Below are 115,343 nucleotides of genomic sequence, written 5' to 3'. Positions count from 1 at the left end.
GAACGATTCTTCGTTTTCCTTCGCTAGTAATTTTTTCTGATTTAACGATTAATTGAACGCCCGACACGATTGATCGTATGGCGCATGCCTCTAATTGCAACCGATGTTTCGAAAATATTTTCGGTCGGTGCCATACCGCCATAGCCGGCATCACCGATATGCTGCAGATCGACCCCACAGGTTTTGTTGATAATGGCTAATTGCCGCAACGTTTCTGGACGTGCGCTTTCTTGACTCGTTCCGATCGCTGACATCGTCAATAAGTCATATTGTTTGGCAATTTGAACAGCTTCAATCAGATCCTTTTCTAGAAAGCCTTGAATCGAGCCAACGGAAGGCAGTAACAAAATATCTGCCCCAGCTTCAGCGTAAGAAATGATGGCTTCTCGATCAACCACAGGCTCATCTGAGCCGGCACTGTGCATTTTTCCAGCGATGATCAACCCAGAGAAATGTTCTTTTGCCAATTTTACTGCTTTAGCGATTTCTCGGTTGGTCACACCTGTTCCAGGATTGCCTGTAAAGCAGAGAAAGTCCACCCCGAGTTCTTGGGCTTTTTTGATGGTGTCAACCGAACTTGTTCGGCCTTGACTGATGCTGATCTTTTCACTCATCATCTCCGTCGTAGCTGGGATCGGCTCAAGATTGATGCCGACAGGTCGTCCAATCAGTTGTTTTAGTTGAGGAATCGGGTTTTCAATCGGTTGTGTAGGATCAAGCAGCTGCTCCAATGTGATACCAGGCATCCCAAAAATAGCTGGACGATAACAATCAAACCCATTCAACAAAATTAAGTCAGCCCCAAAAGCTGCCGCGACTTCTGCGTTGGTGATATCGCCAGCTTGCGGCATGGTTTGAACCACCGTTTCACAGACGATTACTCGTCCTTCGCTCGCTTTAATGGATTGTTTCAATTCTTGCGCCGACATTTCTTTGATTTCACTATAGTTTGCACTTATCAATCGTTTGACCATGTTTTTCTTCCTTTCTTTTCCTTCTCATCTTGCGAGAAACACGAATAACAGGTAAAATATAGCTATTGTGTTCCCTTAGTTAAATGGATATAACAAGTCCCTCCTAAGGATTAGTTGCTGGTTCGATTCCGGCAGGGAACGTTTTTTGAAGAAAAAGATTCCTTATTTTTAAGGAATCTTTTTTTGTTAGAAAGTGAATGCGTCTGTGTCGATTTGCTTAGAAATAGTCTTCCAATAGTGGTTTTCCTGTTGGCAAGTTTTCCTGAATCAACACTGCAGCTTCCTGGTCCGTTTCCATTTGCTGGAAAAAGACCAGAGAATCGAGGGATTGTGCCTGCAAGAACAGCTGCACAAAACGCTGAATCGACAAGGTTGCTTTTGGCAGCTTGGTGGCCGCCGTTTTCGTGACTTGATGCTGAGCGTTTTCGATTGTCACTTCATAACACCCATTATTCCATGGGGCATATTCATCCCCTTGAATTTCTATGGCAAAACCGCCGGCTTTTTTCAATGTGAATGGATAACTTTTTAGAAACCCTTCCACATCGATGACGCGCGCCATCATGTCCGGGCGCACTTGGTAGTGAGCCAATGGTTTGGCCGCGTTTGCTTGTAGGACTTCCCCATCAAACCCTGGTCGATAGTTAATCTGTGCTACTGAATCTGCATGGGAGACGATAAACCGATTAAATCCTTGGTAAGCATTCGCAGTCAAATAGCCCCACTCTTGAATATCGAAACGTCCTCCCTCGATAAAGTAAATCAAGTAGCCTTCAGGGACCCCTGCTTCATTGCGATAAATCGCAAACGTATACGGTCGGCGCAAAACAAACTTGATTTCTTCCCACCAGGGTTGGCGAATCAGTCCGCCCTTTTGATGGCGCGGCAATTGATGATAAATCTCATGAATGATCGGCTGTGCTTCCTCCCAATTCATGCGTTGAATCGTTCCATTCACTTTCTTGCCATCGGGCCATTGATGCGCATCGACTTCATAAACCGTCCGTTCAAAAGTATACTCATACCCATATCTGCGATAAAAAGCAAAGGAGAAAGGTGCCAGATAGGAAAGAACGATTTTTTGTTCATAGCAGTCCTTAATGATTTGTTTCATGATCCGATCGATCCGACCTTGGCTGCGATACTCTGGATACGAAGCCACAAAACCGATCCCTGCCATCGGATAACTCGTTCCATGAAAGTTCACATCAAAAATCGTTGCCATGATTTGGCTCGCCAATTTTCCATTCCCATCGTAGGAACCATAATTCCAAGAATTTTCCGCAAGCTTGCGATAGCGCTTGATATTTGTTTCATTCAATTCCCACTGAAAGGCATAAGAAACCAAGTCCAGTACTTCTTGCGAACCAAATTCGGTCATTTTTTTGACATCTGTCATTCCTTCATCTCCTCTACTTGAAAACACGCAAGAAACGCAAAAAAGGCGTCAGTCGACCCCTTAATATGCTTCTTCCATCATACTCAACATTTTTTTAAATTGCTTGCGTTTGAAATATCCTAGAATCGTACCTAAGAGCATGTCATTTAATTGCTGAATCATGCCTTCAGAAGTCATTTTCTCTTCATAGTGCAAGGTGCAATGCGCGTCATCTATCGCTTCAATTTGATAGTGTACACGGAAGGTATTTTTTTTCGTCGCCGTTTGGAACGCATAGGCTTGATTCTTCTTGACTGTTTCAATCGTTATGGTGGCATTGCTATCTTTATAAAATTGTTTTAGATAACTATAGCCTTCTAATTGCTCTTCAGTAAGTGTTTGATCTGTCGCTTGTTTAATATCATGTAAAACGGAATCGATGATCGTTTTATATAAAAAGTCAGCGGGTACATTCATTTTTTTAGTGATTTCCATCTTGCGCCTCCTTGTCTTTCTTGTTGCGTTTGTGTCCAATTGAAGCCATGATTCCTCCAATAGCCATTAGAATGACTGACGTGATGAGATTCACCCAGTGGTATTCACCTGACTGCGCGTTAGCGCTATATATAAATAACATACTACCGATGCTTATAAAAAACAATCCATTTTTAAACATGATATCACCTCACTATTGACTAACGACGTTAAAGTATAGTACTCGACCCCAATCAGTATTTTTGATTGCGTCTTTGGCAAGTTTCGCTGCTTTTTCTTTGTCTTCTGCCGTTGTTTCAAAAATCAACTGAATCCCTTTTTTTTCTTTAAAGGTATACTTGATCTCACCTTCTGTCAGAGACTCAAGTAATGCTTTGATGTTGTCTTGTTGCATCGCGGAATTTACAATAATCATTTTTTCTCCTCCTAAAAAAGATAGCTAGATGGGTGAAGCCACCCATCTAGTTTATTTGATTAGTTCTCTTGGTCTGCTGGATTGATTTTGTTGGCAGCAATAATAAATGGTGCCCAGATCAATAAAGCTACAGCCAAATTAATAATTGTCAAGATGATCGCACGCCAGTCTCCACCGGTAGCTAAGAAGCCGCTTAGGATCGTTGGCATTACCCAAATCACATTTACCACAACTGGTGCAACTAACCCTAAAGTTGTTGCAAAGTAAGCAATCGTTGCTGTAACTAACGGTGCAACAATAAATGGAATGATAAACAATGGGTTTAACACGATTGGTAGACCAAACATTACTGGTTCATTGATATTGAACAACCCAGGTCCAATCCCTAGTTTACCAACTGTCTTATAGTCGGCACGTTTAGAGAATAGCAAGATTGCGATCAAGAGCATTAAAGTCACACCTGCTCCACCAGGCCAAACAAATGCTTCGAATGAACCTGCTACCCATTTATAAGGAACAGCTTCCCCTAATTGATAAGCATTAGTATTTTCAACCATTGCCACACCGTAGATCGATTGTAGAACAGGTCCCATGATATTTGTTCCATGTAATCCAAAGAACCACAAGACATGGACAAGTAAAACAATGATAAATACGGCAAAGTACCCTTGAGAGAGACCCAATAATGGTTTTTGGATCGATTCGGAGATCCAGTCAATTATCGGCATACCGACAAAGCGTTCAAATAGATAGTAAATCAAACCTGAAGCATATAGTCCGGCAATCCCAGGGATAATCGCTGCAAAGGCACGGGAAACTGCTGGTGGCACTGAATCTGGCATTTTGATAATAATATTTTTTTGCATCAATTTTGCAAAGATAATAACTGAAACGAAACCAAAGATGATTGCCGTGAACAATCCAGAGCCACCCATATAGGCGCTAAATGGGAAGTAGCCCCAGCCTGCAGCGCTGATCGTTGAACCATCTGCTGCAAATCCTGATGTAGCACTTGTACTGTTGATCATGTCTACCACGTTTGCTGGTAGTGCTTCTTCTAACGCTAAAGAAAGAGAAGCAGATTGTGGAATACCCATAATAAATGCTGCTAAAGAGACCAACGCACCTGATAGTGCATCAACATTGTAAGCCTTCGCTAAATTATAACCGAATGAAGCTGAGAAGATAACCGCCATAATTGCTAAGGTACCTGTCCAAACTAAACCATTGACTGCGATCACTGGCGTGAAAAATTTCGTAATTGCATTGTCCGCACCAAGATAAGTGTTTGGAAAATCACGCATGAAGGCGTTCAATAATACTGCAATTGCCCCAGCCATCGTTGCTGGCATCATTCCGATAAAAGCATCCCGCAAGGCAACCAAATGCTTTTGCGCACCAATCTTAGCTGCAACCGGGAGAATGTGTCTCTCCATCCAACTTGTTAATCCATCCATTCTTAATTCCTCCTATAAGTTCTATTCGTCAAAGAAGATTTTTTGATTCATCGACAATAACTACTTCTATCCGTTCAAAGATTATTCGTTATTTAGACGTCGATAGACATCAATGATTTCTTTCGCTAAATCGGTAAATGCGATTGATGTCATTAGGTGATCTTGTGAATGCACGGTCAACAATGTCACGGTCATATGATTGCCTTGCGCTTCTTGTGTCAACAATCCTGTTTGCGAATGATGCGCTTCCACAAGAGATGCTTCAGCATCTTTGATTTTTTGGTCAGCTAATTCGAAGTTCCCTTCTTTTGCTGCCGCGATTGCTTCCATTGCGTCACTTTTTGCATTACCACCATACATGATCAATCCCATAATGGCTTCCAAATTTTGCTCATCCATCTTTAAAAATCCTCCTTACACTTCGATCCTAAAAAATCTTAGTTCATTAATGTTTCTGCTTGTTGCAATACTTTTTCGCCGTTCATCATGCCATAGTCTGCCATGTTGATCACGTCCAAAGGAATGCCTTTTGGTGCTAATTTTTGTTCAAATTGTGATTTCATGAAACGTACTTGTGGTCCTAACAATAGAACATCGACTGGTTTTGACTCCAAATGTTGGTCGGCTTCTGAAGCTGAAACAGCAAAGATATCTGCTTCCATTCCTTTAGCTTCGGCTGCTTTTTGCATTTTTGTCACCAATAGACTGGTACTCATTCCTGCTGAACAAACCAGCATAATCGTTTTTTTCGCCATCGCGCATCTGCTCCTTTCTGTTGTAAGTTACACTTTACTATAAAGCAAAAAGCGTGCCAAAAAAAAATAAGTTCAGACCTTTATTTATCAATGGTCTGAACCAATTTCTCGTTTACACACTCGCAGTTTTTTCATTACACACTAAAATTGTGTGCGGATTCATCATAATTTTTGATTTTGTTTTCTAAAAACATTTGGGTTAAATAGGCGATCTCATCTTCAGAAAATTTGATTTGATAATTTTTTTCAATTTGTAATAAATGGGTTCGTAAAACATCCATTTCAATTCGGTACCGTTTTTGGAAAGTAGCTAAGTTGACGAAAGTACGGGAAGGCTCCTTCTTCAATAAACTTTCTACCAAAAAGGCTAAATGAATGACTAATCCTGCATCGACGGTTGGTTCTACAATCACATGCAATTGATTTTGAATCTGATGAACGATTCGTTGCAGGCTTTCGATCAGATGATAGACGGACCCAACATGAGTTATCGTATTTTCCAATGAACGCACGATCTTTTCGATCGGCACTTCATCTGAAGCGATTCGTTTTAGCACATTCAAGCGATTGTCATCAAAAACATCATAGGCGGAGAAAAACGGAATGTTTTGATAATCGATCTCGACGGTGCCGGCAATAGCTTTGATCTCATATTCTTCTAGCAAGCCGTCAATATGTTTTTTGAAGGTTTCTTTTTCAATAAATTGCATTTGGATGATCTCGACTTTTGATTGATCGACGACGGGATAAATTCGTTGATAAAGTTTGGCAGCGACACCTTCCCCAGTAAAGCAAGTAACGATGACTGCCTTTTTATTTCCTTTTGCTTCACGAACCGTACGGAACTGTTCTTGTACGATGGTTTCAAAAGAACGCTGAATGTTTTGGTAGATATCTTCTAAACTGCGCCCACTCTCTGCCATCCGCAAAGCTTCTAAAACAATCATCGTGCTGACCATCGAAATAGCTTTCGTACGAATCCCCGTCTCTTCGGAAATCAAATTCGCAAATGAATTGAGGGAGCCCATATCGGTTAAAAGCAATAAGCCATTGCTCATCTTCTCTTTGTTTTCATTGATATAATTCAACAGCTGGTCATACATTTGCCCGACTTCCATATCCAAAGACATATTCATTGCCTTGCCATAGTCGGTCTCCAGCAGCTCTTGGGCTGTCTCCAGCATACTGCTGGCAGTTGCCTTGCCATGCATCAAGACAATGATCTCGATTTTTTCAAGGGGCAATGGCGAAGGCTGTTTGACTTGAATCGCTAAAAACATACTGATAAAGCCTATTTCATCAAATGGGATCTCGACATGACGTTCCTCTTCAATGATCGTCGATAAATCCATTGCCACTTGAAATTCGGATTTTAAGTTTTTTCTAATCGTGTTCAAATCGGGATGAACGATCATATGTCCCTCTTTAACACGTTCCAGCGTACTTTGCAAATGCAACGCAAAGGCAAAACGGGCTTTTTCACTATAAGTTCGATCTAACCTCTGACCTGCCAAGTCATAAAGAACATTGGTCAGTTTCCAAATGTCTTCTGGAATCAACTCTTTATGAACAGGGTTTTGGATCAATTCTTCGACATATTTTTCAAAGTAGGCATCCACATCCTTAGAGATCAAGTTTTCTAAATCAACATTGGCTACACCGGTTTCAATCAGTGTGCTGACTTTTTCTTCGATCTCATTGTACACCTGCATATTCCGTTGCGGATCACGAGACCAGACAACATCTGGGTCGCCGGGTTCGAAACTCAGAAAGTCGCCTTTGCCATCTAAAAACCGATCCAAGCGTTCTGACATTTCTTTGATCTTCAACAGCCCTTTTTGAACTTGCAGTGAGCAATCGCCTTTTCGAATCAGGAGGTGTTTTTTCCCATAGGTCCGATAATGTAAGAATGCCTTCGCACAGACGAGTTTCAGGTCTCGCTTGATTTGACCGATGTTGCCTTCTGCATCATAGAGCATAAAGGCCAATATCGCATCTCGCTCGACATCGATCCGCTGATTTAGACGGGTCGCCTCTTGCTTGATAAACAAGGAAATGATTTCATACCGTTCATCTAGCGAACGACTTTCCACATTTGGCAAAGTAATAGCCATGGGAATTCGCCGATTGAAGGTCGTCAAAAAGGTTTCTGATGATTCAGTGGTGGCACCAATGATCTGCACGGCGGCTTCATGAACTTGGTTGCTTTCCCCTAATGGGCGGTAGATCCCTTTGTCAATGAAGGTAAAGAGCATTTCTTGGCCTTCTGGCGGCAGTCGATGGATCTCATCCAAGAACAATATACCGCCATCGGCTTTTGCCATAAGTCCTGGACTATCTTCTGCAGCACCTGTGTAGGCCCCTTTTTTGATGCCAAAGATGTGACCAAACAACAACTGCGGATTTTGTGCATAATCCGCACAATTAAACGATACGAAAGGAGCATCTTTTTCTAACATATTTGATTCAACCGCAAAGTGATACATACATTCGGCAAATAAGGATTTACCGGTACCTGTCTCTCCAAAAATAATGGTATGGAGTCCTCTAGGCGGATATAAAATTGCTGCTTTGGCTTGCTGGATACTTACTTTTAAAGAAGCTTGAACCCCAACAAGACTTTCAAAACTCACTTCAGAGGAAACATCCACATGCACCGTTTCTTCTAATGGCTCATAAACGACCGGACGGCCGGAACGTTTGCCGATTTTCTTTTCTTTATAAAGCTCACTGAGATAACGGCTTGCATTGCTGCGATCGATTTGTAAGATTTTAGCGACGTCAACTGCGGTCAACCCTTGCTTATGCAGTTCGATCGTTTGAAAAATCTCTTCTTTTCGCGAATTCATTCGATAGCCTCCTCATTTTTTTACACACTAATAATAAACAACGTTAATGGTAACACAAAAAGACGCTCAATGGCGTCTTTTTCCTTTGTCTTTTTGCTTTTTCGTCTTTTTCTTGGTCTTTTTAACAGGAGTGTGTAATTTTTCAGATGTTTTCTTGGAAATTTTCTGCACACTTACTATTTTCGTTTCTTTCTTGCTTTCCTTTTCGATAACAGGTGCTTCTGTGTGTAATTGTCCCCCATGCAGATAGACTTCCTTGAGTTCTATGAACAATTGATTCGCGATTTTTTTCAAATCCTTCAACGAATGGTCTTGAACGATCGTGACGACGGTTCCTTCTTTGCCCATTCGTCCAACACGTCCTGCCCGGTGCAGATAGGATTCTTTTTCTAACGGGACTTCCGTATTGATGACATAAGGCAAATCCACCACATCTAAGCCGCGAGAGGCGACATCGGTCGTCAATAATTCTACTAGTTTTCCTTGACGGAAGCTCTCCAGTGCGCCTTTTCGGGCAAGTTTGTTTTGGTCAGATGCTAATGATGCCACCGGCAAGCCGTGAAACAGCAGTTTTTCTTCTGCATTTCCCATTGCGCTTAATTCATTGAAGAAAACCAAGGCTTGAAAGTTTGGTAAATGAGCAAAGCGCCTTAAAGCATCCACGATTCGTCGTTGCGGATAATTCAAATAGTAGTGATGGATCACGCCTTTGCTCTGATCTTCTTGGGTAACATCAATGATCAGCGGCTCTTTTGTCACCAATGGTCGAATCTCATCAATCACTTCGTTAGCGGTTGCTGAAAAGAAACTACGCTGGATTTGTTTTGGCAATGTTTGATTGATCTTGGCAGCCAGTGTGAAGGCCCCTTCTTTCAATAATTGGTCAACCTCATCTAATACCAACGATTGCAACTGCTGGGTCTTGATTTTTTTTGCTTTGATCAATTCTAACACTCGGCCTGGGGTGCCAATCAAGACCTCGGGCTTGTCTTTCAGTTTTTCCACTTGGCGTTTTGTACTTGCGCCACCAATTAGCGGCAGAACGGTCAAACCAATGGCTTGGGCCCATTCCCGGGCCACTTCTGTGACTTGCATCGCTAATTCTTGTGAAGAAGTCAAAATCAGCAACTGATTACCTTGCTTTGCCTCGACTTTTGTTAACAGTGGCAAGAGGTACGCCAAAGTTTTACCAGAACCGGTCGGTGAGACTCCAATGACAGACTCACCATCTTTTAAAGGGCCAAAGGTTTTCTCTTGGATCAAGGACGGTGCGTGATACCCTGCCGCCTGCCATTTTTCTTGCCAGATGTCTGGCAATTGTGTCAATTCAAATACTGTCATAAATGTTCCATTCCTTATTTTTTATCTGCATCAAAAATGATGCCTGCTTGTTTACGCATAAGAGCGATGGTTTCATTGACACTGCGAGCAAGTTCCACCCATTCCTCATACCGTTGTCCTTGTTGGGGATCATTTTTGTTTTCGATGATGTCTGCAAAGTCTTGTGCTTCTTCGATCATCGGGTTTTCTAAAGCACTTACTGCTAATGCCTGGGTTTGTTTTGTTTTTCGCTCATAAAATGCGGCTTCTTCGATGGCATTGACGGCATTTAGGTCTAATGTACCGTCTTCAAAATAGATTTCTGAACGCAACTCTGAATCAGCGATTTTTCCTGTTTGGATTGTGACATCAAAGTCAGCATAGCGCAACACTGCAGTCCCGATACCATCTACACCAGTCGGTAATTTACGGGCAAAATAATGAACATCTTGCGGTTTGCCAAACCAAGCGACCGCCGCATAAATCGGATAGACGCCCAAATCCGCTAAGGCACCGCCAGAAAAATGTGGAGAAAAAATATTTGGTTCCTCCCCAGCTAGTACAGCGTCATAACGAGACGAATATTTCATATAAGAAAAGTTCGCCCCAAGAATGGCACCGCGTGTCGGTAAGAATTCGGCTACAGTAGAAAAACTTGCTTCATGGATGTTGCGAGCTGCTTCAAAGAATAATACCTGTTGCTGATTTGCCAATTCGATGATCTCCGCCATTTCCTCAGGCGTTGAAAAGGCTGGCTTCTCCACAATGACATTTTTTCCTGCTAAAATACCTTGCTTGGCTTGTTCAAAGTGCAAACTATTCGGAGACGCGATGTAGACCGTGTCCATATGAGCTAAGCCAAAAAAAGTGTCCAGATCGGTCGCATACTCGATGTCCCCATATTTTTCTCCAAAACGTTGTGCCGTTGCTAACTTTCTTGAGTATACGGCAACCAATTGATAGCGTTTGGTTTCGTGGGCTGCTTGTACAAATTGATCGGTGATCCAATTTGTGCCGATAATCCCTAAATGAATCATGTTTTTTCCTTCTTTCTTCTATAGATTAGGGTCGTCAAAGACGACATTCAAATCAAAAGGGATTGGTTCTTTGACCGTGATCATCCCTTGGTTTACTTGGCAATTATAGGCAAACACTTCGACACCCTTGCTTTGCGCTTCAGCGATTTTAGTGGCCAGATCCGGTTGCATCTGTCGATGGATCGTGGCGATTTGCACCGCTTCAAATTGGATCATAAACAAAACCGCCGCATAATAGCCAGCTTCTTTGGCATGGATCAATTCATTGACGTGTTTCAAGCCACGAATGGTTGGTGCATCTGGAAAAGCACCGACTTGCTTGTTTTCAAGGGTCATTCCCTTGATTTCTAAAAAGCCTTTTTCTTGTTCATCTGTTTCAAAATAAAGGTCGAATTTTGATGTCCTATAGACAACTTCCCTTCGCAAAAGCGCGATTCTCCCTTTGATATTTGGCAACTGGATCGTGCCATCCAAGAGGCCTTCATAGCCTAAACGATTCGGTACTTGACTATCGATGTTGATCCATTGGTCTTGTTTCTTGACTGAGATCAAGTCGTAATTGGTTTTGCGTTTCGGATTGTCCCAATATTGCAGGGTAACAAGCGCACCTTTGTGCAAGAGCTCTTTTCCTCGTCCGGTATTTTTTACATGGACGATTACTTCTTGACCGTCAACGAGACATCGGGCAATGAACCGGTTGTCTCGCACGAGAAACGTGGCTAAAAGGGTATTCGGATAATTCATTTTCTCACCTGCTCTTTTGAATCATAGCATATTTTGATAAAAACTTCTAAACTTCAAACTAAAGTACCATGCTTTTTTACCTTCTCATGGTATACTTATGGCAATTATTTTCTAGTGCGAAAAAGTGGACACCTGTCCACAAGGCACAACTTGATGAATCGTAAATGATAGGACGTGTATAAATGAAGAAAAGGTCTATTTTGATTGGTTTATCTCTTGCAACGGGCGTGGTCAGCTCCTTGCTGTTGCGAAAAGAAAAACAAAAAAATGAGAATCGCCAGAATTTCATTGGTAATTGGCGTTTTACTTCCAAGACAAAAGAAGATGTCACGATAGAAATAGCCAATGATTATTCGTTGACCATCGAAGGCAAGCCTTTGACTGCTTCCATCGTTGAATTGACTCCGATGCGGTTAGTTTTACTGGACACATTTGGCTATCATTTAGTTCTTGAACAAAAAGGCTCCGTCATTACTTTATATGATGAAGCTGAAGATTGCCACTATTCTTTGACAAAAATCATCTAAAATCGCTGAGAAAGACAAGTTCATGTTTTCTTCACATTTTCTTCGGTCAATTCTCAGACTTTTTATCAGCATTTCTTGGCAATCCATGCTATCATTAACTTAACAAGTGGTTGAACAAGGTGTTCCGTTGAGTGATGTTTGATCGTTCATAGATTAAGGTGTAGGTTCGATTCCTACCTTCCACATTTATTTTAAATAGAAAGAAGGGATTTTTATGTTAACGACCTTTATTTCACTCTTTTCCATCTTTGCTTTAGCTGCATTGTTAGCTGGGACATTCTTTTTAGCAAAATTGGCTATGCAACAAGAAACGAAGGCGGTGAAAGTTCCCGTCAGAGTCCAAAACCAAAACCCGAGAATCCATTCCAATCGTCGCTAAGTGAATCAGTTTGACCCTATGTCAATTCACAAAAACTTGCCTTCTATTTTATAGGAAGGTAAGTTTTTTTGTTAGCTATTATTTACAGTAAACAACCTTAGTCACGTAACGTCTCAGTTTGTCTACTGAGGGATCGGTCTTACGCAATTAAATGCTAAGTTTTCTCTTAGAGTATTGCAACAGTGGATACTCTTTGTTAAAATTTTTGCTTAGATACAACTTTAAAGGAGCTACTACATATATGCAGAAAATAACCAAGTTCGGGTATTCCATCGTTGCTGCTTTGGCAATCCTCTTTGCTGCTGCCGGCTTACCCGTCGTTTCGTATGCTGATGATACAGCTATGAGCGCCGAAGAGATCCAAGATTTTTCAGTCGATGCAAAAGCCGCTTACTCCATTGATTTTGACACAGGCAAAGTGTTGTATGATCAAGATGGTGAGACCGCCATGGGCATCGCCTCCATCACCAAGATCATCAGTCTCTACCTTGTAGCTGAGCAAGTAGAGCAAGGAACCATCGCTTGGGATGATCCTGTCCCTATTTCAGATTATGCCGCGAATCTCAGCGTGTCGCCAAACTTATCGAATGTCCCTTTGCATCAAGACGTTACCTATACAGTAAAAGATTTGTATGATGCCAGTTATATCCAATCTGCAAATGCTGCAATCGTAGCGCTCGCGGAGCTGATTGCTGGGTCTGAAAGTGCCTTTGTTGATCAAATGCAAGAAAAAGTGCAATCATGGGGCATTACCGATGCAAAGATCGTCAATGCTTCTGGCTTGAACAATACTTATTTAGGGGACAATATCTATCCCGGGTCAACTTCCACTGACGAAAACGAACTATCCGCAAAAGATGTCGCCCTGATTGCTCGCCATTTGCTGCAAGACTTTCCAGACGTTTTAGAAGTAACAAGTCTTTCCACCAAACAATTTGGCGAAGGTTCCTATTCGCCTGTCGAGATGGTCAATTGGAACTGGATGCTTCCAGGTTTTACGAATACTAAAGATGGTGTTGACGGTCTTAAGACTGGTACGACAGATATGGCAGGCGCCTGCTTTGTCGGAACCGCCGTCAAGGATGGTCAACGAATTATCACCGTCGTGCTAAACGTCAATGGTCATGCGGAAAATCCAAGCGTACGTTTTATCGAAACAGGTCGGTTGATGGACTACTCCTTCGATGCTTGGGAACAAGTAGAAATTCTACCAGAAAATGCACAGTTAGAAGATACACAGACGGTGTCAGTCAAAGATGGGAAAGAATTGAGTGTTCCCGTTGCCTTAAATCAAGGTTTGACCTTATGGGTACGTGGAGATATGGATGCAACAGCCTTTGAAACAACCATTGACTTTAATGAGCATTATCGTGATTCTGCCCTGCAAGCGCCATTGACTGAGGGCACAGAAGTCGGTACTGTAAGTGCTTCGATTCCAGCTGATACGCTTGGTTATATTGATGCTTCTGATCATGACGAAACTGCAGGATTGGTCACAACACAAACGGTAGAAAAAGCCAACATCTTTGTTCGTGCTTGGCGCGGTGTGTCTACCTTTTTCGAGAATCTTTTTTAATCCAAACCAAAGAAAAAATCTGTCCTGAGCAAAGATTGCTTCTCGGACAGATTTTTTTTATTCTACCGTTTCCACCGTTGCTGCTGCCAAAGGCTCAACAGGGAAAAACAATTCAACTTCCCCTTCTTTAAAATGAGGAAGATATCTTTCTTGGATCGCTGCTGACAAGTGGACGTTATTTTCTGGTAAAACTTCCATCAACATTTTTTCAGTCATCATGGTCAAGTTTTTTTCATCCGTTTTTACAACGAGATAGGTCATTGCGGGCATTTCCCAACGGACCCAACCGACGGGAGGAAAATTTTCTGTATGGACTTGAACGCCTGCCAAATAACGGCCGGTTTCTTGCCAAGGCTCTAACCAATTAGTGCCATCACTCATTAAGCCCCAAAATTCCAGTTCTTCTGCCTTTTGATCGCTCACTAGAAATTCGATCTCTTCAAAATCCTTTGTTGCAAGTTCCCATAGCGCTGGTACCCAAGAAGCTCCTTCTTCCGCTAATCCCTTGCCTTCTTTTCCGATCACATAAAAAGCGGGCCGTTCAACGCGAATCACTTCACCTAATTGCATGTTCCTTCCTCCTTCTTTTCTTCATTTTAGCGAATTGCAAGAAATTCAGCAACTTTGACCTTAGCAACAAGCAATTTTTGTCATTTTTCGGTATACTAGGTGTATCGTTAAAGGAGTGAAAAACATGGATTTTACGCAATTGCTGATTTTTGCCATCAGCTATTTGACGGGTGTGATCGTCGTTCAAAAGTGGCGCAAGAGTAAAGATGAGCCAGATATTTTCTTTTTTGAGTGCTGTTGGACGATTTTAGCCCTGCTGATTTATTTAGCCGTCTCAGAATTACGGACAGGCAGTTTCTTTATTCTAATACCAGTCGCCTTCGCCGGCCTTTTTTTATTTTCTTATCGGCGCAACAAGCACCGACTCGTAAATGGCTTGCTCTTTAATTTGTTTGTCTTAGCATTTGGTGGCTACCTAGTCATTAATCTATACCGAACACAAGATATTCTTGTAGGTGGTCTATTGGCTGTTTTGCTAGCGATCTTCTTTGCTGTATTATTATTCGGCTTAGCCATTCTCGTGGTCTTTCTTTACTGGAATTCCATTATTGTTTTACGAAGAGAGTCGCGATCAATCGCCAATCTATTGACCCTGATCTTAGCAGTGGTTTTGACCGTTTTATTATTTTCAGATACCCTTTTGCACTTTTTCCCGGATTGGATCCGAACCTTATTCGGCGTTGTTCCCCTAAGTCTGATGTATCTATTTGTGGTCTTTTTGAACTTTTTATCGATTTCAGTCATTTATCAGTTCAATCATCCTCGTTACAATCAAGATTTTATCATCGTCTTAGGAGCAGGTCTTTTGAATGGCACCACGGTCTCCCCTTTATTGGCCAAGCGTATCAATAAAGCAATCTCGTTCTACGAAGCGCAATTTAAAGCGAAAAAAACCGCTCCTCGGTTACTGATGTCAGGCGGCCAAGGAAGCGATGAAAAGCTGCCAGAAGCTGTCGCGATGAAAGAATATGCAGTTGCGCAAGGAGTGCCCGAAGGAGAGATTTTAGTAGAAACAAATTCCACGACTACTTATGAAAACATGAAGTTTTCGAAAGAAATCATGGATTCCTTAAAGCCAAATGGCTACAAAGTTATTTTTTCCTCCAACAATTACCATATTTTTCGTGCCGGTCTCTATGCAGATCAAGCACAACTTAAAGCGGATGGTATCGGAGCACCCACCGCCTTTTACTATTTACCAAATGCCTTCTTACGAGAATTCGTAGCGATCCTTTTTATGCACAAAAGACGACACTTAACGGTATTGATCACCTTACTGATCCTTTATGTAGGCGCAGCGATCCTCCAACTTATTTTTGGCTAAGCAAACAAAAAAAGTTCTTTGAACCGGCTGGTTCGAAGAACTTTTTTCTTATTGAATCGTACGATGTTTCTTCCAGAAACGTTGTTGCCATTTTTCTTTCATACTTTCTGTAAGTGGTTCTGATGCTTCTTTGATCGCACAATATTTGTCAACCATTGTGACAATATAGCTTTCTTTATAACGTGGCGGCGCAATCGTTGCTCCCCACATATGTTTCAAGATGATATCTTTTTCTAGATCACTTAGTTCAGTGATTTTTTCAGCATTTTTTACTGCAATTCGTGGATGCATATACGCATGGGTACCTTCATCAAACTTTGTGGTACGCCAGTCATAGTAGAATAAATCATGAAGGAGTCCTGCACGAGCTGTTGCACGAGCATCGCCGCCCCATTTCTTGGCCAATTTGTAACTATAATAAGAGACGCTGATCGAATGTTCCAAACGTGTGGAGTTCATATGCTGCACAAAGTTGGCTAATTTTTTTACAGCTTCTGTTTCTAACAGGTCAGCCACGTAAGACATATATTCGCTATCTTCTTGCCATTTTTCTGTCATAAATTTTTGTCTGCCACCTTTTTTTGATCTGCTTGATTGTTACAAGACAAAGTATAGCACCTATTCATCGAAGATTCTAGGTGAGGTGCAATAGATTCAAATAGTTTAACAGTTCCTTAAAAATCTAACTGACAGAAAAATACATCAAAATTCCGGCTGCAATGGCGACGTTCAATGATTCCGCCTGACCATAGATGGGAATATACACATTTTTGTCAGTCAAAGCCAACAGTTCTGGGTGAACCCCTTGTCCCTCGTTACCTAAAATGAAGGCAGCTGTTTGTTCTTTAGGAAGCTCGGTATAAGGAACGGCTTCTTTATTTAATTCGGTGCCATAAATCGTCACGCCAGCTGAGCGTAGCTGCTTTAGAAATGGCGGGATCGCTCCTTCTAAAATCGGTAAATGATAGTTGCTTCCTTGCATGCTGCGCAAGACTTTTGTGCTGTAAAGATCTGCTGTTCCTTCGCCGAGAAACACCCCGCTAAATCCAGCAGCATCCGCTGTTCGAATCATGGTACCAACGTTCCCGGGATCTTGCACATTATCTAAAATCAACCAATTACCCGTCAGTGTCTGTAAGTTTTGCTCTTGCTTTTCCACCACGGCAAAAATTCCTTGTGGTGTTGGTAAATCAGAAAGCATCGCTGCGATCTCCTCTGTGATCAAATAGCTTTCTTCCTGATAATCATCGAGCTGCCCGTTGGCTTCACTTAACCCTCGCGGTGTCACCAACAACGCTTTGATAGGTACTTTGGCCTGCAGCGCTTCTTGCACTAAATGCCAGCCATCGATCAAATACGTATTGGTCTGTGTACGGTGTTTTTTTTGTGTTAGTTTTTTGATTTCCTTGATAAAGGTATTTTTTTTCGATTGAATTTCTTTCATGTGGTCACCTCGATTTATTATAGCATGAGTCAATCGATCTAACTTGTTCTTTTACTGAAAAAACGCTATCATTATAAGCAGAGGAGGGATTGTCCATGAAGAAACTACGAATCCATGTTCAAGGGCGTGTCCAAGGTGTCGGCTTTCGTTATACCACGAAAATGCTTGCCGATCAATTAGGGGTCACAGGATCTGTAAAAAATGAGGCAGATGGTTCTGTTTCGATTGAAGCGATGGGAGATGAAAAAATCATCGATGCCTTTGTTGCCGGAGTGAAAGATTCTCCTTCTCCCGCTGGAAAAGTGAACCAAATCGACATCCAACCAGACGATACCATTAAAGAACGTACTAGCTTTGATGTAGTCTATTATTGATAATTGAATGTTTTCTAAGTCGAAAGATTGATTTTTCAATGAATTTCTCTTTGTACATTGAAATAGTCGGTCTTTTTTAGTATAGTTATTTTTGTCTAAATTTATTGTGAAGAGGAAGAATAGAATGTCTAAAATGAATAAATGGTTGCTTTCATCAGGATTATTTGGCCTGTTATTAGCATTATCAGGCTGTGTCAGTACCAATGCTGATGGTACGCCGAAAGAAACAGGAATGATTTATCGCTTTTTGGTGAAACCTTTAGGTGATATGATCACGATGCTCGTTGAAAACTTCAACTGGTCTTACGGCTGGGCGATCATCGCCGTAACGATCGTTGTCCGCGTCATTATCTTACCATTAGGGATCCATCAGTCTCGAAAAACGATGATTCAAAGTGAAAAAATGCAGTTTCTGAAACCTCAAGTGGATATTGCGCAAGCCAATTTGAAGAAAGCAACCACTCGGGAAGAACAAATGCAAGCGCAAGCGGAGATGCAAAAAATCTATTCTGAAAACAACGTCAGTATGTTTGGCGGTATCGGTTGTTTGCCTTTACTGATTCAGATGCCGATCTTCTCTGCCCTCTACTTCACCGCCCGTTACACACAAGGAATCCAAAACTCTGAGTTCTTTGGCGTATCATTAGGTGACCCCAGCATCCTCTTTGTAGCGATTGCTGGTATTTCCTACCTGGCACAAGGATACATCTCAACCATTGGGATTCCGGAAGAACAGAAAAAAACGATGAAAACCATGTTGATCGTTTCTCCATTGATGATCGTTTTCATGTCAATGAGTGCACCAGCTGGTGTGACGCTTTATTGGGTAGTCGGTGGGGTCTTCAGTTGTATCCAAACATTTATCACGAATGTCATCATGAAACCAAAAATTCGTGCCCAAGTCGAAGCAGAAATGAAAGCCAATCCGCCAAAAACGGTGGTTACGCCTCGCAAAGATGTAACTCCTGAAAAAACAGAAGCTGTCAAAAAAGCGTTGAACACGACAAAGCCTAATGGAAAAGGTCGTAACGCAGGCAAGCAGCAACGTTAGTAATTCTTGACCAAATCGCTCAATGAGTGGTTTGGTTTTTTGTTGTTTTCAAATGGGAATCAGTTGCTTCTTCTTCTGCCTTTCGCTATAGTAAATGAGAGGTGAGCACATGTTTCAAGCATATATCAATATTTTTGTCATTTTCAGTCTCATGTTTATCGGTTATTGGTTGTCTTACAAACAATGGTTTTCTAATCGAACCGCCGATACGTTTTCAAAATTGGTATTAAATGTCTCATTACCAGCCAATATGTTTTTAACGATTATTAAAAACTTTACGAAAGATGAATTTCTTTCATTGGTTTCGGGGATGATCATCCCATTACTTTCCATGATGATCACTTACTTCGCTGGTTATTTATGGCGACGTTTCGCGCAAGTTGAAGCCAAACACCAAGGCGCATTTTCCGCCATGTTTACCTTTTCCAATACGATCTTCATCGGCTTACCGATCAATTTAGCTATTTTTGGTGAAAAAGCCGTTCCTTATGTGTTGTTGTACTATATTGTAAATACGACATTATTTTGGACCATCGGTATTTTTGAGTTAGCAAAAGACAATCCTGATTTTGGTGAAGCCCGGATTTCCTTTCATCCATTGGTCATGCTAAAAAAGATTTTTTCACCAGCCTTGATTGGTTTCATCATCGGTTTGATCTGGATGCTATTCACCTTACCGCTGCCCTCATTTGTTGATGGCCTTGGAAGCTATCTAGCAGATTTGACGACACCCTTATCAATGTTTATTATCGGAATCATCGTCTACTTTGGGGGACTCAAAAATTTGCGAATGACGAAAGACATTGTCGGTGTCTTGTTTGGTCGTTTCGTTCTTTCGCCCCTCGTTGTGTGGCTGTTAAGCAGAATCATCCCTGTTCCTGAATTGATGCTTTCTGTGTTTATTATTCAAGCCTCTATGCCCGTCCAAAACTCTGTCCCGATCCTTGTACGAAACTACCAAGGGGATGAAGAATTTGCAACTTCATGTTTAGGCTATTCCGTCTTACTGTACATGGTGTATTTGCCTGTTTTGCTTTTTTTCTTTTTTTAGCTATTTAACGAACTTTGTCGAAAAATACTCGTTACCAAAGGCATTCGCTTCTTTCGGTAACGAGTATTTTTCTCCTCTTTGTATGGTAAAGGTTCGATTGATTCGCTACCAAGGCTGGCCCCTATGATTTCCCACAATAGACCACGATCTTTCTGATTTTCGTCAGATTGTGGCTGCTTAGATCGATTTCACAAACAAGACAAAAAAGCACATCATGCAGAAACTAGCTATACTAGCCATTATGATGATGTGCTTATTTTTTATCTTAAGTGAACAGCCGGTGGTTTACAACATATCAAACAACGATAACTGATTTTCATCAGGTAAATCTTTAAGAACACCGTTATCCGTCATGTATTCAATCAAAGTCTTAGAAACTTTCCCGCGATTGGCGAGATCTTCTTTCGATAAGAAAGGACCATTTTTCCGTGCTTCCACGATTTGTTTCGCTACGTTTAGTCCCAAACTCGGCACTGCTCGAAATGGTGCGATCAATTTTTTTCCGTCGATCACGAAGTTTTCCGCATCCGATTTATACAGATCGATCATCCCAAATTCATAACCGCGCTCTAACATTTCATTGGCTAACTCCAGAACGGTTAACAGATTCTTTTCTTTCGTTGACGCATCCAATCCTTTGTCAGTGATTTCTTGCATCCGTTCTTTTACGGCGTCTTTTCCTTTTGACATGGCAATCAAATCAAAATCATCCGCCCGGACAGAGAAATAAGCACAGTAATAGAGAATTGGGAAGTACACTTTAAAGTAAGCCACCCGCAACGCCATCAAAACATACGCCGCCGCATGGGCTTTCGGGAACATATACTTGATCTTCGAACAAGAATCGATATACCATTCAGGGACATTGTTCTCCCGCATCGCTTGCAAGTAAGTGTCCCGCAAGTCGTCAGGGATCTTGTTCCATTGCCCTTTACGAACCGTCTCCATGATTTTAAAGGCCATCCCGTCATCTAAGCCAGCATGGATCAAGTACACCATGATATCATCCCGACAGCCGATTACTTCTGCTAGACTGGCATCTCCGCGACGAATCAGTTCTTCGGCATTGCCCAACCATACATCGGTACCATGGGAAAGACCAGAGATCTGCAAAAGCTCTGCAAACGTCGATGGATGGGTTTGATCCAACATCCCCCGCACAAATCGGGTCCCAAATTCTGGGATGCCTAATGTACCTGTTTTTGAGTAGATCTGCTCTTCAGTCACACCTAGCACGTCCGTACCACCAAAAATACGCATCACTTCCGGATCATCCGTGGGGATCGTTTTAGGATCGATTCCTGATAAATCCTGCAGCATCCGAATCACCGTTGGGTCATCGTGTCCCAGGATATCCAGTTTTAAAATATTGTCATGAATGGAATGGAAATCAAAGTGGGTCGTTTTCCATTCTGAATTTTGATCATCTGCTGGGTATTGAATCGGCGTGAAATCATAGACATCCATATAGTCTGGAATAACGATGATTCCCCCCGGATGCTGACCAGTTGTCCGTTTGACGCCAGTTGCACCCTTAGCCAATCGATCGACTTCAGCTGCTCGATAATGGAGATTATGATCGCGCTCAAAGCCTTTTACGAAACCGAAGGCTGTTTTATCGGCTACTGTACCGATCGTTCCGGCACGATAGACATATTCTTCGCCGAAGAGCACTTTCGTATAGTTATGGGCCTCTGGCTGATATTCCCCAGAGAAGTTCAAATCGATATCGGGGACTTTATCGCCATGGAAACCAAGGAAGGTTTCAAAAGGAATATCATGGCCATCTTTGTTCAGACGTGTGCCGCATTTTGGACATTTTTTCTCTGGCATATCATAACCAGAACCATACGAGCCGTCTTCGTAAAACTCAGAATACTGGCAATCGGGACAATAATAATGAGGGGCTAATGGATTGACCTCAGTGATCCCAGTCATCGTTGCTACGAAACTAGAACCGACTGATCCCCGTGACCCTACTAAGTAGCCGTCTTGATTGCTTTTATGAACCAGTTTTTGTGAGATCAAATAGATCACGGAAAACCCATTCCCAATGATCGAATCAAGCTCTTTTTTCAAACGTTTTTCCACAATTTCTGGTAATGGATCACCGTATAGCTCTTTGGCACGGTTGTAACTCAAGTCGGTGATCTCTTGTTCAGATCCGGGAATCTTTGGTGTATACAGATCATCTTTTACCGGAATGACTTTTTCACAGAGATCAGCGATTTTATTTGGGTTCGTCACCACAATTTCTTTCGCTACTTCTGGACCTAAAAACTGAAAAGCGGTCAGCATCTCATCGGTTGTTCGGAAGTGTACATCCGGTAAACTATGCCGATTCAAGGGATTGGCGCCCCCCATCGAATTGATCAAGACCTTACGATAAATGGCATCTTCTTCGTTCAGGTAGTGGGCATTCCCAGTAGCAACAACGATTTTTCCTAACTCTTCACCCATTTGGATCAAATTCCGAATAATGTCTTCTAGGTCTTTTTCACTTTTCACGAGCTCCGTTTCTAAGAGATGGGCATAAACTGCTTTGGGCATGACTTCGATATAGTCATAAAACTTAGCAAGTTCCCGCGCTGCATCGACCCCTTTTTGCATCATTGCGACAAAGACTTCCCCTTTATCACAAGCGGTTCCGACTAACAATCCTTCCCGCAATTTCACCAATTCTGAGCGCGGGATCCGCGGGACTTTATCATGGAAGTACTTCACATTCGACATCGAGATCAGCTTGAATAAATTCTTCAATCCCGCCTGTGTTCGGGCTAAGATCGTGGCATGGAAAGGCCGAGCTGCTTTATAGGAGTTCTCGCCCCCAACGTGTCGGTTCAAATCTTCGTGCAGCAGCATGTCATGTTTTTCCATCGCTTCTTTGACAAAGATCCACGCTAAATGACCGGTTGCCTCGGCATCGTAGATCGCTCGGTGATGTTGCTCCAAACTAACGCCGAATTTTTTGGAAAGGACACCTAAACCGAATCGCTTAAACTCTGGATACAAATAACGAGCGAGTTCCAATGTATCAATGACGGGATTTTCTGCTTCTGGAATACCGTATTTTCGATAACTTGTATTTAAGAAGCCCATATCAAATGACGCATTGTGGGCAACTAGAATGGCTCCTTCAGAAAACTCACGGAACAAACGTAAGACTTCTTCTTCCGATTTTGACCCCCGAACCATTTCATCGGTGATCCCCGTCAATTCTACGGTCGTTCGTGATAAAGGATGGCCAGGATCGATGAATTCATCAAAGGAGCCTTCCACGTTGCCTTTATGCATCCGCACAGCGGCCAATTCAATGATGGTGTCGTACACTGCAGACAATCCGGTGGTCTCCACGTCAAACACGATATAAGTGGCATCAGTCAGTGGGACAGGCTTCGGATTATAGGCAACCGCTACCCCGTCATCCACGATATTGGCTTCCACACCGTAAAGAATTTTTACCCCGGCTTTTTCTCCGGCGTGATGGGCATCAGGAAACCCTTGTGCGCCACCATGATCGGTGATCGCAATCGCCTTATGGCCCCACTTGCCAGCTTGAGCGACAAAGTCTGCCACATTGTTGGTTGCATCCATCGTACTCATATTAGAATGCAGGTGAAGTTCGACCCGTTTTTCGCCTTCAGGTGCATAATCTTTGCGGGCCTCGTGTTTGACTTCCAGCAAATCTTGCGCATTCATAACGAGATCTCGCATAAAAGTATCTTCTTGAACACTACCACGCACTTTGACCCAACTACCTTTAGCAATGGCATCAAAGACTTGTTCATCTTTTTCATTATTGGAGAATTTTTTCACACTAAACGACGACGTATAGTCGGTGATTTTCAAAATCAAAATCTTCCGTTTTGAACGCAATTCTCGAACTTCTTTATCAAAGACATACCCTTGGATCGTAACTCTGCGTTCTTCCTCAATGATATTGATCATCGGTGTCACAGGTTCATCGGCAGGAATATTACGTCCCAAGGCAATTGGTCCGTCAAATTCGACTGTTTTGACTTCTTTTTTGCGTTGCTCGTGGGCCATTAAGTTCTCAGCGGCTTGCAATTGGAAGGCTGCCGTTTGTTCTTCTTTTCGTGCTTCAAGTTCTTTCAAGGCTGCCTCAGCCTGTTCTTTGTCTAGCTGCGGCAAGATCCGAAATTTTTGAAACCCGAAAGTCCCATAATTTTCCTCAATGATCGGTAAGTACTGTTGCTGCAAAATCGTGATGACCGCATCATTGTTGACGGGTAAAATCACTTTGTTCTCTTGAATCATAGGCATTTGATTTTTAATCACTTGATGAACTAACGGCCGATCACAATTTTGATTGGCTAACGCTAATGGCCAGTATTCTTGAATGAACTGCTCATCGAAGGAACCATCTTGAGCTTCAATGACAATGCGAACTTCCGCGATCTCTTTAAACGCTAGTTCAATGTGTTGTTTAAAGGATTGATACACCATCACCGGTAATAAACGTTCAAATTGGAAATAAAACGTCCACGCTTTTGATTGTCGATGCACGGTTACTTGTCTGATTTGGGCAGTCTGCATCAACGGATGCTGCCGAAGATTTGGGGCAGCTGCAATTTGGTCTAATAATATCTCAAAGGTCTCTCTTTCTTTTGACAATTGAAGATCCTCCTTTTCTCAGTACTCACTAGTATACCTCTTTTTGTCTTCACTTTCATTAAAAAATCGAGAAAGGATTTCCTCTCTCGATCTACCATTTGTTCCGATTTATTCTTGGTTGGCTAATAAAATCGTCAAGGTCGAAGCGACTTCTTCTTTCCTCACTTCAACGGTTGCGCCAGTATGCTTGATTTTGATCTCCACGATGCCTTCTACGGCTTTTTTACCGATGGTCAAGCGAATCGGACAACCAATCAAATCGGCATCTGCAAATTTGACCCCTGCACGTTCATTGCGGTCATCCACCAATACTTGATAGCCGACTTGGTTCATCATTTCTTCTACTTCTTCACTTAAGGCATTTTGATAGCTATCTTCAATCGACGTTTGGATGATATGCACATCAAATGGGGCAATTTCTTGGGGCCAATCGATCCCAAACTCATTGCCGTATTGTTCGACGATTGTTGAAAGCAGCCGAGAAACGCCCAGACCATAACAGCCCATGATGATTGGTTGTTCATCGCCATTTTCATCGACAACCGTCGCTTCTTGGGCCTCGCTGTACTTGGTTCCTAACTTGAAGATATGCCCAACTTCGATTCCTCGCGTAAAGGTTAAGGTTCCTTTTCCATCTGGGGAAAGATCGCCTTCTTGAACCAAGCGAAAATCGGCAAAGGCTAGTGGTTGAAAATCACGGCCTACATTTGCATTGAGAAAATAGCTCTGTTTTTCTGCCGCTGGGACGATCAGATTCGCCATATCTTGGACATGCTGATCCGCATACAATTGGATCGAATCAGCAAGCTCAATGGGGCTGCGAAGTTGTGTGTCACTGGTCAGATAGGACTCGGCTTCTTCAGCAGTCAGGACCTTCACTTGATCAGCCGCTAAAAAATGCTTGATTTTTGTTTCATTGAGACTGTGATCACCTCGAAGTAATACCATAATGACTTGCTCGTCAACGAGCAGCAAAAATACTTGAACGATTTTTTGCAAATCCGTATCGTGTGTTTTCGCCAGTTCCTCTAACGATAATGATTCTTTATGAACGACTTTTTGTAACTCTAAGTAGGTCTCATGAGATTTTTTAGCGATATACTGACTAGTTGCTAGTTTCCAATTGGCGACATAGTCGCTTTCAGTCGAATAACAGATCAGCTCTTCGCCGATTCCAGACAATGCCAAAAACTCTTTTGAATCTCGGCCACCCATCAAGCCATTATCCCCGACCACTGCCCGATACTCGATCCCACAGCGTTTCAATATGGCATGGTAAGCCATTTCGTAGCGATTATAGGTTTGATCTAAGCTGGCTTCATCGGCGTGAAAAGAATAGCCATCTTGCATGATAAATTCACGGCTGCGAATCAATCCAAAACGCGGCCGCTGTTCGTCCCGATATTTCGTTTGGATCTGATATAAGCTCAAAGGCAGCCGCTTATAAGACGTGATCTCGTTTTTGATCAATGTCGTGAACGGCTCTTCGTGAGTGGGCCCTAAAACGATCTCTCGTTCGTTTCGATCTGTCAACCGATACAAAGACTCACCATACAATGAGGCCCGTCCAGACTCCTTCCATGGTTCATACGGAAGCAAAGAAGGCATCGCCATCTCCACAGCATCGATTTCTGCCAGCTCCTCACGAATGACCCGTTTGATCTTTTCTAACACCCTTTGAGCTAATGGCAAGTAGACATAGATGCCTGCCGCCACTTGTCGAATATACCCTGCCCTAACTAACAGTTGATGACTTAACGTCTCCGCATCGCTGGGGGTTTCCCTCAATGTCGGAATCAAACATTTTGACTGTTTCATTTTTTTCTCCTTTGCTAAAAAAAACATGTTCACCCGATCAACAATTGATTTGCTTGTGCGTCTTATTTTTAAAAGAAGAAACGTTGGATATCATTCCAGGTAACGAGAACCATCAGCAGCATCAAAAACCCAAACCCAATCAGGGTAATGATGCCTTCTTTTTCTTGACTGATTGGCTTGCCTCGCACACCTTCTAAAATATTTAAAACCAGTTTCCCACCATCTAATCCAGGAATCGGCAATAAATTAAAGATCCCCAAATTGATGGAAATCATCGCCATCATGGCGATCACCGTTGTGACACCTTGCGATGCGGCTTGAGAAGACAGTTGGAAAATCGCTACCGGTCCGCCCAATTTATTGATATCTGGTTGGGCGATCAAGTTGCCGACTGCTCTAAAAATAACCAGCGAATTGTCAATGGTCGTTTGTAAGCCACCCAGTAAGATGTCTCCGATCCCAGTTTTTAACGAAGCCGTGATCCCTAAGAAACCGATCGTGGTCTCCCCTGATTCTTGACTCGCAGGAGTTGCTGTCAAATCAAGTGTTTCCGCTCCTCGTTTGACTTCTAGAGTAATCTTAGTAGCTGGGTACTTTTGGATCTCTGTCGTCAATTCTGACCAGTTGGAAACATCGACGCCTTCAACTGCTAGGATTTCGTCGCCATTTTTCAGCCCGGCTTCAGCTGCCGGGGTTCCTGCTTCGATTCCTGTCACGACGGTTGCATCTTGATTCGCGACACCACCTTGCGCAAACACCAATCCAGTGAATAAAACCAAGGATAAAATAAAGTTATTCATCGGTCCTGCAAAATTCGTCAGCATTCGTTGCCACAGCTTTGCAGACTGGAATTGAACGTCTTTTGGTGCGATCCGAACTTCAACGCCATCTTCATGAATGATCGTTGCGTCATGATCCACAGCGTACGTAACCGCTTCTTGTTCATTGCCGTTGATGAAGCCAGTGATCGTCAACTTCTCCTCCAAGTCAAAGTCGGTCACTTCCATGGGGATCGCTTGCGGCAATTGGATCTTTTTGCTTGTATTGATTTTGATGACTCTGCCAGTTGCATCTTGAACCAAGGAGACTGGCATGCCAGGCGTTAATTCAGTCTCATCTTCGCCCCAGCCTGCCATTTGGACATACCCGCCTAATGGCAGCATCCGAATCGTGTAGGTCGTCCCATCTTTCGCTTGATGCGCGAACAATTTAGGCCCCATACCGATGGCAAACTCTCTTACTAAAATACCTGCCCGTTTTGCAAAGAAGTAGTGTCCAAATTCGTGAATCACTACCACCACGGAAAAGATAATGATAAATACAAGTATCGTTTTCATGCTCGTTCCTCTCTTTCACAGCATCCCTCTCATTCAGGGCAGCCTTTCCTTATTTTATCACACCGGTTCCCGTTGAGGAACTCACATTCCCGTTGTAACAAGAATTTAAAAAAAGAAGCGCAAGCCAAGCCTGCACTTCTTAAAACTTTTCTAAAAGACACCGAATAAATACATGATTGGAAACACAAACAACATGCTATCGAAGCGATCTAAGATTCCTCCGTGACCTGGCAGGATATTCCCTGAATCCTTCACGCCATAGTGACGTTTGATCGCGGATTCCACTAAATCACCAAATTGCCCAGCGATCGAAAAGAGGACCGTCAATAAAATCATGATGGCACTACCGTGTCCAAAATAATCTTTCCCAGGAAATGCTAATAGATACAAACCAGCTACGACCACCGCAGCAGCAATCCCGCCTAGGGCCCCTTCGATGGTTTTATTAGGAGAAATCTCCGGCCATAATTTTCGTTGGCCGTAACGCCGTCCCACCATGTAAGCCCCAATATCCGTTGCCCACACGATAAACAGCCCGAAAACTAAAACAACTAATCCATCCGTTGCTGACCGTGCCGTCAAGAAACGTTCAAACCCGACACCAGTATATAAGCTAACGATCACCGGAAACCCAGCTTCATCGATGGTATACGTATTTTTCGAAATAACCGCGATCCCTAGTAACAAAAGAACGATCAGATAGTACAAGGCACTTTTATCTGTCCCCTCTGGCAAAAAGAAAAACCAGCGTTCTTGAGGCAAAACTAAGATCACCGCTCCGAGGATTGAAAGAATTCCTTCAAAACTGAAAATAGCTAGTCCTTTCATCCGAAATAATTCATAAACACCAATTCCTGCCATTGCTGCTGCCAGCAATTCGACGGCAATGCCGCCAACATAAATAATTGGCAGGAAAAAGGCTAATGCGACGACCGCAGTGATTACACGTTGTCTCACTCTTCTTCCTCCTCTGTTTTCAAACCGCCAAAACGCCGGTTTCGTTGTTGAAAGCTCCCGATCGCATCTTCTAGTAAAGCAGCATCGAAATCAGGCCAGAGCGCCTTCGTAAAGAATAACTCGCTGTATGCAATCTGCCATAACAAGAAATTACTGACACGTTCCTCACCACTCGTTCGAATCACCAATTCAGGATCCCGCAAAGGGCTTGGTAAAAAACCAGTCATCAAATGCGTCCCCAGCATGTCTTCCGTGAGCTCTGGTAGGGCTTCGCCGGAAGCCGAGAGTTCTTCATAAAGCGCTTGGACAGCTGTCAAAATTTCTGCGCGGCTGCCGTAATTTAAAGCAAAATTCAAGATCATCCCGGTGTTATCTTTGGTTTGGTCGATCGCTCGCTTGACCGCTTCTTGCGTGTGCGCGGGTAAAGAATCCGTGAACCCCATCACTTTGACTTGAACATTTTCTTTGATCAGCTCAGGAACAAAGGTGTCGAAAAAGTCGACTGGTAGTTGCATCAAAAAGTCTACTTCCTCGTTCGGCCTTTTCCAATTCTCTGTCGAAAATGCATAAAGCGTCAATACCTTCACACCTAAGTGTGAAGCGTGTTTCGTGATTTTCTTTACCGTCTCCATGCCTTCTTTGTGGCCAGCTACTCTTGGCAAGCGCCGATTTTGCGCCCATCTGCCGTTACCATCCATAATGATCGCGATGTGTTGGGGAATCGGCAGTGATGGATCAAATTCATGTTCAGCCGCTTCTTTGATATATTTGTCTTTTTGTGGAAAAAAACGCAGCATCGTATTCGCTCCTCTTCCAATTCTTGAAATTCATCTTTTACATTATAACAATAATCAGATTTCTTGCCTATGAAAACCAAGAAAAGATTTCTATATTAAGAAAAAACAAAAAAACAGCTGTCATATTCAAGTACATGAGATAGTTTCGCCCATAAAAAAAGAGCCGCTGAAGCGACTCTTCGTCATTCCTTTTAAACTTCAAGTAATTCTTGTTCTTTTTCAGCTGCGATGGCATCGATTTCTTTGATGCTGTTATCTGTAGCAGTCTGCACTTCTTTTTCAGATTCCCGCAAATCATCTTCTGTGATATCGCCAGCTTTTTCTTGTTTCTTGTAAGCTTCCATGGCATCCCGACGAATGTTACGGACGGCGATTTTCGCATTTTCAGCTTCTTTTTTCACGTCTTTCGCTAATTCTTTACGGCGTTCTTCCGTTAATTGAGGAATCACCAAACGAATGACCGTTCCATCATTGGCAGGTGTGATACCAATATCACTTTGCATGATAGCTTTTTCTACTTCTTGGATCATTGTTTTGTCAAAAGGTGTGATCATCAAAATTCTTGCTTCTGGAATCGTAATTGAAGCCATTTGGTTCAAGGGTGTTGGTACACCATAGTAAGTAACCATTACGCGGTCTAAGATGCTCGCGTTCGCGCGGCCAGCACGGATTTGTCCTAATTCCCGCTGCAAGTTTTCTGCTGCTTTTTTCATTTTGTCTTTTGCTTCTGTTAAAATTTTGTCAGCCATGTTATTTCCCCCTTACTGTCGTTCCAATATGTTCACCTAAAATGGCGCGGCGAATGTTTCCATGCTCATTCAAGTTGAATACGACTAATGGAATATCGTTGTCCATACTTAATGAACTTGCGGTTGAATCCATTACTTGCAATCCTTTGGAAATGACTTCTAAATGAGTCAATTCTTCAAATTTCACAGCACTTTGATCCGTTTTAGGATCTGCTGAGTAGACGCCATCAACATTGTTTTTTGCCATCAAAATGACATCGGCGTTGATTTCAGCTGCCCGTAAGGCTGCGGTCGTATCAGTTGAGAAATAAGGATTCCCGGTTCCGCCAGCAAAAATGACGACCCGTCCTTTTTCTAAGTGGCGTTCTGCTCTACGACGAATATAAGGCTCAGCGATTTGACGCATCTCGATTGAAGTTTGGACACGCGTTGGTACACCAGCGTTTTCTAGTGTATCTTGTAATGCTAAAGCATTCATCACAGTCGCTAGCATGCCCATGTAATCAGCTTGGGCTCTTTCCATCCCCATTTGCGCACCGATTTGTCCACGCCAAATGTTTCCGCCGCCGACCACGATCGCCATCTGTACACCTAATTCGTGGACTTCCTTGATCTCTTTAACGATCTCCTGGATGGTCGGTGGTTTGATCCCAAAGCCTTCGTCACCCGCTAATGCTTCACCACTTAATTTTAATACAACACGTTGATATTTTGGTTTGCCCATCATGATTCCTCCGTACATTCTCCAATACTATTGTAGCATATTGGTGCTCTTTCGTTGAAAATTATCTACACTATTTCTTCAAAAACCGTTTTTGCTTAAAAAAAGGGAGCGCACTTCCATGCGTTCCCATCTGTTCGAGGAACAGAATTATTTTTTCACTTGGCTCATTACTTCTTCAACGAAGTTGTCTTCGCGTTTTTCGATACCTTCGCCGACTTCAAAGCGGACAAAAGATTTCACAGTTGCGCCTTTTGATGCAACATATTTTTCAACTGTCATATCTGGGTCTTTAACGAATGGTTGGTCAACCAAAGCGATTTCTGCTTTAAATTTCTTCAAGCGTCCTTCAACCATTTTTTCAACGATGTTCGCTGGTTTGCCTTCGTTCAATGCTTGTTCTGTCAAGACTTGTTTTTCATGATCCAATTCTTCTTGAGAGATTTGTGCTTCGTTCACGTAGCGAGGGTTGATCGCTGCAACGTGCATTGCAACATCTTTCGCAACTGATTCGTCAGTTGTTCCTTCAAGAACAGTCAATACCGCAATACGTCCGCCCATGTGTAGGTAACCGCCGAAAGCAGCATTGTCATCTTTTTCAACAACTTCAAAACGACGGAAGCTGATTTTTTCTCCGATTACTTGTGTTGCTTCGATCAACGCAGCATCCATTGTGCCTTTAGAGGTTTCTAATTTTAAAGCAGCATCCATATCAGCTGGTTTGTTCGCTGCGATTACTTCAGCGATTTCTTTTACTAAGTCTTGGAACATTTCGTTTTTAGAAACGAAGTCAGTTTCTGAGTTCACTTCAACGATTGCTGCTGTGTTGCCGTTGATTGCTACAGATGCTAAACCTTCAGCAGCAATACGGTCGTTTTTCTTCGCAGCTTTTGCCATACCTTTTTCACGTAATAAGTCAACGGCTTTTTCGATGTCGCCTTCTACTTCAACTAATGCACGTTTTGCGTCCATCATTCCTACACCAGTCATATCGCGTAATTCTTTTACTAATTTAGCTGTTACTTCTGCCATTTTTTGTTTCCTCCTAAATGTTTTTAAACAAGATTGCTTGTCTTTAAAAAAAGCTGTTTCAAAGGAGAGTGAGGCTTGGCGCCTAGCCTTTGAAACAGCTCCATCATTTATTATTCAGCTGATGCGTTGTCGCCTTCGACAACATCAACGATTTCTTCGATTGAAGTTGCGTTTTCTGTTGATTCAGCAGCAAAATCTTCTTCTGCTACTTGGTCTTCGCCTTGGTTACCTTCGATGAAAGCATCTGCCATTTTCGCAGTGATCAATTTAACGGCACGAATAGCGTCATCATTTGATGGGATAACAACATCGATTTCGTCTGGATCACAGTTTGTATCGACCATCGCTACGATCGGGATATTTAATTTGCGTGCTTCTTGGATCGCGATTCGTTCTTTACGTGGGTCAACAACGTACATTACATCTGGAATTCTTGGCATATCAGCGATACCGCCTAAGAATTTTTCAAGACGTTCGCGCTCTTTGTTCAAGCCAACGACTTCTTTTTTAGGAAGAACAGCAAATGTACCATCTTCTTCCATTTTGTTGATTTGTTTCAAACGAGCAACACGTTTTTGGATTGTTTCCCAGTTTGTCAATGTTCCACCTAACCAACGATGGTTAACATAGTATTGACCTGAACGGATTGCTTCTTCTTTGATTGCTTCTTGTGCTTGTTTTTTAGTACCTACGAACAATGCAACGCCGCCTTCTTCAGCAACATTTTTCATGTAGTCGTAAGCTGCGTCTACTAATTTCACTGTTTTTTGCAAATCAATGATGTAGATGCCGTTTCTTTCTGTGAAGATATATTTCTTCATTTTTGGGTTCCAGCGACGAGTTTGGTGACCAAAGTGTACGCCGGCTTCAAGTAATTGTTTCATTGAGATTACTGCCATGTTGTGTTTCCTCCAATTTGGTTTTTTGTTTTCCTCTCTTGCTCTTTTACTCCTTGAAGAACTGAATCGATCAGCACCGCTTCGCAGATGGAACAAGATGTGGGATTGACGTGAAAAACTCACGCCTTAAACAGTATACAGTAGCTAAAAAAGAAATGCAACTGATTCAAATGAAAAACTACGATTCACGATCCAGCTTTTTTTAACACTCTAAATCTTTTCTTATAATATCTAGGTTTTTTCGGCGTTATCTGCTATGATAAGGCTGACTTAATCAATCATGCTTAAAGGAGTTTACCTATGCGAAAAGCTGATCGCCATTTACTTATTAGACAAATCATTACTGAACATACTGTACGCACGCAAGAAGAATTATTGCAGCAATTGGAAGTCCAAGGCGTCTCCGCCACGCAAGCGACTATTTCTCGCGATATTCGTGATTTGAAAATCGTGAAAGTGCCCGATGAGTCAGGTCAGACAAAGTTTGTCATTTTTCAAGGAATGCAAGCTTCTGAGGATGAAAAAGAAGAAGAGCAGCGGTTGATACAGATGATCGAAGACGTTGTCACTAAAGTAGATCGTGTGCAATTCATGACCTTGATCCATACCGTTGCGGACAATGCGCCTTTGCTTTCGGCAGCGATCGATGAAGTGACCATGCCAGAAAAAGTTTGCTCGTTGGCGGGCTTTGATACAGTAGCGGTGATTTCCCGCAGCGACGAAGACGCTGAAACTTTTTATCAATTTATCAGAAACCACGCGGTCTTATAGCGCAAAAACAGCTATAGGATCTAGCTGCATTCTTCACTACAAAAAAGCTGTGCCCTTGTCGAAACAAGAAGCACAGCTTTTTTTGTTACATTTTGTCGGGTGCGTGTAAACCAAGCAACCGTAAATCTTCTTTCAATAGAGTAGTTACTGCATAAACAAGAGCTAGACGTGCGTCTTTTTCCGTATCTTCGGCTAAGATTTTGACATTGGCATAATACTTGTTAAAGGCTTGTGCCAACTTGATGGCATGTTTGGCAATGACGGATGGTTCATATTTTTCCGCCGCTTGCATGACCGTTTCTGGGTAGCGCTGAATCAATTTGATAACTTCCCAGCTCTCAGCGTCTGCCAACGCCAGACTGCTGACAGCAGCGGGATCAAAGTTGGCTTTTTCAAGAATGCTCATGGCACGGGCATGAGAGTATTGCACGTATGGTCCGGTCTCTCCTTCAAAACGGACGACTTCTTCTAGCGTAAAGTCGAAATTATTCAAACGGTCATTTTTCAAATCGTGGAAAACGACTGCCCCGACACCGACTTGTTTTGCTACTTCTTCTTTGTTTTCAAGTGTTGGGTTCTTTTCAGTGATTTGTTCTTTCGCTGAATCGATCGCTTCATTCAATACTTCTTCCAAAAGAACAATCTTGCCTTTTCTTGTAGACAGTTTTTTCCCATCTTTGGTGATCAACCCAAATGGTACGTGGGTCATATCATCTGCCCACTCAAAGCCCATTTCCTTCAAAACAGCTTTTAATTGTTTGAAGTGATAACTTTGTTCATTCCCTACCACGTACAATGATTTTGCAAAATTGTAGGTCCGTTTGCGGTAAAGCGCTGCAGCCATATCCCGTGTGATGTAAAGGGTCGCACCATCGGACTTACGGATCAATGCCGGATTTAAGTCATAGGCAGCCAAATCAACGATTTCTGCCCCTTGGTCTTCTTTTAGCAAGTGTTTTTCTTCTAATAATTCCACGACTTCTGTCATTTTATCATTATAGAAAGCTTCGCCATTCAATGAATCAAAGGAAACTTCCAACATATCATAGATTTTATTGAATTCTTTTAATGATTCATCACGGAACCATTGCCACAAATCCATTGCTTCTTGGTCACCATCTTCTAGTTTCTTGAACCAAGCTCTCGCATCATCTTCTAATTGCTTATCTGTCTCGGCTGCTTCATGAAAATCAACATACAAACGTAATAGTTCGTTGATTGGTTCCGCTTTGACCGCTTCTTCTGACCCCCACTTCTTATAGGCAACGATCAATTTCCCAAATTGTGTGCCCCAGTCGCCTAAATGGTTGATGCGAATTGGCTGATAACCGATTTTTTCTAAAATAAAGCCGATCGAGTTACCAATCACAGTGGAACGCAAATGCCCCATTGAGATGGGTTTGGCAATATTTGGTGAAGACATATCGATCGGTACTGCTTGCTGATTGCCGATGGTTTGATCGCCAAAATGATTTTTTTCTTTGAGAACCAGCTCTAAGACATGGGCAGAGATTGCTTTTTTATCCATAAAGAAGTTTAAATACGGACCGACCACTTCAATTTTTTCAAAAGACGCTTGATCGATTTTTTCTGCTAAGTCTGCGGCAATTTGCTGCGGCGCTTTCCGATAGACTTTTGCTAGCGAGAAGGCTGGGAATGCCACATCCCCATGGTCGGCTGACTTTGGATTTTCCAGTAATTGCTGAACTTGTTCGATCGATAGATCTTCTTTTACTACTTGATGGATCGCTTGTGCGACGATTTCTTTGTTATTCATAGTATCCCTCCTATAATGACTGAACCCATTTTTTGATGAAACGTTGTTTGAAGCAAGCAAACAGTTGTATGTTTTTCATGCAAGAAATGATTGATAAAAACAAAAAAGCCTCTAGCGCATAACTTGCACTAGAGACGAGATTTCCCGCGGTACCACTCTGATTGTCCTTTTCGGACCCACTTTTTTCTGATAACGGCAGAATTCCGTTTGCTTAGCAAATTCTCACAAGTGCGTTTCACAATCTGATCAATTCGGCTTCCACCACCCCGAACTCGCTAACTGATACTCGAATCGCTACTTCTCTTGTTTCATCAAATCAAGGCTATTTACTTCCCAGAAAGTATAGCAAAGAAATGTTTGTTTGGCTAGCGAGATTCTGGCATTTTTCAAAAATTTTATTTTTATACTTTAGGAATAAATAGATCCCCGGCAGTCACTGCCATGATCGCTTTGATTGAGTGCAAACGATTTTCGGCTTGATCAAATTGACGAGCATACTTGCTACGAAAGACCTCGTCAGTGACTTCCATCTCAGAAATCCCATACGCCTGCGCTGCTTTTTTGCCATAAATAGTTTGTTCATCATGAAAAGCCGGTAAACAGTGCATAAAAATCACTTGGTCATTTTGCGTTTTTTCCATCAACGATTGGTTTACTTGATAAGGCAGCAGCTGTTCGATCCGCTCTTCAAATTTTTCTTCTTCGCCCATTGAAACCCAAACATCGGTATACACGACATCAGCGCCTAAAACACCTTGATCCACGTCATCCGTCACCAGGATCTTTGTGCCAGAGTGCTGAGCATAGGCTTGTGCTTGTTCGATAATGTTTGCTTCTGGCTGCAAGGCCTTCGGGGTGACGACATGAATATTGACCCCTAAAATCGCACTCGTCACTAACAAAGAATTGGCGACATTGTTGCGCCCATCCCCGCAGTATGCGATGGTCAAGCCAGTCAGTTCACCGAAGTTTTCTTGAATGGTTAAAAAGTCAGCGATCATTTGTGTTGGATGCCAGTCATCCGTTAAGCCATTCCAAACAGGCACGCCTGAATAGTTGGCCAGATCTTCGACAACCTGTTGGCTAAAGCCGCGAAACTCGATCCCGTCAAACATGCGGCCGAATACTTTGGCGGTATCTTCAATGGATTCTTTAGACCCCAACTGAATATCATTGGCCCCTAAAAATTCCGGATGTGCCCCCAGATCCACCGCTGCAACCGTAAAGGCTGCTCGTGTCCGTGTCGAATTCTTTTCAAACAAAAGTGCAATATTTTTTCCTTCTAAGTAGCGATGTGGTTGATTGTTGGCTTTCATCCCTTTTAAGTGCTGGGAAAAATCAATTAAATATTGCAGTTCTTCTTTTGTGAAATCTTTCTCTGCTAAAAAACTGCGTCCTTTAAAAACTGATGTCATTGCATACCCGCCTCTCAAATAATTAATAAATATACATCAGAATATCAAATAATGAAATATAATACAACTATATCTTCTGTTTGCTCATAAATGAAACAAAAAAAACACCTAAGAACGGATCTTAGGTGCAATCATCTTAAGAAATCCTATGGGCAAAGCTGACACTTGGATCAGCATTCAATGAAAGGTCTGCTAGGTGCTGCTTTTTCAACGCAACATGGGCATAGGCACCAATCATGGCCGCATTATCTCCGCAAAGGCGCAACGGTGGAATCAACAGTTCTACCTCCGGCAATTCCTGCATTGCTTTTTGTAAAGCGTCACGCAAGCCTTGATTCGCGGCGACCCCGCCAGCGACGATCAGTTGTTTTACCGGATAGGCTTGGCATGCCCGCACTGTTTTGTGAACCAATACTTCGACTACGCTGGCTTGAAAACTGGCTGCTAGATTTTCTACTGACAATGCTTCCTCTCTTTGCTGTGCATTATGCACAAAGTTGATAAAGGAACTCTTCAAGCCACTGAAACTAAAATCAAAATTATCTTCTTGCATCATTGCTCGAGGAAAGTGATACGTATCACTACCTAGATGTGCAAGGCGATCAATTTCTTTCCCACTAGGATAAGGCAAACCGAGAACTCGACCGACTTTGTCATAGGCTTCACCAGCGGCATCATCTCTCGTTTCTCCGATGATCTCAAAAGAGCCATCTTCTGCCATATACACCAATTCGGTGTGGCCGCCGCTGACCAATAATGCCATTAAAGGAAAAACCAATGGCTTCACTAGGCGAGCTGCATAAATATGTCCTGCCATGTGATTGACCGGAATCAGCGGTAAGCTGTGGGCCCACGCAAAGGCTTTCGCTGCAGAAAGCCCAATCAACAGTGCCCCAACCAACCCTGGACCATAGGTGACAGCCACGGCTGATAATTCTTCTGGTTGTGTGTTGGCTTGGGTCAATGCTTCGTCGATGCACAAAGTAATCTGTTCGACATGGTGACGACTAGCGACTTCTGGTACGACACCGCCGAAGCGCTGGTGGCTCTTGATCTGCGAAGCAACAATGTTACTTAAAATGGTGTCGCCGTTTTTAATCACTGCCACACTGGTTTCATCACAACTGCTTTCAATGGCTAAAATCAATTCATTCATTTGATTTTTTTCCGCCTACTTTCTTTTCCATAATCAACGCATCCTCTTCAGGATGACTGTAATATTTTTTTCTACGACCGATGACCGTATAGCCCATGCGCAAATAAAGGGCCTGTGCTTGTAAATTCGACACACGTACTTCAAGATAGATCCGCCGACCATCGGTTTGTTCCACGAGCGATTCCATTTGTTTCAACAATTCTTTCGCCAAACCATGCCCTTGATATGCTGGTAAAACCGCTACATTAAACAGCTCTGCTTCATCCAGCACTTGCTGAAAACAGAGAAACCCAATCAGCTCTTGCTTGGTTTTTCCATAACGAAACAAATAGCGACTGTTGCTGTTTTGCAAATCTTGCTGAAATTGCTGCAGATTCCAAGGCGAGCCAAAGGGATAGCTCTGATCCGCCAATGACCAGAGCATTTGCGGTGTCGGGATCGTTTGTTCTGCTTGTTCGTTAGTCATTTAAAAATTTCACCATATCCAATGCGTCTTCATTGCCTTCAGTGTAATACGCCGTTTTGATCGCCTGTGAAACAAACCCGAGGGTCCGATACAAACGTTGCGCATCACGATTGCCCAGGCGAACTTCTAATGTCAAACGGTCGCATTTGTTTTTCCTTGCATAACGTTCCATCTCTCCTATCAAGAAAGAACCGATCCCTTTTCCTTGATAATCAGGAATGATCGCGATATTAGTGATATGGGCATCAGCGCCTAAAATCCGCACCCCGATAAACCCAATCATCCGTTCATTATGCAAGATGCCCAAATAAAGATGTTTGACCCGTGAATAAAGTTCTGACAAAAAGGCGCTCTTGGTCCAAGGCAGTTCCCCAGCATACACGAGACGCTCCACCTGCAGCAGCTCTTTAATGTCATCACCGACTAATTCACGAACAACATACGTTTCCCCTCGTATCTCTTTTTTACGCTCTGGATATTGAATCTGACGGAAAAGAGCCAACTTTCCCGTCATCGTTTTAAATTTTTTCAACATAGGCATCCACTCCCGGTTCATGCGAGGCTAACCATTTTTCTTCGGCTTCAACTAATTTTAAATAGTCCGGTACAAAATCATGGATCGAAGCCACCGGCGCTTCTTCTTTCGCAATAGCAGCTAAAACAACGCCATTCGGGTAATTCCAAAACGACACTTGATTGATATGGGCTGTCGGCAGTTCCGCCTCGATCATGTCTTTAAATTTGACGGTATCGGCGCCGACAAATAGCACTTCTTGACCATCAACTGCTTTTAGCTGGGTCAATAACTCAGACAGTGAGATATGCTGGTCTTTGATCCTTGTTTCTAAGGTACCATTATGCCATTGGTAGGCACCTGCGTAGACATTTTGACGGCGAGCGTCAAACAACGGGACGATCACTTGCGATACGCCCACGCAATTGGCAGCGACTGCTTTCAAACTAGAAACACCAATCAGCGGGATGTTCAATGTTTGTGCCAGCGTTTTTGCTGTTGTGACACCGATGCGCAAACCCGTATACGAGCCAGGACCTTTCGCAACAACGATTTGCTCCAGCTCTTTAGGGGCCATCCCCACCGCCTGCATCAATCCATCAATGGCAGGCATCAATGCTGTGCTGTGGTTTTTGATCGCCATCGTCTGGCTTTGTCCCAACACTTCTTGACCATCGACCACCGCAACCGCCAGTGTCTGGTTTGAGGTATCAATCGCTAATGTTTTCATCTATCTTCTCCCCATTCAAAAAACTCTCTCATATTCTACCATATTCTAATCAAATGCCCAACCAAGTCTCCAAAAAGATGCCTGCGTTTAGAAAAAAAGCAATAGGACAACAATACCCGAACCTTTGAAAAAAGCAAGCACGGCTGCAGTTGCAAACCAGCGGGGCTGTTTAAAGGTTCGGGTAAGGCGATATTCATTTTTTTGTTATTTCATTAAAACTCAGTTGACGTGTGTAACGGTATCCTCCGATGATTCAACTGGTTGCTAAGAAGATTGGCGCGTAATCAGCTCCGTTGCGATCGTAACTTTTCGAGGAACGGGTGCTGCATTCGTAATGATATCCAGCAAGGTCGTCACTGCCAGCTCCCCCAGCCATTCCGTATGAACTTTGATGGTTGACAGAGTCGGAAAGACGTACTTTGCGACACTGACATCATTGAAGCCGATAATTGCGATCTTATCTGGAATCTTGATGTTTTTTTCTTGCAAAGCACGCATAGCGCCAATCGCTAAGGCATCACTGGAAGCAAATAAGGCACTTGGCAACTCTTTGTTTTGCTGCAAATACTCTTTCATCGCCTCATAACCGCCCTCTACTGTAAACGGTGCGCTGAGATGATATTGCGGGTGGTGCAACTTCAACCGACGAAGCCGTTCCTCAAAAATCCGGCGCCGAGGGTCATCGATTTCTTGGTGATGGTCCTTGGTAAACTCAACGCCTGATAACAAGCCGATCCTTTGGTGGCCTTTTGCAATAAAGTCATCGATCACTAAATCGACCGCTTGTTGAAAGTCCACCACCAGAGAATTGACGCCCTGGGCCAATGCGTCAAAATCGACCATCAACAAATTGGATTGGCTTTTTTTCAATTGACGAATCTGGTGATCATCGAATTTCCCTAGCGCGATCGTTCCATCGACGGCGGTATCAGACAATCCTTCATAGGGTTCTTTCAGCAAACGGATCCCTAATTCTTCGGTTTTGTTTTCAATCCCGATACGGATCGCTAAATAGTAAAGATCCGCTAATTCTTCCTCGGTATCAAACCATTGGATCAAGCGCATACTACTGGTTTCTGGCTGACTCTTTTTTTTATGTTTTGTGTAATTGAGTGCTTCTGCGGCTTTAAAAATTTTCTCTTTGGTTTCAGAACTGACCGATAATTCTGAATCGTAATTCAGCACCCGTGATACAGTGGCTGGCGAGACGCCAGCCTGTTGTGCAATATCTTTAATCGTTGCCATCTTCCAGCCTCCTTTTTTTGCGGGGAACTTTTTTATAAAGTAGCTATAAAGCGAGCAAAGGCCGCTTGCCCTGTCTGGTCTCGTTTAAAGACGCCTGCATGCGTCAATACTTGTGTAAAGACTTCTCCTAATGCATTGCGCAAAATCTGCGACACGTTTTCGGCATTGCATTCTGGGTGCTGGGCTTTGATCGCATCTGCCCACGGTATATGGTAAGCCGCGATCTGATTGGGCTGATCCAATAGATAAGCAGTCACTTCTTCTAGTTCCGGAGCTAAACGCGGTGGGAGAACTGCCAAACCCATGACTTCAATCAATCCGATATTTTCTTTTTTGATATGCTGCACTTCTTGATGTGGATGAAAAATGCCGTCAGGATGTTCTTTGGAAACATTATTATCCCGCAAGACTAAGTCCATTTCAAACAGCTCTCCTTGCTTGCGGGCGATCGGTGTCACTGTATGATGAGCCGTCCCATCTTCTGAAAAAGCAAGTATCGAAACACTTGGATCTGAGTACTGTTGCCATTGGGCTAACACATATTGGCAAGCGGCGGCTAATTTTTGTTTGTTTTTCGCTTGTAATCGTATCACCGACATTGGCCACTTCACGATCCCCGCAGCTACATCAGGAAACCCAGTCAAAGAAAAGTGTTGTTCGATTGGCGCTTTTGCCATGGCAAACGTATGCCGCCCTCCTTGGTAATGGTCATGGGACAAGATCGAACCCCCAACGATCGGCAGATCGGCATTGGACCCGACAAAATAATGCGGCATCACTTCAATGATCTGCAACAAGCGAGCGAAGGTTTGCAAATTGATTTTCATAGGCCGATGGTCTAAAGAAAGAAAAATCGAATGCTCATTGTAATAGGCGTAAGGAGAATATTGGAAGCCCCACGCTTCATTATCCAAATTCATACGAATGATCCGATGATTGGTCCGCGCTGGGTAATTGACCCTTCCTTGGTAGCCTTCATTTTCCAAACACAACATACATTTCGGATAATCTACAGAAGCAGCGGTACCTTCTTGGGCAATTTGCTTCGGATCTTTTTCAGGTTTTGATAAATTGATCGTGATCTCGATCTCCCCATACTCCGTATCAACAGGAAAGACGATATTTTTAGCGATGGCCCGAGTCTTGATGTAATCATTTTGACGGCACAGCTCAAAGAAATAATCCGTCGCTTCTTTAGGATCATTGGCATAATGTTGCGCAAAAAAAGCATTGACTACTGAAGGTGGTGGCGTCAAAAAGTCCATCAACTGGGCTTCAAAGATTTCTCTTTCTGCGTGAGAATCGCCAATTTGCTGATTGCTCAATGCACATGCCACCAGTTCGTCCATCATTTCAATCGAGGAACGAGCAACAGAACGAATTTCGCTGGGCTCAAAAACAGCTTCCCCGATCATAGCTAGTACTCGGTTTTGCAAATAAATACGATCCATTTCCATCCAGCCGCCAGCCTTGATTGCTAAAGTGACGAAATCGCTGATTGTTTGGCTGATCGTCATTGGTTATTCCTCCTGCCCTTGATACCCATTTGGATGGCTGACATGCCAATTCCAAGCAGTCTCGATGATTGCTTCGACGTCGGTATAGACTGGTTTCCAGCCTAAAACCTTTCGTGCTTTTTCACTCGATGCCACTAAGGTACTTGGATCACCGGCACGGCGAGGCGCCACTCTGGCTGGGATCTCTTTTTTCGTTACATTGCGGGCCGCTTCCACCATTTCTTTCACAGAGTACCCATGATTGCTGCCTAAATTGAAGACATTGCTCTCATTGCCTTTTTGTAAATATTCTAATGCCAACAGGTGAGCAGCGATCAGATCTTCGACATGGACATAATCACGAACACAAGTCCCATCTGGAGTATCGTAATCCTCCCCAAAAATCGCGACTTCTTTTCGTTGTCCTAAAGCAGCTTGTAAGATGATCGGTACTAAGTGTGTTTCTGGATCATGGTCTTCACCGATCGAAGCATCCGACTTCGCGCCAGCCACATTGAAATAACGCAATGCGACATACTTCATACCATAGGCTTCATCGCACCAACGCATCATTTTTTCCATGATCAACTTGCTTTCGCCATAAGGATTTTTAGGATTTGTTGGGGTTTCTTCCGTGATTGGACTATGATCAGGTTCCCCATAGGTTGCTGCTGTAGAAGAAAAGACAATATGTTTCACTTGATGTTCCTTCATCACTTCTAAGAGGACCTGCATCCCATACACATTATTGTTGAAATATTTCAATGGTTTTTCTACGGATTCACCCACCAAAGAGCTAGCAGCAAAGTGAATCACGCCATCGATCGTTTCTTTTTCAAAAACCGATTGTAAAAATGCTTTGTCGCGAATATCCCCTTCATAAAAGGTTGCTGCTGGATGGATCGCTTGGCGATGTCCTGTCAGCAAATTGTCAACGACAACGACTTGTTTTCCTTGTCCGATCAATTGATCGACTGCATGAGAACCGATATAGCCGGCTCCTCCTAATACTAAAATCGCCATATTTTCAGCCTTCTTTCTAAATTCCTTCATCATTTCTTATTCTACAGTTTTCGTGCACCATCATCAATACTTGCTTGATAAATGTCGGTTGCGTAGCCGATTTCTGCTAAATAGGTTGCTTTGACGGACGCTTCAAAATCAGCCCATTCACTTGCTTTGACCAATGCGATCCCGCAGCCGCCAAAGCCCGCACCAGTCATCCGCGCACCTAAAACAGCAGGATGCGCTTGAGCAGCTGCGACTAATGTATCTAGTTCACGCCCTGTCACTTCATAATCATCCCGCAATGAAGCATGCGAAGCATTTAACAACTGGCCGAATTCTTCAAGATCACCAGCAGTCAAAGCGGCTTTTGCTTTTAATGTCCGTTGGTTTTCCGTCACTGCATGTTTCGCCCGTTTGATCAAGCGTGGATCATCGATCAATGCTGTATTTGCAAAAAAGGTTGCTTCGTCTAATGCACCCAATGAATCAACGGCTAATGATTTTTGCAAACGAGCTAATGCTTCTTCACATTCTGCACGTCGTTCATTGTATTTAGAATCAGCCAATTCGCGGCGCTTATTGGTATTCATGATCGCTACGACATAATCACCAAATGCCGCTGGTACGACTTCATAATTTAAAGTGTTCGTATCTAAAAGCAATGCATGGTCTTTTTGACCCATTCCGATCGCAAATTGATCCATGATCCCTGAGTTAACGCCAATAAACTCATTTTCGACTTTTTTGCCGATTTTAACTAAGTCCAAGGTCTTCAAAGTTAAATCAAAGAGATCTTTTAGACAAACCCCCGTCAGCAATTCAATCGATGCAGAAGAAGAAAGACCTGCGCCATTCGGAATGTTGCCATAAAAAGCGATGTCAAAGCCACGATCGATCCCTTGCCCCGCTTCTTTTAGGAAACGAACGACCCCTTTCGGATAGTTTGTCCAATCATCTTCTTTTCGGTAATCTAGTTCATCTAACTGAAAGGAGATCACGCCTTTTTCTGGAAAATTCTCTGAATAGAGTTGGATCAACTGGTCTTCACGTTTTCGTGCTACTGCATACGTGCCTAATGTGATTGCCGCCGGGAAAACATAACCGCCATTGTAATCTGTGTGTTCACCGATCAAGTTGATTCTCCCTGGCGCAAAATACATGCCTGTGCCTGCTGTTCCAAATTTATCAATAAATATCTGTTGCAATTGCTCCATTTTTCTCACTCCCACTTTCTTTTTAGTAAACTTATTGTAAATTATTTACTAAATTATTTCAAGCGTTTTCAATCCCAAAAGTGATTTTTTTTGATATTTTTTCCGTTTTCATTCATAATGAACCTATAACTAAAGGCGAGGTGTTTAATGATGAAACGATTTCTTTCAGGATTTTTAGTAGGAACAGTCGCAACGGTTGCTGCAGCTGCAAGTGTTGTTATGACGGTCAAGAAACAAGTGATTGATCCAATTGACGAACAACAAGCAGATCATGATGAAAAACGGAAACGCGCGATGCGTAAAAGCGTTGCCCGCTAATCATTTGCTACAAAAGAGCCGTCAGCCTTCAATAGGCTGGCGGCTCTTTTAGGTAATCATTCTGCCTTCTCCAGTAAGTCCTGCAAAATCACGGCTTGATTTTGTTCTTCATTTTTCGCTCCGTAAAGTAAGGTCACGGTCTGTTGTTCAGCAACCAACGCTTTTAACCGTGCCAAGGCATCTTTAGCTGGCGCTTTCTCTAATTCTTGTAGATAGCGGCCTTTAAACGCATCAAAACGTTCAGGATCATGCCCAAACCATTTGCGCAATTCAGTACTTGGTGCGACTGCTTTGAGCCATAGATCGATCTGGGCTGCCTCCTTTTTCATTCCTCTAGGCCAGATGCGATCCACCAATACCCGATAGCCATCTGTCGTTTCCGCCACTTCATAAATTCTTTTTCGCTTGATCAACGCACACTCTCCTTATCGATAGACCTAAGTTCTATAAATAAAGGCAAAAGTCCACAATGTAAATTGAACAATGACTTACTTGAAACACTCCGTTTGGTGTTTCGTCGCTCATTCAAATTTGCTTGTGTTCTTTTGCCTTAAGTTCTCTCTTTTATAAACTATTTTTCTTTTTCGTCTTGCCACTCCAGCCTTCATAACCTTCTTTTAGGATATAGACATTGGTAAAGCCTTCTTTTCGTAATTTATTTGCTGCGCGAATACTCAACGATTTACGCGTGTCATATAAGTAGATCGGTTGATCTTTACGAAATGCGCTGAAGGAATTGGTTAAAACAGTAAAGGGAATATTACGCGCCCCTAAAATATGCCCACTGTCAAATTCATTTTTTTCCCGAACGTCGATCACTTGGGCTTTCTTCATTCCTGCTTTAAATTCATCTTCTGAGATGATCGTTGCTGAACGGCGTCCCATAATTTGAAAATACGCCCAGTTCAAAGCGATTGCTAAGATTATTAATGCCAAAACCAAGTTTAGCCACATAATTGGTGTCATTTCTTCTATTCCTCTCTATTGTAACAAACATTCTTTTTTGATTTATGCTGCTTTAATCTATCCTTGCCTAGCAGCTTGTCATCTATGCTTTTGCTGCAAACTGCAAAGCTAATGATGCTGCCCCAATCACACCGGCATCATTCCCAAGTTCGGCCAATTTGATTTCAGTACTTTCCGTTACCTGTGGGAAGGTAAATTGAGCAAAGTAGGCAGCAACCCGTTCACGTAAAAATTCACCGGCTGCCGATACGCCTCCACCTAAAACGATACTTGATGGATTTAATGTGTTTCCTAGGTTTCCGCATGCCAACCCAAGGTAGAAGCACACTTTATCAACGACCATCAAGCCAAATGAATCGTTTGCTTGAGCCGCTTCAAAAATATCTTTACTTGAAACATCTTCCCCATTGTCCAGCTGTTGTTTCAATGCCGAGTCGCCAGCATATTCTTCTGCCAACTGTCGAGCAACTCGCACAACACCCGTCGCACTAGAAACCGTTTCTAAACAACCACGTTTGCCGCAAGTACATTCGAACCCTTCAGGATCAACAGTGATATGACCGATTTCTCCGGCACAACCAGCAACCCCATGAAGCAATTGCCCTTCCATGATGATACCGCCGCCAACACCTGTACCTAGTGTGATAAAGATGACATCAGGATTGTTATCCCCTGCCCCTTTCCAACGCTCACCTAAAGCTGCTACATTGGCATCGTTATCGATGGCAAATGGGATTTTTGTGCCTTTTTCAATCAGTTCTTTGACTGGCTGAAGTGTTTTCCAGTTCAGATTGTAGGCACCTATGACGGTTCCTTTGTCACGGTCGACACTTCCTGGTGTCCCCATACCAATACCGATAAATGCTTCCGGCTGTAAGCCATATAATTCTAGGCGATGATTGATCGATGCCACGATTTCTGGCACGATATGTGAGCCTTCATCAAGAATATTGGTGTCAATACTCCATTTTTGCTGAATCTCGCCTTCGCTCGTTAAAATAGCGAATTTCACCGTTGTTCCGCCTAAATCAATTCCGATGATTTTTTTGTCCATCACTTGTTTTCCTCCCGGCTTTCTTCAATTCGATGCTCCCGCGTAAGAATTCGCCGGGCAGTCAGATATACATCCCGATCTATCAAGCGACTGTCATAAAAGTTTTTCAACTCGATTTGCATCAGTTCTATATCGTAGATCCGCTTGCCGACATATACGTAAACACCAAATTGTTTCAGTAATTGTTGTACGTCATATAACGTTTCCATTTAACCACTTCCTGCTTATTATACAAGTAATTAATATTTTTTAAAACCATATATCACAAAAATAGCCAATAAGAAAACAAAGAGTCCGCCAGAGAGGATTCTGGTGTGGATCGAATATTTTCCATAGTTCTTTGGCAATGCCAAAAGATTCCCTAACAATAACCCACCGAGGATCCCGCCAATGTGTCCCCACATATCAATCGTTTGATCAAACACCCCAAAAACCAGGTTCAATCCAACGAATAGGGCAAATTGCCGTACCATTGCTTGGATGCGGTAATCATTTCTAAAATGCCAACCTAAAATCAAAAATGCCCCGAAAAGCCCGAATAATGAAGTACTAGCGCCTGCTGATTGAACCCCTATTTGGTTGAAAGCAAAACTCATGGTATTGCCCATGATGCCGCTTAGTAAATACAAGGCAAAAAAACGGCTATGACCATAGATGGCTTCTACTTGTTGCCCCATATAATAGAGAATCACAGAGTTGATTGCAAAATGTGCCAACCCGAAATGCAGAAAGATTGGGGTAACGAAACGCCAATATTCATTTAAATAGACGACAAACGGACCAAACATCACCCCGCCTGATTGAATAGAGGGACTAAAATAACCCAAGATAAACACAATAGTTTGGATAGCTAAAAATAGATACGTGAAGATCGACTGATTCAGCCATCTTTTCATTTGAGAATTCATTGACGTGCTCCTTTACGTGCGAATAAGCGAATCCGTATAGATTTTATCGATTGGAATGTCGAATACATCTGGTGTCCATTGATCGTTGAATTGTTCTCCGAAGACCAAAGAAACGGTCTTGCCATCAAAAGCTGACAAGAAACGATCATAATAGCCGCCGCCAAAGCCGATGCGATAGCCTTTTTTCGAAAAAGCCAAGCCGGGAACAATGAGTAAATCCAAGTGATGGGCTTCTTGCTCACTGATCGGCTCTTCAACCCCAAATGCCGACGTTTCATAACGCGTTGCCGGCTCCACATGATAAAACTGCAATTTTTTTTGTTGTGCTTTCGGCACTGCGATTCGTTTGTTTTGTTCAAATCCTTTAGCAAAAATAGCCGCTGTATCAAATTCAAATGGCAACGAACGGATCACTCCTACTGACTTAGCCGTTTGCCAAATCTGAGAAGAAAACAGCAACTGCAAAATCACCGTTTCTTTCTGCTGCTTTTGTTTGCTCGGCATTTTTTTTAATGTTTGGATCATGTGCTCTCTAATGACTGGTTTTTCCATTGGATCACTCCTCTCAGAAATAGTACCAAAAACTGTGTCCAAATAGCAAACTAGAATCGCAGATTTCTTGGCAAGATCATGACTATCTGCTCATCCTTCTTTACGCCGGATCAGTAAAAAGACAAAGTACGGTGCCCCCACGATAGAAATGATGATACCAGCTGGGATCTCACCGCTTGTCAATAGTAAACGACCGATCGTATCACTTACTAAGACCAGCAGACTGCCGATCATTCCCGCTAAGAAAAAGGCACTGCGAGATTCTCTGCCGATGAGTCCCTTGGCGATATGAGGCGCCAATAAGCCCACAAAGGCTAAATTACCGGTATAGCCAACCGTACTGGCAGCCAAACCAACCGCAATCACTAAAAACCACGTCCGCAACCGTGTCAAAGAAACCCCTAAGCTAATTGCCTGTTCCTCACCAAAACCAAGCAGATTAAGTTTAGGTACGGTCCAGAAAGCTGCGACAGACAATACGATGACCCAAGGAAGCAGACTGGTAATTTGCTGCCACGAGGTTCCCCAGATAGATCCAGAAAGCCATGCTGTTACAAAGCGATAGCGGTCTTTTGATAATTCCACCGTAAAAAGTAAAGTAGCCGCGGCCAACCCTGCATTGACGGCGATTCCCGCAAGCAGCACTCGCTCCATCGACAACAATTGGCGGTGTTTATAGGCAATCAAATAGACCAGTACAGCAGCCAACAAGCCACCGAAGATCCCAACGACAGGTAAAAGCTGCGATCCTTGGGTATAAACCCCTAAGTAGATCATTACAAAGAGACCCGCGCCATTGTTGATTCCTACGATACTTGCATCAGCCAGCTCGTTTCTCGTCACCCCCTGCAAGACAAAACCAGAAAAACCAAAGGCACCGCCGGCGATCAGCGCCAGACAAGCCCGTGGTAGTCGAAACTCAGTAAACGTCAGTACCTGACTCGAAGAAGCCGTACCTTGAAAGATTGCCCCTAATGTCTGAAAGGTTAAGATTGTTTTTCCCACCATGACACTTCCTAAAAAAGCGGCCATCACCAGTAGAAAAAAAACAAAGAGTGTTTTTTTCATCAGTCTTCCCTCCGTATCTTGACCAATAGAAAAGGCACACCGATCAATGCCATCAGTATCCCAAAGGGTGTCTCAAAAGGGGGATTGATCAAGCGACCTGCCAGATCAGCGGCCATCACCAGTGTTCCCCCTCCAAGGATCGTCAAAGGCAAAATCAGTTGATAGTTTTTGCCCACCATCCCCCGCACGACATGAGGAACCATTAAGCCGACAAAGCTGACCGGTCCTACAAGCGAAACCGCCATTCCCGCCAAAACTACGACTAACAGTAAGGCAGATGCCCGAATCAGATGCGGGTGCTTGCCTAATGAAATGACGGTGTCATCTCCTAGTGCTAACAGATTGAGGGCTTTTCCTAGCCGTAGCACAAAAACGATGGCGATCAGATAGATGGGGCCCACAAAACGCAGTTGCTGCCAAGTCACATTCGCCGCACCACCGATAAACCAAAAGGCTATCTCTTGGTTTAAATCAAATTGCAATGACAGAGTTTGACTAATGGCTGAGAAAAAAGAACTTAATGCCACACCAGCCAAAATCAGTCCCGTGGGCGACATGCCTAGTTTGGCGTATCTGGTCAGTAAAAAAAGCAGCCCAGTTGCCGCAAACGCACCAAAAAAGGAAAACAGCGCCGCTTGACTCGGTTGCACACTAGGAAAGAGGATAAATGCGATCGCTAGTCCCAAGGCAGCCCCACTATTGACACCTAAAAGACCACCATCTGCCAAGGGATTTCTCGTAATCCCCTGCATGATGGCTCCTGTAACAGCAAAACAACTTCCTACTAGAAAAGCAGCCAAAACACGTGGCAACCGAATATTGCGCAAGACTTGATGCAGCTGATTCTCATAATCAAAAGCAAAGACGGCATCCCAGATCGTTTCAAAAGAAAGGTCCGCTGCTCCTTGAGTGATCGCTAAAAAGAAACAGATAATAAAGCAGCCACTAAAAAGCAGCAGCAGCCAAGGAAACTTTTTCATATCTGCGCTCCTAACTCATAGGTCAAGACCAGCGGCTTTGTACTATTAGGAAAGGTACCTAACACGGCATCGATCTCAAACAAACGCTGCAGCCATTCTTTGGTCAGCACCGTTTCCGGTGTACCGGAAACCAAAAGCTCTCCACCTTTTAATGCGTAAATATAATCAGAAAAACGTGACGCATGATTCAGGTCATGAATCGACATAATGATCGTTTTCCCATAGGTTTTATTGATTTGCTGTAATAAGAGCAAAATTTCTAATTGATGCGCAGGATCTAAAAAGGTTGTTGGTTCATCTAAAATCACGATATCCGTATCTTGCGCCAGTGCCATGGCGATCCAAACGCGCTGCTTTTGTCCCCCTGACAGCGTACTGATCACTTCTTCTGCCAGTGCCGTCAAACCAGTTGCCTGCAAAGACCAGTCGATCGCTGCAAGATCTTGTTCCGATAGACTATTCAGTCCTTTTTGATAGGGAAAACGACCGTAAGAAACAATTTCGCGAATCGTCAAGCCAATCGATGAGTCGCTAACTTGTGAAAGCAGCGCAATCTTTTTAGCCACTTCTTTGGTTTTGATGTTCTGGAGGTTTTGTGTATCTAATAGGACCTCACCAGACAAAGGCTGTAAAATTCGGGCGAGTGCCTTTAAAAATGTCGATTTTCCACTGCCGTTCGGACCAATCAAGCCGATGATTTTCCCTTCTGGAATCTCAATTGTTAGATTTTGCACAATTTTTTGTTTTTGATAGCCGACACTCAAGTCAACTGTTCGTAATTTCGCCATATTCGTCCCCAAAATAATTGATTGATAATGCTTATCAATTATGAATGTAATCCTACTATTCGTCAATAGTTCTAAAAAAAGGAAATAAAAAAATAAGATTGACAAATCAGCGTTTCTCCGTAATAATAGCAATCAGCAAATGAGAATTATTCTCAATTAAAATGATAAGTGCTCATCTTTTAACAAAGGAGGAAGTTTTTCTATGAAACAATGGTCAAAAAGAAGTACTTGGCTTACCCTGCTAGCAGCCTGCTCCCTTACTCTACTGGGTGCTTGCGGTACGAATAATGACTCAACGGATAGCAGTGGATCAGCCACTACTTCTTCAGAAATAGCAACAACCTTTACCGATGCGATGGGAAATGAAGTCACTGTTCCCGAAAACCCACAACGGGTGATCGGTAGTTACTTGGAAGATTATTTGGTCGCTTTAGGGGTAACCCCGGTTGCTCAATGGACAGTCGGCAATGACAGTGATCAAGCATACTTGCAAGACAAACTAGCAGATGTGCCAAGAATCAACTATGATCTGCCCTATGAAGATGTCTTGAGCTTTGAGCCAGACCTGCTGCTGATGGATAGCAATTCCATGGTGGAAGGCGACAAATATGATCAGTACAGTAAGATCGCGCCGACCTATGTGGTCACAAATGGCGAGGAAGTAACCTGGCGTGAACGTCTGACAGATATCGCAAAGGTCTTACACAAAGAAGAGGAAGCTGCCCAAGTAGAAGCTGATTATGATGACTTAGTCGCTACTACCAAGGAAACGTACGCTGATCAAATCCAAGGCAAGTCAATTGCTGTTTTATGGGTGGTCAATAATTCTGTCTTCATGGTTTCAGAAACAAAATCAAGTGGTCAACTGCTGTATCACGAACTCGGTTTTGAAGTTCCCTCGCTTGTTTCAGAAATCAGTGAAAGTGCCACTGCTGACTGGTCTGCCGTTTCTCTGGAAAAATTGGCAGAATTGGATGCCGATTACTTGATTTTAGTGAATAGTGATAAAGGCGCTGATTTTTTCAGCGAACAAGTCTGGCAAAATCTTGATGCAGTCAAAAACAATCATTTATGGGAATTCGGTCCTGAATCAAGCTGGCTCTACAACGGTCCTATCGCCTATACCAAAATGATCGAAGATATCCAGAGCAAATTGGACTAATGCGTTTCAAGTAATTCGTCAAGTAAAACTACTTAACAAATTTCAGGAAAAAGCTAGCATTCCCGCACAAAACATGCTATTATATTTTAGTCTGAGAGATTTCTTAGAGGATTCTTGTATCGTTAGGGGGGAAAATCATGCGCGTAAACATCACATTAGAGTGCACTTCTTGTAAAGAACGCAACTACTTATCAAACAAAAACAAACGTAACAATCCTGATCGTTTGGAAAAGAAAAAATATTGCCCACGTGAAAGAAAAGTTACTTTACACCGCGAAACAAAATAATACTATTTAAGAAGTTCGCAAACGCTGATAACCAAGGCGTTTGCGAACTTCTTTTTTTTCAGACATTTTGCAATGATAGCTGCTGCATTTTTATTTCCCTCTTTACACAACCACTCCCCTATTTTCACTTATTTGCTTTGAACTTTTGAGCCAACTTTTTCTTTGAAGCGACGTATAAATAAATTTTAATGTATAATGTAAAAAAGAAACTAATGTTCAACAAAGGCGGCACATAGAACATGAACTAGCTTTTTCTTCTAGCTGTCCTTTCAATATACTTTGAGTGCCAGTCGATCCTTTCATGCTATACTGCCTATAGGAGGTGAACCCATGCTTGGCAATTTTACGTATCTACCTAGTAACTATCGTCTGTTTTATGGCGCTTTTCTTTTTGCTCTTATTGGAAATATGCTTTTCATTTTCATTAAACACCCTGCTTGGACCTTTAGCTTACCGACAGTGATTATCCTCTTCTTAATAAATGTCTTCTTTTGGACAAAATACAAGAAGAAAGTTATTCCTTGCACAACTGATGCACTGTTTTATGTTCTGCTCTTCCTATTGGTATTTTACAATCACTAACATAATGCTTATTTTGATACTAATTGTTTCTCTTTCCCCTATTTCGTCATAACGAAGGAGTGTTGATGCGATGGAGATTTCCCATATCACGTTGATCGTACAGAATTTAGCAAAGACGACAACGATGCTGGAAACATTGTTTGAAGCAGAGGAAATTTATGATAGCCGAGACCAGCCCCATTCTTACTTCCCAGAAAAATTCTTTTTGATCGATGGCTTATGGCTTGCTGTTATGGAGGATGCCTCCCAGAAGCTGCCGAAAACGTATAACCATATTGCCTTTAAAATCGATCAAACTCAAATCGATTCCTTGATTACGCGCATCCAAGGACTAGGATTGAAGATCGAAAAAGATCGTTCTCGTATCAAAGGCGAAGGTGCTTCCATTTACTTTTACGACGATGACAACCATTTGTTTGAACTACATACTGGTACGTTGGCTGAACGGTTGCACCATTACCGTCTGACAGAAACGAGGTAATCTTCATTGCTAGCAACTGCATTGACTGTTATGGAAAGAATTCCCACAAGAAAGGAAGAAAACAATGAAACTAGATATGGTTGGTATTATCACAAAAAACATGGAACAGGCACTGGCTTTTTATCAAGTACTTGGCTTCACGCCATTAGGTCAGCACTCAGAAGATTATATGGAATTAGCAAACGACGGGGTTCGCATCTCTTTGAATAGCCGCCAGATGGTTGCCGGGATCTACGGACATGCACCAATGACTGTTGGTGACACAATTGAATTAGCCTTTTTATGTGATTCCCCTGAAGAGGTTGATGCCCTTCATGCAAAAGTCGTAGCTGCCGGGTATCAGTCTTTCAAAGAACCTTGGTGTGCCTTTTGGGGGCAACGCTATGCCATCGTCAAAGATATAGACGGCAATCTCTTAAGTTTGTTTGCAATGCTACCTGCCGAAAATTGATTTAAGCTACGACAGTCGGTCCAATGGATCGGCTGTTTTTTTAATCACACCTTCGGGTAAAAAGACAAAATCACGTTTTTATGTCCAATCGGATTCTGATAACCTGAAATGAATGTATCCCTTATAAAACAACGTTTCCCATCATTATAAGCCAAAAATAATCTCTCTATAAAAAAACAAATCCACCCATCCGCTCCTGTTCGCTTGACAAAAAAGAACAAAAGTTCGTATAATCTCGGTAAGGAGTGATAAAAATGGGTGGTTTTAATTATGCGCTCGAGCCAAAACGCGATATCTTATTTATCGATGTCAAAAGTTTTTATGCTTCTGTCGAATGCATCTCGCGCGGCTTAGACCCTATCCAAGCGATGCTGGTCGTCATGTCTCATTCTGACAATACTGGAAACGGCTTAATCTTAGCGGCTTCCCCAAAGGCAAAATCGGCTTTAGGAATTTCAAATGTGACCCGCAATGACAATCTGCCGACGCATCCCGATTTGTACAAAGCATCGCCACGTATGAGTTTTTATATCAAAGAAAACACCAAAGTCAATGATGTCTTTCGCAAATATGTTGGACAAGATGATTTGCTGCTCTATTCAATCGACGAAACGATGATGGATCTGACCCGTACACTGGATCTTTTCATTCCTGATAACACGATTTCTCGCGAAGAAAAACGTTGGCTGATTGCCCAGCAAATTCAAAAAGACATTTACGAAACAACGAAATTGTATGTCACCATCGGTATTGGTGACAATCCTTTGTTAGCAAAACTAGCTTTAGATAACGAATCCAAACACAACCGTTCCTTGATTGCCGAATGGACCTACGAAGATGTCCCGACAAAAGTTTGGCAAATCAGCCCCATGACTGAGTTTTGGGGAATCGGTCGACGCACAGAAAAACGACTTCACTTGATGGGGATTGAATCTATTGAACAATTGGCTCATGCCAGTCCTGATCTTTTGCGCAGTCGCATGGGAATCATTGGTGAGCAGCTCTACCATCACGCTCACGGCATTGACCGCACCATTTTAGCCGAACCGACACCGCAGGTCATGGAAAAAAGCTACGGCAATAGTCAGGTCCTACATCGCAATTATTATTTACAAGAAGAAATCGAGATCGTCATCAAGGAAATGGCAGAGCAAGTTGCCGCTCGAATTCGCCGCCATCATTGTCAGACCGCTTGTATCAATGTTTACATCGGCGTAGCCTTTGGTGAAACTGCCTCTGGCTTTTCCCGACAAATGAAAATCCCGCCAACTGACAATACACGTAAGCTTGTTGCTCATTGCCTATTTCTCTTTCGAAAATTTTATACCGGGCAAGTCGTTCGCCACATCGGTATCACCTATTCAAAATTGGTTTATACAGAAAATGTCCAGCTGGATCTTTTTGAGCAAGCAGAAACGCAATTACGCCAGCGTAAATTAGATTTGATCATCGATAAGATTCGTGAGAAATACGGCTTCACTTCGATCGTTCATGCCACAAGCCGAATGGAAGGCGCTCGTGCCATTGCACGCAGCAAATTAGTCGGTGGTCACGCTGGTGGTCTAGATGGGATCGCCAACATAGGACCTGTCCATCAGCAAAAAGAAAAAGAACCGTTTGCTGATGGTTCAAAAAATACTGGCACTTGACTCGTTTTTCTTTCCTTTTCGATGACAAATCTTAAGATAACATTAACAAACGATCCATTTTTTAAAGATTTATGTAATTTCGAGGCCCCCATCTCCCCCTTTACTTCTTTCTAAGGTACTTTAATAGCAAGGAGTGTGAGCAGATGAAAATTGACAAAATCGAATACAAACGAGTCATCAATGGTGCGGGACACCTTGAGTACGATTTGCTGCAATATTTAGAAAAGAATCGGGCGACTGCTGCACAAAACCTGAAACAGTCTGAGATCGATTACCTTCTGGAAAAAGATATTCAGCATCGGATCATTCAACATGCTCGTAAGAGTTTCTTTGGCGATACAATCGTTTTAAAGGATGAATATGCCGAAGATTATCTTTTATTAAAAAAGTATACGGATATGTTCCAAGAAACATTCTAAAAAAAAACGCAGAACCAACTGGTTCTGCGTTTTTCTTATTCTTCGAAATGTTCTTGATAAACATCATCAACCGTTTGATTTGGGTCGATCACGATATACAGACTCTTCGTTTTTTCACTGATTTTTGTTGATTGGTATACATTATCCAATCCTTCCGTATCTTTGTCCTTGTATGGGAAATAAACAAGATCCGGTGTACCGTTACGGTAAAGAATTTCCATCCGTTCAATATCTTCATATTTCAACGCACGAGCAAACATCCCTAATTCAAGTCCGCCTAAGTTGATGTCATGTGTTGCCACATGATCGCCTTCTTGAAAGATTTCAATTTTGAACCCAGCACATGGATGAATCTCAACGAATTCGCTTCCGTGGATACGGCCAAAACTGGTCGTGATTTGTTTGATCCATAAGTCACCGATGTAACGGCGCTCGATCGTCCATGTTTCTCCATTACGGAAATAAAATTTTAAAGCTTTCATTTCTCTAGCCATGACAAAACGCTCCTTTTTATTAATAATACATTTTAATTCTAACACATAGTCGCTACTGGGACACAAATTAACTTTGGTTTTCGTTGACTTTTTTCATAAACCGAGAGATTTCCACCGCCGCTCGTTGATGAGTCCCTTTAGCAATGAGTTGTTGCGCCCCATCGGTCACCTGATAATCAAACTGGAATCCTTGTTCTTTTTCCCATTGTATAAGAACTGTGATTGTCGCTCCGACTGGTGAAGGTTTCAAATGATCGATCGAAAACTTTGTACCGACGGTGGTAAACCCTTTATCTAAAGTAGGCTCAAGTGCTTCCCAACAGGTGTTTTCCACCATTGCGACTAGTCGAGGGGTTGCTAAAACCGCTAAACCGCCAGAACCCAAAACAGCCGCAGTGTCTTGAAGGTCAACGAGAAAGTCTTTTTTGCTTTCCATTCTTCAGTTATCCCTCCTTCGCTAAATATGCTTGGGCAAACGCCAATAGTGCTTCTTTTTCATTAGGGATTTTTCGTGTGATGACTGCAGCTTCGGCAGCGGCCAAGACTTCTTTGAGCCACGGACCAGAAGAACGATCAACTGTCTGCAGTAAATCACGTCCATTGATCGCCAGCTCCTTCAGTGAATGGATCGGTAGCTGCTGATAGCGCTGACTGATTTTTGCAGGATCATTGGGCAGCTTGTCATAACGCAATAATCCTTCAGCTAAACAGGTTGCTTCTAAACCGAACTGATACAACAGCAGATCGTTCCATTCGCCGTTTCGACGCATTAGCAGTGCTTGATAGACCGTTTGTACTTGGCGGATGCAGTCATTCGAACATTTCCAAGCTTTTAAAAAGCTGCGGACTGCCTCAGGAGCTAAACCGATTTGGTCAATGAGCAATACCCAAGCCGTCGTTTCGTTTTCTAATGGGATCGCTGGCAGGTCTGCCATCCGCAGTAACGCCTCACCGTATTCCCGTAAGCCTGGGCAATAGATATAGCATTCGGTTTCTACTAGTGCTCGTAGTGCTTGGTTCCGATGATTGCCTAACAGCAATTTCACGAATTCAATCATGATCCGTTCAACAGAGATTTTCCCCAACAAGGCATGATTCGCATGGATAGCAGCCAATGTTTCTGTTTCTAAAACAAAGCCCAATTGACTGACAAAACGCAGCCCCCGCATCATTCGTAGGGCATCCTCATGGAAACGTTCCTGCGGGTGACCCACTGCTCGTAAAATCTGATTGTCGATATCTGCCAGACCATCGAAAAGATCAATGATGACCCCATCTTCTTGAAGTGCCAATGCATTGATGGTAAAATCCCGCCGCTTTAGATCTTCTTTCAAGGAACGGACAAAATCAACTTTGTCAGGTCTGCGATAATCCTGATAGGCGGCTTCGGTTCGAAAGGTGGTAATCTCATATTGCGCCTGTTCCCACAAGACCAGCACCGTCCCATGCTCGATACCAATGTCAATGGTTCGAGGAAAAAGCGCCTTGATTTCGGCTGGAAACGCACTGGTAGCAATATCGACATCATGGATCGGCTGGCCTAAAATCGTATCCCGCACGCTGCCGCCAACAAAGTATGCTTCATAGCCCGCGGCTTCGATTTTTTTTAGGAGTGGCGCAGCTTCTGCAAATTCTTTTGGTAGTTTAGTCAGCTTCATGTACTTTCCCATCTTTTCTTTCAAAACGATACGCATCCCGCTGATTGAATTTTGCCATATTTTCCTCAAACACTTCAGTCAGGTCGATGTCTAGTGAATTGGCCATGATCATCGTCACAAAGAGTACATCGCCCAGTTCTTCTGCCACGGTCTTTTCAACTTCATCGCTTTTTTTATTTTTTTCCCCGTAATAGTGATTTACTTCTCGCGCCAATTCGCCAACTTCTTCAGTCAAACGAGCCATTTGGGCGAGGGGGCTGAAATAGCCAGTTTTAAATTGTTGAATATAGGCGTCGACTTCTTCTTGCATCGATGCCAAGGAACGTTTATCTGTCATCTTCTTCACCCTTTCTCGTTTATCTTACCAAAAGAATGGCTGCCTGCCTAGATAGAGCCCCCTCAGGATTTGTTGTACATTCAATGATTTCGTGCTACATTGATACTTGTGGAAGTTGAATAACGGAGGAAACAGGATGCGGGCATTTTTTTCATGGCGAACGATTCGCGACATTGTTTTGATTATTTTCGGTACGAGTATTTATGGCTTCGGTCTAGTCTATTTAAATATCCCAAATGACTTAGCAGAAGGCGGTGTGACAGGGATCACCTTGATCCTGCGAGCCTTATGGGGAATCAATCCTGCCATTAGTACATTGATCTTAAATATTCCGATCATTTTGATCGGTGGCAAAATTCTTGGTCGACGCTCATTAGTGTATACGATTTTAGGAACCTTTGGTTTGTCTTTTTGGTTGGCATTTTGGCAGAGTGTTCCCCTGTTGATCGATCTACAGCATGATCTACTGATCGTCGCACTCTTGGCTGGTTTGATTGCAGGGATCGGTAGTGGGATCGTCTACAAAGTCGGTGGAACAACAGGTGGCGTCGATGTACTGGCGCGCATTTTAGAGAAAAACTTTGGGGTGACGATCGGGCGGTCGCTTTTGATCTTTGATGTGTTCGTCCTGTTGCTTTCTTTGACCTATATAGATTTGAACCGCATGATGTATACCTTGATTTTTTCTTATGTCTTCACTCGTGTGATCGATTCGATCTTAGACGGCGGCTATTCAGCCAAAGGGATTTTAGTGATCAGCAATCATAGCGAAGAGATAGCTCCTGTTTTAATGGATGAATTGGAACGCGGTGTCACGTTTTTACAGGGCGAAGGGGCTTACTCAAGAGTATCGAAACAAATCATTTATATGGTGGTCAGCGGACGGGAGATTTCTGAAGTCAAGCGCATTGTTCATGACTTTGATCCGCAAGCGTTTGTTTCTGTCATCAATGTCCATGAAGTCGAAGGCGAAGGCTTTACCTACTTAAGACCTAAGTCACGGTTCTTACAGCGCAAAGCAGCGGTCTCTAAAACAAAATAAAGACTAAAAAAGCAGTCCCGGTTAAAGGACTGCTTTTTTATTTGTCAGCGGCTTTCTTCTTTTTGTTGGAGCAAGTGCCGATTTACTTCATCGGAAAGTTCCAAGAAGGCATCACGATCCCCATTTTCCAATGCTAGATCGATCTGCCGATACAAGGTATCAATTTTGGTTTTTGCTTCTTCTTTTTCAAGGTACTGGGTAACATGTTGGGTCATTTCTTGATCCAAGTGGTCGTTCCAACGTTCATAAGGATTGTCTTCTAAAACTGCTAAATAAAAGGATTGCGACCAAGAATCTGGAAAGAGACATTCAAGATACAAGGGTTGTTTCCAATTCATGCGAATCTCGTGAAAAATCTGATCAATGTCATAAAAGGTCTGTCCTTCGATACTCAAGACAAAGGGTTCGCCTCCAACTTCCGTACTGCGGACACTTAAGCCCCGTTTGGCTGCGGCTGCCCCTTCTACAAAATGAACATTGGCCAAGATCGCTTCATGGTTCGCCAGATAGTTTAACACCCAAGAGACTTCTCGGCGGCTGAAGGAAACGGTCGAAACTAACCAATTAAGAAACTTTTTCTTTTCTTGTACATTGATGTTCATTTCTCTCACCTATCTTTCTAATAAGTCCTCCACGATCGACTGTACTTCTAAATCACCTGGTTCGTGTGCCAAATAATGTTGTAGCAAATGAAGAGCTTCAGGTAAACGCCCTTCTTCACGTAAGAAAATGCCGTATTCCTTCATAAACGCCGGTTCATGGTGCAAATCAGCATTGGCTTCTTCGTAATATTTTGCTGCTTTGTCAAAATCTTCTAACGCATTGAAGGCTTGCGCTAGATTCCATAAAGCGTGAGGCTGTTCATTGTCTTCCATTCGCTCGATCGCCAAGATCGCTTCTTGCCAACGCGCTTCATTCAAGTATAAATTACTTAAAGTCAGTAATGTATCCTCTTCTTTTTCACCAGTTTCCAGTGCTTTAAGTAAAAATGACTCGGCTGCTTCACTGTCATGAAGTCGGTAAGCATTCTCGGCAGCAAAATGATAGAAATCCACTTGATATGGATCTTCATGAATCCCTTCTTCGATCACACGTTGCGCTTCTTCCAGCTGTTCTTCTTCTTGCAATGCTTCAGCCAAATAAAGATACAAGGCCCGGTATTGGGGATTCATGACCCGCAACTGCTGCAAGTAGCGAATCGCTTGTTCATTTTCCTTCAGCTGCAAATAGACTAAAGCCGTTTGAAAGAGACGCTCGTCCGTCTGTTCGTCTTCTAAGCTTGCTTCAAAATATTCCAACGCCTCTTCAAACTTACCTGCCATACTCAATGACGTTCCGGTCCGTTCAACGATCGAAATCCCCGAAATATCCGTAATATCTTCTTCCAGCAATCCTTGATAAAGGTCAACAGCTTCTTGATAGCGATCCGTTGAAAAAGCTAACTCAGCTAAGGCAAAACGAATCAAGGGTTCCTCTGGCACAAGGCTTTGCGCTTCTTTTAATTTGGCTTCGCTGACTTCCGGAATACCGATCAGTTGATAGAGATCCGCACTCAATAACAAGGCTTGCAGATAAGCTTCACTCGTTGGTGGTATTTGATCGATATAGGTGAAGGCTGTTTCAATCTGGTCTTCTTCCATCGCAATTTCCGCTAAAGGAAGCAGCAAAGCTTCATTTTCAGGATGCCGCTGCTGCAAGGTTTCAAATAACGTTTTCGCCTCTTCTAAAAAACCGATCTGCAGTAATTCATCGCCTAAAGCGCCAAGTGTTTCATCATCATCTTTTTGCAGTGCTTCGGTAAAATTCAATTGTGCTTCAGCCAACTCTTCTGCGGCTAGTGCTTTTAACATTTTTTCACTATAAGTTTCCATTTAGACCCCTCGAATCTCATTGATTAATCGCTGATAAGTCTCCATCGTTTGGACAAGATCTTTCTCCTCGATTTCCGTTCTGCCCCCTATTGTACCAACTTTTGCCAAAAATAACAGTTTTTTTTCTTTTTGCTGCAATTCTAGTACACGGCTGAAATATTCGCTTAAGGAAAAAGACTCGGGCAATTCGATAGGAAAGCCTAATCGTGCAAGCCATTGGCAAAATACTGGCAGATCGACAGTCAACTGCTGCTGCTGGACTGTCCAAATAAAATGAAACAAAAAGCCAAAGAACAATTTCATCGCATCAGACAGCAAGTGACCATTTTCTGTTTGATAAGCAGCATCGGCAAAGAGTTGCCCAAACTCCTCTAATTCGCGTCCCGACTGCTGATACAATTGGATCAGCTGATTGGTATAAGCTGCCAACGAGTGTCTCATCAATGCCTGATGACTGGGGTACGTTCGATAAAGTTCCTTTAAAAAATCGCTATCGGCAAGCACGCCACCACGGATCAGGGTCAAAAAGTCGACAAGTTTCCCATCGATTTGCTTTTCGGCAATCGTCTGATCGAAAATAACAAATTGTGGTGCATTAGGATTTTCCAGCATCGGGATATCTGGCTTTTTCACAACGATCGCTGTTTCTTTGACACTTTTGGCTAAGGCCCGCAAGGAAACAGGAATCAACCAAAGCTGTGTCGATAGGACCGAAGTCGCATGGATAAAACTGCTCAGTGCCAATACACCTTCATTCCCAAACCCGACGATCAACAAGGACTCTTGCTTTGAAAAGCGACCGAAGAAATCCATCGCGGCCTTAAATTCACTAAAGTTGTTGCAATACATTTGGTTGGTACAAATATACCAATTGACCTCGCGCGGCAAAAACAGGCGGGTTACTTTTTCTGAAAAGCGGTCATAATAACGCTGATTCGTCAAAATGATCACCTGCTGCGGCTCGATCGACTGTCCTTTCATGACCGATGCCAATGTTTCCCCGTAAGAAATCTGGGTTTCTTGCTCATTTCTGTAAAAAACAGCTTCCATCGGCTCACTCCTTTGTTGCTACTACTTACTATTATAGCAAGAAGCCGTTGAAACACCTACTAAATCGCTAACCATTAGGAAGTATTTTCGCCGATTTGTCCCATGATTCTATGCCAAAAAGCAAAAAACATGGTTTCCTGTATTACAAAGGAAACCATGTTTTTTTCTAAACCAAAAGCGAGTAAAGTGATTGATTTTGCTGAAGGTTGATGTAGCCTTGATCAAACTGTTCAATTCGTGACAGTAATGCGGGTAGATCGTTTTTTTGTTTCAACAAGATTCCCAGCATTACTGGTCCTGTTCCACGATTGATTTTTTTCGTATATTCAAACCTCGTGATATCATCATCAGGCCCTAATACATGGCTAACAAATTCCTTCAACGCACCGGGACGTTGTGGGAAATTGACGATAAAATAATGTTTCAATCCTTGATAAATCAGTGATTTCTCTTCGATCTCTGCCATGCGGGAACTATCATTGTTACCACCACTCACAATACAGACGACCGTCTTGCCTTTGATTTGCTCTTTGATCTCATCCAGAGCTGCCACGCTCAAGGCACCAGCTGGTTCAGCGACGATCGCTTGTTTGCTGTATAATTCTAGAATCGTTTGGCAGATTCCACCTTCTTCCACCGTTACCAATTGATCCACATAGCGTTTGGCATGGGCATAGGTCTGAGCTCCGACTTGTTTGACTGCCGCACCATCGACAAAGGTTTCAATATGCTCTAAAGCCACCGGTCCTTGGTGATCAAAGGCTGCTTGCATCGAGGCGGCCCCTACAGGTTCTGCTCCAACAACTTTTATATTTGGCTGCTTTTCTTTCAAATAGGCTGCGGTCCCGCTGATCAAACCACCGCCACCAATGGCTGCCACCACCAAATCGATCGATACTTGTTTTTTTTCAGCATCCGCCAACATTTCCACGGCTACTGTTCCTTGTCCTGCGATAATATTGGGATCATCAAAAGGAGCAATGAAAGCCATTTGCTTTTCTTTTGCAAATTGTTTGGCAGCCTGCGCCGCCGCATCAAAGGTATCTCCCACCAATTCGATTTTGACGTAGTCGCCGCCGAAAAAGAGAACTTGCGCGACTTTTTGTTGCGGCGTCGTTGTTGGCATGAAAATGACCGCATGGATCTGCTGTTCTTGGCAGGTATAAGCAACGCCTTGGGCATGATTTCCGGCACTGGCACAGACGACGCCACGACTGGTCTGCACAGGATCTGCTTGGGTGATCGCATAGTAGGCACCTCGTAATTTGAAGGAGCGGACTTTTTGCAAGTCCTCTCGCTTCAACAAAACCGTCGCTTGGTATTTTTCAGATAAAAAGCGATCATACTGCAGCGGTGTATGACTAACTGCTCCCCGCAGTCGTTCATATGCTTGTTCGATTGCAGAAACTGTCACCAACAAACGCGCCACCTCTAATCTTTCGCAACAAACGGCATCATTTTCCGTAACTCGCTGCCGACTTTTTCAATTTGATGGTTGCTGTTTTCTTCACGCATTTTATAGAATTCAGGGAAGCCATTTTGATTGTCTTCAATGAATCCTTTCGCGAATTGACCATTTTGGATATCTGTCAATACGGCTTTCATGTTTTCTTTGGCTTGTGCGGTGATCACCCGAGCACCGGAAACGTAGTCGCCATACTCTGCCGTATTCGAGATCGAATGGCGCATTTTTTTGAATCCTCCTTCATAAATCAAGTCAACGATCAGTTTCAATTCATGACAAACTTCAAAATACGCCAATTCCGGTTGGTACCCGGCTTCTACCAATGTTTCAAAGCCCGCTTCGATCATGCTGGTCAAACCGCCACAAAGTACGGCTTGTTCCCCGAAAAGATCGGTCTCGGTCTCTTCTTTAAAGGTCGTTTCCAAAACGCCGACCCGTGTGGCACCAATGCCTTTTGCATAAGATAAAGCTGTCGCTTGTGCGTTGCCAGTCGCATCTTGATAGACTGCAAACAAGGCTGGCACCGCAAACCCTTCGGTAAAGGTTCGACGCACCAAGTGGCCCGGTCCTTTAGGCGCAACTAGGAACACATCCACCTCTTCTGGCGGCGCGATCACATCAAAATGAATATTAAAACCATGCGCAAATGCTAATGCATTGCCGGCAGAAAGATTCGGTTCGATCTCATTTTTATACAACGATCCTTGGATCTCATCGGGTGCCAAGATCATGACTACGTCCGCTTTTTGAGTGGCTTCGGCTACTGGAAAGACTTCAAATCCGTCGTTTCTTGCAGCTTCTGCTGACTTTCCTTCACGAATGCCGATAAAGACTTCATGACCTGTGTCCCGTAAATTTTGCGCATGAGCGTGCCCTTGAGAGCCGTAGCCGACGATCGCAATCTTCTTGTCTCCTAGATTATCTGTAACTTCCTCGTTGTAATATACTTTTACCATACTTGTTTCCTCCGAATTCTTTCTTTATTTTAAGCAATTCAAAATTGCACTTACCCTCTTGTAAAGCCAGTGACACCCGTTCGTGCCAACTGTTTGATCCCGTAGGGACGCAAAACTTCGATGCATGCTTCTACCTTTTTCGTATCGCCGGCAACTTGCACAACGATCGTTTTCAGTGCGACATCGACAATGTGCGCTCGAAACGGATCAATCACTGCTTGGATCTCCGAGCGGCTAGTGGTTGGTGCATTGACTTTGATCAGCACCAGCTCTCGTTCGATATGAGGAACTTCTGTAATATCAGAAACCTTCAAGACATCTATTTGTTTATTTAAATGCTTGGTCACTTGTTCTGTTTCTGCCAAATCGTTCACGTTGACAATGATCGTCATTCGTGAAAACTCTGGCCGTTCCGTTGTGCCGACAGAAATACTCTCGATATTGACCTGCCGGCGGTTTAAGACACTCGTGATGCGGCTCAAAACACCTGCTTCATTATGGACGATTGCTGCTAATACCCGTTTCATCCCCTTAGACCCCCATCATTTCATGATTGGCTTTCCCCGGTGGGATCATCGGCAACACATGCTCTGAGGGCGAGACCATTACTTCGATCAGTTGCGGCCCCGTATGTGCAAAAGCTTCCGCTAGCATAGCAGAAAGCTGAGTGGGTTCATCGATCCGACAGCCTTCGATGCCATAAGCTTGTGCTAGTTTAACAAAATCAGGTTGCTGTGCAAAAACAGAGGCAGAGCGTCGTTTGCCATGAAATGTTTCTTGCCATTGGCGGACCATTCCTAACGAACGATTATTCAACAAAACAAATTTGACATTCAAGCCATACTCATTCAAAATAGCAAATTCCTGGTTTGTCATTTGGAACCCGCCATCGCCAACAAACACCACGACCATTTTTTCTGGATGAGCAAATTGGACGCCAATTCCCGCAGGGATACCATAGCCCATCGTGCCTAGTCCGCCACTGGTGATCAACTGCTTAGGAAAGCGAAACGGATAATACTGCGCGACCCACATTTGATGCTGCCCAACATCGGTGATGACGTAAGCCTCTCCTTTGGTCAAACGCCCTACTTCTTCGATGACTTTTTGCGGTTTGATTTCTTGTGCTTGAGTGCGATCATAGCGATAAGGTTTTTCCGTCTTCCGTTTTTGACATAGATCCGACCAGGTAGACCACGTTCCTCTAGTTGGCGGATACCGTAGCATCTGTTTCAAAGCAGCCTTGGCATCGCCGACGATTGGGATCTTTGTCTCTACAATCTTGCCGATCTCCACCGGGTCGATGTCGATATGAGCAACGATGGCCTGCTTACCGAACTGACTGCCGGCAGTCGCTAAGCGATCATCGAAGCGAGAGCCGATATTGATAATCAAATCGGCTTCTGATAAAGCCATGTTCGCCGCATACGTTCCATGCATACCGCCCATGCCCAAGAAAAATTGATGATCATTTGGCAGTAAGCCTAAGCCGAGCAACGTTGTGACTGTCGGCAACTTGTACTTGGCAATAAATGCATTTAATTCAGCCGCAGCTTCAGCCGCGATCACGCCTGCACCAGCCAGTACCACTGGTCGCTGTGCTTTTTCTAAAACGTGCATCAATTTTTCAATTTGCAGACGGGAAGGCTCTGCATTCGGTTGATAACTTTTCCTTGTGATCGGCAATGAGCAGGTTTCAGCGGTTTCTTGCAATGTAATATCTTTCGGAAGGTCGATCACAACAGGTCCCTTACGCCCAGTTGAAGCGATGTGAAAGGCTTCAGCGATCACTTTCGGTAAGTCATCCACACAACGGACTTGGTAATTGTGTTTCGTGATCGGCAACGTGATACCTAGAATATCCGCTTCTTGAAAAGCGTCTTTGCCAATTCCTGGTACGGCCACTTGCCCCGTGATAACCACCAACGGTACGGAATCGCTCATAGCATCGGCAATGCCAGTAACGACATTCGTAGCACCTGGACCACTTGTCACTAAAACGACCCCAACATTGCCAGTAGCTTTGGCATAGCCTTCAGCGGCGTGGATCGCGCCTTGCTCGTGACGCGTCAAAATATTCGGAATCGCTGCATCATATAATTGGTCATATAACGGTAAGACGGCGCCACCCGGGTAGCCAAAGATCATTTCGACGCCTTGCTCTTGCAAGCTGTCCACTAACACTTGCGCGCCAGTCCTTAGATGCGATGCTTGATAGTCGATGTTTTCCATTGCTACTCCTCCTCATCAGGTACTCGCATAATCCCGCCCGTATTCGCAGAGGTCACTAAAGCGGTATAACGTGCAAGCCATCCTTTTTTTACTTTTGAACGAAACTTCGGTCGTTCTTGCGCACGCTTGGCAAGCTCTTCTTCTGAAACTTGCAGATTTAGCGTTCGATTTGGCAAATCAATAATGATCTCATCGCCATCGTTGACTAGTCCTAATGGACCACCGGCTGCAGCTTCCGGAGAAATATGTCCAACTGCGATCCCCCGCGTCGCTCCTGAAAAGCGGCCGTCTGTAATCAAGGCGACATCTTTGCCTAACCCACGACCAACGATACTTGAGGTAGGCGCCAGCATTTCCGGCATTCCCGGCCCCCCTTTCGGGCCTTCATAGCGGATCACTACGACATGTCCTTTTTGTACGGTATGATTGTCAATTGCTGCGACTGCTTCATCATGAGAATCAAAACAGATCGCTTTCCCTTTGAACACTTGGACACTTGGATCAACCCCGCCAACTTTGATGACACTGCCTTCTGGGGCGATGTTTCCGTACAAGATCGATAGACCGCCAACTGGACTATACGGATTTTCTTTCGGATGGATGACTTCTTCGTTGTGGATCTTCGCTTCAGCGACATTTTCTCGCAACGTCTTACCGGTAACAGTCGGTCGATCGGGATGAATCGCTCCCTCGATATCACATAGCTCCCTAATGATCGCTGAAACCCCACCGGCTTCATGGACATCATGCATTGAATAGGCTGATGATGGCGCGATTTTTGAGAGATAAGGCACTCTTTTAGCGATTTCATTGACCCGTCTTAAGTCATAATCGATCTCAGCTTCATTGGCGATCGCTAAGGTATGCAGCACTGTGTTGGTGGACCCCCCCATCGCCATGTCTAAAGCGAAGGCATCATCAATAGCTTCTTTGGTCACGATGTCTCGAGGTTTCACTTGTTTTTCAACAAGATCCATCAACTTAAAGGCGGCTTGTCTAACTAGTTCTCGTCGTTCTTCAGACACGGCAAGAATCGTACCATTGCCTGGCATTGCCAATCCTAAGATCTCTAAGAGACAGTTCATTGAATTGGCAGTAAACATCCCTGCACAGGAACCGCAAGTCGGACAGGCATTTTGTTCCATAAACTCAAAATCTTCTTTTGTCATATTACCCGTCTTGTACGTCCCAACGGCTTCAAACATGGAAGATAAGGTTATTTGATGTCCCCGAGGATCAATGCCGGCTTTCATAGGACCGCCGGAACAAAAAATTCCTGGTACGTTGGTCCGCATGGCTGCTAAGATCATGCCAGGAGTGATCTTGTCACAATTTGGGATATAAAATACGCCGTCAAACCAGTGGGCATTGATGACGGTTTCTGCAGAATCAGCGATCAATTCTCGGCTAGGTAGCGAATATCGCATACCGATATGTCCCATAGCAATGCCATCATCTACGCCGATTGTATTGAACTCGAAAGGGATGCCGCCAGCTTCACGAATCGCTTCTTTTGCGATATCTGCTAACTCCCGTAAATGCACATGCCCAGGCACGATATCGATATAGGAATTACATATCGCAATAAATGGCTTGTTCATATCATGGATATTTTTAACTTGTCCTGTGGCATAGAGCAGACTCCTAGCTGGCGCTGCATCGATCCCTTTTTTAATTTGATCACTTCTCACACTCATCATCTCCTGCATTTTGGAATAAAAAAAAGCATCCCGGTTATAAAAAACTGGGATGCTTTGCCAGAATCCCATTTTACTTACGCAAATAGGACTCAAACAAACGGATAATTTTTGCTTCCGTGTTCTAAGTCCTGGTATCAATAATAATGACTAATAAATATTGATTAAAATTACGCATAGAAAATGGCTCCTTCATTAGAAATAGTAACGTTCTTGTAATTGTTTACCAATATACCCTTTGCAAAATCACTTGTCAACGAATTTTCTGAATTTTTTTTCAATAATGACAATTCTAAGGAACCCTTTCTCACATCAGATGTCATTTAATCACTTGCTTGTTTTGATAAAAATGACTTTTAAATCACCTTTATTCTTGCTTGAGAATTAAAGTGTGCCAGCAACCCATGTTTTTTTAAGATCAAAAGAAAAACAAAAAATAATTTTGAATTTTCTGACAATAACAACCGATTCTTTTCCCATTCGTTCCGCCTGCATGGTGGCAGTCCCTAGTTAGACAAAAGAAAAAACCCTTGATTACTCAAGGGTTTCTACAAGACTCAATTATTTCACTGCGTCTTTAAGAGCTTTACCTGGTTTGAATGCAGGTACTTTGCTAGCAGGGATCTTGATTTCTTCACCAGTTTGTGGGTTGCGTCCTTTGCGTTCTGCACGAGAACGAACTTCAAAGTTACCAAAGCCGATCAATTGAACTTTTTCACCGTTAGCTAAAGCGTCTTGAATTGTTGAGAATACAGCGTCTACTGCTGCAGTTGCGTCTTTCTTAGTTAAGTCAGTAGCTGCTGCAACTTTTTCGATTAATTCTGCTTTATTTGCCATGGATGGTTTCACCTCCTGATATTTTTTTTGATGTCATGCATCAACAAAAATCTTGAGTGGTCCAAGGTTTTTGTCAAATATTGATTACCATCAATATTCTGATATAACGTTATCATAAGAACCTTGTAATATCAAGGATTTTAACGTTTTTAGGGGGTTTTTTTTTGGTTTTTTCCCATTTTTCTAGAAAAGGACAGATTTCTTTGTAAAAAGAAACAAAGTATGATAAAATCTCTATTTTCTTCTGCGTGGAATGATCCGAATCGGCGTTCCTTCAAAAGTGAATGCCTTGCGGATTTGATTTTCTAAGAAACGCGCATAAGAGAAATGCATCAGTTCTTCTTCGTTGACAAAAATAACAAAAGTTGGCGGTTTGACAGCCACTTGCGTCGCATAAAAAATCTTCAAACGTTTGCCTTTGTCTGTTGGTGTTGGGTTGATCGCCACCGCATCCATAATGACGTCATTCAACAACGCAGATGGAATACGCATGTTTTGATTCATGCTGACTTCTTCGATCAACTGCGGCAACTTATTCAAGCGCTGTTTCGTCACTGCGGAAACGAAAATGATTGGTGCATAATCCAAATATTGGAATTCATCTCTGATTTCTTCTTCAAAATCACGCATCGTATTCGTTTCTTTTTTCAATGTATCCCATTTATTGACAACGATAATGATTCCACGGCCTGCTTCATGGGCATAGCCAGCGATCCGTTTGTCTTGCTCGCGAATTCCTTCTTCGGCGTTCAAGACCATCAAGACGACGTCTGAACGTTCAATGGCCCGCATTGCTCGCATGACACTGTATTTTTCAGTAGATTCGTAGACCTTCCCTTTTTTACGCATGCCGGCGGTATCGATCATGGTAAATTCTTGACCGCTTTCGCTAGTAAAATGGGTATCGATCGCATCACGAGTCGTTCCTTCGATATCTGAAACAATTACTCGCTCTTCTCCAAGAATCGCATTGATCAAGGAGGATTTCCCGACGTTTGGTCGACCGATCAAACTAAACTTGATAATGGAATCGTCTTCTTCTTCCGCTTCATTGGTAAAGTGTTTGACTGCTTCATCTAGGACATCACCGATCCCTAATCCATGACTTCCTGAGATTGGGTATGGATCGCCCAGACCTAAACCATAAAATTCATAGATATCGTTGCGCATCTCGGGATTATCAACTTTGTTGACCGCTAAAATCACGGGTTTGTTGCTTTTGTATAACAAACGAGCCACAAGCTCGTCAGCATCTGTTACTCCTTCACGAGCACTCGTAATAAAAACAATGACATCTGCTTCATCGATGGCGATTTCTGCTTGATGCTTGATTTGATCCATAAACGGCTCATCACTTAAATCGATCCCACCAGTATCGATTACGCTAAACTCACGGCCTAGCCATTCACCAGTGGCATAAATACGATCTCTGGTCACTCCTGGAGTATCCTCAACGATCGAAATTCGTTCTCCAGCTATCCGGTTGAAAATGGTCGATTTCCCCACATTCGGACGTCCAACGATCGCTATTGTTGGATTTGACATTTTTTACCCTCCATTTAAAAAAGCAGTCCTTGTACGCTGCTTCTTGTATTCAATCTTACTTAGTTTACCTAAAGCCATGGAAAGTTGCAAGCTTTCTCGGCAAACAAAAAATCAGCTTATAACAAATTCAAACATCGAATCGTTATAAGCTGATGGCATACAATTACTCTTCGTCGCTGTCTTTTAAGGCATCGCCTAAGATATCACCCATGGTAAACCCAGTTGATTCTTCTGGCAATTGATAATCATCCTCTGAAACTTCTTGTGTTTCATTGGTATTTTCTGCTTTTTCTAATGCTTTGATACTTAATGCGATTCGGTGTTCTGAAGGGTTCACTTCGAGCACTTTCACTTGCACTTCATCGCCTTCTTGTAAGACTTCATGTGGTGTCGCAATGTGTTTATGGGAGATTTGTGAAATATGGATCAGCCCTTCAACACCTGGGAAGACTTCCACAAACGCACCGAAGCTTGTCAAACGTTTAACAGTCCCAGTTAAGACACTGCCAACAGCCGCTTGCTCTTCAATATTGGTCCAAGGTCCAGGCAATGTGTCTTTGATTGAAAGAGACACACGTTCTTTGTCTGCATCAACAGATAAGATACGGACGTTGACGGTATCTCCCACAGACAAAACGTCACTCGGTTTGCCAACATGCCCATGTGAAATTTCAGAGACATGGACAAGTCCATCGATGCCGCCTAGGTCCACGAAGGCACCAAAGTCAGTCAAACGAGCTACTTTTCCTTCTACTTCTTGTCCTTCATATAAATCAGCTAGTAAAGCTTCTTTTTGTTTTGCTTTTTCTGCTTCAACAACAGCTTTATGAGAAAGGATCAAGCGGTTTTCAGAAGGCTCGATCTCAACGATTTTAAAGGTCAATGTTTTCCCTTTGTAATCTTCAAAATCCGCAACAAAATGATCTTCGACCATTGATGCTGGAACAAACCCACGAACCCCTACGTCAACCACTAATCCGCCTTTAACGACGTTGGTGACTGGTGCTTCGATGATTTTTCCTTCTTGGAAATCTTTTTCGATATCTTCCCAAACTTTTTTCGCATCTAAGCGACGTTTAGAAAGGAGATAGCTGCCATTTTCTTTGTCTTTCCCAATTGCTGAAATCACAACTAATTCTAAGACATCCCCTACTTTGACTGCTTCGTTGATGTCTTCAACAGGTAAAGTCGATAATTCTTTTGCAGGAACAACGCCTTCGACACCGGCGCCTTCGATCCCTACGATCGCTTGTTTATCCTCAATGGCCAATACCTCGCCTTTAACGATATCTCCAACTTTTACTTCTTGGAAATTGTCTAAAGCGGCTTCCATTGATTCATTTCCACTCTCAACCTGATTATTTTCAAATTCTGTCATCTCTCATGTCCTCCTAACCAACAATTCTGCAATAATTGCACTACATCTTTTAGTTTAAAATAGAATGAAAAAAAAATAAAGCGATTTCTCTTATTTTCCTAAAAAACTACGGTTTTTTCGTTGAAAAAGTCTTTTCACGTCTGTTTTCTTGCTTGCTTTCATCTTTTTCGTAGGAAAAATAAAAAAACAATGGGGAACACCCATTGTTTTCGCTAGTCGATCTTTTCTTGGATCGTTTTTTTGATCGCTTCTACGACTTGCTCGATTGTTAAACCGGAGGTGTCAATTCGAACGGCATCTGTTGCTTGTTTCAAAGGGGAGACTTCCCGATGAGAATCCAAGTAATCTCTTTGCTGAATCTCTTCTTTTAAAGTTTCATAATCGGTACCGATCCCTTTTTGCTGATTTTCTTTGAAACGGCGCTGCGCCCGTTCTTCCACACTTGCTACCAGAAAAATCTTGACTTCTGCTTGTGGTAAAACCGCCGTACCAATATCGCGGCCATCCATCACGACACCGCCATCTTTAGCGATCATCTGCTGTTGTTGGACTAGTTTTTCGCGGATCGCAGGGTATGCCGATACCTTCGAAACTGCGTTGGTTACTTCTGGCTGACGGATCGCTTCTGTGACTTGCTCTCCTCCTGCAAAGACCTCTTGACCGTGTTCAGTCGGTTCAAAAGTGATGGGGTATTGATCGATCAAAGCAGCGATCGCCGCTTCATCCTCTAATGAACAGCCGCTTTTTAAGGCCAAATACGTGATGCTGCGGTACATGGCCCCGGTATCTGTATAAATAAACCCTAAATCATTGGCGATGATTTTTGCCACGGTACTTTTCCCAGATGACGCCGGACCATCAATAGCGATGTTGATTTTTTTCATTTTTCTTACTCCTCGTTTCCCAACGATGTGTATTCCTTCATCGTTTCTGCTTATCGTTCACCTTGGCTTCTTCCTACCAAGAAAAAAAACCGCCAAAGCGGTTTTTTATTTAATTCGTAATGTGTCGCCAGGGTATAGCATGTAGTTGTTTGGATCAATCCCATTTAATTGATATAGGGTTTCAACTGAGATGCCTGTACGGGCTGCCACTTGTTCAGGACCTTCACCTGCTTGCACCGTCGTGTATTCCTCGGTACCAGTCGCTCCTTGCCCTTGATTATTTTGCGTAGTGTCTTGCCCTGCATTGTTTTCCTGTTGAGCCGGCTCACTACTACTTGATGGCGTTGTTGAAGCTGGTGCAGAACTGCTACTGCTTGATGAAGAACTTGATTCACTTGTTGACGAACTCGTTTCACTTGTCGATTCAGCAGTTGATGATTCCGTTGTTGATGACTCGGTTGTCGAAGATTCTGTCGTACTTTCTACTGTACTGCTTGAACTTGCTGCGGTCGGGGCATCACTGTTATGATTCAATACCCAAATACCGGCACCAACCGGAATTGCCACGATCAAGAAAAGCAAAACTAAAACGATCGTCAAAAAGAGTGAATTCCCACGCTTTTGTTTTCTTTGTTGGGATCTTGATGCAGAATCATCGTATTCTGTATCATATATTGGTTGTTCCCACGGTTCTTGATTTTCTGAATTGTAGTCATTGTCTTTCTTGCTCACTCGTATTCCCTCCTAGTTTCCTTCCGATGTATTATACCATAGGTAAATAAAAACTGTCCTGCAAAATACGATTCAATTTATATCTTTAAAAATTTTTATTAAACGTTCTTGCCAATGAAGGATGACTTTTTTTTCTAAAAGCTCTTCTTCCACTGCCAATTCGATCCCGTCATTGTCGCAACAATAAGGATTTGCTGATGCTTCTTCCCCAAAGTGCGCCAATAAAAACTGGCGACGACAGCCGGTAAAATGAATATAAGCCAACATTTTTTGTAATTGTTCTTGCTTTTGCTGTTCGTTTTGTTTTAGCGTTTCCAGCCAAAACGCAGCCCCCAACTCCTTCATCTTCTTCTGCCATTTTTCTTGCAGCGGTGTCAAAGGTCCTTTCATCTTTTTCTGATCCATTCGTTCTAAAGCACGGCGTTCTTCTTTGTTTTCTCGCTGAAAGAAGTAGTGAATCTGCTCATCGTGTTCCTGATAAAGCAAGATCGCACTGCTTTGTTTGCCATCGCGGCCTGCTCGACCGATTTCCTGACTGTAGTTTTCCAGCGAATCAGGCAAGTCATAATGGATCACAAAACGAATATCTTCTTTATTGATCCCCATCCCAAACGCATTGGTTGCGACGAGCAATTTTAGTTTATTCTGAGAAAACTGCTGCTGCAACGTTTTTCTTTGATCGCTCGCTAGACCACCATGATAATAGCCTACCGAATAGCGCTGACGCAGTTTGTTATAGACTTCTTCGACTTTGCTTCTTGTGGAACAATAGATGATCCCAGCCCCGCCTAAGCGGCTGAGATAGTCTGCTAATGCCGCATCTTTGTCTGACGTTTTCTCTACGAACAAGCCGATATTGCTGCGGTTCATCGAATAACGGTAGACATTGGCATTCTTTGCTAACAACACTTGCCGAATATCTGCTTCGACTTGCGCCGTAGCAGTAGCCGTCAATGCTAATGTGACGGGTGTCTTCAAACGTTTTTTTACTTCACCAAGCTGCAAGTACTCTGGTCGAAAATCAATGCCCCATTGGGAAACACAATGAGCTTCATCCACCACGAGCATAGCGATCTTAGCTCGTTCGAGTTGCTGCAAAATGGCTTCTTGCACGATCATTTCTGGACTTAAGAACAAAAATTTGTACTGCGATAAATGCTGCATCACATAGTGACGATCGGTAGGGTCTAGTTGACTATTAAACGCAATCGCGCGTTTTTCCCCTTGCTTTTGTAGGCCATAGACTTGATCTTCCATTAAAGAAACAAGCGGTGAGATAATGATTACGATGCCATCTATGAGGTACCCTGGCAGCTGATAACAGAGACTTTTGCCATTCCCGGTAGGCAAAATCGCTAACGTATCTTGCTGCGCTAAAACACTTTCGATGACTTCTTTTTGTCCTTGACGAAATGTTTTGAAGCCAAAGTACTGATTCAGTGCGTTTTCTAACATCGAATCCCCCGTTTCTGAGCAATCTGTAACAAACGGATCGTCAAAAAATCAGTCGTAAGAAGCTCCTGTAATTCTTGATAGCTGTTTTTCCAAGAAGTTTCTGGCAGCTTATTCATCAATGATGTATCAAAGCGCTGATACGGAAATGTCAGATCAAGCAGTGCCCACTCAATCAAATGATCATTAACGGTTCCTCGTTTGATCCTTCTTTTTTCCATGATCTGCTCAACAGAAGCTCCTTGCAAGAACAATGCACGACTTTCCAGCATACTTTGATTCAGATTCCTATTTAGAAAAGGCGACAATCCTTGAAACAGAACCATCTGAGACTCTTTTTCAACCAGGGCTAAAAATTGATGGATCGCAGCTCCTACATAAAGATTGTCCCAAGGCTTACCTTGTACAGATTCTGGCAAAAGTTGGAAAAACGCCTGCCCCAGAAGATCGGGACCAGATAAGGTGCCTGCTAAAAAATCTGCGACTTCTGCGGGAAGTTGGGCAAAAACTGCCGAAAGTTCTCGATGAGTGATCTTTTTGATTTCAGGGTATTGATGGATCAGTCGACGCACAGGTTCTGTATATAAAGGCGTGTTCTCAACAGGAATATACTGATTGGTCACCCCTTGATATGCAGCTGCTTGGACCAGCAGTCGAACAAAACGCCACGCCTCCTCCGTCGTTCGTCCATACCGAAAATAATCCGTATGATGCAACAACATTTCTTTTGACTGTTCATAATTTGCAGCGGTCCTTTTGAGCAGCAGACCATCTGAATCTCGACTTAGCATCCCTTGTTGGATCAAGTCAGCGATCGTCTGTTGATACTCCCTCTCATTCAACTGTGGCAACGCTTGAAAAAGACCTAATCGATCATAAAAAAAGGCATAACTCAAGACAGAGCTAGTGCGCTTACCAATGAGAATTTGATAAAGTGTCGATGGACGCAACTTGTCAGTATCAGAAAACAGCGCTAAAATAAAAGAATCCATATCTTCCTCCCAGAAAGGACTAAAAAATGTCACAACGCTGTAAAATTGTTCCTGAGCGCTGCATTGCTTGTGGACTATGTGCGATCTATGCTCCCGAGATCTTCGATTATGATGAAGATGGGATCGTTTTATTTGCCCAAGAACCGAGTGCACGGCAACAGTTTATCATAGAAGAACAACAAGAAAAAGTCAAAACTGCTTATCGCAAATGCCCCACCAGAGCGATCCTTATAGAAAAATAAAAAAGTCGACCTGCCATTAACAGACCTTTCGTCTGCCACAGCAAGTCGGCTCATTTTTTATTTTCCTATAGCAGAATGATGGGGCTGCTTACGAGCCAACCATGGGAGCAGTTTGGCATGTAGTGCTAAAAAGACGGCACTGACGATCGCTCCTTTAACCAAATTGAAGGGTAAAATCCCGATCGCCACATATTGCGGCAAAGACATCCCTAAAAATTGATCGGCTGTGACCCCGAAAAAGCGTAGATAAAGCGGTGTGATCACAAATAGGTTCGCCACACTCATAAAAATCGTTACCGACAAGATACCGCTGATGACACCAACCATTTTGTTTTTGGTGTGGATACCTTTGCGGAAAAAGTAGTACATTGGCAAAGTAAAGGCACATGATGCTAAAAAGCTTGCCGTATCTCCCACCATATCAGCAGGTGAAAAACCAGATAAGAACAAATGCAGGACCGAACGAATGAAGGCAGTCACTACCCCACTCCAAGGACCAAATAAAAACATCATGATCATCACGGGAATATCACTAAAATCGATCTTTAAAAAGCTGAATGCCGGAAAAATTGGAAAAGCGATAAATTGCAAAATTGTTCCCATAGCAGCACACATGGCGATCGTCACCATTTTTCTTGTTTTGTTGTTCATCAGTATAAATCCTCCTAAGTTCAGGATTCCTCTTCAAACGAACCTATTAAATTTCCTCGGCTTTCTTGTCGGCGCCAGACAAAAAATGCCCTCTTTTTTCCACAGGGAAAAAAGAGGGCATTCGAAATAGCCATAAGCAAATCAAATACGCTCTATCTTCTTTATCCAGACTGTACTGTCGGTATCGGAATTTCACCGATTCAGCTATTTCCGAAGAAATAGGTCGTGGACTATAACCACCGGTCGGGAATTGCACCCTGCCCCTGAAGACGAACCTTTATTCTATTTATTACATGTTCTATTATACACAAAATCTAAAAATTAACAATAGTTACGTTTTCAGATACTTTTCAACTATTTTGCACTGTTTTTCAGCTGGCTGACTTCTTTCTTCGACAACTCTCGGTATTCCCCTGGACGAAGACCTTTTAAATCTAACGGACCATAGTTTTCCCGTTTTAGTTTTTGCACAGGCAAACCAACTGCTTTTAGCATGTTTTTGACTTGATGATTGCGACCTTCGTGGATCGTCAATTGCACAATACTAGATTGTGCCGTTTGGTCTGTCGATAAGATTTCAAAGCGAGCAGGCGCGGTCTTACGCCCTTCGATCCGAATTCCTTTTGTCAATGGGAGCAGTTGCTTTTTATCCGCAATGCCTTTGACCTTGGCAACATACACTTTTTCGACTTCGTGTTTTGGATGCATCAGTGTCTGTGATAATTCCCCATCATTTGTCAGTAGCAGCAAACCGGAGGTATCATAGTCCAAGCGGCCGACTGGATACACCCGTTCAGGGACTTCAGCAAAATAATCCAAAACGACTTTGCGTTTTTTATCATCTGTTACAGCTGAGATCACGCCACGAGGTTTATAGAACAGATAATAGACATGTTGTTCTTGTTCGATCGGAACGCCGTCCACTTCAACGACGTCTTTTGAACCGACTTGGACCCCTAATTCTTTGATTACTTGTCCATTGACTCGCACACGGCCTTCGGTTATCAATCCTTCAGCTTTTCTTCTTGAGGTGATGCCGGCATGGGCAATCACTTTTTGCAAACGTTCCATCTTCATTCTCCTTCTGTTTCTGCTTGTTTGTAGCGGTCGTAAAAAAGATCAAACGGTGCATCTTCTTCAAGTTCATCTTCCATTGATTGGATGTCAGGCAATTCAGCCAAACTTTTTAAGCCAAAATAATCCATAAAGTATTCCGTCGTACCGTATAGGATCGCTCGTCCTGGTCCGTCCACGCGTCCCTTTTCTTCAATCAGCCGCTTTGCCACCAGTTTTTGGACAGAACCGCTGGATTGAACGCCGCGAATCTCTTCTACTTCCATCCGAGTGATCGGTTGCTTATAAGCAATGATCGACAAAGTTTCCAAAGCGGCTTGCGACAATGAACTCCCCATCGGTGATTCGGCGTATTTCTTCAATAAAGGGGCAAATTGCTTTTTAGTGGTTAAAATAAAATGATTGCCAACTTCTAGAATATGCAACGCGGTATGTTCATTTTCTTCATATTGCTGATTTAGTTCCTGCAAATGCTGATAGACACTGGCAGTATTACTTTTGACTAAATAACTCAGTTCTTCAAGTCCGATCCCCTCATCACCGACGACGAATAAGATCGCTTCTAATTCACTATATTTACTCATCTTCTTTACCTGTTGGATAGAGCAGAATCGACGCATAATTGTCTGATTGCTCTACTCGAATCGTTCCTTTTTTCATTAATTCTAACAATGCCATAAAGGTTACCACAACTTCTGTTTTATTGTAAGAAGTAAAAAACGAATCAAAGCTGCGGCCTTTTTTAGCACTCACATGTTGCATCTCCAACTGAATCGCCGCCATCTTTTCATCGATGGTGCTTTCATCAGGAGAAATCTTGGTTTCTAGTACTTGGCGATTTTTCTTTTTCTCGATCATTTTTTGAAAAGCCAAAAAGAGATCGATCGTGTTGAATTGATTGGCTCTTAATTGATCTTCTTCCTCTTTGTATTCATCGACATCCATCGGATCTTTCGTGTAATACAAACTGCGCTCTTCCGCTTTTTCTGAAAGCTGTTCGGCTGCGTACTTAAATTTTCGGTATTCTAGCAGTTGTGCCACCAGCATATCCCGCGGATCTTCTTCGTACTCTTCGACTTCAGCAATCAACTCTTGTTTAGGCAACAGCATCTGGCTTTTGATCGCCATCAAAGTCGCCGCCATGACTAAATACTCTCCAGCGACTTCTAATTCTAAAATTTTCATGGCATGGATGTACTGCATGTATTGTTCGGTGATGGTAGCAACTGGAATATCATAAACATCGATCTCCAGTTTTTTGATCAAATGAAGCAGCAAATCCAACGGTCCTTCAAAGACAGCTAATTTTATTTTGATTTCTTCCATTCCATCCTCGATTTCTAGGCGCGCGGAAAGTGCTGCTTGTACACTTCCGTCATCCGTTTCTTCGTTATATGCGTGTAAATCTGAGTGGTCGAGATATCTGCGTGCCCTAGCAACTCTTGAACCGTTCGTAGATCTGCCCCGTTTTCTAATAGATGGGTCGCAAAACTATGGCGCAGCGTATGGGGAGTCACATTCTTGGTGATCCCAGCTTGTCGAACCAAGGCTTTTAAATTTTTCCAGATCCCTTGACGAGACAGTTGCGTACCATGGTTGTTTACAAACAGATGGCTTTCATCCGGCGTTTTTCTCGTCAAATACGGACGCGCATCGCTGAGATAGGTTTCGATCCATTGAATCGCTAAGTCCCCTAATGGAACGATCCGTTCTTTGTCGCCTTTTCCGGTTGTTTGCAACAATCCCATACTTAAATGCAGATCGTTTAATTTTAACCCGATCAACTCACTGACGCGCAAGCCCGTCGCATACATCACTTCCAAAATCGCTCGGTCACGGATGCCCAAAACTGCTCGCGTATCCGGTGTTTCGATCAACCGCTCCACTTCTTGTAAACTCAAGGTATCAGGCAGCTTCTGCTGTTTTTTTGGTGAATCAATATGCTGCATTGGATCATGATCGGTAAACCGTTCTTGACGCAAAAATTGATGGAACCTTCGCAAACTGGAAACCATCCGAATCACGGTTGCCGAGGATTTTCCCGCTTCTTGCAGACTTTGCAAAAAAGACAAAACGATCACTCGGTCGATCTGCTGCCACTGAGTGACTTGTTTTTTTTGTAAAAACGCAAGATACTGTTGCAGATCTCGCTGGTAGCTGGCACGGGTATTTTGGGATAGCCCGCGCTCAATGGTCAAATAATGAAGATAATCAATGATTTGTTCGTTCATGGGCTTCCTCTACTTTCAGCTTTTTTATCATATCAAATTCTGGCTCGTTAAGATAGTAGCTTGCCAATAAAAAAGAGGCATCTACCCGTATCTTTTGCCCAAGGAAACACCCGAATCATAGCAGATTTTTCGGTTTCTTTCAAATCGGAAAAAAGAGCACTCTTCCTATTGGAAACCATCTGACTATCATTCGGGTGATAACAAACGTTTATTTAAGATCGCCAAAGTACAATCACTCGGCTTTGCTTTGGCACTTTTGACAGACACCATGAAAGGTCAACCGATGATCCTTTACTAAAAAATGGTACTTTTGTTCAACGATCTCTTCGACACTGCCCAGCAGATCCTCTTCGACTTCTTCAATATTGCCGCATTCCAAACACAACAAGTGATGATGAAAGTGTTTGGCACCTTCTTTACGTAGATCATAGCGAGCGACACCGTCATTAAAGCTGACTTTATCGACAATTTTCAGATCCGTTAAGATCTCCAATGTTCGATAGACGGTTGCCAAGCCAATCTCAGAATTTTTTTTTCGCACAAAAAAGAAAATCTCTTCTGCGGATAAATGGTCTTTCTCATTTTCTAATAAGACCAACAACGTCGCTTCTCGCTGAGGAGTTAATTTAAACCCCGACTCGTGCAATTGTTTCTTGGTCTTTTTTAACGCTGCTGTTGTGTTCATAGTTGCCTCCGTATGCCGTTAATTTATAACGATTCTAATCTGAGTGAAAATCACTCAAGACAAACATTGTAATCATTATAAATTAGAACGATAAAAGAAACAAGTATTCTCAATTAGGTTTTTTGATAAGAATCGTAAAGCCGTCTTTTTGCTCAATCAAACGCTGTTTCATCAAGGTTCCTAATGCCCGTTTAAATTGGCCTTTACTAATACCAAATGTTTGCAAAATCTCTTCTGGGGCTGATTTGTCGGTGAAAGGAATTTTGTTCTCAGGTGCTCGTTCTAAAAAGGTTAGAACCATGGCGGCATCATTTGAGATCGCCTCGTGGGCTCTTGGTTTCAATGAAAGGTTCAAGACACCATCTGGACGAATCCCAATCACTCGCCCTTTGACCACTTCCCCAAGGCGCGGCTCTTGATACCGTTCTGATGGATGGACGAAGCCAATATAAAAATCATCCGTCAGCAAGTAAGTACCCGCTAACTTCAAACGGTACACGCTACCTGTAACATCTTGATTCTTCATTTGCTCCGTACCATTTTTGCTCAATGCCTTAAAAATTTTCTCATCTGCTAATGAAGCCCAAATACGCTCTTTGTCATCGACCCGCAAGCTGACCATCAAACGGTCGCCTTTTTTGGGCCAAAGTTCCCGCATTGTTGGCAATTCATCTAATGAAACCACCATATCTTTGTCTTTCAAACCGATATCGACGAAAACGCCTAAGTCGCGACGGCTTCCTGTGACTGTACCAAAGGCATAATGCCCTTTGCGGCTTTTCGGAATATTCGTAGTGAGCACATTTTCTTGCTTTTGATTTTGATAGCCAAACCCTTCGACGGCTTCACCTAAATGATGTTCGCCTTCTTCCTTGGCTAGTCGGAAGGTAACCCCGCCTTTTTGAACAAAATAATTCTGTTCGTTTTCATCAATGATCAATCCGCTGAATACGGATGCTAATAAGTCTTTCATCTATTCTCTCCTTTTTCTTTAAAACTGCTCGTTCCTATAAAAAGAAACGCAACAGCGCCATAGCAATAACGCCTGTGATAACGATTTTCATCAAATCTTTGGTATAATACCCCACCAATAATGCCGGGATACAGGCAATGGTTTCTTTAACTTTCAAAATGGGGAATTGGCCTTCACGAAAGGTCAGTAAATTTTGCACCAACAATGCCGCCAAAATACACAACGGTAAATAACTCAAAAAAACGGTGAAAGTTTCCGGGAAGACGAGCTTCTTAGAAAATAAAAAAGGAACGATCCGCGGAAGCCAAGTAACCAATCCACATACTAGCATCAGTATAACAAAATTAGTCATGGTGTGTCACCGTCCCAACCAAACATCCTGCCAGTGTCGCCGCAATTACCGCAATCTCTGCGGTCGAAAAACGCATAAATAAAATCAAGGTCCCCCCAACTGTCCCTAGTATCAAGAGCGTTTGCTGGGTTTTCTTCTTAAGCGGTCGCTCTACTTGAAATAAAAAAAGACCAACAAACATAGCTACTAAGGCAAAATCTAAGCCTAACGCTTCTGGATCTGGAATAAAGGAACCCAATAAACCACCCAAAAACGTCGCAAAAATCCAACTCAAATAAGCCATTACGTTCAACCCGTGGGTCCATTTTGCTGTGACTGGTTTGTCTTGTTGCAATGCCGTCGTCAAAACGCCATAGGACTCATCAGTCAAAAGTGTCCCGATACCAATGGCAGAAAGCAACGGTGTCTTTTTAAAATAGGAAGCTACTGACAAACTCATTAAAAAGTGTCGTAAATTCACTAAAAAAACTGTTGCGACGATTGTCATGAAAGGTGCTTGAATCGCTAGTAAGGCGCAAATGATAAATTGAGCACTGCCAGCATAAACAATAATAGACATTAAAATAATTTCTAGAATAGACAACCCAACGCCTTTTCCCACAACCCCCATTGCAAAACCAATGCCCAGGTACCCAAGAATCGTTGGTACACAAGCAATGACCCCGTCTTCAAACCGATCATATCTCTCAATTTTCTGCACAAAAACCCCTCCTTGTTTGAACGATTATCTCTCATCATATCGAAAACAAGGAGGGGAAACAAGTATTTTTCACATGTGCATGTAATAACTCTGAAAATTTTCTAGTGTCTCAGGAGACTTAGCGAACGGTGTGATCGTTCCCATTGCCTCTGAAATAGCCAGTTTTGGCGTTTACCGTAAATAAGTATAGCGGGAACGCTGAATCATCCGTTCCTTTAAGCAAGCTGCCTTGGGCATTTGTCGCATAAAAATTGTAATAGCCTTCACCATTGACGATTCGTACACGTTCAAAAGTATAGCCGCCTTCTACCACATAACCGCGAGCAATCGCTGTGGCGATGATTTTTTCTTGGACACCATCTGCCCACACCCAGGCGCTATTGTTTACATCATTCAAATCACTTTGGCGGGCTGGAATAATTGGCTGATTGTTGGTATTTGTTGGTGTATCCGGCGAAAGCACATACTCTTCTTCAGAAGTACTTTGCGCGGGCGTCGCAGCGCTTGTAGATCCGCTGCTCGAAGCGGAAGCGTTGTTCTCGGAAGCCGCCGCTTGTGCTGCTTCTTGGGCAGCTTGTTGTTGCGCCGCTGCTTGTTGGGTAGCTGTTTCACGCTTCGTCAAGGCAGTATCGACTTTACGTAGTTCCGTCGTAAGACTTTCAACCAGTGAATCGATTGGCAAAGCTTGGATTTTTTTCATCAAGGCATTGTAGTTCTCACGAGTGACACTCGCCGGTGCTTCACCGTCACCACTTAAAGCCACCATGCTCTTCACTGCATTTTGAACTTCCTCGATCGCGCTGAACTCTTTTTGTCCCATGTCGATGGCTTGATTGATCAACTCATCAAAGGCATCCCCATTCTCACGCTTCGCCATTGTGACAGCAGTCGCTTCTTTCAACGAGACTTCTTCCAACTGATCCTCCACAACTGCAGGACTGCTGAAATAGCTATTGATCTCTGTCAAAGCTGCTAATTTGTCAGCAATTGTCTCTGCTTCTTGTGACAAGATATCGTATCGTTCGTGGTCTTGAAAATCTGCCAACTGATTCGTCACAGCCGTCAGCTGTTCTGCTGTTTTGTCGCTTTTAATGAACACTCGCTCATCATTTGTATAAAAATCATTCAACTCATTTTCGATCTGATCTAACGTACGGTTCTCTTGCGCCTGTTGCGTTTGTCGGGCAGTTTCTTGTTGCTGCTGTTGATAGTAATAAGCCCAACCACCACCCGCTGCCACTAACAAACAAGCCGCTGTAATATAGAGTGCTTTGCGAGGGCTCTTCTTGCTTTCACTGGAAGAAGATGTTTCTTCTTCAGCAGTCGCCTTTTGTGGCGTTTCATCCGCTGCGGTGATTGGTTCAGGAATTGGATCGATGACTGGTTCTGGCTGCTTCTCAGCTTCTTCAATAACTGGCTCCGTCACCACTTCCTCCTCGCTTGACGGCAGAGGTTCCTCGCTGGCTTGCATCTGACTTTCCTCTTCAGCAGAGGAAAGATCAATGGCGGTTTCTTCTGCTTCTAGAGCAGCTGCTGCCTTTGCTTCTTCATCAAGTTTGTGCTGTCGGATATAAGCGGCCAAAATCTCAGAGTCATGCTGTTCATCCGTACTCAGTGCATCGGTCTCATTAACTTCTTCACTGGCTGAAATTGTGTGTTCTTCTGTAGACTCAGAGTTTTCCACTGTTTTTGGTTCTTGTTTAGACTCTGATTCAAGTGTTGTTTTTTGCTCATCAGAAAAAGCCTCTTGCTGTGCAAGGTCGATCGTTTCTTCATTCGAGGATGGCCGATCGCCTAAGTGCTCCTCCATTTTTCCAATCGGAACATTTTTAAAGTCAGACCAGCGAATATCATCGTTTTTGTTTTGTAGCTCTTCTGGCGTAACGGAAGAGTCAGATGATGGTTCCTGTTCATTCTCCTTTGCTTGGTTCCATTGAAACCCGCAATTGGGACAAACGGGTGTTTCTTCTATTGCTTGAAATCCACATTCAGGACATGTCTTCTTCATTGATTCAAACTGACTCCTTTTGTTTTTTGCATTTCCTTCTATGAAGCAGTACCCTACCAGATCAAACGCTTGATGCGCCCACTGCTTCCTATTTCAAAGACCGACAAATAATGGGTCTTTTTTCGCATTTCTTTTTTATTACTCAATTGTGCAGATGCACAAAATTAAATTTATCACATTCTAGGCAATTAGCCAACACTTGCTTGGTTACGTTTTTATTAAGTTCTTTACTTATCCTATGGAGAGATGACAAAACCTGAACAAAAAAGACTTTCCAAAGGGGGTCTTTGGAAAGTCAATAAACCTTAATTATTCTAAGAAATCTTTCAATTGTTTTGAACGAGATGGGTGGCGTAGTTTCCGTAACGCTTTTGCTTCAATCTGACGAATCCGTTCTCTGGTTACCCCAAAGACTTTGCCGACTTCTTCTAAGGTCCGAGTACGGCCATCATCGATTCCGAAACGCAAGCGTAGCACATTTTCTTCACGGTCAGTTAACGTATCCAATACATCTTCTAATTGCTCTTTCAAAAGCTCATAAGCCGCATGCTCTGCCGGACTTGTAGCATCTTGGTCCTCAATAAAATCACCTAGATGAGAATCATCTTCTTCACCGATTGGTGTTTCTAATGAAACGGGCTCTTGAGCGATCTTCAAGATTTCACGAACTTTTTCCGTTGGCAAATCCATTTCTGCGCCGATTTCTTCTGGTGTCGGTTCGCGTCCTAAGTCTTGCAATAATTGCCGTTGGATACGAATCAATTTGTTGATGGTTTCCACCATATGCACTGGGATCCGAATGGTTCGAGCTTGGTCAGCGATGGCACGAGTGATCGCTTGACGGATCCACCAGGTCGCATAGGTCGAGAATTTAAACCCTTTGCGATAATCAAATTTCTCAACGGCTTTCATCAAGCCCATGTTTCCTTCTTGGATCAAATCAAGAAATTGCATTCCCCGACCCACATAACGTTTGGCGATGCTGACTACCAAACGTAAGTTGGCTTCTGCCAAACGCTGTTTCGCTTCTTGGTCGCCTTCTTCGATTTTCAGAGCGAGAGCCACTTCTTCTTCTGCGGTCAAAAGCGGTACCCGACCGATCTCTTTCAAGTACATCCGCACAGGGTCATTGATTTTCACACCAGTCGGTGCAGACAAATCTTCTTGAGGTTGGGTTTCTTGTCGTTTTTCATTACTCTTTAAACTATGGACTGAAGGCTCTCCATTTTCATCCACGACACTGATGCCGGAATCCTCCAGTTTTTGAATTAGTTTGTCCATTGCATCAGCATCCAAAGTATAAGGCGTTGCTAAACGATTGGTAATGTCATCGTAAACAACTTGCCCCTTTGTTTTGTTTTCTCGGATGTATTCGGCAACTGCTTTGTCATACGTTTTTTTTGTTTCTTCTGCCATGAAAGAAAGCCCCTTTCAGTTCGCTATTTAGCTTGTTTCAACCGTTTGGTCAAATCAATGATTTCGATTGCAAGTTCAAGTTCTAATTGCTGGTTTCCTATTTGTCTTGCTTCTTGCTGCTGGATTCGTTTTTGATTGATTTCTTCAGCAATGCCCGACTTTTGAAAGACCTGCAGAATGTCCTGAAATTCTTGTTCAGTCCCTTCCTCAGAAGCTTTAAGATCTGCAATATCGATCACCATTTTTTTCATTGAATCTTCTTTTAAAAAATCTAAGAACTTTGCTAAAACAAAGTGTTCTTCTGTTTCCATATACGCATCAAACAGCAGATACAGTTGTTGATAACGATCATGAATAAAGGATATACCACTCGCTCGAAAGCGATGGTTTAACGTACTGTCATGAAACAAACGGTACAATAATAATTCTTGCGCTTTTTCCACCTGTGTTTTGGGCTGCTGCCGTGTAGGCGGCGTAAAGACCACAGGGGTGTCTGTTGGCGGCGGTGGCGCTACATCTTGCATCGTCCGTTGCTCTTGCCGGTTTTGCTTGAGCTGCTGCTGCAAGGTCTCACGACTCAAATTGAACTCTGTAGACAACTGAGTCAAATAGCGGTCTTGCTCCAACAAAGAATCCACACGCTGCAATTCATTTAAAACAACTTGGACATAGTCCAGTTGCTCCTTCTCATTGGCTAAATTGCGATTCATCCGATGATAATCCATCTTGAAGGCAAAAACGGTTTCTTTGCCGTGGACAGCTAGTTTATAAAAAGCTTCTGTCCCATATTTGCGCAAATACTCATCTGGGTCCATCCGTTCCGGCACTCGCACCACAGATAATTTCAAACGACTATTGTTTTGCAGAAGCTCGATCCCGCGGTTTGTCGCTTCAACCCCTGCACTATCTCCATCGTAACAAAGAATCACTTCTTGTGCCACTCGCTCGATATGGGCGATCTGCTGATTGGTCAAGCTGGTCCCCATTGAGGCGATCCCATTTTCGATTCCTGCCTGCCAAGCGGCGATCACGTCCATAAATCCTTCAAATAAATACACTTGGCCATCTTTGCGCATCGCACGGCGTGCTTTGTCAAAGTTGAACAGAACCTCGCGCTTGTTGAAAAGGATCGTTTCTGGACTATTTAAATATTTCGGCTGGTCTTGATCACCAACTTTTTCGCTTGCTAGCCAACGACCAGAAAAACCAATTGTTTTTCCTTGAGGATTACGGATCGGAAACATGATTCGTTGGTAAAAGCGGTCTGCCAATGAGCCATCGTTTCGTTGAACAAAGAGCCCTGTATCAGGAAAAAATTCAGCTTTGGCTTGTTCATTCAAAAAGACTTTCTCCAAAAACGAGCGTTCATTCGGCGCAAAACCAATATTGAATTCTTCGATCAATGCCATCGTCAATCCGCGATCCAATAAATAATCAAGCGCTTCTTGGCCAGCAGCCGTATTCACCAACATGTGATGATAGACCTCGGCGGCTTTTTCATGCAGCGCAATCAATTGACTCGTTTGTGAGGTCGCTTCATTGATGCCTTCTGATTGCTGGTATTGCGGATCAAGAGGAATATCGTTCATTTCTGCTACTTTGACGACTGCTTCAGGAAAACTGATGCCTTCAAGCTCTTGCAAAAAACCGTAAACATTGCCCCCACGACCGCAACCAAAACAATGAAAAATTTGTTTGTCTTCTGCAACGGAAAAAGAAGGTGATTTCTCATTATGGAAGGGACACAAACCAAAATAATTCTTTCCAGATTTCTTTAACTGGACATACTGTCCCACGATATCAACAATATTGCTACGTTCGCGAATGTCGTCAATGATCGTTTGAGGAATTCGTGCCATCCACTCACCTCCATTTGGTAAGTATTCATCGTTTACTAGGTAAAAAAACGCACTAATAGGTATCAGTGCGAAGAATAATTAGACGGAATCACTCATAATGATTTTACCATATTCTATTTGTATTTCAAGCTTTTTTACTTCAGTTATTTTGTGACGATCAGGAAAAGAACCCTGCCGTAACATCGATTTTCCATCGGTTCAATTTTATTAGATCCGCATAGAACATGTTGCCGCCATTGTGATACAAATGACCGCCATTATAAAAGACCGATTGGATGCCCCAATAACGATAGGTTTGTTCTGTATCATTGCCTAATAACGGGGATAAAACCTCTCTGGAATATGTTTCTGCTAATTCTAAGGTGTTCACGCCACCCCGTTCAGCGACATAATCAATATAATCTGTACCAAAATTATAAGCCTGGACTGCGGTCCAAAGATCACAGTTCATTTGCTCTGATTTTTCGATCAACTCGGCTAAATAAGAAACCCCTTGTTCGATGCTTTGTTCTGGCGTATCAAATTGGTTTTGTTTTCCATATACACTTTCAGAACTTTGCATCGGATCATTGCCTTGTCCTTTTGACTCCGTCAGCATGATACTCATTGCTAAAGACTGATATTCAGAGATGTCGTGGGCTTGTGTCTGCTGTGCGATTTCCGCTTCATACGCATAGACAGCTTTCAATGCCGTGTAGTTTCGATAGCCCCAAACCCCTGCTCCAATCAGCAGCACCAAGAGTGCAAGCTTCAGTACAAATCCTAGGAAACGTCGAATTTTTCTCATCAAATACATCCCATCTTTTCTAAGTCAGAATCTATCGTACTATGAAATGAACAGGCTGACTAGAATTTTTTCTCTCCTAAAAAATCCTTAATAAAATCACAAGATTATTTAGAAAAAAACAAGCAATCCTAAGCTGATGAAGGAATTGTTGCTGGTTTGACATGAAAAAGGAAACAGTGCTCCTTCAGATAATGGAAGCACTGTTTCACTGTTTTTTATTTTTCGATCGTGGTCACGATACCAGAACCAACTGTTCGTCCACCTTCACGAATGGAGAAGGTCGTTCCATTTTCCACAGCGATTGGATGGATCAATTCCACATCGATCGTTACGTTGTCACCAGGCATAACCATTTCCGTTCCTTCTGGTAAAACGATATTCCCAGTTACGTCCGTTGTACGGAAGTAAAATTGTGGGCGATAGTTATTAAAGAATGGGGTATGGCGACCGCCTTCTTCCTTTGTCAACACATAGACTTCTGCTTGGAATTTCGTATGTGGTGTGATGGAACCTGGTTTTGCTAACACTTGGCCCCGTTCAATTTCATCCCGGGTGATTCCCCGTAATAATACCCCTACGTTATCACCAGCTTCCCCAAAGTCCATCGTCTTACGGAACATTTCTACTCCTGTCACGACTGCTTTTTGTGTTTCAGGTTTGATTCCGACGATTTCTACTTCATCACCGACTTTTACTGTTCCGCGATCGATCCGACCGGAAGCAACGGTTCCCCGTCCAGTAATTGAAAAGACATCTTCGATCGGCAATAATAATGGTTTATCAGTGTCTCGTTCAGGTGTTGGGATATATTCATCTACCGTATCCATCAGCGTTAAGATCGCTGCTTCAGCCTCTGGGTCACCTTCCAAGGCTTTTAAGGCAGAGCCTTTGATCACAGGAATGTCATCACCTGGAAAATCATATTCAGTCAGCAATTCTCTGACTTCCATTTCAACTAAATCGATCAACTCATCATCATCGACAAGGTCTGTTTTATTTAAAAAGACGATCAAATGTTTCACACCCACTTGACGAGAAAGCAAAATATGTTCACGGGTTTGCGGCATTGGGCCATCTGTCGCTGATACGACCAAGATTGCGCCGTCCATTTGGGCAGCCCCTGTAATCATATTTTTCACGTAATCCGCGTGTCCTGGTGCATCGATATGGGCATAGTGCCGTTTTTCTGTTTCGTATTCTACATGGGCAGTATTGATGGTGATACCACGTTCGCGTTCCTCAGGAGCCGCGTCGATACTTGCGTAATCTTGCGGATTGGCAAGTCCTTTTTTCCCAAGAACTGTGGTAATAGCAGCAGTCAAGGTTGTTTTCCCATGGTCGACGTGTCCTATCGTTCCGATATTAACATGGGGTTTGCTACGATCATAATGTTGTTTTGCCATATTGTTTCCCTCCTAGAGAAAGTTGAGTCGTTCTTTGACTCGAATCATATTTTGCGATTTACGCTTCCAAATTCATAAGTATCAACTTATTTTTTGTAAGTTTAAATCTACTCTTATTATAGGTCAAAATTAGTCAAAGTCAAGTGAGATGTCTCGTCTGCTAATCCCTAAGAATTTCTTTGCTTTTTTCGATCTATTGGACGTAGGACAATTTTTATGAATAATAGAAGATGAGGTGAGAAATGTGAAAAAAATCATTGCAACGCTGGTTTTTGCAGCAATTTTCCTTGGTGGCTGTTTTGCTACTTATCATTATTACTATGGTGGAAGTGACTACTATACAGTCATCAGGGATGCCGGCGAGCACGACACGGAAATTAGTGATAACGGAGTTGCCGAAGATGTCTACCGTTACACACAAGACGCTTACAGTTCCTCTGGAGAAGTCAAAACGGTCAAAATGAATGAGCACCGTTCCGCGCCTTTAAGAGAAGGTGCCTATTTGAAATTATTGGTCAATCCTAATAAAGGTGTTCTGAGCTGGGAAGAAGTTTCTGAAGAAGACATTCCCAAAGCCGCCCTTGAGAAACTGACCGATCAATAATTGCTGATATTGATCAAAGATATCCAGAAAAAAAGCAGAGACTCCTCATTACTTAAAGAGGAATCTCTGCTTTTTTGTGCTCGTTCTATGTTGTTAGCTCCGCATCATCCACACATAAGACCTTTGTCCTACATCCGATTAATTACTTCTTCTACATTTTTGATCGTTACGGAAATCGTTCCGTCTGGATTATTGATAAATTCGATCAAATTTGGATCTCGGTAAACATCCAAAGGAACGATCAATTCGATCCCGTTAGATAATTTTAGTTTTTGTTTCCCGAATTTTTTCTCTGAGATCTCACGGACATCCCGCATCATTGGTGCCTGATTGACAAATCCTTTTTCAGCCACTTCTTCTTGAAAAGAAAGCTGAGCGGTAATATTGTCTTTAAAGACTTTTTGCGCCACTTCACTGACATCAATGTGTCCTGACTCTTCGATCGTGTCGTAAACCGCTTCTTTTAGATCGGCAACAACGTTATAGGTAGGTGTTTCAAATTTCTGACCAATTTTTTCCGCTACTTTTTTGATGACTTTGACGTTTTCTTCTAACGAGGGAATCGGTTCGGCATCAATGACTTTCGTTGAAAAGTAGGCATATTTTTCACCTGAAAAGCTATATTTCTTTTCAATCAGTTCAAAGTCTAAGCTCTCCACATCAATTGTGATCCCTTCATCGGCCTTTTGAGTTTTACCTGCTAGTAAGGCACGATGCAAAATCAGATTGTTTTCGATCCCAGCTTCCCCATTATCAATAAAGTGCGTATAGCCGTCTTGATAGTTGACCTTCAAAAACGCCAACTGCATTCTTGTATCAAATTCATACAAGACCACAAAGGCATCCGCACTTGGTGCATCTTCACTTTCCTTGTACGCTTCATACCACCGTTGGACGATCGCTTCACTGGCTGCGACAAAGTCTTCGGGTGCTTGTTTGACCAGTTGAGCGATCATTGATGTTTCGAGTAAACGCCCTGTTTTGGTTTGCGGTGTTGCAAGTTTCTGTATTTTTTTCGTCAAATAATCGCGGATGTATTCCGTGGTCAAATCGAGTTCAACTTGAGAAAAAACCGGATCACCAGTTTGACGGTCAATAATGTGTAATATCGCATGTTTCAAATAAATATCCATTAGTTACGCTCCTTATCCATTTGTCTAGTGTACAAAAAAAATAGGCGAACTGACAAGAGCCAAACGTCATTTTTCTTATTGGCCACTTCCTTTTTGAAAGATGCATTCATTGGAAAATCCGTCCTCGTCTGCTAAACTAAAGGTATCACAGAAAACGGAGGAATGAACATGAACAGCTATACGTTATCAAACAATGTAACCATCCCTGAGTTAGGTTTTGGCACATGGCAAACACCAGACGGCGACGTTGCCGTAGCATCAGTCAAAAAAGCACTGGAAGTAGGTTACCGCCATATTGATACAGCCCAAGGCTATAAAAATGAAGCCAGTGTTGGTCAAGCGATCAAAGAAAGCGGCATTCCCCGCGAAGAACTCTTTTTGACTACAAAATTGTGGAATGCGAACCATTCCTATGATCTTGTGATGTCTTCTTTTGAAGAGTCCTTAGAGAAACTACAAACAGACTATATCGATCTTTTCTTAATCCATTGGCCAAACCCAGTAGCCTTTCGTGACAACTGGCAAACAGCGAATGCAGAAACATGGCGCGCTTTTGAAGAACTGTATCAGGCAGGCAAAATCAAAGCGATCGGGGTCAGCAACTTCTTGCCTCATCATTTTGAAGAATTGAAAAAAACAGCGACCATCTTCCCAATGGTCAATCAGATTTTCCTTGCACCTGGCGAGTTACAAGAAGAAGTGGTAACTTATTGCCAAGAACACGATGTATTGCTTGAAGCATACAGCCCATTAGGTACCGGGAAGATATTTGATGTACCAGAAATGAAAGCATTAGCTGAAAAGCATCAAAAATCAATCGCTCAAGTTGCATTACGCTGGTCTTTACAACATGGTTTCTTGCCATTACCAAAATCAGTCACATCGAGTCGGATCGAAGAAAACATCCATGTCTTTGATTTTGAGCTATCTGAAGAAGACATGAAAACGATCGATCAATTAGATGGTGTCGTTGGGAAAGCGACCAATCCAGATACGACAGGGTTTTAATTTTACTCTCTATAAGGAGAAGCCTATGAAGACAACTGATTTGATTCACCTCTCCCCTGCTGTTCAAAAAGCCTTACATGCTGATTTTGTTTTTCTTGTATGGCCAGACAAAGTCCAACATTTTCCGGCGCGTCAATGGTCGTCTAGCGACTATCAGCAGATGCTGGCTGAGAAACTCACTGGGGAAGTACGCTTTTTTCTTTGGGAAAACTACTTAGTCGCCACTGGAGACAAGGAGCTTTTGATCCTAATGCCTAAGTACCATCAAATCAATGATCTAGTAGAAACGCCAACGCCGCTTCTTTAGCAGCGCTGGCGTTTTTTCAGGAAATATATAATTTTTTTTGTATTTTTTCATGAGAATGACTGTTCTTTTCTGCAAATTTTCCTTATAATCGATAGTGATCGAGAGGAGAAGATTATGAAAAAGAAACAATTAGCAAAATTGAAACAACAATTCCGCCCGTCTTATGAAACAGCTCGACAACAGTTGTTTACAGCGATCGAGCGCAAAACAGCAGATAAGTTCGACCTTCCGACAACTGTTTATATCAATCCTAAAAATCAAGAGGAATTATTGATTGAATTGTTGAAGGAAACACCCAAAGAACAAAAAATCGCTGTTCCTTTAGATGAGAACTTCAAAATCGTCGTGAAACGAATTCAACGCTTAGAAGCTGGCTTACTTGATCGTTTCAGCGATAACTTAGTCGATGAGATCGCTGCTTACTGGTTACCGACCAATCCGCAAGAAAGTGCGGCACCTACCTCCGCTCCTGCGAAAGAACCAGCAGAAGTGAAGGAAGAAACGGCACCAACTATACCTGCATCAACTAAAACTAAAGAAGTGGAAAAATCAACGGCTGATGATTCTGACGAATCCATGACTTTTTCAGCATTTGCCGAAAAAATCGCAGCATTCCCTAAATTTTCTGCAAAACAATCTTCAGGAGAAACGACCGTGATCGAAGCTTCCCCGAAAGAAGATCGTGTTCTAGCAACAATTTCTGAAACAGAAAGTGATACTTTTACCATCGAAACCGCTCTAGAACGCAAATACAAAGTTAAACTAGAAGTCATTCCATTGATCGAGGCGTATGCCCACACGGCGATTTCTAAACGATAAACAAAAGGTTCTCTAGGAATTTCCCTAGAGAACCTTTTTTAGTTGCGTATTTCTGTTAAAAATTTACGGGCTTGCTCTTGGTTCATTTGACTCGCCGCTCGCAGCTTAGCTGCCAGCTGATCGATCTCAGTTCCTTTTGCCCCAACTGAAATAGCTAATGAACGGGCTTGCATGCTCATATGGCCTTGCTGAATTCCTTCTGAAACCAATGCCCGCAAAGCTGCCAGATTCTGAGCCAACCCGACACTTGCCGCCAGCGAAGCTAACTCACTCGCCGTTTCAACACCGGTCAAAGCCAACGCCGCTTGGGCTTTTGGCAATACTTTTGTGGCACCCCCGACTGTGGCGATCGCCAACGGAAGTGTGATACTACCAATCAAACGGTCTTCTACTATTTTCCAAGAAGTCAGCCCTTGCATGCGACCATTACGGGCAGCATAGCCATGACAAGCTGCCGAAACGGCGCGAGTGTCATTTCCGGTAGCCAAAATCAGCGCTTCAACGCCATTCATGATCCCTTTGTTATGGGTGGCGGCACGATATGGATCAATCTTGGCAAAATCAGCTGCATGAACGATTTTTTCGGCAACTTGTCTACCCTTTCCGATCTTGCTCAGTTTGTCAAAAGGCACGGAGCAAGTGGCTGTTACTAACGATTCCGTGGCAAGATTACTTAAAATACTAAAGAGAATTTCTTCTTCTGGGAACCACTTCCGAAAGAGGTCGGCCACTCCTTCTAAAATCGAATTGATGATGTTGGCGCCCATGGCATCTTTGACATCAACCAACAAATCGATTGAGACATAGGCTGTTGCTAATTCAGATTCTGTTGGCGAGAAGTTCCGACTAATCACTCGTCGTAAGCCCCCACCGCGTTTTACGATCGAGGGATACGCCGCGTTCGCCACTGCAAAAATCGCCGCTTGCTCTGTGTTGACTTTTGCCAAAATGGCATCCGGGTCCTGAACAGTCATAAAGACGATCTGGCCTCGAAGCAAACGTTCTTGACTGGTCGTTGTAATGGGCCCAGCCATTTTTGCTCCATTGCTCATCGCTGCAATCACAGAAGGTTCTTCTGTGGCTAACGGGACATTGTATCTCTTGCCATTCACTTGCAGATTCAACCCCACACCTAAGGGAATCTCCACTTCACTGATCTGGTTTTCGATCAAGTGATTGGAAGTTTCCTTGTCTAATGCCATTTCTTGAAAAACCAAGGATTCGGCTGCTGTGATCGCCCCTTGTGCTTCAAGAAAGGTTAGTCGTTCGTTAGGCGTAAGGGCGTAAAACTTTTTTTTTTCTGTTTTTTCTGATGCCGACTCTTCATGAAAATCGGCTTGACTTGCTGCCGCCGAAGAGTTTTCTAACAGCATCGCTAGCCCTAACCCGCCACCGACACATAAAGAGGCGATCCCATAACGTTCTTGTGTGTCTTTTAGCTGATAAGCGACGGTCGTTGCGATCCGAGCACCGGTTGCTCCAATCGCATGGCCAAGGGAAATGCCCCCACCGTAACGGTTGACTTTCTTGGGATCCAAACCAAGTTCACGTTCTACTACGATCGAGGAAGCTGCAAAGGCTTCATTGATTTCAAAAATACCGATGTCTTCAATCGACAGTGCTTGCTTTTTCAGCAAAGTATCGATTGCTTTGATTGGTGAGATTCCCATGATCTCTGGGGCAAAGCCAACTTCAACGATCTCTTTGATCACTGCCAGATAAGGAATCTGATGCTCCTCACAATAGCTTTTTGAGGCGATCAAGACCATGGCAGCCCCATCATTGATGGTTGAGGCATTCCCAGCAGTCACCGTACCGTCCTTTTTGAAAACCGTTTTTAGTTCAGCTAATTTTTCGACTGTCGTAGCGGCGCGAATGCCTTCATCCTGGGAAACGGTAGCAGACTTTTCGGTCACGGGTACGATCTCTTGCTCAAATTTCTTTTCCGCTTGTGCTTTGGCAGCCTTCATTTGGGAGTGGTAGGCAAATTCATCTTGTTCTTGTCGAGTGATGCCATATCTTTCTGCAACAGTCTCAGCCGTTAAGCCCATCGGTTTGCTACTAAAAGCGTCTGTTAAGCCATCATGCATCATTGTTGATACTGGATTTGAATACTGATCATCCGCCTTGTTATAATAACTGAATAGCGGCGCATTCGTCATACTTTCGATCCCACCAGTCAAGACGACTGATGCCTTGTTTAACTGAATTTGCTCCATGCCCATTAGAATCGCTTTCATTCCCGAACCGCAAACTTCGTTGATCGTTGAGGCTGGAATATCTGAAGAAAGCCCACTTTGCAGGGAAACTTGGCGACTTGGATTTTGCCCACTGCCTGCTTGCAGGACATTTCCGATAATCACTTGTGCGATATGTTCTTTTGCTTGTTGGTTTCTTGCCAACAAGGCTTTCGCAGCAATTGTTCCTAATTCTACTGCTGAATATTCTTTTAATGACCCATGGTATTTGCCAATTGGCGTTCTTAGTGCGTCGATAATGACAACTTCTTCCACGTACGTCACCTCCTCTTGAAATATATCATTAAATCCTCCAAAAAAGAATACCCCACATCAGCTTGCTGTGCCCTTTTCTACTTTCTTTAATAAAGTTTAAATTCTAATCAATTCTTTTTCATTTTTTTCAAAAAATATGATACCTTAGAACGTGTAGCCTACTAAGTACGTAGAACATAAAGGAGCGACAGAATGAACGTTGGTATTGATAAAATAAATTTTTATGTCCCCCCCTATTTTATAGATATGGTTGATCTAGCTCACGCCCGAGAGGTCGACCCAAATAAATTTACGATCGGGATCGGTCAAGATCAAATGGCGGTCAATAAAAAAACGCAAGATATCGTCACCTTTGCCATGCATGCGGCAAAAGATATCCTCACAAAAGAAGATTTACAAGCAATTGATATGGTGATCGTCGGCACAGAATCCGGCATCGATGAATCAAAGGCTTCGGCAGTGGTTTTGCATCGCCTATTGGGTATTCAACCATTTGCCCGCTCCTTTGAAATCAAAGAAGCGTGTTATGGCGCAACAGCAGGCTTACAGTTTGCTAAAGCCCACGTACAAGCCAATCCAAAAAGCAAAGTTTTGGTGGTGGCTTCAGACATCGCCCGGTATGGCTTAGCTTCCGGTGGAGAGCCCACTCAAGGCGTAGGTGCAGTTGCTATGCTGATCTCTGCAGATCCAGCGATTTTGCAGTTGGATAACGATAATTTGATGTTGACGCAAGACATTTATGATTTTTGGCGTCCCGTTGGTCATCAATATCCAATGGTAGATGGCCACTTGTCAAATGCCGTCTATATCGATTCCTTTAAACAAGTTTGGCAAGCCCATTGCGAAAAAACGCAACGCACAGCAAAAGATTACGCTGCATTGAGTTTCCATATTCCTTATACAAAAATGGGAAAAAAAGCCTTATTGGCTGTTTTTGCCGAAGAAGAAGAAACGCAACAAGAACGCCTGATGGCTCGCTATGAAGAATCGATCGTTTACAGTCGTCGGACCGGCAACTTGTATACGGGTTCATTGTACCTAGGCTTGATCTCTTTATTAGAAAATTCCTCCAGCTTGCAAGCCAATGATCGGATAGGACTGTTTAGTTACGGCTCAGGAGCGGTTGCTGAATTTTTCAGCGGCGTATTGGTACCCGGTTATGAAAAACAGTTAGCACAAGCTGCTCACCAAACGTTACTTGATGCCCGTCAAAAACTAACGATCGCTGAATACGAAGCAATGTTCAATGAGACCATCGATATTGATCAAGATCAATCCTTTGAGGATGATCTGCTTTACAGTATTCGTGAAATCAAAAATACCATTCGTTATTATAAAGAAGAAAACGAGTGATGTTTAGAAAAACTTTGTTTATTTTCAAGCAAGAAAGCTTGATGAAACAAAGTTTTTTTCTTTCTTTTTAATTTGTTGAAACAAAGCATCTTTTTCAGACTTTTTCTGATTGTTATTCAAAAATTTTCAGATAATTCAGGAAAAACATTTGACAGTCCGCTTTTTTTTGTCTATACTAAAAACAATTCAAGTATGGAGGAACTTTTTTATGTTAAAAACGACCGTGTCCCCACAACTGAATATCTTTTACTTTAGCTACTTTAGATAGTTTGTATTCATAACACATTATGGATGCAAACCGCAAAACGAGTTTTGTTTGTATCTATGATGGCTAAAGCATTTTAACTTGAACTTGCAGCCATGTAGAAAATCTTCTAAATGGTTGCCAATATACGTTTACGCTTGGTATAGGATCGAATCCATTTAGACGATTGTCTGAATGGATTTTTTTGTTCAGGTAAACCCCAATTAAAAAAGAAACGTTTATAGGAGGAGTTACAATGAAAATGAAAAAATGGATCACAACTGGATTATTAACGGCTTCACTACTGGCACTGGCAGCTTGTGGGGAATCAAACAATGCTTCTGAGGGAAACGACGGATCAAAAACAGTCGGTGTCTTGCAACTCGTGGAACATGGCTCCTTGAATGCCGCCTACGAAGGATTTAAAGAAGGCTTAGCAGAAGCGGGCTACACAGAAGGTGAAAACCTGATGATCGAATACCAAAATGCGCAAAACAGTCAAGACAACTTAAAAAGTATGAGCGAACGCCTAGTGAATGCCAACCCTGATCTTTTATTGGGCATCGCTACGCCTGCTGCTGTTTCGTTAGCAAATGAAACCACTGATACCCCAATCGTGGTTACCGCAGTTACTGACTTAGTTGGGGCAAAATTAGCCGACTCAAATGAAGAACCCGGTCGCAACATCACCGGTACGTCAGACATGGTACCCATTGAGCAGCAGATCAATTTGCTGTTAAGCATCGTCCCTGACGCCAAGACGATCGGCATTATGTATAATGCAGGTGAAGCTAACTCGAAAATTCAAGCAGACTTGGCAGAAGAAGCCTTAAAAGCTGCTGGAGTCGACGTTAAAGTATTGACCGCCAATACCACCAATGATGTGCAGCAAGTGACCACTAGCCTGGCAAAAGATGTCGATGGCATTTATATTCCAACAGATAATACCTTTGCCTCTGCTGCTGCAATCGTCGGTGAAGTGGCGAAAGAAACCAAAACACCGATCGTCGCAGGTTCCGTGGAACAAGTCGATGATGGAGCTCTAGCAACTTATGGTATTGACTATAAATCACTAGGCATTCAAACAGGAAAACTAGCAGCAAAAATTTTAGATGGCGATGCAGAACCAGCTACCACACCCGTTGAAACAGCGGAGAATTTAGAGTTAGTCGTCAATGAAGAAATGGCTGCAGCTTTAGGGATTGATCCTGCCAGCATCACTGCCCCAGAATAACCATACTATTTTAGATTTGAGGAAATCATATGAATTTAGTCGACACGTTCTTACTATTACTACAATCTGCCACCTCTCAAGGGATCCTTTGGGCATTGCTGGCAATCGGAGTATTTTTGACCTTCCGTATTCTGGATATCGCTGATTTAACTGCAGAAGGAAGTTTTCCATTAGGTGCAGGGATCGCTGCAATCAGTATTACGAATGGCGTCTCCCCCATACTAGCCAGTTTGATGGGCTTTGGCGGTGGCATGTTAGCCGGCTTGGTATCCGGACTACTGCATACAAAACTAAAGATCCCAGCCTTGTTGGCCGGGATCATCACGATGACTGGGCTTTATTCCATCACAAATCGTGTGATGGGTGCTCCCAACATTGCCTTGTTAGGACAAGACACGGTCTTCACCCAATTTCAAGCAATGGGTCTGACCAAAAACAATGCCGTGATTCTTGCGGGCTTTCTCTTCGCAGCTATCGTCATTTTGTGCTTGTTCCTCTTTTTCCGTACAGAGATCGGCTTAGCATTGCGCGCAACAGGCGATAATTTAGCTATGAGTGAAGCCAACGGCATCAACACCGATAATATGAAGATCATCGGTTACATGATCTCTAACGGCTGTATCGCCCTTTCAGGTGCTCTTTTAGCCCAAAACAACGGTTTTGCTGACCTAAACTCCGGAATCGGTACGATCGTGATTGGCTTAGCATCGATCATTATTGCAGAAGTTTTATTTGCCAATAAATCTTTGCTTTTGCGGTTGATCACCATCGTGATTGGAGCGATCGTTTATCGCTTTATCCTGGCCGTCGTTTTCGAGTTCAATGTCGAAGCCAATGATATCAAACTGGCATCCGCAATCGTCTTAGTCATCTGCCTCTCGTTACCGCAGCTTCGTTCAAAACTAGGACTTAAAAAGATGCTGCCAAAAACCAAAGGAGGCCAATCCTAATGACTTCAGTCTTAACAATCGAAAATCTACACCAAACCTTTGAAAAAGGGACGATCAATGAGAACCATGTCTTGCGAGGCATTGACCTGACGATGAATGCCGGAGATTTTATCACGATCATCGGTGGCAATGGTGCCGGAAAATCGACCCTTTTAAACAGTATTGCAGGAACGATCCCAACAGAACAAGGAAAAATCACCTTAGATGGGAAAGACATCACCCGTTTATCCGTTACGAAACGCTCAAAGGATATTAGCCGAGTCTTTCAAGATCCACGTATGGGGACAGCGGTTCGTTTGACTGTTGAAGAAAACTTAGCACTTGCTTACAAACGGGGCCAAGTCCGAGGGTTTGCGACAGGCGTCAAAGCAAAAAATCGCGCGTTTTTCCAAGAAAAATTAGCCAGTCTAAACTTAGGCTTAGAAAATCGTCTTTCTGCCGAGATCGGTTTGTTATCAGGCGGACAGCGTCAAGCGATTACCCTCTTGATGGCAACGTTGCAACAACCTAAATTGATTTTATTAGATGAACATACCGCTGCCCTAGATCCAAAAACCTCGTTGACTGTCATGGCATTGACCGATCAATTGATTCGTTCACAGCAGTTGACGGCCTTCATGGTTACTCATGATATGGAAGATGCCATTCGCTATGGCAATCGCCTGATCATGCTTCATCAAGGCAAGATCGTCGTGGATATTGCCGGTGAGCAAAAGCAACATTTAACCGTCCCTGAATTGATGGAAATGTTCCATCAAAATAGCGGTGCTGAATTAAAAGATGACCAACTGCTCTTACGCTCTTAACAAGCAAAAAGACACGTAGAAAGGAACCCCCTTCTACGTGCCTTTTTTGATTCTTCCAAATGATTGGCAAAATCCTTACTTTGCTTCATTTTCCGCAATGATATCTGTGACCTTCATCAAGCGGGTCAATGTTGCTCGTTCGTCTTCTGCCAGATTGCTTTCGATGTATTGAATGGTTTCCGTCAGCTTGGGAATCGTCATATACTCTAACGCATTGACTCTTCGCCTCGTCCGCTCGATCTCATTGGCCATCAGTTGACAGGTTTTCTCGATTTCGGCCAACTGAAGCATCACTGGCAGCATCTGATCAAGATGAGACAACGAGAGATCCAGCTCACTGGTGGTACTTACAAAACCGTAGGAAAAGTCATCATCGGAGCTCTCTTCTTCGTAAACAGGATTTAACACTGGCACATCCATATTCATGATGGTCCGACTTTGTACATCTAGGGTCACTTTATTTAAAGGGATCATAAATGCTTCTTGCAAAACGACATCGGGAATACTACTAGAAGCCAGCACATACTCTTCCATCCCTGCTTGCAGCGCAGTTTCCATTTTTTTACGAAGCTTCTGGTTTTTCTTTACTAGCTGAATGAATTGGCGCACCAGCTCATCTTGCTTGTCTTTCAATAATTTGTGACCACGGGTTGCCGTCGTCAGCCGTTTTTTCAAACGACTTAGTTCCATCCGAGTTGGATTGACATTTAAGATCGCCATTAAGAACTCACATCCTCGTCCGTTGGGTAATAGGCGTCGATAAATTCTTCTTTGATACGGCTCAACTCTTGTTTTGGCAAGGTAGCTAATAGCTTCCAGCCTAAATCTAACGTTTCTTCAATCGTCCGGTTGGTTTCAAATCCCTGGTTGACATACTCTTTTTCGAAAAGATCTGCAAAACGCGCGTACTTTTTATCAAGATCAGACAAGGCAGACTCTCCTAAAACGATCGATAACTCTTTGGCAGCTTTCCCATCGGAATAGGCGGCATAAATTTGATTCATCGTTGCCGCATGATCTGCACGGGTCTTACCTTCTCCCGTTCCTTTGTCCTTCAACCGAGAAAGACTTGGCAAAATATCCACTGGCGGATTGATATTGCGTTTGTAAAGGTCCCGCGACAAAATGATTTGTCCTTCTGTGATATAGCCAGTCAAATCAGGAATCGGGTGGGTTTTATCGCCATCTGGCATCGTTAAGATCGGAATCTGTGTAACCGATCCTTCTTTGCCCATCAAACGTCCTGCCCGTTCATACAGTGTAGCTAAGTTGGTGTATAGATACCCTGGGTAGCCGCGACGTCCCGGAACTTCTCGGCGGGCAGCGGAGATTTCTCGCAATGCTTCGCAATAGTTCGTCATATCGGTCATGATCACTAAGACGTGCATGCCTTTTTCAAAAGCCAAATACTCTGCTGCAGTCAATGCCATCTTAGGAGTAGCGATCCGTTCGATTGCTGGATCGTTGGCAAGGTTCATAAACAAAACAGATCGATCTAATGCACCGGTTTTGCGGAATTCATCCACGAAAAATTCAGCTTCTTCAAACGGAATCCCAATTGCTGCGAAGACGATCGCAAAATTGCCTTCTTGGCTGGGTACTGTTGCTTGTCGTGCGATTTGAGCAGCGATCTCTTTATGAGGCAAACCAGAAGCAGAAAAGATTGGTAATTTTTGTCCACGAACTAATGTATTTAAATGATCGATCGTTGAGATCCCAGTTTGGATAAATTCATCCGGGAAGTCCCGTGCCATCGGATTGATGGCTTCACCGTTTACATCGATGCGTTTTTCGGGCAAGATTCTCGGGCCATTATCTTTTGGTTTTCCTAAACCGTCAAAAACCCGACCCATCATATCTAGAGAAACCCCTAAAGTTAAACCAGTTCCTAGAAACCTTGCTTTGCTTTCTTCAGCACTCAAATTACTGGTACCTTCAAATACTTGGACAACAGCATTGTCATCACTGACTTCCAGTACTTGACCTTGACGGATCTCGCCTGTGTCCATGCGGACCTCAACGAGTTCGTCGAATTTAACGCCTCGAACATTTTCGACCACCATTAAAGGGCCGGCAATTTCGGAAACTGTACGATATTCTTTTAACATCAATGAACACCTCCAGTTTCAATGATTCGTTGTAACTTTTCTTTGATGTCATGCTTGATCGTATCCAAGCGGGTCAATTCTTCTTCAGGAATGTATTTGCTGCGGGCGATGCGCTCACGCAGATCAACCGTTCCTTTTGTGATCTCATCTAAGTAAGCACCTAGCTGCAGTGCACGTTGGGCTTGTTCATTAAAGTAAAGAATATTCTCCAACATTTTGAACTGCTTATTGCGAGATGTATACGTGTCAACATCATCAAAGGCGTTTTGCTGCAAGTAATCTTGTCTCAAAGAACGGGCTGTCATCATTGTCAAACGGTCTCTTTGAGAAAGAGAATCCATCCCTACCAATTGAACGATTTCTTCTAAACGGCTTTCTTCTTGGAGAATCGCCATTGATTCATTGACTAGCTCCGACCAGCGATCGCCTAATAATTGATCTAAATAAGAATTGATTTGATCTTCGTAAAGGGAATAGGAATTCATCCAGTTGATGGAAGGAAAATGCCGTTTTTGCGCCAGCATACTATCCAATGCCCAGAAGACTTTCACGATTCGTAAGGTATTTTGGGTGACCGGTTCTGAGATGTCTCCACCAGCAGGTGAAACCGCACCAATTGCGGTAATGCTTCCTTCCCGAGGCTGTGTGCCTAATGAATGGAAACGCCCTGCTCGCTCATAGTATTCCGCAATTCGACTTCCAAGGTACGCCGGATAGCCTTCATCTCCTGGGATCTCTTGCAATCGTCCACTCATTTCCCGCAGCGCTTCTGCCCAACGTGATGTTGAGTCTGCCATGATAGCAACACTATAGCCCATGTCTCGGTAATATTCTGCAATCGTGATTCCTGTATAGATTGAGGCTTCCCGAGCAGCAACTGGCATATTCGACGTATTGGCGATCAAGACCGTTCGTTCCATGATGGACTTGCCGGTATTTGGGTCGATCAGTTCAGGAAATTCATTCATAACATCCCGCATTTCATTGCCTCGCTCGCCACAGCCGACATAGACAACGATATCCACATCCGACCATTTAGCAATTTGGTGCTGAACAACCGTTTTTCCGGCACCAAATGGTCCGGGAACGGCAGCTGAGCCGCCTTTTGCCACTGGAAAATAGGTGTCGATGACGCGCTGACCAGTGACCAGCGGTTCGCCTGGATTTAATTTAGCAGTAACGGGACGTGGTTGACGAACCGGCCATTTCTGAACCATCGTCAAGTTTTTTTCACCCTCAATGGTTTCTAAGACACAGATCACTTCAGTAATAGCAAAATTCCCTACCATGATTTCTTTGACGGTTCCTTCATAGTTTGGTGGCACCATGATCTTATGCTCGATCACCGATGTTTCTTGTACTGAACCTAAAATGTCGCCACCTTGTACGGTATCACCGACTTGTACTTGAGGGACAAAGGTCCATTTCTTTTGGCGATTCAGTGGATCGATGGTAACCCCTCGTTCCAAAAAATCACTTTCTGTTTGCGACATAAACGTATCTAATGGTCGTTGGATCCCATCAAACATCTGAGTCAACAAACCTGGTGCTAGTTCGACAGACAATGGTGCGCCTGTCGTTTCCACGGGCTCGCCTGGTCCGATTCCCGCTGTTTCTTCGTATACTTGGATCGAAACCAGCCCTTTTTTGATCTCAATGATCTCACCGATAAGGCCCTTGTCACTGACTTTGCAGATTTCGTGGATTTTTGCGCCACTTAATCCTGAGGCGGTGACCAGTGGTCCCGATACTTTTTCAATTGTGCCAAATGCCACATTTATTCCTCCTAGCTGGCTGACTTGTCTGTTATGAATCTAATATATTCATTCCTACCGCTTTTTCCACATTTTGCTGAATTCGTGCCATGCCGATCCCTAAACTACCCGTACTACTTGGAATCGGAATGATCGCTGGTGTCGGTACTTCTTCATAGCGGCGAACGATCGGTTCTAATTGTTCGATCAGTCGCTCAGTCAAAAAGATTACCCCATAGGCTTCAGCCATTTCTTCTAGTTGTTGGGCGGCTTCATCCAAATCGCTGACTGGAAAGATGTCGATCCCTAGCCCTTTGAAAGGCAAGATCGAGTTCTTACCACCCATCATTGCTATTTTTTTATGCATAACTATCACGCACCCGACTTCTTAAAATCTCTTCCGGCACCTTATTGATTTTCCCAATCAGGAGAATACGCAAGTTCTTGCTTTCAATTTCCTTGGCGTACAAGTACCCTGCCAATGCTGAAGGGCCAAAAGGAACAATTTTATGTTCTTTGAGCTTCGCCATTAGAAAATTGTCTTTGCGTATATCAAAGGTATTCAAGGTCTTCTTCTCTACCAACTCTTCATAGCTGTGATTGATCAGTTCTTTATAAGGAGTCCCTTGCAAATATGCCACAAATGCCTCAAGGGAAGTCGTGATCTCAGCTAACAATTCTTTTGCAGGCAGGTTTCCATGATCGGCTAAAACTGCGCTGATAAAGCCGCGCTTGCGTTTCATCGCGTAACTGCGCAACGTTGTTGAAATGTTGAAAATATCGATTTGTCGACGAATCAAGCTTTGCAGCAGATCGTCGTCGTATTCTTTGCCAATCGTCCACAATTGTTCCCAATAGTGGTTATCAAAGATGATGTCGATCGATTGGACCTCATGGTAGTTCTCAATATAAGAGAAGACTTCTTCCACACAATCAACCATCTCTTTGGCAACAAGATTGCTTTTTCTGGTCTTGACCAGATCCTTAAGGACGGAAAGCGGCTGGGTACCAATTGGGACAAGATATTCAGAAAAATCTTCTTGCATGTACGCCGCTTTTACCAAGACTTTCAGATTTTGATAGTCATATTTCAAAGCAAAGAAATCAACGATCGCTTTTTCCGGTGTCAGCTGATACATCGTGTCGTATACCCGTTTCAACTCCGCCATCAACACATGTTCAAAGTCGTGTACACGATCATCCTCGTTTATGAAGTCACCATAAACCGTTTCTTGCAACATACCGTAGATTTCTTCTGCGCTAGCAGCCGAGAGCATCCGCTCATAGCGGCTGCGATCGAATAATTGCGATTCATACGTCCGAATTCTCGTATTTAAGGTATTGTATTTGATGTCATTCATCTGTTTGCACCTGCTTACTGTTCAAAAATCAATTGCAGTAACGTATTGCTTAACTCTTCTTTGTTGGCTTCTAGTAGCGCATCAAAAGTAAAATTCAACTCGATCGCTTCTTGTCGCAACAAAAAGCCACCCTTACGAGGGATCGTTTTATTTACCAGTTTCAGCTGAACATCTGGGGCAGATGCCTGCAATTTAGCGAGGAGCTCCTCATCCACTAAATGGCGGGTCTTCTCACCTAAAAGCAACTCAACCTCACCAGTTAACCTTGCATTCGCCAAGCCATTAGCGATAAACGCATAAAATGCTGCTTGATCCATCGTATTTAAACGGGTCAAAGCCTCAGTAAACAGCTCATCTAAGACCGACTGCTTTGCTGCCAAGACCTTGTTTCTTGATTGAATATGCACATCTGAGATTTCCAAATACATCGCCGCACGTTTTTCTTTTTCATAAAAAGCTAACCGCTCACTAAGCTCTTTTTCTAATTGCGTTCGCTTCAAGTTTTCTTGATTTTCACTTTCTTTTTTCGCTTCTTTGATTTGCAGCTGGTATTTCTTTTCCGCATCAGCGGTTATTTTGTCAGTTAAACGTGTAATATCAGACATTCACTTTTCCCTCCTCTTAATTCAAGACAAGCAAGAAGGAAATAACGAACCCTAAAATACAATACGTTTCCATCATCGCTACCAAGATAATTCCTTTGGTCACATGTTCTGGTTTTTTGGCTAAAATCTGCATCGCAGCACTTGCGGCACGTCCTTGCCATTTTCCGGCTACGATCGCTGTTAATGCGATTGGCAATGAAGCAATAAACAAGTACAATCCGCGATCGAATGAAAGCGAACCGCTGATTTGACCAAAGATCATAAAGGAAATTACGAACCCGTATAACCCCTGAGTACTAGACAGCAACTCTAAGATCAACGCTTGTCCGAATTTCTCTGGCTGCTCTGAGATCAAGCCTGACGCTGCTTCACTGGTCATCCCAACACCAATCGTTGATCCGATACCGCCGCAAATCGTTGCGGTCGCTACACCTAAAGCTGCAAAAACAATTCCACCATTTTCGTAAAAGAAACTAATCCAATTTTCCATTATTGTCCTCCTGTAACTTCTCTTCTGAGATGATCTCTACATAGTTTTCATTTGATTTGAAGGGGTCAAAGGCACGTCCGCCCCCCGTAAAGAATTTTCCAAAATACTCTAAATACTGCAAACGGATACCATGAACATACGCACTAAGGTAACTTAAGAAAATATTTAGGCCATGCAATGCCACAAATAATAAGATACCAACCGTAAACCGGGCTGCTGGCGGCAGGTAGCTGATGATCAAGTTGAAGGCTGAGGCGATACTTCCGCCGGCAACCCCTAACGCCATCAGACGGGTGTAACTGATCAAGTCACCAACATAATTGGTCACATCCATCAATCCGTACAATCCAGAACCGATTTTTCCTGCTAAGGTTTTACCTTCTAAACTGCCTCCGATGGCCACTGCTAATAGACTGGCAGCGATCATTACGATCTCAATCATTTGTAACGGTGTGTCAGGGAAAAGCAGCATTCCTGCGGCAACAAAAGCCACACTGATCAAAAAGACGATCCATGAACCGGCTTGGAACATCGCAGCCAGTTTCTGGTCTTTTTTCTTCCATAGAATATAGAATTTCAGCGCCAAACCAAACATAATCTGGATGTACCCAAAGATCACGGATAAGACTAAGATCTGGTTGACATCATCCTGGGCAGACAACAGTTGGAATGAGAATTCAAATCCGAAGAAGTTGCCATAGATCAAGCCCCAAATAATCGTGGGGATCGAGCATAACTGAAAGAGGGTCAAGTTTTGTTCCAGCCCTTTGCTGAGGTGGAACAGCTTTTTACCAAGAAACGTCGCCAGAAACAAAAGCAAACCATAGCCAAAATCGGCAACCATCATCCCGAATGCCACCATATAAAAAGGCGCCATAAATGGTGTCGGATCTAACTCGTCATATTGCGGCAAGCTGTACATCCGAACAAGTCCTTCAAAAGGTTTGATCCAACGTGCGTTTTCTAATAAAATCGGCACATTACTAATCTCTTTTTCCGTCACTTCTTGGTATTCGAGGTAATAGTTATCCGTGGTTCCTTTTTTGATGCGTTTTTCTAATTCGGCCGTTCCATCAACAGGAACCCAGCCAGAAAGCGAGACCGCATGAGTAGAACGTAAAAGCATCTTATTGCTTTTTAAGCGGGTGATTGCTCCATCTAAATACTCGGCAACGATCCGCAAAGTTTCTTGCTCGTTTGTCATTGCACGAAGAGAGGCTTTGATCTCTTTTTCTTCATCAATTAAACGTTGGGATTTTTCTTTCATCGTTTGCAGATCTTCTTCTGGGATGCCCTCATAAGGGTAGATGTATTGCTCAAAGGCTACTTTTTTAAGAAGTGAAGTTACTTTTTCTTTTACATCTTTGTGGAAAAGGACCAGTAAATAAGTGGTTGTTTGTGATTGATAAACAGTTTCCACATAGACGAGCGGCAGCTTCTCACTGTTCGTCGTAAAGTCAGCCATTTCAGAAGTGGGAATCGAACCTAGCAAGCCACCTGATTTTTTTAATTCCTTTAAAACCGCTGGACGCTCTTTAAAATACTTCCAAATCGACAGCTCTGCTTCTTGTGCTAATACATCGCGTTTTTCTTGATCGATCAAGCGAAGACGTTTGTCTTGTTTACGAAGGGTCTGGCATAATTCTTGCCAGGGATAGGTGTGGGCTGTTTCAGCCAATTCTTGAAGGGTATATTTTTTGATTGGTTGCCGCAGTTGTGCCAGCATTCCTTTTTTGGGTACATATTCTTCTAAAAAATTTAAGCTCCAGTTGACTTGACCAAACTGGTTCTCCATTTCTTCTTCAGACTGTTCCTCGCGAACCGGTGTCAAAACACCCGTCGTTTCTTCAGAATCGTAGTATTTCTCCGAAGAAAGCAGTTCTACGCCCTGAAAGTCTTGCAGCTGCTCTAAAACAGCTTCTTTCTGATCGTAAAAGGTCAACAGACTGAACTTTTGCATTTTTGCAATTGCCATTTATGTCACAACCTTATTTATTATTATTGCCAATGCTTCTTCCTTTAACTCATTAGGGATCGTTCGTAGTGTTTCCACTTCTGCTTTCGTTTTAGCCATGAGCGGTTCTTTTGACTGTGTTAACTCAGCTGCGATTTTTTGATTGATTGCTTCTTTTTGTTGGGCTTCTTTTTCTGCCAACTCTTTTTTAAACGCCTTCAACCGTTCTTCGCGTTCTTGTGCCAATTGTTTTTTTTCTGCTTCCGCTTCTTGGTTTTTATTTTCAGCAAATTGCTCTGCTTCTTGTAATAATCGAATTGCATCTACTGCCATTTTCTCACCTGCTTTCCCTTTTTTTCCGCAAAAAAAACCACTACAAATCAAGCATATGGCATTCGCTGATCGTAGGGTGTCAAAAATCAATAAGTGGCAAATACCTTCACCTATTTCCGTTTTCTAATATAACCGTACCATAAATTTAGCGATAGAACAAGGTTCCTAGCGTTTTTTTATAGTCTTTACATATAAAAGTCACAAAAATTACACATTTTCACAAAAAGAAATCCTTTTCAATTTATAGGGGGTTAAATGATGACAAAAAAGAAAGATTAGAAACAGAATGCCGTTTCAAATCTTTCTTTTATTTTTCTCTCTTCTATTTCTTAACTTTCATAATTTCAAAGCAAAAATCCGTAATTAAAATAACAAAGATTCGTCCTACTCACGAATAAATGGCATACTCATACAGCGTGGACCTCCACGTCCGCGAACCAATTCACTTCCTGAGATCTCATTCAACTTGACGCCTGCCTCTTTTAACAACCCGTTGGTGATGGTATTGCGGTCATAGACCACGACTTCCCCTGGGGCGATCGCCAATGTATTGGAACCATCATTCCATTGTTCTCTGGCTGCTGCCGCTAAGTCGTCACCACCACAGCGAATCAAGTGTACTTCAGGCAAATCTAAATAACGGCAAAGAATGTTTTCCAACGTATCTTTTTCCTCATATACTCGCACACCGTCCTTGTGTTTAGTGATTGAATACAGCGAAAGTTCTCCCTCGATTTCTGGATGGATCGTGAACTTATCATGATCCACCATCGTAAAGACCGTATCTAAGTGCATAAATTTTCGTTCTTCACCAATATTAAATGCCAAGATATGTTCAAAACTCGGTTCTGTAGCAAAAATCGTTTCGGCAATTTTTTCGATAGAAGCAACCTCGGTTCGTTGAGAGATACCGATCGCCACGATTTTATCAGATAAAATCAGCTGATCGCCGCCTTCCATCCGCGTCGTTTCGTCCCGATGATACAAAAAGTTCGTCTCATTGCGGGAAAACATCGGGTGGTGCGTAAAAATTTGTTTTCCGTAGAGGGTTTCTCGTCTTCTCGTTGCAGAATACATTCGATTCAAGGAAACGCTATGACCAATCGTAGCAAACGGATCTCTCGTGAAATACAAGTTTGGCATTGGATCGATCAAAAAAGGATATTCCGTTTCAACGATCGCCGTTAACTTGCTAGCTCTTGGAATTTCTACCTCACTTTTTTTCAAGCCCGCCATCGTATGATCGATAAAGGAGCGATTATCTTTGATCGACAGGAAAAAATTGCGCACTTCGTTGCGAATCTCTTCATCAAGGATCGTTGTCTCATTTAAATAATCTTCTAAAAAAGCTTCTTTGGCACCGGTCGTCGACAATGTCTCTGCAGCAAGATCTTCCAAATAAAGGACTTCCACCCCTCTGTTTCTTAACGTCTCGGCAAAAAAATCATGCTCTTTTTGTGCTTGGTCTAGAAAAGGAATATCATCGAACAACAAGCGATCAAGATAATCCGGCATCAAGTTTTCCAATTCTGCTCCTGGACGATGCAACAGCACCCGCTTTAAGGGCGCAATCTCAGAAAAGATCTGTATTGGCTGGTTCATGGACGTGTCTCTCCTTTTTCGCATTTTTTGTGGAATAACTTATGTCATTCCTCGTTTATGACTCCTCGACACATAATTATTCATTTCTTTGACTCATAGTAATCTTCTGCTAATGTTTAATAGTTTTTTTGATCTGTTGGTTATAAACATGCATTTTTTTATAAAGAAACTATTAATAAAAAAACAACTACTTAGAGAGATAAATTTTAGATGTTTTAATTTACCGCCTTTTTCAATTGTATATTTTTGTTAAAAAAACAGCAAGGCAAAAGAACTGGCGGACTATAGCCCTAGTTGCGAAACCAGATTGAACTATCTTTGTTTTTTTGGATCATTTCATGATTTTCAAATGATACCGCTATCAAACAGATGAATATTTGATATGATTCAAGTATCTTGATACTAAAGAAACGTCTATAAAGGAGCGATTTGATGAAAACGCAACGTCAGCTTTACTATGGTGCCGACTACAATCCTGAACAATGGTCTAAAGAAGTCATTCTTGAAGATATGCGCTTAATGAAAGAAGCAGGTGTGAACTATGTAAGTATCAATATTTTTGGCTGGGTCAATCTGCAGCCAGATGAATCCACCTATGATTTTGACTTTCTGGACTGGTTGATGGATCTTTTATATGAAAACAATATCATGATCGACCTAGCCAATGGAACAGCTTCTCCTCCCGCTTGGCTTGTTCAAAAACACCCTGAGATGCTGCCTGTGACCATTCATGGCAATCGACTGGTTCATGGTGCGCGCCAGCACTACTGTCCGACTTCCCCTATCTATCGTCAATATGCCGCCGATTTGTCTGAAGCAGTCGCAAACCGTTATGCTAATCATCCAGGGCTGGTCATGTGGCATATCAATAATGAATATACGTGTCACATCCACGAGTGTTATTGCGATCATTGTCGGAAAAGATTTCAGACATGGTTAGCAGAGAAATATCTGACCATCGCTGGATTGAATGATGCTTGGTCAACGAAGTTTTGGAGTCAATCCTATGGCAGCTGGGAGGAAATTTTCTTACCAGAGGCAATGCCAACCTTCAAAAATCCTGCACAGCAATTAGACTACCGTCGGTTTCTTTCCGACATGAATCTGGAACTTTATCAAATTGAAAAGGCGGCGATTGCAAAATATTCCCATGACATTCCTTATATGACCAATCTTATGGGCTTACACAAATACGTAGATGGATTTAAATGGGCACCTGAAATAGATGTGGTCAGCTGGAATTCGTACCCGAATCCCTTTGAAAAAATCCCTTACCCGCAATTTCTTGCTAACGATTTAACCCGCAGTTTGAAGAAAAAGCCATTCTTGATCATGGAGCAAGCCACCAGCGCCGTTAATTGGCGACAAATCAACGGGGCCAAGACCCCCAACCAGTTGCGTCTTTGGAGTTATGAAGCGCTAGCTCATGGTGCTGATGGTATCATGTTCTTTCAATGGCGACAGTCTCGTGGCGGTGCGGAAAAATTTCATAGTGCGATGGTGCCTCACGGAGATCCTCAGTCAAGCCGTATCTTTCGTGAATGTGCACAATTAGGCAACGAATTTTCGCAACTATCCGAAATCGTTGGGACGCGCTTCTTGGCTGATGTCGCAGTTGTCTTCGACTGGGAAAATTGGTGGGCGCTGGAATTGGATGCCAAACCAAGAACCTTAAAATACATTCATCAGTTACGCAGCCTGTATGCCGCACTTAGGGCGTTAAATCTGAGCGTAGACTTTGTCCATCCTTCCGAATCCCTAGGCGGCTATCCTTTAGTGATCGCCCCAAATCTCTATTCAGCACCCGAAGCATTCGGTAAGAAGATCCATGATTACGTGCGACAAGGCGGCATCTTCTTGACCAATTTCTTTAGTGGGATCGTCAATGAATATGACCAAGTCTATCTTGGGGGCTATCCAGGACTGTTTAGGGACACCTTAGGGATCATTGTAGAAGAGTTTTACCCAATGAAAGCGGCTACCCATCACCAAATTGACTTCCAAGGTCGTCGGTACGACAATTCTCTATGGGAGGAAGTCATCCATCTAAAAGGTGCGAAAGCTTTGGCAACCTTCCATTCCGGTTATTTGACCGATAAGCCCGCCATTACCATGAACCGGATCGACGATGGGTATGCGTATTACGTGGGAACAGAATTGTCTCTTGAAGGACTAACTACATTTTTAGCGACCATTCTGGAAAATCACAAATTAACGACTCATGCCCAGCACTTCTTGGCTGCTCCTACTGAAATCTCCGTTACCTGTCGCAAAGGTGCTGGCTATACACTCGTCTTTTTCTTAAACCATACCGAGCAGACAACAGAAGTGAAGCTGAAAGCCCCTGGAGAAGACCTTCTAACCAAAGAAACCAAACAGTTGGCAGTTCTGAAACCAAAAGAAGTCGCAATCCTTAAGTATATTGAATGATCTAAGGAAAGAACCTCCATGAAGCGATCGCTTCATGGAGGTTCTTTTATAGAGGTTACTAGATTCAGAAAGGTTCATTAGACAAACGATAGGCAATTTCTAAATAAGAGGCTATCTCTCGTCTTAACTCTCCATCTCTTTTTTCTGAATAGTGATACTCTGGATTAGTCCAATGGGATTTGTCATACAACCAAACAGGCATTTTTTTCGCTTCGTCGGTTTCCCATTCATAACGGGGAAAAAGATGTGCATGAAGAAAGTTATCGGTATTTCCCAATAGTTCATAATTGATTCTCAATGGAGAACAAGCCTGTATTATAGCATCTCCTAAAAGAGTCATATCAGTTAAGAAAACCTGTCGCTCATTTAAATCTAGATCATTTAAAGAAGCCACCTCTCTTTTAGGTAATAATACACAATATCCAGGAAGAAATTGGACATCGCCATAAACAGCAAAACTGCCAGACAATTCTTTGATCACCATTGGATTTGTCCCATCTATCGCTGATTTGATTCTATTCTCATACCATTTCAATTTGATCCCCCCTCTTTCCTGTTCCTTGCAGCTATTCATGTAAAAACTATACAAGATTAAGAAAAGGCTTTCAAT

At 43.0% G+C, this 115,343-nt stretch carries 114 protein-coding genes, 1 tRNA gene, 1 riboswitch and 1 other annotated feature; of the genes, 27 read left to right on the top strand and 88 right to left on the bottom strand.

Translation table 11 applies throughout. The features are described 5' to 3' along the window. Positions 1-41: 41 nt before the first annotated feature. Entirely contained in the window at positions 42-974 is a 933-nt protein-coding gene (locus IGJ42_RS05585; RefSeq protein ID WP_074536761.1) for a PEP phosphonomutase, read from the bottom strand. 69 nt (positions 975-1,043) lie between these two features. Here IGJ42_RS05585 and IGJ42_RS05580 point away from each other — a divergent pair. Beyond that, a tRNA-Arg gene (locus tag IGJ42_RS05580) sits at positions 1,044-1,115 on the top strand. Between the two features lie 76 nt (positions 1,116-1,191). On the opposite strand, the gene IGJ42_RS05575 is transcribed toward IGJ42_RS05580, so the two are convergent. From IGJ42_RS05575 to sfsA, 10 genes are all read right to left on the bottom strand, one after another. Next, positions 1,192-2,373, bottom strand: coding sequence for a GNAT family N-acetyltransferase (locus tag IGJ42_RS05575; RefSeq protein WP_422705352.1), 1,182 nt, complete (start codon positions 2,371-2,373; stop codon positions 1,192-1,194). Between the two features lie 60 nt (positions 2,374-2,433). Continuing rightward, the gene (locus tag IGJ42_RS05570) at positions 2,434-2,847 is read right to left on the bottom strand and encodes a DUF3284 domain-containing protein (RefSeq protein WP_086317024.1); all 414 of its coding nucleotides are present in this window, start codon (positions 2,845-2,847) and stop codon (positions 2,434-2,436) included. A 193-nt stretch (positions 2,848-3,040) separates the two neighbouring features. Next, positions 3,041-3,262, bottom strand: a complete 222-nt coding sequence (locus IGJ42_RS05565) for a hypothetical protein (protein WP_005236947.1) — start codon at positions 3,260-3,262, stop codon at positions 3,041-3,043. A gap of 59 nt (positions 3,263-3,321) precedes the next feature. Then, positions 3,322-4,719: a PTS sugar transporter subunit IIC gene (locus IGJ42_RS05560; protein WP_005236948.1), complete on the bottom strand. Its 1,398-nt coding sequence runs from the start codon at positions 4,717-4,719 to the stop codon at positions 3,322-3,324. Positions 4,720-4,800: 81 nt separating this feature from the next. Continuing rightward, the gene (locus tag IGJ42_RS05555) at positions 4,801-5,118 is read right to left on the bottom strand and encodes a PTS lactose/cellobiose transporter subunit IIA (protein ID WP_005236949.1); all 318 of its coding nucleotides are present in this window, start codon (positions 5,116-5,118) and stop codon (positions 4,801-4,803) included. A 38-nt stretch (positions 5,119-5,156) separates the two neighbouring features. Beyond that, entirely contained in the window at positions 5,157-5,474 is a 318-nt protein-coding gene (locus tag IGJ42_RS05550) for a PTS sugar transporter subunit IIB (RefSeq protein ID WP_005229471.1), read from the bottom strand. Between the two features lie 134 nt (positions 5,475-5,608). After that, a complete protein-coding gene (locus tag IGJ42_RS05545; protein WP_086332210.1) occupies positions 5,609-8,323 on the bottom strand; it encodes a sigma 54-interacting transcriptional regulator in 2,715 nt (904 codons plus the stop codon). 66 nt (positions 8,324-8,389) lie between these two features. Continuing rightward, positions 8,390-9,664 (bottom strand): DEAD/DEAH box helicase, encoded by a 1,275-nt coding sequence (locus tag IGJ42_RS05540; protein WP_086332209.1) that lies wholly within the window; start codon positions 9,662-9,664, stop codon positions 8,390-8,392. 14 nt (positions 9,665-9,678) lie between these two features. Further along, positions 9,679-10,680 carry a Gfo/Idh/MocA family protein gene (locus IGJ42_RS05535; RefSeq protein WP_008381134.1) on the bottom strand — a complete coding sequence of 334 codons (1,002 nt, stop codon included), beginning with the start codon at positions 10,678-10,680 and terminating at the stop codon, positions 9,679-9,681. Between the two features lie 18 nt (positions 10,681-10,698). Continuing rightward, the gene (gene sfsA, locus IGJ42_RS05530) at positions 10,699-11,424 is read right to left on the bottom strand and encodes a DNA/RNA nuclease SfsA (protein ID WP_005236955.1); all 726 of its coding nucleotides are present in this window, start codon (positions 11,422-11,424) and stop codon (positions 10,699-10,701) included. Positions 11,425-11,606: 182 nt separating this feature from the next. Between sfsA and IGJ42_RS05525 the strand changes: the two genes are divergently transcribed. From IGJ42_RS05525 to IGJ42_RS05515, 3 genes are all read left to right on the top strand, one after another. Beyond that, entirely contained in the window at positions 11,607-11,951 is a 345-nt protein-coding gene (locus tag IGJ42_RS05525) for a DUF4828 domain-containing protein (RefSeq protein WP_008381130.1), read from the top strand. Between the two features lie 214 nt (positions 11,952-12,165). Next, on the top strand, positions 12,166-12,330 hold the full coding sequence (locus IGJ42_RS05520; RefSeq protein ID WP_008381128.1) for a hypothetical protein: 165 nt from the start codon (positions 12,166-12,168) through the stop codon (positions 12,328-12,330). A 241-nt stretch (positions 12,331-12,571) separates the two neighbouring features. Further along, the gene (locus tag IGJ42_RS05515) at positions 12,572-13,906 is read left to right on the top strand and encodes a serine hydrolase (protein ID WP_008381126.1); all 1,335 of its coding nucleotides are present in this window, start codon (positions 12,572-12,574) and stop codon (positions 13,904-13,906) included. A 57-nt stretch (positions 13,907-13,963) separates the two neighbouring features. Here the strand turns inward: IGJ42_RS05515 and IGJ42_RS05510 are convergent, their stop codons facing one another. After that, positions 13,964-14,476: a GyrI-like domain-containing protein gene (locus tag IGJ42_RS05510; RefSeq protein WP_008381124.1), complete on the bottom strand. Its 513-nt coding sequence runs from the start codon at positions 14,474-14,476 to the stop codon at positions 13,964-13,966. A gap of 124 nt (positions 14,477-14,600) precedes the next feature. Between IGJ42_RS05510 and IGJ42_RS05505 the strand changes: the two genes are divergently transcribed. Next, complete coding sequence (locus tag IGJ42_RS05505) at positions 14,601-15,800, top strand: YdcF family protein (protein WP_086332208.1); 1,200 nt, start codon at positions 14,601-14,603, stop codon at positions 15,798-15,800. A gap of 48 nt (positions 15,801-15,848) precedes the next feature. On the opposite strand, the gene IGJ42_RS05500 is transcribed toward IGJ42_RS05505, so the two are convergent. Beyond that, entirely contained in the window at positions 15,849-16,358 is a 510-nt protein-coding gene (locus IGJ42_RS05500) for an HD domain-containing protein (protein WP_005236965.1), read from the bottom strand. 124 nt (positions 16,359-16,482) lie between these two features. Beyond that, a complete protein-coding gene (locus tag IGJ42_RS05495) occupies positions 16,483-17,244 on the bottom strand; it encodes a TrmH family RNA methyltransferase (RefSeq protein ID WP_005236967.1) in 762 nt (253 codons plus the stop codon). Positions 17,245-17,339: 95 nt separating this feature from the next. Here IGJ42_RS05495 and IGJ42_RS05490 point away from each other — a divergent pair, with 95 nt between their 5' ends. From IGJ42_RS05490 to IGJ42_RS05480, 3 genes are all read left to right on the top strand, one after another. After that, positions 17,340-17,618 (top strand): acylphosphatase, encoded by a 279-nt coding sequence (locus tag IGJ42_RS05490; protein ID WP_005236969.1) that lies wholly within the window; start codon positions 17,340-17,342, stop codon positions 17,616-17,618. Positions 17,619-17,742: 124 nt separating this feature from the next. Then, on the top strand, positions 17,743-18,669 hold the full coding sequence (gene yidC, locus IGJ42_RS05485) for a membrane protein insertase YidC (RefSeq protein WP_005236971.1): 927 nt from the start codon (positions 17,743-17,745) through the stop codon (positions 18,667-18,669). A 109-nt stretch (positions 18,670-18,778) separates the two neighbouring features. Next, positions 18,779-19,720: an AEC family transporter gene (locus IGJ42_RS05480; protein WP_034872197.1), complete on the top strand. Its 942-nt coding sequence runs from the start codon at positions 18,779-18,781 to the stop codon at positions 19,718-19,720. 285 nt (positions 19,721-20,005) lie between these two features. Here IGJ42_RS05480 and IGJ42_RS05475 read toward each other — a convergent pair whose 3' ends face one another. The 9 genes from IGJ42_RS05475 to rpsB all read right to left on the bottom strand — a co-directional run bounded on the left by IGJ42_RS05475 (position 20,006) and on the right by rpsB (position 32,665). After that, on the bottom strand, positions 20,006-24,355 hold the full coding sequence (locus IGJ42_RS05475; protein WP_005236975.1) for a PolC-type DNA polymerase III: 4,350 nt from the start codon (positions 24,353-24,355) through the stop codon (positions 20,006-20,008). Between the two features lie 108 nt (positions 24,356-24,463). After that, a complete protein-coding gene (locus tag IGJ42_RS05470; protein WP_430615997.1) occupies positions 24,464-26,173 on the bottom strand; it encodes a proline--tRNA ligase in 1,710 nt (569 codons plus the stop codon). Between the two features lie 68 nt (positions 26,174-26,241). Next, entirely contained in the window at positions 26,242-27,510 is a 1,269-nt protein-coding gene (gene rseP, locus IGJ42_RS05465; RefSeq protein ID WP_008381110.1) for an RIP metalloprotease RseP, read from the bottom strand. 150 nt (positions 27,511-27,660) lie between these two features. Then, a complete protein-coding gene (locus tag IGJ42_RS05460) occupies positions 27,661-28,467 on the bottom strand; it encodes a phosphatidate cytidylyltransferase (protein WP_005236992.1) in 807 nt (268 codons plus the stop codon). After that, positions 28,464-29,264, bottom strand: coding sequence for an isoprenyl transferase (locus tag IGJ42_RS05455; RefSeq protein WP_086332206.1), 801 nt, complete (start codon positions 29,262-29,264; stop codon positions 28,464-28,466). Before IGJ42_RS05455 ends, IGJ42_RS05460 begins: the two co-directional genes overlap by 4 nt. A 191-nt stretch (positions 29,265-29,455) precedes the next feature. Continuing rightward, positions 29,456-30,013: a ribosome recycling factor gene (gene frr, locus IGJ42_RS05450; protein ID WP_005229434.1), complete on the bottom strand. Its 558-nt coding sequence runs from the start codon at positions 30,011-30,013 to the stop codon at positions 29,456-29,458. Position 30,014: 1 nt separating this feature from the next. Next, entirely contained in the window at positions 30,015-30,737 is a 723-nt protein-coding gene (gene pyrH / locus IGJ42_RS05445) for a UMP kinase (RefSeq protein WP_005229433.1), read from the bottom strand. 147 nt (positions 30,738-30,884) lie between these two features. Then, positions 30,885-31,766, bottom strand: a complete 882-nt coding sequence (tsf, locus tag IGJ42_RS05440) for a translation elongation factor Ts (protein WP_005229432.1) — start codon at positions 31,764-31,766, stop codon at positions 30,885-30,887. Positions 31,767-31,876: 110 nt separating this feature from the next. Continuing rightward, positions 31,877-32,665 carry a 30S ribosomal protein S2 gene (gene rpsB, locus IGJ42_RS05435; protein WP_005229426.1) on the bottom strand — a complete coding sequence of 263 codons (789 nt, stop codon included), beginning with the start codon at positions 32,663-32,665 and terminating at the stop codon, positions 31,877-31,879. Positions 32,666-32,965: 300 nt separating this feature from the next. Here rpsB and IGJ42_RS05430 point away from each other — a divergent pair, with 300 nt between their 5' ends. Further along, positions 32,966-33,436: an arginine repressor gene (locus tag IGJ42_RS05430; protein WP_005236999.1), complete on the top strand. Its 471-nt coding sequence runs from the start codon at positions 32,966-32,968 to the stop codon at positions 33,434-33,436. Between the two features lie 85 nt (positions 33,437-33,521). Here IGJ42_RS05430 and argS read toward each other — a convergent pair whose 3' ends face one another. From argS to IGJ42_RS05380, 10 genes are all read right to left on the bottom strand, one after another. Beyond that, entirely contained in the window at positions 33,522-35,213 is a 1,692-nt protein-coding gene (gene argS / locus IGJ42_RS05425; RefSeq protein ID WP_005237000.1) for an arginine--tRNA ligase, read from the bottom strand. Between the two features lie 127 nt (positions 35,214-35,340). Further along, positions 35,341-35,534: a binding site (T-box leader), on the bottom strand. 80 nt (positions 35,535-35,614) lie between these two features. Next, a complete protein-coding gene (gene argF / locus IGJ42_RS05420; RefSeq protein WP_086332205.1) occupies positions 35,615-36,628 on the bottom strand; it encodes an ornithine carbamoyltransferase in 1,014 nt (337 codons plus the stop codon). A gap of 136 nt (positions 36,629-36,764) precedes the next feature. Beyond that, on the bottom strand, positions 36,765-37,784 hold the full coding sequence (gene tsaD / locus IGJ42_RS05415; RefSeq protein WP_016621244.1) for a tRNA (adenosine(37)-N6)-threonylcarbamoyltransferase complex transferase subunit TsaD: 1,020 nt from the start codon (positions 37,782-37,784) through the stop codon (positions 36,765-36,767). Beyond that, positions 37,777-38,250, bottom strand: coding sequence for a ribosomal protein S18-alanine N-acetyltransferase (gene rimI, locus IGJ42_RS05410; protein ID WP_086332204.1), 474 nt, complete (start codon positions 38,248-38,250; stop codon positions 37,777-37,779). The genes tsaD and rimI (IGJ42_RS05410) overlap by 8 nt, the downstream gene beginning before the upstream one ends. Beyond that, positions 38,243-38,785 (bottom strand): ribosomal protein S18-alanine N-acetyltransferase, encoded by a 543-nt coding sequence (gene rimI, locus IGJ42_RS05405; RefSeq protein WP_008381099.1) that lies wholly within the window; start codon positions 38,783-38,785, stop codon positions 38,243-38,245. Before rimI (IGJ42_RS05405) ends, rimI (IGJ42_RS05410) begins: the two co-directional genes overlap by 8 nt. Next, positions 38,769-39,494, bottom strand: a complete 726-nt coding sequence (gene tsaB / locus IGJ42_RS05400) for a tRNA (adenosine(37)-N6)-threonylcarbamoyltransferase complex dimerization subunit type 1 TsaB (RefSeq protein WP_005237009.1) — start codon at positions 39,492-39,494, stop codon at positions 38,769-38,771. The genes rimI (IGJ42_RS05405) and tsaB overlap by 17 nt, the downstream gene beginning before the upstream one ends. A 264-nt stretch (positions 39,495-39,758) precedes the next feature. Then, complete coding sequence (locus IGJ42_RS05395) at positions 39,759-40,739, bottom strand: LacI family DNA-binding transcriptional regulator (RefSeq protein WP_086332203.1); 981 nt, start codon at positions 40,737-40,739, stop codon at positions 39,759-39,761. 32 nt (positions 40,740-40,771) lie between these two features. Continuing rightward, positions 40,772-42,256, bottom strand: a complete 1,485-nt coding sequence (gene galT / locus IGJ42_RS05390) for a UDP-glucose--hexose-1-phosphate uridylyltransferase (protein ID WP_086332202.1) — start codon at positions 42,254-42,256, stop codon at positions 40,772-40,774. 3 nt (positions 42,257-42,259) lie between these two features. Beyond that, complete coding sequence (gene galE / locus IGJ42_RS05385; protein ID WP_081118772.1) at positions 42,260-43,258, bottom strand: UDP-glucose 4-epimerase GalE; 999 nt, start codon at positions 43,256-43,258, stop codon at positions 42,260-42,262. 41 nt (positions 43,259-43,299) lie between these two features. After that, positions 43,300-44,457 (bottom strand): galactokinase, encoded by a 1,158-nt coding sequence (locus IGJ42_RS05380; RefSeq protein ID WP_008381089.1) that lies wholly within the window; start codon positions 44,455-44,457, stop codon positions 43,300-43,302. Between the two features lie 150 nt (positions 44,458-44,607). Between IGJ42_RS05380 and IGJ42_RS05375 the strand changes: the two genes are divergently transcribed. After that, entirely contained in the window at positions 44,608-44,775 is a 168-nt protein-coding gene (locus IGJ42_RS05375; RefSeq protein WP_017144401.1) for a DUF3042 family protein, read from the top strand. Positions 44,776-44,831: 56 nt separating this feature from the next. Here IGJ42_RS05375 and IGJ42_RS05370 read toward each other — a convergent pair whose 3' ends face one another. The 9 genes from IGJ42_RS05370 to IGJ42_RS05330 form a co-directional block, all read right to left on the bottom strand. Continuing rightward, complete coding sequence (locus IGJ42_RS05370; protein WP_016613158.1) at positions 44,832-45,188, bottom strand: DUF488 domain-containing protein; 357 nt, start codon at positions 45,186-45,188, stop codon at positions 44,832-44,834. Positions 45,189-45,339: 151 nt separating this feature from the next. Further along, positions 45,340-45,741 (bottom strand): rhodanese-like domain-containing protein, encoded by a 402-nt coding sequence (locus IGJ42_RS05365; RefSeq protein WP_016613157.1) that lies wholly within the window; start codon positions 45,739-45,741, stop codon positions 45,340-45,342. An 82-nt stretch (positions 45,742-45,823) separates the two neighbouring features. Beyond that, on the bottom strand, positions 45,824-46,795 hold the full coding sequence (locus IGJ42_RS05360) for an ROK family glucokinase (protein ID WP_008381084.1): 972 nt from the start codon (positions 46,793-46,795) through the stop codon (positions 45,824-45,826). Beyond that, positions 46,795-47,004, bottom strand: coding sequence for a YqgQ family protein (locus IGJ42_RS05355; RefSeq protein WP_005229394.1), 210 nt, complete (start codon positions 47,002-47,004; stop codon positions 46,795-46,797). The genes IGJ42_RS05360 and IGJ42_RS05355 overlap by 1 nt, the downstream gene beginning before the upstream one ends. Positions 47,005-47,034: 30 nt before the next feature. After that, complete coding sequence (locus IGJ42_RS05350; RefSeq protein WP_086332201.1) at positions 47,035-47,703, bottom strand: rhomboid family intramembrane serine protease; 669 nt, start codon at positions 47,701-47,703, stop codon at positions 47,035-47,037. A gap of 12 nt (positions 47,704-47,715) precedes the next feature. Beyond that, on the bottom strand, positions 47,716-48,255 hold the full coding sequence (locus tag IGJ42_RS05345; protein ID WP_086299630.1) for a 5-formyltetrahydrofolate cyclo-ligase: 540 nt from the start codon (positions 48,253-48,255) through the stop codon (positions 47,716-47,718). Positions 48,256-48,345: 90 nt separating this feature from the next. Next, positions 48,346-49,323 (bottom strand): FecCD family ABC transporter permease, encoded by a 978-nt coding sequence (locus IGJ42_RS05340; RefSeq protein WP_016621237.1) that lies wholly within the window; start codon positions 49,321-49,323, stop codon positions 48,346-48,348. Beyond that, positions 49,323-50,303 (bottom strand): FecCD family ABC transporter permease, encoded by a 981-nt coding sequence (locus IGJ42_RS05335; RefSeq protein ID WP_086332200.1) that lies wholly within the window; start codon positions 50,301-50,303, stop codon positions 49,323-49,325. Before IGJ42_RS05335 ends, IGJ42_RS05340 begins: the two co-directional genes overlap by 1 nt. After that, the gene (locus IGJ42_RS05330) at positions 50,300-51,091 is read right to left on the bottom strand and encodes an ABC transporter ATP-binding protein (RefSeq protein WP_061053916.1); all 792 of its coding nucleotides are present in this window, start codon (positions 51,089-51,091) and stop codon (positions 50,300-50,302) included. Before IGJ42_RS05330 ends, IGJ42_RS05335 begins: the two co-directional genes overlap by 4 nt. 202 nt (positions 51,092-51,293) lie before the next feature. Between IGJ42_RS05330 and IGJ42_RS05325 the strand changes: the two genes are divergently transcribed. From IGJ42_RS05325 to IGJ42_RS05300, 6 genes are all read left to right on the top strand, one after another. Continuing rightward, positions 51,294-52,253, top strand: a complete 960-nt coding sequence (locus IGJ42_RS05325) for an ABC transporter substrate-binding protein (RefSeq protein ID WP_016621235.1) — start codon at positions 51,294-51,296, stop codon at positions 52,251-52,253. 137 nt (positions 52,254-52,390) lie between these two features. Beyond that, on the top strand, positions 52,391-52,540 hold the full coding sequence (gene rpmG, locus IGJ42_RS05320) for a 50S ribosomal protein L33 (RefSeq protein ID WP_005229384.1): 150 nt from the start codon (positions 52,391-52,393) through the stop codon (positions 52,538-52,540). 652 nt (positions 52,541-53,192) lie between these two features. Beyond that, a complete protein-coding gene (gene fosX, locus IGJ42_RS05315; RefSeq protein WP_008381069.1) occupies positions 53,193-53,603 on the top strand; it encodes a FosX/FosE/FosI family fosfomycin resistance hydrolase in 411 nt (136 codons plus the stop codon). Positions 53,604-53,667: 64 nt separating this feature from the next. Next, entirely contained in the window at positions 53,668-54,054 is a 387-nt protein-coding gene (locus IGJ42_RS05310; protein WP_061053912.1) for a VOC family protein, read from the top strand. 254 nt (positions 54,055-54,308) lie between these two features. Further along, a complete protein-coding gene (locus IGJ42_RS05305; RefSeq protein WP_016613094.1) occupies positions 54,309-55,703 on the top strand; it encodes a Y-family DNA polymerase in 1,395 nt (464 codons plus the stop codon). Between the two features lie 143 nt (positions 55,704-55,846). Then, the gene (locus IGJ42_RS05300; RefSeq protein WP_008381063.1) at positions 55,847-56,122 is read left to right on the top strand and encodes a hypothetical protein; all 276 of its coding nucleotides are present in this window, start codon (positions 55,847-55,849) and stop codon (positions 56,120-56,122) included. Positions 56,123-56,157: 35 nt separating this feature from the next. On the opposite strand, the gene IGJ42_RS05295 is transcribed toward IGJ42_RS05300, so the two are convergent. The 4 genes from IGJ42_RS05295 to IGJ42_RS05280 all read right to left on the bottom strand — a co-directional run bounded on the left by IGJ42_RS05295 (position 56,158) and on the right by IGJ42_RS05280 (position 58,611). Beyond that, a complete protein-coding gene (locus tag IGJ42_RS05295; protein ID WP_008381061.1) occupies positions 56,158-56,616 on the bottom strand; it encodes a hypothetical protein in 459 nt (152 codons plus the stop codon). A gap of 67 nt (positions 56,617-56,683) precedes the next feature. Continuing rightward, positions 56,684-57,052, bottom strand: coding sequence for a thioesterase family protein (locus IGJ42_RS05290; protein ID WP_008381059.1), 369 nt, complete (start codon positions 57,050-57,052; stop codon positions 56,684-56,686). A gap of 7 nt (positions 57,053-57,059) precedes the next feature. Next, positions 57,060-58,274 (bottom strand): CCA tRNA nucleotidyltransferase, encoded by a 1,215-nt coding sequence (locus IGJ42_RS05285; RefSeq protein ID WP_086299632.1) that lies wholly within the window; start codon positions 58,272-58,274, stop codon positions 57,060-57,062. Beyond that, complete coding sequence (locus IGJ42_RS05280) at positions 58,261-58,611, bottom strand: nucleotide pyrophosphohydrolase (RefSeq protein WP_008381054.1); 351 nt, start codon at positions 58,609-58,611, stop codon at positions 58,261-58,263. The genes IGJ42_RS05285 and IGJ42_RS05280 overlap by 14 nt, the downstream gene beginning before the upstream one ends. A gap of 136 nt (positions 58,612-58,747) precedes the next feature. On the opposite strand from IGJ42_RS05280, the gene IGJ42_RS05275 reads away from it, so the two are divergent. After that, positions 58,748-59,653, top strand: coding sequence for a YitT family protein (locus IGJ42_RS05275; RefSeq protein WP_005237068.1), 906 nt, complete (start codon positions 58,748-58,750; stop codon positions 59,651-59,653). A gap of 44 nt (positions 59,654-59,697) precedes the next feature. Here IGJ42_RS05275 and IGJ42_RS05270 read toward each other — a convergent pair whose 3' ends face one another. From IGJ42_RS05270 to IGJ42_RS05200, 15 genes are all read right to left on the bottom strand, one after another. Next, the gene (locus IGJ42_RS05270; protein ID WP_008381051.1) at positions 59,698-60,255 is read right to left on the bottom strand and encodes a YpiB family protein; all 558 of its coding nucleotides are present in this window, start codon (positions 60,253-60,255) and stop codon (positions 59,698-59,700) included. Between the two features lie 9 nt (positions 60,256-60,264). Continuing rightward, a complete protein-coding gene (locus tag IGJ42_RS05265; RefSeq protein ID WP_061053910.1) occupies positions 60,265-61,524 on the bottom strand; it encodes a tetratricopeptide repeat protein in 1,260 nt (419 codons plus the stop codon). Further along, on the bottom strand, positions 61,525-62,574 hold the full coding sequence (locus IGJ42_RS05260) for a hypothetical protein (RefSeq protein ID WP_008381049.1): 1,050 nt from the start codon (positions 62,572-62,574) through the stop codon (positions 61,525-61,527). Positions 62,575-62,740: 166 nt separating this feature from the next. Next, positions 62,741-63,994: a threonine ammonia-lyase IlvA gene (gene ilvA, locus IGJ42_RS05255; RefSeq protein WP_061053909.1), complete on the bottom strand. Its 1,254-nt coding sequence runs from the start codon at positions 63,992-63,994 to the stop codon at positions 62,741-62,743. An 11-nt stretch (positions 63,995-64,005) separates the two neighbouring features. Continuing rightward, positions 64,006-64,995 carry a ketol-acid reductoisomerase gene (gene ilvC / locus IGJ42_RS05250; protein WP_005237076.1) on the bottom strand — a complete coding sequence of 330 codons (990 nt, stop codon included), beginning with the start codon at positions 64,993-64,995 and terminating at the stop codon, positions 64,006-64,008. A 50-nt stretch (positions 64,996-65,045) separates the two neighbouring features. Then, the gene (gene ilvN, locus IGJ42_RS05245) at positions 65,046-65,522 is read right to left on the bottom strand and encodes an acetolactate synthase small subunit (protein WP_005229349.1); all 477 of its coding nucleotides are present in this window, start codon (positions 65,520-65,522) and stop codon (positions 65,046-65,048) included. 4 nt (positions 65,523-65,526) lie between these two features. Continuing rightward, positions 65,527-67,227 carry a biosynthetic-type acetolactate synthase large subunit gene (gene ilvB, locus IGJ42_RS05240; protein ID WP_086332198.1) on the bottom strand — a complete coding sequence of 567 codons (1,701 nt, stop codon included), beginning with the start codon at positions 67,225-67,227 and terminating at the stop codon, positions 65,527-65,529. Between the two features lie 2 nt (positions 67,228-67,229). Beyond that, on the bottom strand, positions 67,230-68,918 hold the full coding sequence (gene ilvD, locus IGJ42_RS05235; RefSeq protein ID WP_008381045.1) for a dihydroxy-acid dehydratase: 1,689 nt from the start codon (positions 68,916-68,918) through the stop codon (positions 67,230-67,232). Between the two features lie 567 nt (positions 68,919-69,485). Further along, on the bottom strand, positions 69,486-69,761 hold the full coding sequence (locus IGJ42_RS05230; RefSeq protein ID WP_003126821.1) for an HU family DNA-binding protein: 276 nt from the start codon (positions 69,759-69,761) through the stop codon (positions 69,486-69,488). Positions 69,762-69,995: 234 nt separating this feature from the next. Beyond that, positions 69,996-71,306 (bottom strand): ribosome biogenesis GTPase Der, encoded by a 1,311-nt coding sequence (gene der / locus IGJ42_RS05225; protein WP_005237082.1) that lies wholly within the window; start codon positions 71,304-71,306, stop codon positions 69,996-69,998. 163 nt (positions 71,307-71,469) lie between these two features. Continuing rightward, positions 71,470-72,684 (bottom strand): 30S ribosomal protein S1, encoded by a 1,215-nt coding sequence (rpsA, locus tag IGJ42_RS05220; RefSeq protein ID WP_005229333.1) that lies wholly within the window; start codon positions 72,682-72,684, stop codon positions 71,470-71,472. 212 nt (positions 72,685-72,896) lie between these two features. Then, entirely contained in the window at positions 72,897-73,568 is a 672-nt protein-coding gene (gene cmk, locus IGJ42_RS05215) for a (d)CMP kinase (protein WP_005237085.1), read from the bottom strand. A 105-nt stretch (positions 73,569-73,673) separates the two neighbouring features. Next, entirely contained in the window at positions 73,674-74,300 is a 627-nt protein-coding gene (locus IGJ42_RS05210; RefSeq protein ID WP_005237087.1) for an SAG1386/EF1546 family surface-associated protein, read from the bottom strand. Between the two features lie 72 nt (positions 74,301-74,372). Then, on the bottom strand, positions 74,373-75,755 hold the full coding sequence (locus IGJ42_RS05205; protein ID WP_061053907.1) for a RecQ family ATP-dependent DNA helicase: 1,383 nt from the start codon (positions 75,753-75,755) through the stop codon (positions 74,373-74,375). Further along, positions 75,749-76,744 carry a helix-turn-helix domain-containing protein gene (locus IGJ42_RS05200; protein WP_016621013.1) on the bottom strand — a complete coding sequence of 332 codons (996 nt, stop codon included), beginning with the start codon at positions 76,742-76,744 and terminating at the stop codon, positions 75,749-75,751. Before IGJ42_RS05200 ends, IGJ42_RS05205 begins: the two co-directional genes overlap by 7 nt. Positions 76,745-76,770: 26 nt before the next feature. Between IGJ42_RS05200 and IGJ42_RS05195 the strand changes: the two genes are divergently transcribed. Further along, positions 76,771-76,986 carry a ferredoxin gene (locus IGJ42_RS05195; RefSeq protein WP_005237096.1) on the top strand — a complete coding sequence of 72 codons (216 nt, stop codon included), beginning with the start codon at positions 76,771-76,773 and terminating at the stop codon, positions 76,984-76,986. Between the two features lie 57 nt (positions 76,987-77,043). Here the strand turns inward: IGJ42_RS05195 and IGJ42_RS05190 are convergent, their stop codons facing one another. The 14 genes from IGJ42_RS05190 to tuf form a co-directional block, all read right to left on the bottom strand. Further along, positions 77,044-77,637, bottom strand: a complete 594-nt coding sequence (locus IGJ42_RS05190) for an ECF transporter S component (RefSeq protein WP_016613081.1) — start codon at positions 77,635-77,637, stop codon at positions 77,044-77,046. A gap of 150 nt (positions 77,638-77,787) precedes the next feature. Beyond that, positions 77,788-77,912, bottom strand: a riboswitch (FMN riboswitch). A 79-nt stretch (positions 77,913-77,991) separates the two neighbouring features. Next, complete coding sequence (locus tag IGJ42_RS05185; protein ID WP_034872188.1) at positions 77,992-78,708, bottom strand: pseudouridine synthase; 717 nt, start codon at positions 78,706-78,708, stop codon at positions 77,992-77,994. A 2-nt stretch (positions 78,709-78,710) separates the two neighbouring features. Then, entirely contained in the window at positions 78,711-79,295 is a 585-nt protein-coding gene (gene scpB / locus IGJ42_RS05180) for an SMC-Scp complex subunit ScpB (protein WP_005229316.1), read from the bottom strand. Beyond that, the gene (locus IGJ42_RS05175; protein ID WP_008381030.1) at positions 79,288-80,037 is read right to left on the bottom strand and encodes a segregation/condensation protein A; all 750 of its coding nucleotides are present in this window, start codon (positions 80,035-80,037) and stop codon (positions 79,288-79,290) included. Before IGJ42_RS05175 ends, scpB begins: the two co-directional genes overlap by 8 nt. Before the next feature lie 14 nt (positions 80,038-80,051). Next, the gene (xerD, locus tag IGJ42_RS05170) at positions 80,052-80,942 is read right to left on the bottom strand and encodes a site-specific tyrosine recombinase XerD (protein WP_005237104.1); all 891 of its coding nucleotides are present in this window, start codon (positions 80,940-80,942) and stop codon (positions 80,052-80,054) included. 232 nt (positions 80,943-81,174) lie between these two features. Continuing rightward, the gene (locus tag IGJ42_RS05165) at positions 81,175-81,627 is read right to left on the bottom strand and encodes a Fur family transcriptional regulator (RefSeq protein ID WP_005237105.1); all 453 of its coding nucleotides are present in this window, start codon (positions 81,625-81,627) and stop codon (positions 81,175-81,177) included. A gap of 109 nt (positions 81,628-81,736) precedes the next feature. Beyond that, positions 81,737-82,600: a CvfB family protein gene (locus IGJ42_RS05160; RefSeq protein ID WP_008381026.1), complete on the bottom strand. Its 864-nt coding sequence runs from the start codon at positions 82,598-82,600 to the stop codon at positions 81,737-81,739. Between the two features lie 34 nt (positions 82,601-82,634). Then, complete coding sequence (locus IGJ42_RS05155) at positions 82,635-82,952, bottom strand: AzlD domain-containing protein (protein WP_061053905.1); 318 nt, start codon at positions 82,950-82,952, stop codon at positions 82,635-82,637. Continuing rightward, positions 82,945-83,652 carry an AzlC family ABC transporter permease gene (locus IGJ42_RS05150; protein ID WP_430615991.1) on the bottom strand — a complete coding sequence of 236 codons (708 nt, stop codon included), beginning with the start codon at positions 83,650-83,652 and terminating at the stop codon, positions 82,945-82,947. The genes IGJ42_RS05155 and IGJ42_RS05150 overlap by 8 nt, the downstream gene beginning before the upstream one ends. A 118-nt stretch (positions 83,653-83,770) precedes the next feature. Continuing rightward, entirely contained in the window at positions 83,771-85,660 is a 1,890-nt protein-coding gene (locus IGJ42_RS05145; protein ID WP_086332197.1) for a cell division site-positioning protein MapZ family protein, read from the bottom strand. Positions 85,661-85,969: 309 nt separating this feature from the next. Next, positions 85,970-87,076, bottom strand: a complete 1,107-nt coding sequence (rpoD, locus tag IGJ42_RS05140; RefSeq protein ID WP_005229298.1) for an RNA polymerase sigma factor RpoD — start codon at positions 87,074-87,076, stop codon at positions 85,970-85,972. A 23-nt stretch (positions 87,077-87,099) separates the two neighbouring features. After that, positions 87,100-88,935 carry a DNA primase gene (gene dnaG, locus IGJ42_RS05135; protein ID WP_008381016.1) on the bottom strand — a complete coding sequence of 612 codons (1,836 nt, stop codon included), beginning with the start codon at positions 88,933-88,935 and terminating at the stop codon, positions 87,100-87,102. Between the two features lie 157 nt (positions 88,936-89,092). Continuing rightward, on the bottom strand, positions 89,093-89,722 hold the full coding sequence (locus tag IGJ42_RS05130) for a lysozyme family protein (RefSeq protein ID WP_086333083.1): 630 nt from the start codon (positions 89,720-89,722) through the stop codon (positions 89,093-89,095). A 215-nt stretch (positions 89,723-89,937) separates the two neighbouring features. Beyond that, a complete protein-coding gene (gene tuf, locus IGJ42_RS05125; RefSeq protein ID WP_005237121.1) occupies positions 89,938-91,125 on the bottom strand; it encodes an elongation factor Tu in 1,188 nt (395 codons plus the stop codon). Between the two features lie 244 nt (positions 91,126-91,369). Here tuf and IGJ42_RS05120 point away from each other — a divergent pair, with 244 nt between their 5' ends. Next, positions 91,370-91,729 (top strand): YxeA family protein, encoded by a 360-nt coding sequence (locus tag IGJ42_RS05120; RefSeq protein WP_086332196.1) that lies wholly within the window; start codon positions 91,370-91,372, stop codon positions 91,727-91,729. Positions 91,730-91,857: 128 nt separating this feature from the next. Here the strand turns inward: IGJ42_RS05120 and IGJ42_RS05115 are convergent, their stop codons facing one another. Then, positions 91,858-92,862 (bottom strand): nucleoid-associated protein, encoded by a 1,005-nt coding sequence (locus tag IGJ42_RS05115; RefSeq protein WP_005237126.1) that lies wholly within the window; start codon positions 92,860-92,862, stop codon positions 91,858-91,860. A 162-nt stretch (positions 92,863-93,024) separates the two neighbouring features. Between IGJ42_RS05115 and IGJ42_RS05110 the strand changes: the two genes are divergently transcribed. The 3 genes from IGJ42_RS05110 (at position 93,025) to IGJ42_RS05100 (ending at position 94,996) form a co-directional block, all read left to right on the top strand. Next, positions 93,025-93,870 (top strand): aldo/keto reductase, encoded by an 846-nt coding sequence (locus IGJ42_RS05110; protein WP_016613071.1) that lies wholly within the window; start codon positions 93,025-93,027, stop codon positions 93,868-93,870. Positions 93,871-93,895: 25 nt separating this feature from the next. Then, positions 93,896-94,177: a hypothetical protein gene (locus IGJ42_RS05105; protein ID WP_016613070.1), complete on the top strand. Its 282-nt coding sequence runs from the start codon at positions 93,896-93,898 to the stop codon at positions 94,175-94,177. A gap of 114 nt (positions 94,178-94,291) precedes the next feature. After that, positions 94,292-94,996: a hypothetical protein gene (locus IGJ42_RS05100; protein ID WP_005237132.1), complete on the top strand. Its 705-nt coding sequence runs from the start codon at positions 94,292-94,294 to the stop codon at positions 94,994-94,996. A gap of 38 nt (positions 94,997-95,034) precedes the next feature. Here the strand turns inward: IGJ42_RS05100 and IGJ42_RS05095 are convergent, their stop codons facing one another. After that, entirely contained in the window at positions 95,035-97,509 is a 2,475-nt protein-coding gene (locus IGJ42_RS05095; protein WP_086332195.1) for a hydroxymethylglutaryl-CoA reductase, degradative, read from the bottom strand. A 192-nt stretch (positions 97,510-97,701) separates the two neighbouring features. On the opposite strand from IGJ42_RS05095, the gene IGJ42_RS05090 reads away from it, so the two are divergent. The 4 genes from IGJ42_RS05090 (at position 97,702) to IGJ42_RS05075 (ending at position 102,096) form a co-directional block, all read left to right on the top strand. Then, a complete protein-coding gene (locus IGJ42_RS05090) occupies positions 97,702-98,862 on the top strand; it encodes a hydroxymethylglutaryl-CoA synthase (RefSeq protein WP_016613067.1) in 1,161 nt (386 codons plus the stop codon). Positions 98,863-99,362: 500 nt separating this feature from the next. Then, complete coding sequence (locus tag IGJ42_RS05085; protein WP_086332194.1) at positions 99,363-100,340, top strand: ABC transporter substrate-binding protein; 978 nt, start codon at positions 99,363-99,365, stop codon at positions 100,338-100,340. A 29-nt stretch (positions 100,341-100,369) separates the two neighbouring features. After that, positions 100,370-101,290, top strand: coding sequence for an ABC transporter permease (locus IGJ42_RS05080; RefSeq protein WP_005237148.1), 921 nt, complete (start codon positions 100,370-100,372; stop codon positions 101,288-101,290). Then, positions 101,290-102,096: an ABC transporter ATP-binding protein gene (locus tag IGJ42_RS05075; protein ID WP_005237149.1), complete on the top strand. Its 807-nt coding sequence runs from the start codon at positions 101,290-101,292 to the stop codon at positions 102,094-102,096. Before IGJ42_RS05080 ends, IGJ42_RS05075 begins: the two co-directional genes overlap by 1 nt. 75 nt (positions 102,097-102,171) lie before the next feature. On the opposite strand, the gene IGJ42_RS05070 is transcribed toward IGJ42_RS05075, so the two are convergent. The 10 genes from IGJ42_RS05070 to arcA all read right to left on the bottom strand — a co-directional run bounded on the left by IGJ42_RS05070 (position 102,172) and on the right by arcA (position 112,303). Further along, positions 102,172-102,816, bottom strand: a complete 645-nt coding sequence (locus IGJ42_RS05070) for a V-type ATP synthase subunit D (RefSeq protein WP_016613064.1) — start codon at positions 102,814-102,816, stop codon at positions 102,172-102,174. Further along, entirely contained in the window at positions 102,816-104,204 is a 1,389-nt protein-coding gene (locus IGJ42_RS05065) for a V-type ATP synthase subunit B (RefSeq protein ID WP_005237151.1), read from the bottom strand. Before IGJ42_RS05065 ends, IGJ42_RS05070 begins: the two co-directional genes overlap by 1 nt. Beyond that, positions 104,204-105,979 (bottom strand): V-type ATP synthase subunit A, encoded by a 1,776-nt coding sequence (locus IGJ42_RS05060; RefSeq protein ID WP_008380990.1) that lies wholly within the window; start codon positions 105,977-105,979, stop codon positions 104,204-104,206. Before IGJ42_RS05060 ends, IGJ42_RS05065 begins: the two co-directional genes overlap by 1 nt. 31 nt (positions 105,980-106,010) lie before the next feature. After that, the gene (locus IGJ42_RS05055; RefSeq protein WP_005229240.1) at positions 106,011-106,325 is read right to left on the bottom strand and encodes a V-type ATP synthase subunit F; all 315 of its coding nucleotides are present in this window, start codon (positions 106,323-106,325) and stop codon (positions 106,011-106,013) included. Continuing rightward, positions 106,318-107,319 carry a V-type ATP synthase subunit C gene (locus IGJ42_RS05050; RefSeq protein WP_005237156.1) on the bottom strand — a complete coding sequence of 334 codons (1,002 nt, stop codon included), beginning with the start codon at positions 107,317-107,319 and terminating at the stop codon, positions 106,318-106,320. The genes IGJ42_RS05055 and IGJ42_RS05050 overlap by 8 nt, the downstream gene beginning before the upstream one ends. A 14-nt stretch (positions 107,320-107,333) precedes the next feature. Then, positions 107,334-107,924 carry a V-type ATP synthase subunit E gene (locus tag IGJ42_RS05045; protein WP_061053898.1) on the bottom strand — a complete coding sequence of 197 codons (591 nt, stop codon included), beginning with the start codon at positions 107,922-107,924 and terminating at the stop codon, positions 107,334-107,336. Positions 107,925-107,940: 16 nt separating this feature from the next. Beyond that, positions 107,941-108,414, bottom strand: coding sequence for a V-type ATP synthase subunit K (locus tag IGJ42_RS05040; protein WP_005237160.1), 474 nt, complete (start codon positions 108,412-108,414; stop codon positions 107,941-107,943). Further along, a complete protein-coding gene (locus tag IGJ42_RS05035) occupies positions 108,398-110,389 on the bottom strand; it encodes a V-type ATP synthase subunit I (RefSeq protein WP_430615989.1) in 1,992 nt (663 codons plus the stop codon). The genes IGJ42_RS05040 and IGJ42_RS05035 overlap by 17 nt, the downstream gene beginning before the upstream one ends. Continuing rightward, positions 110,390-110,701, bottom strand: coding sequence for a hypothetical protein (locus tag IGJ42_RS05030; protein WP_008380980.1), 312 nt, complete (start codon positions 110,699-110,701; stop codon positions 110,390-110,392). It lies immediately after the preceding gene. 384 nt (positions 110,702-111,085) lie between these two features. Continuing rightward, positions 111,086-112,303: an arginine deiminase gene (arcA, locus tag IGJ42_RS05025; RefSeq protein WP_008380978.1), complete on the bottom strand. Its 1,218-nt coding sequence runs from the start codon at positions 112,301-112,303 to the stop codon at positions 111,086-111,088. 432 nt (positions 112,304-112,735) lie between these two features. Here arcA and IGJ42_RS05020 point away from each other — a divergent pair, with 432 nt between their 5' ends. Then, positions 112,736-114,733 (top strand): beta-galactosidase, encoded by a 1,998-nt coding sequence (locus IGJ42_RS05020; RefSeq protein ID WP_086332193.1) that lies wholly within the window; start codon positions 112,736-112,738, stop codon positions 114,731-114,733. Between the two features lie 64 nt (positions 114,734-114,797). Here the strand turns inward: IGJ42_RS05020 and IGJ42_RS05015 are convergent, their stop codons facing one another. Then, positions 114,798-115,268, bottom strand: coding sequence for an HIT family protein (locus IGJ42_RS05015; protein WP_176256982.1), 471 nt, complete (start codon positions 115,266-115,268; stop codon positions 114,798-114,800). Positions 115,269-115,343 lie beyond the last annotated feature (75 nt).

This window comes from Enterococcus sp. DIV1067f, assembly GCF_050543505.1.
Classification (GTDB): Bacteria; Bacillota; Bacilli; order Lactobacillales; family Enterococcaceae; genus Enterococcus_D; species Enterococcus_D entomosocium.
The sequence above is the reverse complement of the archived record's forward strand: the minus strand, read 5'-3'. Positions and strand labels throughout refer to the sequence as shown.

Bases quoted from the DNA above. Each gene is read 5' to 3' on its own strand.
- der (WP_005237082.1), bottom strand. From the start codon at position 71,306: ATGTCAAATCCAACAATAGCGATCGTTGGACGTCCGAATGTGGGGAAA.
- IGJ42_RS05345 (WP_086299630.1), bottom strand. From the start codon at position 48,255: ATGGAAAAACCAGTCATTAGAGAGCACATGATCCAAACATTAAAAAAA.
- IGJ42_RS05480 (WP_034872197.1), top strand. From the start codon at position 18,779: ATGTTTCAAGCATATATCAATATTTTTGTCATTTTCAGTCTCATGTTT.
- ilvC (WP_005237076.1), bottom strand. From the start codon at position 64,995: ATGGTAAAAGTATATTACAACGAGGAAGTTACAGATAATCTAGGAGAC.
- IGJ42_RS05075 (WP_005237149.1), top strand. From the start codon at position 101,290: ATGACTTCAGTCTTAACAATCGAAAATCTACACCAAACCTTTGAAAAA.
- IGJ42_RS05070 (WP_016613064.1), bottom strand. From the start codon at position 102,816: ATGGCGATCTTAAATGTCAATCCAACTCGGATGGAACTAAGTCGTTTG.
- IGJ42_RS05340 (WP_016621237.1), bottom strand. From the start codon at position 49,323: ATGAAAAAAACACTCTTTGTTTTTTTTCTACTGGTGATGGCCGCTTTT.
- IGJ42_RS05510 (WP_008381124.1), bottom strand. From the start codon at position 14,476: ATGCAATTAGGTGAAGTGATTCGCGTTGAACGGCCCGCTTTTTATGTG.
- IGJ42_RS05525 (WP_008381130.1), top strand. From the start codon at position 11,607: ATGAAGAAAAGGTCTATTTTGATTGGTTTATCTCTTGCAACGGGCGTG.
- rseP (WP_008381110.1), bottom strand. From the start codon at position 27,510: ATGAAAACGATACTTGTATTTATCATTATCTTTTCCGTGGTGGTAGTG.
- IGJ42_RS05305 (WP_016613094.1), top strand. From the start codon at position 54,309: ATGGGTGGTTTTAATTATGCGCTCGAGCCAAAACGCGATATCTTATTT.
- ilvN (WP_005229349.1), bottom strand. From the start codon at position 65,522: ATGAAACGGGTATTAGCAGCAATCGTCCATAATGAAGCAGGTGTTTTG.
- frr (WP_005229434.1), bottom strand. From the start codon at position 30,013: ATGGCTGACAAAATTTTAACAGAAGCAAAAGACAAAATGAAAAAAGCA.
- IGJ42_RS05200 (WP_016621013.1), bottom strand. From the start codon at position 76,744: ATGGATTCTTTTATTTTAGCGCTGTTTTCTGATACTGACAAGTTGCGT.
- IGJ42_RS05585 (WP_074536761.1), bottom strand. From the start codon at position 974: ATGGTCAAACGATTGATAAGTGCAAACTATAGTGAAATCAAAGAAATG.
- IGJ42_RS05050 (WP_005237156.1), bottom strand. From the start codon at position 107,319: ATGAATGACATCAAATACAATACCTTAAATACGAGAATTCGGACGTAT.
- IGJ42_RS05085 (WP_086332194.1), top strand. From the start codon at position 99,363: ATGAAAATGAAAAAATGGATCACAACTGGATTATTAACGGCTTCACTA.
- IGJ42_RS05275 (WP_005237068.1), top strand. From the start codon at position 58,748: ATGCGGGCATTTTTTTCATGGCGAACGATTCGCGACATTGTTTTGATT.
- fosX (WP_008381069.1), top strand. From the start codon at position 53,193: ATGGAGATTTCCCATATCACGTTGATCGTACAGAATTTAGCAAAGACG.
- rpsB (WP_005229426.1), bottom strand. From the start codon at position 32,665: ATGGCAGTAATCTCAATGAAACAATTACTTGAAGCCGGCGTACACTTT.
- IGJ42_RS05080 (WP_005237148.1), top strand. From the start codon at position 100,370: ATGAATTTAGTCGACACGTTCTTACTATTACTACAATCTGCCACCTCT.
- IGJ42_RS05145 (WP_086332197.1), bottom strand. From the start codon at position 85,660: ATGAAGAAGACATGTCCTGAATGTGGATTTCAAGCAATAGAAGAAACA.
- IGJ42_RS05300 (WP_008381063.1), top strand. From the start codon at position 55,847: ATGAAAATTGACAAAATCGAATACAAACGAGTCATCAATGGTGCGGGA.
- IGJ42_RS05285 (WP_086299632.1), bottom strand. From the start codon at position 58,274: ATGAAGCTGACTAAACTACCAAAAGAATTTGCAGAAGCTGCGCCACTC.
- xerD (WP_005237104.1), bottom strand. From the start codon at position 80,942: ATGAACGAACAAATCATTGATTATCTTCATTATTTGACCATTGAGCGC.
- IGJ42_RS05195 (WP_005237096.1), top strand. From the start codon at position 76,771: ATGTCACAACGCTGTAAAATTGTTCCTGAGCGCTGCATTGCTTGTGGA.
- IGJ42_RS05495 (WP_005236967.1), bottom strand. From the start codon at position 17,244: ATGAAAGAAATTCAATCGAAAAAAAATACCTTTATCAAGGAAATCAAA.
- IGJ42_RS05160 (WP_008381026.1), bottom strand. From the start codon at position 82,600: ATGAAAGACTTATTAGCATCCGTATTCAGCGGATTGATCATTGATGAA.
- tuf (WP_005237121.1), bottom strand. From the start codon at position 91,125: ATGGCAAAACAACATTATGATCGTAGCAAACCCCATGTTAATATCGGA.
- IGJ42_RS05295 (WP_008381061.1), bottom strand. From the start codon at position 56,616: ATGGCTAGAGAAATGAAAGCTTTAAAATTTTATTTCCGTAATGGAGAA.
- IGJ42_RS05130 (WP_086333083.1), bottom strand. From the start codon at position 89,722: ATGAGAAAAATTCGACGTTTCCTAGGATTTGTACTGAAGCTTGCACTC.
- IGJ42_RS05365 (WP_016613157.1), bottom strand. From the start codon at position 45,741: ATGACACCAATTATGTGGCTAAACTTGGTTTTGGCATTAATAATCTTA.
- IGJ42_RS05065 (WP_005237151.1), bottom strand. From the start codon at position 104,204: ATGTTAAAAGAATATCGTACAGTTTCCGAAATTGCCGGCCCTTTAATG.
- IGJ42_RS05330 (WP_061053916.1), bottom strand. From the start codon at position 51,091: ATGGCGAAATTACGAACAGTTGACTTGAGTGTCGGCTATCAAAAACAA.
- IGJ42_RS05335 (WP_086332200.1), bottom strand. From the start codon at position 50,303: ATGAAAAAGTTTCCTTGGCTGCTGCTGCTTTTTAGTGGCTGCTTTATT.
- IGJ42_RS05205 (WP_061053907.1), bottom strand. From the start codon at position 75,755: ATGTTAGAAAACGCACTGAATCAGTACTTTGGCTTCAAAACATTTCGT.
- IGJ42_RS05040 (WP_005237160.1), bottom strand. From the start codon at position 108,414: ATGGAAAATTGGATTAGTTTCTTTTACGAAAATGGTGGAATTGTTTTT.
- IGJ42_RS05035 (WP_430615989.1), bottom strand. From the start codon at position 110,389: ATGGCAATTGCAAAAATGCAAAAGTTCAGTCTGTTGACCTTTTACGAT.
- tsaB (WP_005237009.1), bottom strand. From the start codon at position 39,494: ATGAAAACATTAGCGATTGATACCTCAAACCAGACACTGGCGGTTGCG.
- IGJ42_RS05520 (WP_008381128.1), top strand. From the start codon at position 12,166: ATGTTAACGACCTTTATTTCACTCTTTTCCATCTTTGCTTTAGCTGCA.
- tsaD (WP_016621244.1), bottom strand. From the start codon at position 37,784: ATGAATGAATTGATTTTAGCCATTGAAAGCAGTTGTGATGAAACCAGT.
- IGJ42_RS05020 (WP_086332193.1), top strand. From the start codon at position 112,736: ATGAAAACGCAACGTCAGCTTTACTATGGTGCCGACTACAATCCTGAA.
- rimI (WP_008381099.1), bottom strand. From the start codon at position 38,785: ATGTTGAAAAAATTTAAAACGATGACGGGAAAGTTGGCTCTTTTCCGT.
- IGJ42_RS05270 (WP_008381051.1), bottom strand. From the start codon at position 60,255: ATGAACATCAATGTACAAGAAAAGAAAAAGTTTCTTAATTGGTTAGTT.
- ilvB (WP_086332198.1), bottom strand. From the start codon at position 67,227: ATGGAAAACATCGACTATCAAGCATCGCATCTAAGGACTGGCGCGCAA.
- IGJ42_RS05380 (WP_008381089.1), bottom strand. From the start codon at position 44,457: ATGGAGCAATTGCAACAGATATTTATTGATAAATTTGGAACAGCAGGC.
- rpsA (WP_005229333.1), bottom strand. From the start codon at position 72,684: ATGACAGAATTTGAAAATAATCAGGTTGAGAGTGGAAATGAATCAATG.
- IGJ42_RS05185 (WP_034872188.1), bottom strand. From the start codon at position 78,708: ATGGAACGTTTGCAAAAAGTGATTGCCCATGCCGGCATCACCTCAAGA.
- IGJ42_RS05535 (WP_008381134.1), bottom strand. From the start codon at position 10,680: ATGATTCATTTAGGGATTATCGGCACAAATTGGATCACCGATCAATTT.
- IGJ42_RS05500 (WP_005236965.1), bottom strand. From the start codon at position 16,358: ATGACAGAAAAATGGCAAGAAGATAGCGAATATATGTCTTACGTGGCT.
- IGJ42_RS05105 (WP_016613070.1), top strand. From the start codon at position 93,896: ATGAAGACAACTGATTTGATTCACCTCTCCCCTGCTGTTCAAAAAGCC.
- rpoD (WP_005229298.1), bottom strand. From the start codon at position 87,076: ATGGCAGAAGAAACAAAAAAAACGTATGACAAAGCAGTTGCCGAATAC.
- IGJ42_RS05360 (WP_008381084.1), bottom strand. From the start codon at position 46,795: ATGGACAAAAAAATCATCGGAATTGATTTAGGCGGAACAACGGTGAAA.
- sfsA (WP_005236955.1), bottom strand. From the start codon at position 11,424: ATGAATTATCCGAATACCCTTTTAGCCACGTTTCTCGTGCGAGACAAC.
- IGJ42_RS05310 (WP_061053912.1), top strand. From the start codon at position 53,668: ATGAAACTAGATATGGTTGGTATTATCACAAAAAACATGGAACAGGCA.
- IGJ42_RS05290 (WP_008381059.1), bottom strand. From the start codon at position 57,052: ATGGAAAGCAAAAAAGACTTTCTCGTTGACCTTCAAGACACTGCGGCT.
- argS (WP_005237000.1), bottom strand. From the start codon at position 35,213: ATGAATAACAAAGAAATCGTCGCACAAGCGATCCATCAAGTAGTAAAA.
- IGJ42_RS05375 (WP_017144401.1), top strand. From the start codon at position 44,608: ATGAAACGATTTCTTTCAGGATTTTTAGTAGGAACAGTCGCAACGGTT.
- IGJ42_RS05490 (WP_005236969.1), top strand. From the start codon at position 17,340: ATGAAGAAACTACGAATCCATGTTCAAGGGCGTGTCCAAGGTGTCGGC.
- IGJ42_RS05570 (WP_086317024.1), bottom strand. From the start codon at position 2,847: ATGGAAATCACTAAAAAAATGAATGTACCCGCTGACTTTTTATATAAA.
- IGJ42_RS05030 (WP_008380980.1), bottom strand. From the start codon at position 110,701: ATGGCAGTAGATGCAATTCGATTATTACAAGAAGCAGAGCAATTTGCT.
- tsf (WP_005229432.1), bottom strand. From the start codon at position 31,766: ATGGCAGAAGTAACAGCTAAATTAGTAAAAGAATTACGCGATATGACT.
- IGJ42_RS05100 (WP_005237132.1), top strand. From the start codon at position 94,292: ATGAAAAAGAAACAATTAGCAAAATTGAAACAACAATTCCGCCCGTCT.
- galE (WP_081118772.1), bottom strand. From the start codon at position 43,258: ATGGCGATTTTAGTATTAGGAGGAGCCGGCTATATCGGTTCTCATGCA.
- IGJ42_RS05280 (WP_008381054.1), bottom strand. From the start codon at position 58,611: ATGACAGATAAACGTTCCTTGGCATCGATGCAAGAAGAAGTCGACGCC.
- IGJ42_RS05115 (WP_005237126.1), bottom strand. From the start codon at position 92,862: ATGGATATTTATTTGAAACATGCGATATTACACATTATTGACCGTCAA.
- IGJ42_RS05540 (WP_086332209.1), bottom strand. From the start codon at position 9,664: ATGACAGTATTTGAATTGACACAATTGCCAGACATCTGGCAAGAAAAA.
- rimI (WP_086332204.1), bottom strand. From the start codon at position 38,250: ATGACTAACGAACAAGCAGAACAAACGATCCCGACACCGCAAATGCTC.
- IGJ42_RS05175 (WP_008381030.1), bottom strand. From the start codon at position 80,037: ATGGAAGAAATCAAAATAAAATTAGCTGTCTTTGAAGGACCGTTGGAT.
- argF (WP_086332205.1), bottom strand. From the start codon at position 36,628: ATGACATCAGTTTTTAAAGGACGCAGTTTTTTAGCAGAGAAAGATTTC.
- IGJ42_RS05090 (WP_016613067.1), top strand. From the start codon at position 97,702: ATGAACGTTGGTATTGATAAAATAAATTTTTATGTCCCCCCCTATTTT.
- IGJ42_RS05155 (WP_061053905.1), bottom strand. From the start codon at position 82,952: ATGACTAATTTTGTTATACTGATGCTAGTATGTGGATTGGTTACTTGG.
- IGJ42_RS05555 (WP_005236949.1), bottom strand. From the start codon at position 5,118: ATGGATGAGCAAAATTTGGAAGCCATTATGGGATTGATCATGTATGGT.
- IGJ42_RS05325 (WP_016621235.1), top strand. From the start codon at position 51,294: ATGAAACAATGGTCAAAAAGAAGTACTTGGCTTACCCTGCTAGCAGCC.
- IGJ42_RS05260 (WP_008381049.1), bottom strand. From the start codon at position 62,574: ATGGAAGCTGTTTTTTACAGAAATGAGCAAGAAACCCAGATTTCTTAC.
- IGJ42_RS05565 (WP_005236947.1), bottom strand. From the start codon at position 3,262: ATGATTATTGTAAATTCCGCGATGCAACAAGACAACATCAAAGCATTA.
- IGJ42_RS05230 (WP_003126821.1), bottom strand. From the start codon at position 69,761: ATGGCAAATAAAGCAGAATTAATCGAAAAAGTTGCAGCAGCTACTGAC.
- IGJ42_RS05265 (WP_061053910.1), bottom strand. From the start codon at position 61,524: ATGGAAACTTATAGTGAAAAAATGTTAAAAGCACTAGCCGCAGAAGAG.
- pyrH (WP_005229433.1), bottom strand. From the start codon at position 30,737: ATGGGCAAACCAAAATATCAACGTGTTGTATTAAAATTAAGTGGTGAA.
- IGJ42_RS05515 (WP_008381126.1), top strand. From the start codon at position 12,572: ATGCAGAAAATAACCAAGTTCGGGTATTCCATCGTTGCTGCTTTGGCA.
- dnaG (WP_008381016.1), bottom strand. From the start codon at position 88,935: ATGGCACGAATTCCTCAAACGATCATTGACGACATTCGCGAACGTAGC.
- rpmG (WP_005229384.1), top strand. From the start codon at position 52,391: ATGCGCGTAAACATCACATTAGAGTGCACTTCTTGTAAAGAACGCAAC.
- IGJ42_RS05355 (WP_005229394.1), bottom strand. From the start codon at position 47,004: ATGGAAACGTTATATGACGTACAACAATTACTGAAACAATTTGGTGTT.
- cmk (WP_005237085.1), bottom strand. From the start codon at position 73,568: ATGAAAAAAATCAACATCGCTATTGATGGTCCGGCGTCATCTGGGAAA.
- IGJ42_RS05190 (WP_016613081.1), bottom strand. From the start codon at position 77,637: ATGAACAACAAAACAAGAAAAATGGTGACGATCGCCATGTGTGCTGCT.
- IGJ42_RS05395 (WP_086332203.1), bottom strand. From the start codon at position 40,739: ATGGCAACGATTAAAGATATTGCACAACAGGCTGGCGTCTCGCCAGCC.
- IGJ42_RS05550 (WP_005229471.1), bottom strand. From the start codon at position 5,474: ATGGCGAAAAAAACGATTATGCTGGTTTGTTCAGCAGGAATGAGTACC.
- IGJ42_RS05575 (WP_422705352.1), bottom strand. From the start codon at position 2,373: ATGACAGATGTCAAAAAAATGACCGAATTTGGTTCGCAAGAAGTACTG.
- IGJ42_RS05110 (WP_016613071.1), top strand. From the start codon at position 93,025: ATGAACATGAACAGCTATACGTTATCAAACAATGTAACCATCCCTGAG.
- IGJ42_RS05350 (WP_086332201.1), bottom strand. From the start codon at position 47,703: ATGAATTCTCAAATGAAAAGATGGCTGAATCAGTCGATCTTCACGTAT.
- IGJ42_RS05455 (WP_086332206.1), bottom strand. From the start codon at position 29,264: ATGCTGCGTTTTTTTCCACAAAAAGACAAATATATCAAAGAAGCGGCT.
- IGJ42_RS05165 (WP_005237105.1), bottom strand. From the start codon at position 81,627: ATGAACACAACAGCAGCGTTAAAAAAGACCAAGAAACAATTGCACGAG.
- IGJ42_RS05560 (WP_005236948.1), bottom strand. From the start codon at position 4,719: ATGGATGGATTAACAAGTTGGATGGAGAGACACATTCTCCCGGTTGCA.
- IGJ42_RS05055 (WP_005229240.1), bottom strand. From the start codon at position 106,325: ATGCATAAAAAAATAGCAATGATGGGTGGTAAGAACTCGATCTTGCCT.
- IGJ42_RS05505 (WP_086332208.1), top strand. From the start codon at position 14,601: ATGGATTTTACGCAATTGCTGATTTTTGCCATCAGCTATTTGACGGGT.
- IGJ42_RS05430 (WP_005236999.1), top strand. From the start codon at position 32,966: ATGCGAAAAGCTGATCGCCATTTACTTATTAGACAAATCATTACTGAA.
- IGJ42_RS05045 (WP_061053898.1), bottom strand. From the start codon at position 107,924: ATGTCTGATATTACACGTTTAACTGACAAAATAACCGCTGATGCGGAA.
- yidC (WP_005236971.1), top strand. From the start codon at position 17,743: ATGTCTAAAATGAATAAATGGTTGCTTTCATCAGGATTATTTGGCCTG.
- galT (WP_086332202.1), bottom strand. From the start codon at position 42,256: ATGACGATCAGCCAAACAATCAGCGATTTCGTCACTTTAGCAATCAAG.
- IGJ42_RS05470 (WP_430615997.1), bottom strand. From the start codon at position 26,173: ATGAAACAGTCAAAATGTTTGATTCCGACATTGAGGGAAACCCCCAGC.
- IGJ42_RS05545 (WP_086332210.1), bottom strand. From the start codon at position 8,323: ATGAATTCGCGAAAAGAAGAGATTTTTCAAACGATCGAACTGCATAAG.
- arcA (WP_008380978.1), bottom strand. From the start codon at position 112,303: ATGAACCAGCCAATACAGATCTTTTCTGAGATTGCGCCCTTAAAGCGG.
- scpB (WP_005229316.1), bottom strand. From the start codon at position 79,295: ATGAGTAAATATAGTGAATTAGAAGCGATCTTATTCGTCGTCGGTGAT.